This window comes from Amycolatopsis sp. NPDC104775 (assembly GCF_055583325.1).
This window is the reverse complement of record NZ_JBVJOE010000005.1, coordinates 37,651-151,324: the sequence shown is the minus strand read 5'-3', so window position 1 is coordinate 151,324 and position 113,674 is coordinate 37,651. Positions and strand designations below refer to the sequence as shown.

The window sequence follows — 113,674 nt, the reverse complement described above, 5'->3', positions numbered from 1 at the left end:
CTGCGCGCGTGCACTGTGGACGAACTGCCCCCGGGCGAGTCCGTCCGGATCGCGGGGCCCGAGCCCATCGCCGTCTTCAACGCCGACGGCGAGCTGTACGCGATCGGGGACACCTGCACCCACCAGGACGCGTCGCTGGCCGACGGCTGGCTCGAGGGCTGCTTCGTGGAGTGCCCGCTGCACGCGGCACTCTTCGACCTGCGCACCGGCATGCCGTCCTGCCTGCCCGCCAAGCAGCCGGTGCGCACCTACCAGGTGCAGGTCGACGAGGGCGTGATCTACGTGCTCGCCGACGCCGCCGAGGACGCTGCGTGAAAACGGTCGCGATCGTCGGCGCTTCGCTCGCCGGTGCCCGCGCCGCGCAAGAGCTGCGCGCTCAGGGGTTCGACGGCCGGGTGGTGCTGATCGGCGAAGAGCCGCATCTCCCCTACGACCGGCCGCCCTTGTCGAAGACCTTCCTGGCTGGCACGGCGTCGCGCGAGTCGCTGGAGCTGCTCGACGCGGACGATCTCGCCTCGCTGGACGTCCGGCTCGGCACTCGCGCGGAACGTCTCGACCCGTCGGCCGGCCGTCTTGTCCTGTCGGACGGCGAACTGGACGCCGACGGGGTCATCCTCGCGACCGGCGGGCGTGCTCGCGCCCTGCCGGGGACGGAATCCGTTGCCGGAGTTCATGTTCTGCGCACCTTGGACGACGCGCTCGCCCTCCGCGCGGAACTGATCCCCGGCGCGCACGTGGTGATCGTGGGCGGCGGGTTCATCGGGGCCGAGGTGGCGTCGACCTGCCACGGTTTGGGCCTGGAAGTCACGGTCCTGGAAGCCCTGCCGACGCCCCTGGCGCGGGTGCTGGGGCCGGAACTCGGGTCAGCCTGTGCGCGCCTGCACGACCGCAATGGTGTCACCCTCCGCTGCGGCGCGTCGGTGGCCGGGCTTTCCACGCTCTCCGGCCGGGTCACCGGGGTACAGCTGGAAAGCGGCGAGAATCTGCCTGCCGACGTGGTCGTCGCGGGGATCGGCATGGTTCCGGCGGTCGGATGGCTCGACGGCTCCGGCCTGGCTGTCGGCAACGGCGTGTGCACCAATGCCGGTCTGGTCACTTCGCTGCCGAACGTGGTCGCGGCGGGCGATATCGCGGCGTACGGCCCCGAAGGCGTCCGGCACGAGCACTGGACGAACGCCACCGAACAGGCGTCCGTCGCGGTCGCCAACCTGCTGGCCGGGAAGGTGCTCCGGGAGTACGAGCCGAGCGGCTACGTCTGGTCCGATCAGTACGCGGGGACTCTCCAGCTCGCCGGGCATCCCGCGCCCGGCGACGAGGTGCGTTTCGCCGAGGGCGGCCCGGACGACGAGACCTTTCTCGCCACCTATCACCGCGGCGAGCAGACCGTGGCGGTGTTCGGGCTCAACAACCCGAGGGGTTTCGGCCGCCTGCGCCGGCAAGCGCTGCGGCGGCCGGTCCCCGTCGGATGATTACTTCACGACCTGAACCACGTCGCCCGGCTGCAGCGTGTTGAAGAACGCCACCGCGTCCGCGTGCGAAAGGTGCACGCAGCCGTGCGACTGGACCTTCAGACTGCCCTGATGGAACGCCACCCCGGTGTTCGTGAAGAACACCGAGTACGGCATCGGGCCGTGGAACTGCTTGCTGTAGTGGTCGATATCCTTGTACTGCACGCGGAACGTGCCCACCGGGGTCGGGTACGCGGGCTTGCCGACGGTGACGCGCACGCCGCCGCGGGTGACGTTGCCGTTGTCCATCAGCCACGCCGTGTTCGCCGAGAGCTGCAAGCACGCTTTCGCCTCGGGACCGCACGGCGGTCCCGACGCCTCCGCGGTCGCCGCGAATCCGATCGTTGCCGCCATCGCCGCGATACTGGCCAGTGCTGCCGTGAATTTCCGGTTCATCTGTGCCTCCCCGAGATGGTCGTACTTTGGATCATTCCCAGAGAGGACATTCTTAAACCACAAGTGCGCCCATGTGGGTGAGCACTAACGAGACCGCCAGGCCAGCGGCGAGGTCTCCAGCGCTGCCGCGGCGACCTGCCGCGCGGTCTCGGTGAAGAGCCCAGCCTGCGCCGACGCGAGCCATTCGTCCACTGTGGAGACTCCGGTCGCGCGGTATTCCAAGGCCTGGAACAGCATTTCGAGTTTGTCGGCGTCCTTCGCGCACCGCGCCTCGGGCGACTCGCGAGTTTCGTACTCGTCTACCGCCGCCCGCACGGTTCGCGCCGAAGCGCTCGGCAACCCCGCGGTCTGGTCCGCCGTGATGGCTCGCGGTTCCGGCTTCGTCAGGTACGGCGAGGCAGTATGCGGGAGGTCGCCGGTGCGAGTCTCCTGAGTGTCGTGCCACAGCGCGAGAAACGCCGCGCGCTCGGGGTTCGCCCCTTCCTCGGCGGCGAGCAGCGCGGCCAGCTGCGCCGCGCGGAGGCTGTGCTCGGCTACCGACTCCGGGTCACGGACGCCCGCCTGCCACCAGCCAGCGCGGCGGACCCTCTTGAGCACTCCCAGCTCGAACCCGAACGCGGCCAGGTTTCCGGCGTCCATTCCGCGATCCCCTTCCCGTGCAGAGCACAGTGCCGATTCCCGTGCCGGAGCCTACGGGGCGTGGCATGCTGCCCGGACCACCGCCACTTCCGCAGGAGGCCCGCGTGAGCACTGTGCTGGTCGAGCACGACGGTCCGGTCACCACGATCGGCATCAACCGGCCTGAGCGCCGCAACGCCGTCGACCGGGCCACCGCCGAAGCGCTGGCCGACGCGTTCCGGGACTTCGACGCCTCGGACGCCGCGGTCGCGGTGCTCTACGGCGTCGGCGGGACCTTCTGCGCGGGCGCGGACCTCAAAGCGGTCAGCGAGGGCCGCGGCAACCGCACCGAGCCGGACGGCGACGGCCCGATGGGACCGACGCGGCTGCGGCTGCGCAAGCCGGTGCTGGCCGCGGTGTCCGGGCACGCCGTCGCGGGCGGACTGGAGCTGGCGATCTGGGCCGACCTCCGGATCGCGGACGAAACGGCGGTCTTCGGCGTGTTCTGCCGGCGCTGGGGCGTCCCGCTGATCGACGGCGGAACCGTGCGGCTGCCGCGGCTGATCGGCCGGAGCCACGCGCTCGACCTGGTACTCACCGGACGCCCGGTCGACGCGGCGGAAGCCCACCGCATCGGATTGGCGAATCGCGTCGTGCCGGCCGGGCAGGCAGTGCCCGCCGCGGTCGCGCTCGCGCGGGACCTCGCCGCGTTTCCGCAGACCTGCTTACGCGAGGACCGCGCGGCATTGCTGGAAAGCGAGTCCTTGAGCGAGGAATCCGCATTGGAAAACGAATTCCGGCACGGGATCCGGTCATTGACTGCGGACACTATCGCGGGAGCCGCCCGATTCGCCGAGGGCGCGGGCAGGCACGGGTCTTTCGAGAACTAATCGCCTCCGCAGCCGAGCTAATCACCTCCGAATACCTTTGCCCGGCAAGACATTCGCCGACTTTCGCAGGATTCCCGGCATATCGCGCATCCGGATCAGGCAGGCTTTCCGGGAACAGTTACACGCTTTTCGCCCGCTAGTCCATTCAGGTGAAACTGCACGCGAATTACTTTCGCTTTTTCTCGCGCCCGTCGTTATCACCTGCGACGACCGGTCGTTGTCGCGTCCCCATTCCGCGCTGCTCCGATCGAGCGAGGGAAAAATGCGCTAATCGCACGTAGCGCCCACCCCCGCGGCATCGATACAGATACGAGGCCGGGCGCCGAAGCGCGCTCGCACGGCCGCCCAGGCCGTTCGCACCGCCCCCACAACACAACCCCGCCCCCCGACCCGTCGCCGGCAGGCCCCCGCCGGCGGACGCCGCCGACCCGGCCTGACGAGGCCGGGCGATCGGCGCAGCCCGCCACCGGATCCGGCCGTGCGCCCGTGCTCCCTCCCCGCCGCGCCTCAGACCAGAACCGAGGTTCTTCCATGACGTCGAACATCGAGCGCGTCAGCTCCCCGCCGTCGTACGGCACCGCCTCCCGCCCGGCCGCTCCGCCCTGCTGCGGCCTGCGGACCGCCAGCCGCGGCGCCTGCGCCGAAAGACCCCGCCCGCGCAAGCTGTCCATCGTCATCCCCGCGCTCAACGAGCGGGTCAACCTGCCGCGCGTGCTGGGCACGATCCCGCACTCCGGCCTCGCCTCGCTCGGTTACGAGACCGAGGTGATCGTGGTCGACAACGCCTCGACCGACGGGACCGGCGAGGCCGCCGCCGCGCTCGGCGCGCGGGTGGTCCTGCAGCCGGTGCGCGGGTACGGGCACGCCTACCACGCGGGGTTCGCCGCCGCGACCGGCGACCTGATCGCCACCGGCGACGCGGACGGCACCTACCCGTTCGACCATCTGCCGGGACTGCTGGGCACCCTCGCCGAGCGGCAGCTCGATTTCCTCTCCACCAACCGGCTCGGCCGGGGGAACCGCGAGGCGATGAAGCCCTCGCACCGGATCGGCAACCGGGTGCTGACCCTGATCAGCCGGCTCTTCTTCCGTTCGCCGTTCCGGGATTCGCAGTCCGGGATGTGGGTGTTCCGCCGCCACGTCTGGCACCACCTCGACATCCGGTCCGGCGGGATGCCGTTCTCGCAGGAGATCAAGAACGACGCCTACATCCGCGGGTTCCGGTGCGGCGAAACCCCGATCGAGTACCGGATCCGCGGCGGCGACGTGAAGCTGCGCGCCGTGCGCGACGGCCTGCGCAACCTTTCGCAGCTCGCCGTCCATCGGGTGCGCACCGCGCGGGGGCGGTCGACCGTGCTCTGCACGGACGAAGCCGAGTGCGTGCTGGCGATGGCGGACTGAGCGTGGCCGACTCCGCAGGGGAAGAGAACCGGCGCGGCTGGCTGATGTTCGCCGGAGCGGCTTCGGCAGTGATGGCGCTCGCGGTCGTGACGGTTCTGGCGTGGCCTGCCGCGCGGACCTTCTTCCAGCAATCCTTCACCGAGCAGCCCGAGACCTACACCGAGCTGTATTTCGTCGGCACGCCCGTGTTCCGGGACGGAGCTGTCGCCGCGGAGGTCGCGCTCGTGCGCCATGGCCCCGCCCGCGCGGACTACACCGTGGCGGCCGCGCTGGAGACCTCGTCGGCCGACCGGCTCGAAGGAGTGACGCGGCGGGTGACCCTCGAACCCGGCCAGTTCACCACGGTGGACTTCCGGCTGCCCGTTCCGCCCGGGCACGTCGTGAACGCGATCGCGGTGAATGTCGTCGGCGGCATGGAGAGCCTCCGGTTTCGCTTGCCCGGCAACGCTTCCTCCCCGGGAGGCAGGCCGTGACGCCGCGTCGCCGGATCGTCCAGATCAGTCCGTACTACCCGCCGCATCTGGGCGGAATGGAAGCGGTGGTGCAGCACCTCGCCCGCCAGCAGGCGCGGCACCACGACGTCACCGTGCTCACCACGACCGTCGGTGCCCGCGATTCGCCTCGGCGCGAGCTGGTGCACAACGTCGCCACCGTCCGCGCTCCCGCGCTCGATGTCGCGCATACGCCGGTGTCCGCCGGTCTCGTTCCGGCGTTGCTGCGCACGCCCAAGACGTCGGTGTGGCACCTGCATGCCGCGCACGCGGTGCTGCCCGAGCAGGTCGCGCTCGCCGCCGCGGTGCGCCGTCAGCCGTTCCTGCTGCACTTCCACTTGGACGTCGACCAGTCCGGGAAGCTGGGCTGGCTGCTGCCGCACTACAAAAAGCACGTTTTCGCCCGGGTTCTGCGGGCAGCCGCCGGAGTGCTGGTGCTGACCGAGACGCAACGGGACTTCGTCCGCACCGCTTACCGCGTGGACCCGGCGCGGATCTTCGCGGTGCCGAACGGGGTGTCCGACGAGTTCTTTCTCCCGCCGCGCCCGCGAAGGGAACCGGTGCTGCGCTTGCTGTTCGTCGGTCGGCTCAGCCCGCAGAAGAACCTCGCCCGGCTCCTGCGCGCGCTGACCCTGGTGCGCCAGCCGGTCGTCCTCGACGTGGTCGGGGACGGGGAACAGCGGCAACGGCTCGAAGAAACCGTGCAGCAGAACGGGGTTCCGGGTGTGCGGTTCCACGGCCGTCTGCACGGTTCCGCTCTGCTGCACCGGTACGAGCAGGCTGATCTGTTCGTATTGCCGTCGGATCGCGAAGGGATGTCGCTCGCCGCGCTCGAAGCGATGGCCGCGGGACTGCCGGTGCTCGCGACCGACGTTCCCGGGAACACCGAGCTCCTGCACGGCATCGGCACCCTCGCCCCGGCCGATTCCACCGCCCTCGCCGCAGCGATCGACGAATTCGCCGCGAACGAGGAATTCCGGCGGCAGACCGCCGCGGCCAGCGCGAGAGCGGCTCGGGAGTTCACCTGGGCCGCGGTGGCAGCACAGGTCGAGGCCGTGTACGCCGAGGTGCTGCCGTGACGAGACCGAGTCAGCGCACCGTCGTGCTCGGATCGGTGCTCGTCGCCTGTGCCGTGGAGCTGATGCCATGGCGACCGGCCGTGCTGGTGACCGTCGCCGGTCTGTGGCTGGTGTTCGGCGCCCCGGCCTGGCTGTGCTGCCGGATTTCCGCCAGGATCGTGTCCACCCGCGTGGCGCGGTGGCTGCTCGGGCTGGGTTTCGCGGTGCTGGCCGCGATGGTGGCCGCGCTGGCCGTCAACACCCTGCTCCCCTGGTTCGGCGTCTCGCGTCCGTTGACGGCCGGGTCGCTCGCCGTGGCCCAGGCCTTGACCGCGGCGGCGCTCGCCTTCGCGGACCGGCGGCTCACCGGCAGCTCGCCGCCGGTGCGGGCGCCGAGGTGGATGCCGGTACGCGACGTCGTGCCGGTCGCGGTCCCCGGGATCCTGGCGCTGGTGGTCGCGATCGCCGGGGCCATCCGGCTGAACAACGGGTTCAGCGGCGCGACGAGCCTGGTCGCGCTGTTCCTCGTGGCGGCGCTGCTCGGGTTCCTGGCCGTCCGGGCGGACCGGTACGGCGACGGGGTCCTCGCGTTCGGAATCCTCTGCGCGGCAACGGCTTTGCTGCTGCTGACGTCCCTGCGCGGCTGGTTCGTCACCGGACACGACATCCAGCGCGAATTCCTGCTCTTCCAGCTCACCTCCGCCAAGGGGCGCTGGGACATCTCCGGCTATCCCGACGCGTACAACGCCTGCCTGAGCATCACCCTCCTGCCCGCTTCGCTGGCGCAGCTGACCGCGTTGCCCGGCTTGACGATCTTCAAAGCGGTGCTGCCGATGCTGTTCGCCGCAGCACCGGTCGCGGTATACCGCACCACCCGCAACCTCACCACTCCCCGGATCTCGCTCGTCGCCGCGATCTGTTTCCTGGCGTTCCCCACGTTTTTCACCGACATGCCGTTCCTCGGCCGTCAAGAGATCGCGTTCCTTCTGCTGGGCTGTGCAGTCCTGGCGTTGAGCGACCGCCCCGCGCCGCGCCGCGCGCGAAGGATCGCGTTCACCGTCTTTCTCGCGGGAATCGTGCTGTCGCACTACTCCACCACCTACGTGCTGATCGGGGCGTTGGTGCTGGGCAAGCTCGCCAGCGGGGTCATCCGGCTGGTGCCGCCGCTGCGCCGCCGTCTCGCCGAGCGGGCGCCGAAGGAAACCACCGACTTCGTCGTCTGGCCGATGATCGGCGTCGCTGTCCTGTGCTCCGCGCTGTGGACCGGGCCGGTCACCGGCACCTGGCAGCAGCTCCGGCTCACCGCGGTGGCCGCCGCCCAGGACCTGCTCCACCCGGACCAGGTGCAACGCGGCTCGTCCGACACCGCGTACAGCATTTTCGGCTCCGCGAGGGTCAGCCCGCAGCAACGGCTGCGCGACTACGCCGACTCGACGCGAGCCCGCGCCAGCGAACCGCCCAGCGCGACGGTCGTCCAGGTCGCTCCCGTGGACAATCTGCCGCTCACCGCGGCCGGTTCCGCCCTCGACCGGCTCGGCCTCGACGTCCCGAAGACCAACGGCCTTCTCCGGAGCTTGTGCGCGGACGCGCTGCAACTGCTGCTGCTTCTCGGCTTGGCCGGAACCCTTGTCGCCACCGCGACCGTCTTCCGGCCGACGCACGACCTGTTCGTCCTCGCCGCCGGCGGCTTGGGCGTGCTCGCCGCCGAGATCGCGGTGCCGCAGCTGTCGGTGGACTACGGACTCCTGCGCACGTTCCAGCAGGGGCTGTTCGGCTTCGCCCCGTTCATCGCGATGGGCTCGGTCTGGGCGCTGTCGTGGCTCCGGAAACGGTGGCGGACGCCCGCCGCCACCGCCGTCGCGCTGCTGCTGTTCCTCGACCTCACCGGCGCGCTGCCCCGGCTGTTCGGCGGCTACCCCGCGCAGCTGCACCTGGACAACGCCGGGCAGTACTACGACATCTACTACGCGCACCCGCAAGAACGCGCTGCGCTCGCCTGGCTCGAACAGCACACCGCCGCCCAGCGGATCCAGTCCGACCGCTACACGCTCAGCCGGCTCCAGACCTTGCTCGACGGCAGACCGGGGGACGACATCTACCCCGCGCTCGTCCAGCCGGGCTCGTATGTCCTGCTCGGCTATCCGGCCGTCCGCAAAGACGAGGTCACCGTGTTCTACCAAGGAGATCTCGTGACCTACCGCTATCCGCTGCAGTTTCTCGACGCCGCCAAAAACAAGGTCTACAGCAGCAATGGAACGAGTGTGTACCGATGACGTCGTCCCGTCCGCTCCGGATCCTGCTCGTCGCGCACTACTACCCGCCGCACGTCGGGGGGATCGAGAACGTCGCCGCGCAGCAGGCCCGGGCCCTAGCCGCGCGCGGTGCCGACGTCACCGTGCTGACGAGCGCACTGCCCGCCGCTCCCCCGGCCGCCGTCGACGGTGTCCGGGTCGTGCGCGTTCCCGCCTGGAACGGGGTGGAAGACCGGACGGGGGTGCCGTTTCCGGTGTTCGGACCCGAGTTGCGTCGCGCGGTCCGCGAAGGGGTGCGGTCGGCGGATGTCGTCCACTTGCACGACACGCTGTATCAGTCCTCGTGGCTGGCGGGGCTGCGGGCTGCGCGCACCGGCACGCCGCTCTTCCTGACGCAGCACGTGGCGATCGTCGAGCACCCGTCGGCGCTGGTGCGTTCCGTTCAGCACGCGGTGTACCGGACTGTCGGGCGACGATTGTTCCAGGCCAGCCGCGAGGTCTTCGTGGTCAACGATTCCGTCGGCGCCTTCGTCCGCCGATTCCGCGACAGCGTGGAGCTTCTGCCCAACGGCGTCGACACAGCGCGGTACCGGCCCGCGTCCGCCGGAGAACGCCGGGTGCTGCGGGAGCGCTGGCGGCTCCCCGCAGACCGGGTTCTGGTGCTGTTCGTCGGACGTCCGGTGCCGAAGAAGGGCTATGACCTGCTTCTCGCCGCCCGGCACCCGGACTACGACCTGGTCTTCGCCGGAGACCGGCCGAACCACGCCCCTGCCGACCCGGCGATCCACCACCTCGGCGCACTGAGCCCCGACGAGATCAGCGGTCTCTACCGCGCCTGCGATGTCTTCGCCCTGCCCTCGACCGCGGAAGGATTCCCGCTGACCGTCCAAGAAGCCATGGCCTCCGGCCTCCCGGTCGTCACCACCGACGACCCCGGTTACGCCTCCTACGGACTCGACCGGACCCAGGTCGCGCTGATCCCCCGCGACGCGGAAGCCCTCCGCGCGACCCTGCGGTCCCTGGCCGCCGATCCCGCCCGCCGCGCGGCCATGGGCCGCTGCTCCGCCGAGTTCGCCGCCGCCCGGTTCTCCTGGCCGGACCACGCCGCGCGGCTCGAAGAGAGCTACCGCGCGGCACTCCGCCCGGCCTGGATTCCGGCATGATCGCGCTCGCTGGCCCCGCGCCGTCCCGCGCCGCCCGGCTGAGATCCGATCCGCTGGTGCGCAACTCGTTCTTCCTCATGGCCACGACCGCGCTCGGCGCCGGATCGGGCTTCGTGTTCTGGATCGTCGCCGCCCGGCTGTACCCGCCCGCCGAGGTGGGCTGGGCGAGTTCGCTGCTGTCTGCGGTGACCCTGCTGAGCTATTTCAGCGGGCTCGGGCTCAGCTCCAGCCTCGTCCGGTTCCTGCCCACGGCCTCGTCCCGCGGCGCGCACGTCAGCTCCGCGCTCACTTCGGTCGCCGTCACCGGGACCGTTCTCGGAGCGGGATTCGCGCTCGTCGCGCCGTTCGTCTCGCCCGGGTTGTCCTTCCTCAGCGGGTCGGTCCCGCAGATCGCGCTGTTCGCGCTGCTGGCGATGGCCGTCGCGCAAAACCTGCTGACCGACTCCGTGTTCGTCGCCTTGCGCGCGGCGAAGTACAACCTGCTCCTCAACGGCGTCCTGATGAGCGCGGTCAAAATCGCCCTGCCGGTCGTGTTCGTCGGCGCGGGCGCGATCGGCATTTTCCTTTCCAGCACCGTGGCTTCCGCGGTCGCCGCCGTCGCGAGCATTCTCGTCATCCGCCGTCGCCTGCACATCCGGATGCGGCCTCGCGTGTACCCGGCGACGCTGCGCTCGACGCTGGCGTACTCGCTCGGCAACTACGCCTCCAGCTGCTTGAATCTCCTGCCGCTGCTAGTGATTCCGCTGCTCGTGCTGCGTTCGCTCGGGCCGGAAGCGTCCGCGGCCTACTTCGTGGCGTTCCAGATCGCCAACTTCGTCAACGCCGTGCCGTTCGCCGTCGGCGAGGCGCTGTTCGCCGAAGGCTCGCACGAACAGGAAGACCTCAAGCATCTGGCGAAACGCTCGGCGCTGCTCATCCTCGCGATCGTGGTGCCCGCCGTCAGCGTCACCGCCGCCCTCGCGAAACCGGTGCTGACCCTGTTCGGCGCCAGCTACGCCGCCGACGCCCGGAACTGTCTCGTCGTCCTCGCCGTCTCCGCGCTCGCGGTGGCTTTCAACACCTGGTCCGGGTTCCTGCTCAAGGTGACCCGGCAGCTCTCGGCGATGAATCTGTCCAATCTGGTCTACGCGGCGGTCACCGTCGGGCTCGCCGCGCTCGGGGCTCAGCACAGCCTCGTCTGGATCGCGGCGGCCTGGGGCGTCGGCAATCTCGCGTCCGGGCTGGTCGCGGTCGCCGCACTGGCGCTGCGCGGGCTTTCCCCGTGCGGCAAGGGAGGTTCGGATGAAAATCGCGCACATCGTCAACGTCGGCTTCGAAGCCGGCGGCGCGGAGCGTAGCGTCCGGCTCGTCTCCGGCGGGCTGCGCCGCCGCGGGCACCGGGTCCTCGTCGTCGCGACCGACCACCTTCTCGACGACCCCGCCGTCAGCGACCGGGAAGTCTTCGCCGACGTTCTGGTGCCCGCGATCCGCGGAGGCCCGGCCCGGCGCGTCGCGGGCTACTTCTGGCACCGGCCCGCCTACCGGCAGGTGACCGCCGCGCTGCGCTCCTTCGGGCCGGATGTGGTGCACCTGCACACCATCGGCGAGTTCAGCCCCGCCGTGCTCAGCGCGTCGGCCGCCTATCCGCGGCTGCTCACCGTCCACGGCCCGGAGGATTGGACCGGACGACTGCTGTCGTGGAACCTGCGCAGCCGCGCCGAAGGCCGCGCCCGGCTGTCCACAATGGATACCGCACGGCTGGCGTATTTGCGTTTCCTGCAACGGCCCGCCTATCTGCGTCGCCTGCGCACGGTCGACCGCGTGCTCGCCCCGAGCCAGTTCCTCGCCGACGCCGTCCGGCACGATCTGCCGCGGACGCCGATCCACGTCGTCCCCAATGGCGTGCCGCTGCCCGACGCCAAGCCAGTCCCCGACGCCGCCCACGCGCTGTTCGTCGGCCGCCTCGAACCGGTGAAAGGCGCACACGTGCTCGTGAACGCCTTCGCGACCGTCGCCCGCCGTCTGCCGGGCGCGAGGCTGACGCTCGCCGGGGACGGCACCCAGCGGGCCGTCCTGGAAAAGGCGGTCAGCGAACACGGGCTGGCCGACCGCGTCCGGTTCGCCGGCTGGCTCGGCGGACCCGAACTCGCCGCGGCCTACCGCGCCGCTTCGGTGGTGGTGATTCCGTCGGTGTGGCCGGAGAATTTCCCGACTGTCGCGCTGGAAGCCCTCGGCGTCGGACGGGCGGTCGTCGCCACCGACGTCGGCGGCCTGCCCGAACTGGTCCGCCCGGGCCGCAACGGGGTGCTCGTCCCGCCCGGCGAACCCCGCGCCCTCGCCGACGCGCTCTCCCGCCTTCTCGGCGACCCGGCGCTGCGGCGGGTCATGGGAGCGCGCTCGGCCGGACTCGCTTGCGGCCACGGCCTCGAGCGGTTTCTCGACCAGCTCGAACAGCATTACCAGGAGGTCCGGCGATGACCCGCTCGCCCCGGCGCCTCGCCTGCCCGACACCCGCGGACGGCTCTTCCCCGCCTCCGGCCCGAGCACGGCCGCCCTCCCGAACCGGGCGCCCCAGCCAGCAGGCCAGCCGATCCCCGGCGCCTTCCCGTGCCCTCGCACTGTCCGACCACCCCCAATCGCAAACCCGCCGACACCCCGCCCCACCCGCCCTCGCACTGTCCGGCCGCCCCCAACCACAAACCCGCCGACACCCCGCCCCGCCACCCGCCTTCGCCCCGCCCGACCGTCCCCGCCCGGAGGTGCGCCGATGACCCGCGTCGTCGTAGTCAACGCGTTCGAACGCGGCAACCGCGGCGACGCCGCCCTGCTCAGCGTCCTGCTCGACCAGATCCGCCGAGCCCTGCCCGGCTCCCGGATCGCGATCGCCGGGTTCGAGCCCCCGGAGCGCTGGCCGGAGTTCGAGGGCGTGCCCAACCTCGGGTCGTTCCGCCGCTACTCGGGCGAGGAGAACATCCCGCGGCTCCGGCGGATCCTGCGCAAACTGAGCCTGCTGCCCGTCCTCGCGCTCGCCGCCGCCCGGCTGCCCCGCCGCGTGCTGCTGGCCGCGGCCCGGCTGCTGCCCGCCGAACCGCGCCGCGAACTGCGCGCCCTCGCGACCGCCGACCTCGTCGTCTCCCTCGGCGGCGGCTACCTGAACGGCCGCGCGGACTTCGCCTCCGACCTGAACATCCTGTTCCTGCTGCTGCCGCTGTGGCTCGCCGAACGGTTCGGCGCCCGGGTCGTGACCGGCCCGCAGTCCTACGGCCCGTTCCCCCGCCGGTTCCAGCGCGTGCTGGTCCGCCACGTCCTCGGCCGCGCCGACGCGGTCCTGGTCCGCGAGGACATCAGCCGCGACCGGCTCGCCGAACTCGGCCTGCCGCCGCGCCTGCTCACCCGCGGCGTCGACAGCGCCTTCGCCTTCGAAACCGGCTCCGGCCGCGCCTGGCGCCCCGCCCTCGGCATCCCCGCCGACGCCCGGATCGCGATGGTCACCGCCCGCCAGTGGCTCGACGAGGCCGGGCAGCACCGGTACGAGCACGCCTTGACCGCGGGCATCCGCCACCTGCTCGGCCTCGGCTACCACGTCGTCCTCGTCCCGCAGGTGACCTGCGCTTTCCAGGGCGACGACGACCGCAGGGTCAACACCCGCCTCGCCGCCGGGCTCGAGGACCCCCGGCTGCGCGTGCTCGGCGACGACACCTTCGACCACCGCGACGCCCGCGCTCTCTACGCCGAGGCCGACCTCGTGCTCGGCACCCGCTTCCACTCGGTCATCTTCGCCCTCACCGCGCACGTCCCGTGCCTCGCGATCGGGTACGAGCACAAGACCGCGGGCATCATGCGCGACCTCGGGCTCGAAGAATGGGTCGTCGGCATCGGCGAAGTCCGCGACACCACGCTGCCCGCGCTCCTCGACAGCCTCATCGGCCACCGCGAGACCTACCGGCGGCACCTGCGCGAGGTGCTTCCCCCGTACGCGCGCCGGGCCCGCGACCTGAGCCCCCTGCTCGATGCCGCCTGAACCGCGGTCAGCCCCGCCTCAGCCACCGGAACCGGCGGCAGCCGCAGCGTCCGCAGTCGGTGCCCCCGCGCAAATGCCGGTGCTCGCCGCGTTCGTGACCGCACGCGCGGCACCGCACCGCCGCCCACGCCATCCGGATCCCGGACATCCCGCGCCTCCTCGCGTTTCCCCCATTCCCGCCGACCACACCATCACATCCGCGCGCGCCTGGCCAACCGGACCAATGAGGACAGGAGGCTCCGTGAGCCGCGAACGAACCGTCGTCTTCGTGACGCCGTACTACCCGCCGGACGTCGGCGGCGTGCAAACCTACGTGCACAGCCTGGCCACCGCGCTGCGGGACGTCCCCGGATGGCGGCCGGTCGTCGTCACCGCCAGCCCCCGCGCCCGCTCCGACGGCTCCTTCCCGGTCTACCGGCTCCCCGCGCTCTTCACGTTCTCCAACACTCCGCTCGACCCGCGCTGGCCGTCCCGGATCCGCAAGATCCTCCGCGCCGAGCAGGCCGACTACGTCAACGTGCACACTCCCGTGCCGGGCTTGGCCGATGCCGCTTCCCTGGCCGCCGGAAACATCCCGGTCGTCGTGACTTACCACGCCGCCGCGCTGGCCAAGCACGGTCACCCGCTCTTCAACATCGTCGCGCGCGCCTATGCCAGCGCGGAAAACGCCATGCTGCGCCGAGCCGACCTGATCCTCGGCGTTTCCGACTACGTCGCCGCTCGCTTCCGCCCCCGGTTCCTCGGCAAAGTCGGTCTTCTGGAGAACGCCGTCTCCTCCGAGGCGTTCGCCGCGCCGATCGCCGGGATCCGGCCCTACGCCGCCGCTTTCCTGGCCCGGCTCGAACCGACGCACGCGTGGAAAGGCCTCGATCAGCTCCTGCATGCGATGCAGCGGCTCGTCCGCTCCGCCCCGTCGGCCCGGCTGCTGGTGATCGGCGACGGGGCCGCACGACCCGGATACGAAACCCTCGCCGGGAAACTCGGGATCGCCGACAACGTCACGTTCGCCGGAAACCTCGGCGGCGACGCGAAATTCCGCGCTCTGCGCAGCGCCAGAGCACTCGTCCTCTGCCCAACCAGCCCGAACGACGCCTTCCCGACCGTCCTGCTCGAAGCGTGGGCCAGCCGGGTGCCGGTCGTCGCCGCCGCAGTCGGCCCGCTCGCCTCGCTGGTCGACGACGGCGTCAACGGGCTTCTCGCCGCCCCGCGTTCTCCCGAAGCGCTGGCACAACAACTGCACCGCCTCGAGAACAGCCCGGCGCTGGCGGACACGATCCGGGAGAACGCCTTCGAACTCGTGCGCAGCCGCTATACCTGGAGCCATCGGGTCGGGGAGTTCATTCGGCACCTCAACGCGGTGGAGCGGCGCGGGGCTTCGGTTTCCCGCTGACGTCCGCCGTGAGCCACCCGCCCGCTTCACCACTTCCGTGCTGTGAGTTCCGCTGGATCCCGCGGCACCCTCCCGCCTTCGCGCCGGATCCCGCAGCAAGGTCCCGGGTGCGGCCCGTTTTCCTTCCCCGAGGGCGAAACCTCCGGTTGCCGTCCCGGTCACCGGCACGACCCCCCGATCGTGGCCGCGCGCGGTCCGCCGCCCGGCGGGCGGATCTGGGTAGCCTGACGGCGTGGCCGACCCGATCCCCCCAGTCCCCGCCCCCGGCGAGTCCGGATCCGAGCGCCCCGGCGCGGACGAGCCGCCCCGCAAGGGCAGGCGGAAGCGTCCGTTCTGGCAGGAACTGCCGATCCTGATCGGGATCGCGCTGGTGCTGACGATCCTGATCCAGCAGTTCGTCGCGAAGGTGTTCCTGATCCCGTCGGCGTCGATGGAGACGACCCTGCACGGCTGCGACGGCTGCTTCGGCGACCGGGTCGTCGTCGACCGCGTCATCTACGATTTCACCGATCCCGCGCCCGGCGACGTCATCGTCTTCCGCGGCCCGCAGCCGTGGACGGCGAACGAGATCGCCCCGCAGGAACCGGGCAACATCTTCACGAAGGCGTTGCGCGGCCTCGGTTCGCTGGTCGGCTTCGCGCCGCCGGACGAACGCGACTTCGTCAAGCGCGTGATCGCCGTCGGCGGCCAGACCGTCCAGTGCTGCGATCCGCAAGGTCGCGTCCTGGTCGACGGCAAACCGCTCGACGAGCCGTACGTGCACTGGCTGGACCAGCCGCCGTCAGTGCGGCAGACCTTCCCCCCGGTCACCGTCCCCAAGGGAAGCCTCTGGGTGATGGGCGACAACCGCGAGAACTCGTGCGACTCCCGCTGCCAGGGCGGCGGCGGGCTCAACGGCACCGTCCCGGTGGACGACGTCATCGGCAAGGCACGGGTGATCGTCCTGCCGCCGTCGCGCTGGGGCGGCGTCAGCGACCACGACCCGCAGGCCGCGCCCGCCGCGCTCGGGGCTCCGGCGTGGCAACAGGGAATCCCGCTCGGGGCGGGCGCGCTGCTGGCGTTCCCGACCCTCGCCGCCGGGCGGGGCCTGCGGCGAAAGCTGGCCAACCGTCCGTGAGGACAGCGGAATCACCCGCCGGAACCGGCCGCCCGCAGGACGTCCAGCCGGAGATGCCGCGACAGGTCTCCGGTCAGCTGCAGCACCGGCGTCCGTTCCGCGAACCGCCACTCGCCGCCGCGCCGGGCGAAGCGGTCGTCGTAGTGCCCGGCCGCGATCGGCTGCAGCGGAAAGCCCGCCGCGGCTTGGAAAACGGTGAAGTAGCTGTGCGCGGAAGCCGTGTTCTCCTCGACCGCGATCCGGACGTTCGTCGTCACGTGGCGGGTCCTCGGCGTGCCGTCGGGATGGAGGATCAGGAACTCGCGGAACCAGCTCTCCACCGCCTCCCGCCCGGTGCGGGCGCCGCCGCTGTGCAGGGTGCCCTCGCGGAACAGCTCGCCGACTCCGGCCAGATCGCCCGCGTCGACGCACGCCGCGTAAGTCATGATCAGGTCCTGGATCGCCCACCGGGCTTCTGCCGACACGCGGCCAGCTTAGGGCTCCCCCGGGAACGCCGCGAAACCGCTTCCCCGCCGCGAAATCCCGCCCGGACCTGTGACCTGCGGTTCTCCCGGACACCGCCCTCCCGCCGCGACCGGGCCCGGCGGCGGTGGCATGATGCCCGCACGGTCCCGGCCGATCGGACCGCTCGCCGAGGAGGAAGGTGACGCTTGAGCACGCGCACTACCCAGGTGGACGACCTCCGGCTGGTGGCGCAGCCGAGCGCGGTCCCGTGCACCGAGCTGTTCGTCCGCCTGATCCTGACCGACTGGTCGCTGATGCCGATGCTGGAGCAGGTCACGAACGCCGCGGTCCGGCTCGTCGGCGACGTCGTCGACCAGAGCAGCCCGTCCGCGCCCGCCTTCGTGACCGTCCGGCTTCAACTGCGCGGCGACCGGCTCGTGGTCGAGGTCGACGACGACCTCGTCGCCCCGTCCCCGCCGCGGGACGAACGCATCGGCGTGCGCGCCGGCGACCGCGGCGGGCGCACCACGTGGTGCGAACTCCCGCTGCCCGGCGGGATTTCGGCCGGGCAGGTCCGGCTGCCGCGCCGGGGCGACCGGCGCACGCTCGTGGACGAACCCGTCTCCGGCGAACCGGTCACCGCGGATCCGCAGGTGCTCGAACGGCTGCTCAACCGCCTCAGCACCTGGTCCGAGTAACCGCCGCCCGGCTGCTTCGCGGCAGCCGGGCCGTCACCCGGCGGACGCCGCCCAGGCCTTCTCCAATGCCTGCGCGAAAACCTCCGCCGACTGACCGCCGGAGACGCCGAACCGCCGTCCCAGCACGAAAAACGGCACGCCGCCCGCACCCAGCTCCGCGGCTTCCCGTTCCTCGGCCCGGACCGCGTCGGCATACCGCGACGGATCCGCGAGCACCGCTTCGGCTTCCGCGCGCGGCAATCCCGCCTCCTCGGCGACGTCGGCGAGCACCTCCGCGGCGAACACCGCGCGAGCCTCGGCGAAATTCGCGCGGAACAACGCCGACACCATCTCGTTCTCCAGCCCCTTTTCCCGGGCCAGATGCAGCAGGCGGTGCGCGTCGAAGGTGTTGCCGATTTCCCGGTCCGTGCGGTAGCCGAGCCCTTCCGCCTCCGCGAGCCCGGCGACCCGCTGCTCCATCTCCCCGGCCTGCGGCCCGTACTTCGCGGTGAGCATGTCCAGCAGCGGTTCGGTCCCGGTCCGCCCGGGGTCCAGTTCGAACGACCGGTAGGTCACGGTCACCTCGTCCCGGTGCTCGAACCCGGCCAGCGCCTTCTCGAACCGCGCTTTCCCGAGGTAGCACCACGGGCACACGACATCGCTCCAGATCTCCACCTGCATGCCCCCAGCGTAGATCGCGGCGGCTAGACGGCGGTCTTCACCGGCTCGCGCGCCCCGGTCCGCTGGGCGCCGACGCCCGCCGCCACCACGAACGCGACCCCCGCCACGGCGGCGGGATCGGGCATCTGGTGCAGCACGATCAGCCCGAGCGCCAGCGCGATCGCCGGCTCCAGGCTCATCAGCGTCCCGAACGCCGACGCGGTCAGCCTGCGCAACGCCATCATCTCCAGGCTGAACGGCACCACCGGGACGAGCACCGCGAGCCCGAGACCGGCGAGCACCAGCGGCCAGGTCAGCTGGCCGGCGACCGCCGGGCCGTGCACGACCGTCGCGACCAGGCCGGCCACCGGAATCGACACCGCCAGCCCGCGCAAGCCGGACACCTCGTCCCCGACCCGTTGCGTCAGCACGATGTAGGCGCCCCAGCAGGCCGCCGCCGCGAGCGCGCACGCCAGGCCGATCAGGTCGGCCCCGCCCTGCCACGGTCGCGTCAGCAGCACCACTCCGGCCGCCGCCAGCACCGGCCACACCCGGTTTCCGCCGCGGCCGCGCACGATCGCGACGGTCAGCGGGCCGAGGAATTCCAGTGCGCTCGCCGTGCCCAGCGGCAGCCGGGTCGCGGCGACCATGAACAGGATCGTCATCCCGGCGGTGGCGAAGCCGAGCACCACGCACGCCAGCAGCGCCGGGCGGCGGAACGCCGACGGCCGCGGCCGCACGAGCACCAGCAGCAGCACGCCAGCCCACGCGAGCCGCAGCCACGCGACGCCGCCCGGCCCGATCTGGTTCGCGAGACTGACCGAAACCGCCAATCCGAACTGGACGGACAGCATGGCGCCGACGGCGAGCGCGGCACCGGTGCGGGGAGTGGAGGGAAGCACGCCGTCCAGGGAAACCCAGCCAGACCGTTCGTGTCCACGTGCCAATCCTGGACGTACTGTCCGGATATCCTGGACAATCGGCGGATGGAGACCCGCAGGCTGCAGTTCCTTCTCGAATTGTCGCGGCTCGGCTCGATGCGCGCGGTCGCGGACGTGCTCGAAACCACAACTTCGACCGTCTCGCAGCAGATCTCGGTGCTGGCGAAGGAAACCGGCGTCGCGCTGCTCGAACCGGACGGCCGCCGCGTGCGGCTCACTCCCGCCGGGCGACGGCTCGCCGAGCATGCCGTGACGATCCTGGCCGCGGTCGAGGCCGCGCGCGTGGACCTCGATCCCGAAGCCGAACCCGCCGGAACCGTGCGCGTCGCCGGGTTCGGGACCGGCGTGCGGCACGCGGTGCTGCCGGTCGCGGACCTCCTCGCGCAGCGGCATCCGCGGGTCCGGGTCGTGATCAGCGAGCACGAACCCGCCGAAGCGCTGGCGCAGCTGCGGACCGACGACATCGACCTGGCCCTGACCTACGACTTCAACCTCGCGCCCGCGGCCGCCGATCCGTCGCTCGCGGTCCGTCCGCTGTGGACGGCGCCGTGGGGGCTGGGGGTGCCGCGCGCGGACGCGAACCGCCTGCGGGGCAAGGGAACCGTGGAGGTGTTCGCCGCGTTCCGCGATCGAGACTGGATCGGCAACTCCCGCGACGGCGCGGACGAAACCGTCGTCACGACGCTCGCCTCGACGGCCGGGTTCGCGCCGCGGTTCACGCATCGCGCGGACAACCTGGACCTGGTGCAGGACCTGATCGCCGCGGGCGGCGGGGTCGGCCTGCTGCCCGAGTCCTGGCCGACCCGGCCCGGCGTCGCGGTGCTGCCGCTGACCGGGCCCGACGTCCGGCTGCGGGCCTTCGCCTGCACGCGGCGCGGACGGGACGCGTGGCCGCCGCTCGCCCTCGTCCTCGGGCTGCTGCCCGGCGACTAGCATGAAGGCGCAGGGAGTTCGAGCACGGAGGAGGCGAAATGGCCGAGGAGAAGGCGATTCTGGCCGGCGGGTGTTTCTGGGGCATGGAGGAGCTGTTCCGCCACCAGCCCGGCGTCACCGCCACCCGCGTCGGCTACAGCGGCGGAGACACCCCCAACGCCACCTACCGCAACCACGGCACCCACGCCGAAACCATCGAAGTCACCTACGACCCGCAGCAGACCGACTTCCGCGCCCTGCTGGAGTTCTTCTTCCAGGTCCACGACCCCACCACCAAAAACCGCCAAGGCAACGACATCGGCACCAGCTACCGCTCCGCCATCTTCTACACCACCGACGAGCAGAAACGCATCGCCGAAGACACCATCGCCGACGTCGACGCCTCCGGCCTCTGGCCCGGCAAAGTCGTCACCGAAGTCACCCCCGCCGGAGACTTCTGGGAAGCCGAACCCGAACACCAGGACTACCTCCAGCGCTACCCCCACGGCTACACCTGCCACTTCCCCCGCCCCGGCTGGAAACTCCCCAAGCGCGGCTGAATCAGCGCGCCATCGCGGCCGCTGCCTCGCGGAACGCCGACGGGGACAACTGCCGCCACACGAGCGCCGTCCCGAGCAGCTGGACCGCCGCCGCCATCACCCACACCCCGCGCAGGCTCCAGTGCAGCGCGACGAGCCCGCCCGCGAGCGCGCCCAGCGGCGTCAGGCCCCATGCCAGCGCCCGGTGGCTGGTCAGCACCCGCCCTAACAGCTCCGAGGGCGTGAACCGCTGCCGGCTGGACTGGGAGCAGACGTTCCAGACCAGCGTCGTGCCGGTCAGGAAGATCAGCACCGCGCCGACCAGCGCCGGCCACGGCGGCACGATCGCGATCAGCAGCTGGCTCAGCACCGCGCATACCTGCGCGATCCGCATCGCCGTCGAGTAGCCGAACCGCCGCACGAACCGGTCCACGAAGAACGAAGAAGCCACCCAGCCGATGGCGAGGCAGGCGAGCAGCACGCCGTAGCCGAACGACGCGAGGTGCAGTTCTTGCGTCGCGTAGAGGACGAGCATTGAGTTGCCCGCAGACGCCGCGAAAGACCCCAGCGCGACCGTGATGGTGATCGACCGCAGCAGCGGCGTACCGACTAGATAGCGCAGCCCGGCCGCCACGTCCTTCAACGGATGCGCGGGCGTGCGCACCGGCTTCGCCGACGGAATCCCGCGGGCGAGCAGCAACGCGACGAGCGCGGCGACCGCCGCCAGCCACGCGGGCAGTCCCGCACCGATCCCGATCAGCAGCCCGGTCGCCGGGGGCACGACGAACTGGACCATGCCGCGGTCGATCACCTGCAGCCGGGAATTCGCCATGTCGAGCTGATCCGGCGCGACGACCTCCGGGACCACCGAACCCGCCGCGCCGTCGCCGAACACCTGCGCCGTCGTGAGCACGAAGGCCACCACGAGCAACGCGGGCAGGCTCAGCGAACCGGTGGACCCCAGCACCGCCAGGGTCAGCGCGGCGACGATCTGCACCGCGTACGCCGAGGCGAGCACGGTCGTGCGCCGGACCCGGTCGATCACCACCCCGGCGAACAGCGAAAGCAGCAGCCACGGCGCTTGCCCGGCGACGTTCACCAAAGACACCGCACGCGGGTCGGTCGTGATCGAGACGGCCAGCAACGGCAGCGCCGCGAGCAAAAGCCCTTCACAGGTCGAACCCGACACCGCCACCGCTTGCAGGCGGACCCAAGCCGTCCCGCCCCCGCCTCGCCCCGCCATGTCCGTCAGTGTCCTCCGCGGCGCAACCGGTTTTCCGCAGCGCACGGCCGCGGCCTCTCGCTCTCCGGACCTCCTCGCCGAACAAAACCGCGCCGGATATCACGCGGGCGCGGGCCACGCTTTCCCTTGTGCGTCAACCGGATGCCGCGTTCGCGGCCGGATCGCGGGAACGCGGTTCACCTGCTGGGACGGGCTTCAACGAACCGCCGCGAACGGTTGAGCTGAGCACATCCGCTCCGTCCCCGCTGGAGGAATTCCGTGCCCCGCCACACCCCGCCCCGACCCGGCCGTCCCGCCCGCGCACGGTCCCGTTCCGCCTTAGCGCTGGCCCTTCCGCTGCTGCTCGCCGCCTGCGGCACGGCGGGCGGGGCCGGCGCGGGCGACGCCGGTCCCCCGCGCCCGGGCGGCACGCTCCGGCTGGGCATCTCGTCCAATCCGGACTGCGTCGATCCCCAGCAGGTCAGCACCAACGCCGCGGTGAACGTCGGCCGTCAGCTGGTCGATTCGCTGACCGACCAGGACCCGAAAACCGGCGCGATCACGCCCTGGCTCGCCGACCGCTGGACGGTCAGCCCCGATTCGACGAGTTTCACCTTCCACCTCCGTCCCGGCGCGACGTTCTCCGACGGGTCCCCCGTGGACGCCGCCGCGGTGAAGACCAGCTTCGACGGCATCAAGGCGCTCGGCGCGAAGGCGCTGCTCGGATCCAGCTACCTCGCCGCCTACCGCGGCGCGACGGTGGTCGACCCGGCGACGGTGCGGCTCGATTTCACGCAGCCCAGCGCCCAGTTCCTGCAGGCCAGCTCCACGATGTCGCTCGGCGTGCTCGCGCCCGCGGCGTTCCGGCACACCGCCGAGCAGCGCTGCCAGGGCGTCGGCCTGATCGGCTCCGGCCCGTTCGTGTTCCTCAGCTTCAAGCCGAACCAGGACATCGTGCTCGGCAAACGCACCGGCTACCGCTGGGGTTCGCCGTTGTGGCGGCACCAGGGCGAGGCGTACGCCGACAAGATCGATTTCCGCGTGGTGCCGGAACCGGGCGTGCGGTCGGGCAGCCTGACCTCGGGCCAGCTCGACGCGATCACCGACGTCCAGCCGGTGGACGAACCCCAGTTCTCCGGCAAAGGTTTCGCCGAACCGGTCCGGCCGAACCCGGGCATCGTGTTCAACCTGCACGCGAACGTGACCCGCGGCGTGCTCGCCGACCAGAAGGTGCGCCAGGCGGTGTCGAAGGGCGTGAACCGGCCCGAGGTCACCAGCACCGTGCTCACCCCGAACTACAAGCCCGCCACGAGCATCCTCGGCTCCGCGACCCCGCTGTACACCGATCTGTCCAAGGAACTCGCCTACGACCCGACCGGTGCCCAAGCGCTGCTGCAGTCCGACGGCTGGGTCCCCGGCCCGGACGGCATCCGCACGAAGAACGGGCAGCGGCTGACGGCGTCCGTGCTGTTCTCCCCGGTGTTCAACCAGAACCAGAGCGTGCTGGAGCTGATCCAGCAGCAGCTGCGCAAGATCGGCTTCGACCTCAAGATCGAGCTGCACACCAACGCCGAGGTCACCCGCCTGCAGCAGGCCGGCGACTACGAGTTCCTCTGGTACAACGTCACCCGCGCCGACCCGGACATCCTGCGCCAGCAGTTCTCCACGAAGGCGAACAACCGCAGCAAGCTGCCCGCGGACAACCCGCTCGACGCGTCGCTGATCGAACAGTCCGCCACCGTCGATCCCGCGAAACGCAAGCCCGCGGCGGAACAAGCGCAGCGGACCATTGTGGAGCAGGCCTACTCGATCCCGGTTTTCGAGCTGACGCAGGTGCTCGGCGTCGGTCCCACCGCGCATGACGTCGGCTTCGAGGCTTCCTCGCGGCTGCAGCTGTTCGACGCCTGGGTTTCGGGCTCGTGAAAGGCTTCCCGCTGCTTCGCCGCGTTCTACAGGCCATAGTGGTGCTGTGGGCGGCGTTCACGCTCTCGTTCGTCATCCTGTACCTGCTGCCCGGCGACGCGGTGCTGACCAAACTCGGTTCCGCCGAGGGCGGCCCCAGCGCGTCGCCGGAGCAGATCGCCGCCCTGCGCGCCGAATACGGGCTCGACGATCCGGTCCTCGTGCAGTACGGCAAGCACCTCCTCGCCGCGCTGCACGGCGACTTCGGCACCTCCGTGGCCACCGGCGACGACGCGACGCACCAGGTCCTCACGGCCTTGCCGCCGACGCTCGCCGTCTCCGGGCTGGCGCTGGTCCTCGCGATCGTCCTCGGCGGCGGGATCGCGGTGCTGGGCACCTTCACCCGCACCCGCTGGGTGAGCCAGCTGCTGCTTTCGCTGCCGCCGCTGGGCACTTCGCTGCCGACGTTCTGGGTCGGGCTGCTGCTCATCCAGCTGTTCTCGTTCCAGCTGCGGCTGTTCCCGGCGCTCGGCTCGACCGGTTTCGCGTCGCTGGTCCTTCCGGCGGTCACGCTCGCCCTGCCGACCGGGGCGATCATCGCGCAGGTGTTGGCGAAGAGCCTGCGGACGCAGCTCGCCGAACCGTACATCGAAGTCGTGCGGGCGAAGGGCGCGAGCCGGTCCCGGGTCCACTTCGGACACGCGCTGCGCAACGCCGGGCTGCCCGCGTTGACGCTGGCGGGGGTGGTCGCGGGCAACCTGCTGGCCGGTTCGGTGGTCACCGAAACCGTATTCTCGCGCGACGGCCTCGGCCGGGTCACCGCGGCGGCGGTGACCGCGCAGGACGTGCCGGTGGTGCAGGCGGTGATAGTGCTCTCCGCGTTCTTCTTCGTGGTGCTCAACCTGGTCGTCGACCTCGTGTACCCGCTGCTCGATCCGCGGGTGTCCGCGCGCAAAGAGGTGCCCGCGCATGTCTGAAATCGCGCTGCCTCACCGGTTCCTCGTGCGGCGGCCAGGCTTGCTCCTGTCCGGGCTCGTCCTCGCCGCCGTGCTGATCGCGGCTTTCGCCCCCACGTTCTTCACCAGCCAGGACCCGATCACCGGCGTCCCGTCCGAACGGCTCCAGGGGCCGTCCCTCGGCCACCTGTTCGGCACCGACGAGACCGGGCGCGACGTCTTCGCCCGCGTCGTCCACGGAGCCGGGCTGTCCCTGCGAGCGACGGTGCTCGCCGTCCTCGTCGCGTTCGCCGCCGGGTCCGCGCTGGGGTTGCTCGCCGGGTTCCGCGGCGGCTGGCTCGACGCGGTGGTGATGCGGATCGTCGACGTCCTGCAGGCGGTTCCGGCGATCCTGCTGTCGCTGGCGCTGGTGACCGCGCTCGGGTTCGGCACCACCAACGTCGCGATCGCCGTCGGGGTCGCGAATCTCGCCGCGTTCGCCCGGCTGATGCGCGCCGAGGTGCTGCGGGTGCGCTCCGGCGTGTTCGTCGAGGCGGCGCGGGCGTCCGGCGTGCGCTGGGGCGGGGTGCTCGGGCGGCACGTGCTGCCCAACGCGCTCGGACCGGTGCTGGTGCTGGCCACAGTGACGGTCGGGACCGCGGTGCTCGAGGTGTCCGCGCTCAGTTTCCTCGGGTTCGGCGCGAGCCCGCCGACGCCGGAATGGGGCGCGCTGGTGGCGGGCGGACGCAATTTCCTGGCCACCGCTTGGTGGATGACCACGTTCCCGGGCTTGACCGTCGCGGCCGTCGTGCTGGCCGCGAACCGCGTGTCCCGGGCGCTCGACGGCGAACGGAGCTGACAAGTGCTGGAGATCAGCGAGCTGGCGGTCTCGTACCGCACCTCCGGCGGCGTGGTGCCCGCCGTGCGGGACGTGAGCCTGCGGGTCGGCGCGGGCGAGATCGTCGCCGTGGTCGGCGAGTCCGGCTCCGGGAAGAGCACCACCGCGCACGCCGCGATCGGACTGCTCCCCCGTGGCGGCCGGATTCACCGCGGACACATCGCGTTCGACGGCCGCGACCTGACCGCACTGTCCGAAAAGGACTGGAGGCGAATCCGCGGCACAGGGATCGCCCTCGTACCGCAGGATCCGACGGTGTCGCTCAATCCGGTCCGGCGGATCGGCGAGCAGGTGGCCGAAGTGCTGCTGATCCACCGCTTGGCCGCCCGCGACGAGGCCGCCGCCCGCGCCGTGGAACTGTTGCGGAGGGCTGGCGTCGACCGGCCCGAACTGCGGGCACGGCAGTATCCGCACGAGTTGTCCGGCGGGCTTCGGCAGCGGGTGCTGATCGCCATCGCGCTCGCGGGCGAACCGCGGCTGATCATCGCCGACGAGCCGACCAGTGCGCTCGACGTGACCGTGCAGAAGGAAATCCTCGACCATCTGGCGGAACTGGCCGCCGTCGATGGCACCGCGATTCTGCTGATCACGCACGACCTGGGCGTCGCCGCTGACCGGGCCGGGCGGATCGCCGTGCTTTCGGAGGGACGGCTGGTCGAGGAAGGCCCGGCGCGGGAACTGCTCGCCGCGCCGACGCAGGAGTACACGCGACGGCTTCTCGCCGCCGCGCCGAGCCTCAGCCGCGAACCGCTTCGGCCCCGCCGCGCGGAGGGTCCGGACGTCCTGCTGTCCGTGGAGTCGGTCTCGAAGACCTTCGCCTCGTCCCGCGCCGGTTCGGTGCGAGCCGTGGACGACGTGTCCTTCCGGCTCACTCGCGGCCGGACCCTGGCGCTGGTCGGCGAATCCGGCTCCGGCAAGACGACCACCGCACGCATGGCGGTCGGGCTGGAAACCCCGAGCGCGGGCACGGTCCGCTTCGACGGCCAGGACGTCACCCGTCTCCCGGCCGCCGAACTGCGCCGGCTGCGCCGCCGGTTCCAGCTCGTGTACCAGAACCCGTACGCCTCGCTGAACCCGCGGTTCTCCATCGCCGAGGTGATCGGCGAACCGCTGCGCGCGTTCCGGGTCGGCGGCCGGTCCGAACGCGTGGCCGAACTGGCGGACCAGGTCGCGCTGCCGTCGTCGGTGCTGCGCCGCAAGCCTGCCGAACTGTCCGGCGGGCAACGCCAGCGCGCGGCGATCGCTCGTGCGCTGGCGTTGCGGCCGGATCTCGTCGTGCTCGACGAGCCAGTGTCCGCTTTGGACGTTTCAGTGCAGGCGCAGATCCTCAAGCTGCTCGTGGAGCTGCAGGACGAGCTCGGCCTGACCTACCTGTTCATCACCCACGACCTGGCCGTGGTGCGGGAAATCGCCGACCAGGTCGGGGTGATGCGCCAAGGCGAGCTAGTCGAATTCGGCCCGGCCGACGACGTCCTGCTGCGGCCGCGCGAGCAGTACACCCGCGACCTGCTGGCCGCGATCCCCGGCGGCGAGCAGGTGCGCGCGTGAGGTCAGTTGGCGAGCACCAGCCGTCCGACGGCCTCGCCCGCGTCCATCCGGCGGTGCGCCTCGCGCGCGTCCGCCATCGGCAGGACCGTGACCGGCAGCCGGATCCGGCCGTCGGTGTACAGCGGCAGCACGGCGTCCGCCGCGGGACGAGCGGGCGCGGTGTCCGAGGACAGGAAGCCGCCCACGTTGAAGCCGACCACGCCGATGTTCTTGCCCCACACGGCGTTCGAGTCCACCAGCGGCGCGGTTTCGCTGCCCGCGCTGCCGACGACGAGCATCCGGCCCATCGGCGCGAGCAGGTCCAGCGACTCGATCCGCAGGTCGCCGCCCACCGGGTCGACGATGATCTCGAACCGCTCCTCGCTCAGCCCGCCGAGTTCCCCGGACAGCACGACGCGGTCGAAACCGAGTTGCTTCGCCGCCTCGACCTGCTCAGGACGCCGGACCGTGCCGACGACCTCGCGCGCGCCGAGCAGCCGCGCCACCTCCGGGTACACCGAGGCGAGGCCGCCGAGCGCGCCGTGCACGAGCACGCGCGCGTCCTTCGGCAGCCGCACCGCCTCAGTGAGCGAGAGGTAAGCCGTCACGGTGTTCGCCAGACCGGCCACCGCCTGCGCCCGCTCCACGCCGGTACCAGCGAGAGGCACGACGAGAGCGGCGGGCGCGAGCTTGACGTCGGCGTAACCGCCCATTCCGGGCAGCGTCAGCGTGACGACCTCGTCTCCGACCGAGAAGCCGCTGTCCGGTCCGGCCGCCCGGATCGTGCCCGCGACCTCCAGCCCCGGCACGAGCGGCGGCTTCGGCGCGTAGTCGTACTCGGCGAGCGTGCCGCGGCGGATCAGCGCGTCGATCAGCCCGACGGACGCGTGCGAGACCGTGATGGTCACTTCGCCCGGCCCCGGAACGGGTTCGGGCGCCTCGATCTCTTCGAGGGCTTCGGGACCGCCGTAGCGGGTGATGGACCAAGCGCGCATCGTGCGTACTCCCCAGTGTTCTGTGTCAGCGAGCCGGAACAACCTGCGCTCAGCCGTGGTTATTCCAGCCTAGTCGCCCTAAGGAAGGACCCGCCGTGCCGAGCGAAACGAACCCCCTGCGCAAACTGGGTTTCCTGACGATCGGCCTGTTCGACGGCGACGACCCGCGGCCGGGCCACGAATCGACGCTGCAGGTGCTCGAACTCGGCGAGCAGCTCGGGTTCGACAGCGCCTGGGTCCGCCACCGGCACCTGCAGTACGGCATCTCGTCGCCGGTCGCGGTGCTCGCCGCGGCAACCCAGCGCACCAGCCGGATCGAACTCGGCACCGCGGTGATCCCGCTCGGCTGGGAGAACCCGCTGCGGCTCGCCGAGGACCTGGCGACCGTCGACGTGCTGTCCGGCGGGCGGCTCAACCCGGGCGTCAGCGTCAGCCCGCCCGCGCACTACGAGGACGTGCGAGCCGCGCTGTACCCGGACACCGGCGACCGCGAAGACTTCGGCTACGACCGGGTGTCGCGGCTGTTGTCGCTGATCCGCGGCGAACGAGCGTCCACGTTCAGCGGGGTCGAAGGCATCGAGACGTTCTCCGACCGCGTGCAGCCGCATTCGCCCGGGCTGGCCGGCCGCCTCTGGTACGGCGGCGGGAGCACCCGGTCGGCGATCTGGACCGGGCAAGCCGGGATGAATTACCTGACCAGCAGCGTCGTGCGCGCCGAGGAAGGCTCGACGGATTTCGAGAAGATCCAGCTCTCGCACGTGCGGGCGTTCCGTGCGCACCACCCCGACGGTGCGCAGGCCCGGGTTTCGCAAGGCCTGGTCGTGATTCCGACCGACAGCGCCACCGCGGAGCAACGCGCGAAGTATGCGGATTACGCCGCGAAACGCCTGCCCCGCACGAAAACTCCGCAAGGCCCGGCCGGGTTGCTTTTCTCCCGCGATTACGTCGGCACCTCCGCGGAGATCGCCGAGCAGCTGTACCGGCACGCCGCGTTCCGCGAGATCGACGAGGTCGCCTTCGCGCTCCCGTTCACCTTCGAGCATGAGGATTACGTGCAGATCCTCACCGACCTCGCCACCCGGCTCGGCCCGGCGCTGGGGTGGAAATCGGCGTACTGACCGGCGCGGATGCTACCGTGGCGGAATGCCGGACTTCACGTCCACAGTGGACATCGCGCGTCCCGCCGGAGACCAGCGCGACGCACTGGCGTGGGCCCGGGCGGTCTGGGAGGAAGCTCCGGCTCCGCTGCGCGCTTTCCTGCGCACCGGGTGGCTCGCCCTCGGACTGACCGCTCGCCCGGCCCCGGATCGCGTGCTGGGCTGGAACATCGCTTCGGCGGAACCGGACCGGGTCGTGCTCGAAGCGCCGTCGCCGCTGATGACCACGCGCAACATCGTGCACCTCGACGAGCACCGGGTGCACTGGACCACCGAAGTCGGCTACGACCGGTTTCCCGCCCGCCAGCTCTGGGCACTGGCCGCGCCGATCCACGAACTGGTCATCCCGGCCCGCTTGCGGCAGGTCGCCGGTCAGGCGCGGCCCGGCGACCTCCAGCACCAGCTCGTCACGACGTTCCAGCGCAAGCTCGGCAACCCGGTGCTGTCGCGGCTCGCCGGCCAGACCCTGCTCGAAACCACCGGCCGCAGCTCGGGTCTCCCCCGGCGGACCCCGATCGGCGGACGGCGGACCGGGCAGGAATTCTGGCTGGTGTCCGAATTCGGCGAGCGGTCGCAGTACGTCCGCAACATCAAGGCCGACCCGCGCGTCCGGCTGCGCCTGCACGGCCGGTGGCTGCGCGGGACCGCGCACCTGCTGCCGGACGACGACGCCCGGGCGCGGCTGAAGTCGTTGCCGCGCTTGAACAGCGCCGCGGTCCAGGCGTTCGGCACCGATCTGCTGACGATCCGGATCGACCTGGACTAACTGTCCGACAACACGGCCTCGATCGTGCGCCGTGCGTTCGCCGCGAGCACCGGATTCGTCTCCCGGTAATACGGCAGCTGGATCACCGCGATCGAGAACGCCCAGCCCCGGCCGCGCTCCCAGGTCGCGTCGTCCACGTCGACCGCTTCGCGGAACACCTCCCGCTCAGCCGCCGCGAACGTGTTCCACGCCGGGATCACGTCCACCGCCGGATCGCCGATCCCCACCCCGGCGAAGTCCAGCACCGCGCTCAGCCCGCCGTCGTCGACCAGCACGTTCCCCGGCGATAGATCCGCGTGCAGCCACACCGGCTCCCCGCGCCACTCCGGTGCCGCGAGTGCCTTCTCCCAGGCCGCGACGTACACCGGATCACCGCCCAGCTGTGCGATCGCCTCCCGCGTCGGCGCGTCGCGAGTGCGCAGCGGACGGCCCCGGCTGATCTCCGGCGCACCGGAAATGTCCAGACCGCGCAACGCTTTTACGAACGCGCCCAAGTCCCGTGCCACCTGAGCGTCGCCGTAGTCCGGATTGACGCCGGGCAGCCAGCGCAGCACCGACCAGTCCCAGGCGAAACCCTCGCCCGGCTCTCCTTGGGCGAGCACTTCCGGCACTGCGACCGACAGCCGCGGCGCGAGCCAGCGCAACCAGCGCCGTTCACGGCCGATGTCGGCGGCTCCTCGTTCCAGCCGCGGCAGCCGGGCCACCAGCTCGTCGCCGAGCCGGAACATCGCGTTTTCCGTCCCCGACGAGGCGACCCGCGAAACCGCCAGCCCGGCCCACTGCGGAAACTGGGCCGCGACAAGCCGACGGACCAGGTCGGCACCGATTTCCGCTTCGTCCGCGTGCATCCGTTTCATCGGCATCGAGCAAACCGCGTCCACGCGACACCGGGCAACCGGTTTATTCCCGCTCCCGCCGACTGTCTCAGCCGATGGTTACTCCTCGCCTCCGCCCCGGTTTCCGCGCCACACTGCTGGCATCCACGGGGAAAGGACGCAGCATGACAGGGCTCACCGGACCACGGCTCGCCGTCGCGCTGGAAGGCGCCGGCTGGCATCCGGCGGCGTGGCGCGAACCGGACGCCCGCCCGGCCGACCTGCTGACCGCCGGATACTGGACCGGTCTGGTCCAGGAGGCCGAAGCCGCACACCTGGACTTCGTCACCTTCGAGGACTTCCTCTCCCTGCGCGATCCCGCCGAGCCGGCCGCCCGCGCCGACCGCGCGCAGACCCGGCTGGACGCCGTGCTGCTCGCCTCGCGGATCGCGCCGCTGACGTCGCACATCGGCCTGATCCCGACAGCCGTGGTCACCCACACGGAGCCGTTCCACTTGTCGAAGGCGATCGCGACGCTCGACTACGTCAGCACCGGCCGGGCGGGCGTCCGCGTGCAGGTTTCCGGAGGCGCGCAGGAGTTCCAGCACTTCGGCCGCCGCACGCCGCCGGAGGTGGCCGACCTTTTCGAGGAAGCCGCCGATTACGTCGAGGTGCTGCGCCGGCTGTGGGACAGCTGGGAGGACGACGCCGAGATCCGCGACGTCGCCACCGGCCGGTTCATCGACCGGGAAAAGCTGCACTACATCGACTTCGAGGGCCGCTGGTTCTCCGTCAAGGGCCCCTCCATCACGCCGCGTCCGCCGCAGGGCCAGCCGATCGTCGCCGCTCTGGCGCACGGCCCGGACGCCTACCGGCTCGTCGCCCGGCAGGCCGACGTCGTGTACGTGACGCCGGACGACCGCTCGCACGCGGCGTCGATCATCGCCGAAATCGGCGCTCCCGTTCAGGTTTTCGCCGACTTGGCGGTCTTCCTCGGCGAAACCGAGCAGGCCGCGGCCGAGCGCAAAGCCCGCCTGGACGACCGCGCCGAGTTCGTTTCCGACGCCCACGTCTTCACCGGCACCCCGGCGCAGCTGGCCGACCTCCTGCTCGACTGGCACGCCGCCGGCCTCACCGGGTTCCGGCTGCGCCCCGGCGCCCTGCCGCACGATCTGACCGCCATCACCCGCGCCCTGGTTCCCGAACTGCGCGACCGGGGCGCGTTCCGCACCGGATACGAGGCCTCGACCCTGCGCGGGCTGCTCGGCCTGCCGCGCCCGGCCAACCGCTACGCCGCCTGAATCCCGGGAGATTTCCATGACTGCCAAGCAAATCCACCTCGCCGCGCACTTCCCCGGGGTCAACAACACCACCGTGTGGAGCGATCCCGAAGCGGGCAGCCACATCGAATTCAGCTCGTTCGTCAAGCTGGCCCAGACCGCCGAACGCGCGAAATTCGACTTCTTCTTCCTCGCCGAAGGCCTGCGGCTGCGGGAGCAGAACGGCGAGATCTACGACCTCGACGTCGTCGGCCGCCCCGACACCTTCGCCGTGCTGTCCGCGCTCGCCGCCGTCACCGACCGCCTCGGCCTGGCCGGGACCATCAACTCCACCTTCAACGAACCCTTCGAGGTAGCGCGGCAATTCGCCTCCCTGGACCACCTTTCCGCCGGCCGGGCAGCGTGGAACGTCGTCACCTCCTGGGACGCCTTCACCGGCGAAAACTTCCGCCGCGGCGGCTTCCTGCCGCAAGACCAGCGCTACTCGCGCGCCGAAACCTTCCTGCGCACGGCGTGGGAACTCTTCGACTCCTGGCGCGGCGACGAACTCCTGGCGGACAAGGAATCCGGCCGTTTCCTCGCCGACCGCGGCGGCGATTTCGCCCACCACGACGACCATTTCGGCATCTCCGGCCGCTTCCCCGTCCCGCGCAGCCCGCAGGGCCGCCCGGTCACCATCCAAGCCGGAGACTCCGAAGAGGGCCGCGAATTCGCCGCCGCGACCGCCGACGCCATCTTCACCCGCCACGGCACCCTCGAAGCGGGCCAGGCCTTCTACTCCGACGTCAAGGGCCGCCTGGCGAAATACGGCCGCTCCCCGCACGAGCTGGTCATCCTCCCCGCCGCGACCTTCGTGCTGGGCGACACCGACGCCGAAGCGCACGAACTCGCCCACGAGGTCCGGTTGCAGCAGGTCAGCGAGCAGACCGCGATCAAGTTCCTCGAACAGCTCTGGAACACCGACCTCAGCGACCACGACCCGAACGGCCCGCTCCCGTCCTTCGACCCGGTGGTCGGCGACCTGATCTCGAAGGGCCGCGCGAGCGTCCGCATGCACCGCGACCCGATCGCGACCGCCAACGAATGGCGTCAGCTCGCCGAGGCGAAGCACCTGTCGAGCCGGGAGCTGATCATCGAGGTCACCGGACGGCAGAACTTCATCGGCTCCCCCGAGACGGTCGCGTCGACGATGAACGAACTCGTGCAGGCGGACGCGTCGGACGGCTTCATCCTGGTCCCGCACGTGACCCCGGGCGGACTGGACCGGTTCGCCGACGAGGTGGTGCCGAGGCTGCAGGAACGCGGGGTGTTCCGGGAGGACTACAGCGGGCCTACGCTGCGGGACCACCTCGGGTTGAACTAACCCAAGAACCGCAACGCATTCCCCCGCAACAGCAAATCCCGCGCAGCCTCGTCGAGAAACTCCGCCCGCCGCACCACCCCGCCAGCCGGACGCTCCCCCAGCGGATACGGATAATCACTCCCCACCATCACCTGCTCAGCGCCGAGAGTGTCGACCAGATTCCGCAACGCCGCCTCGGTGAACACCACCGAATCGACACTGAACCGCCCCACATACTCCGACGGCGGCAGCTCCGACGTGGCGATGATGTCGGCCCGCTGATGCCAAGCGTTCTCCAGCCGCCCCAGCCAGAACGCGAACGACCCGCCCCCGTGGGCGAAACAGATGCGCAAACTCGGCGGCACCCGGTCGAACACCCCGCCCAGGATCATCGCGATGATCGACAGATGCGTCTCCGCGGGCATCCCGGTCAGCCATCGCGCCATCCACCGGTCCAGCCGGGGCGCGAGCGGCATGTCCCACGGATGCACGAACACCGGCACCCCGAGCGACGCCGCGTGCTGCAGGAACGTCACCACCCCCGCGTCGTCGAGGTCGCGGTCGCCGACGTGGTTGCCGATCTCCACGCCCCGGTGCCCGGCCGCGACGGCGCGGTCCAGTTCGCGGCAGGCGGCGTCGGTGTCCTGCAGCGGAACCTGGCAGAACGGGATCAGCCGGCCGGGCGCGGGCGCGCAGATCTCCAGCGCGAGATCGTTGAAGACCCGCGCGATCTTCTCGCCCTGGCCCGGGCTCGTGTCGTAGCCGAAGAACACCGGCGTCGGCGAGACGACCTGCGCCTCGACGCCGTCGGCGTCCATGTCGCGCAGCCGGACGGACGCGTCCCAGCAGTCGGACCGGATCCGGCGGAACTCGTCCGAGCCGACCATGATCATGGCCTCGCGTTCGGTTTCCGCGCGCAGCCACGGCATTCCCTCGCCGAGGTCGGGCCAGCCGTGCGGGACGAAATGGCTGTGGACGTCGATCGCGCGCACGCTCAGCCCTTCCCCGGGTGCAGCGTCCCGCAGGCGCCGCAGGTCCGGGCTTCCTCGGACGAGTAGAACTGCTCGAACACCGGCGGCAGGTCGTCCACGATGTCCCGCACCTGCAGCTCGACCTCGTGCACCTTCGCGTCGCACTCCAGGCAGAACCACACGAACTTCTCGAGTGTCCCTTCCTCCCGGATGCGCTCGATCACGATCCCGATCGAACCCTCCTGCGGACGCTGCGGCGAATGGTGCACGTTGCGCGGCAGCATCCACATCTCGCCCTCGCGGATGTCGACCCGCTGCGGGCCGTCCTCGGTCATGAGGTTGACGTGCATGTCGCCCTTGTACTGGTAGAACCACTCCTCGTACGGGTCGAGGTGGTAGTCGGTGCGCTGGTTCGGCCCGCCGACGACCTGCACGATGAAATCTCCCATCGGGGCCCACATCTGCTTGTTGTTGACCGGTGGCTTCAGCTCGTCCTCGTGGTCGGCGATCCACTGGGCGAAGTCGAACACGGGCGGGATGGCGGTCATCGTTCCTCCTTGCCGGGGATCCGGGCGATCGCCTGGATCTCGATGAGCAGATGCGGATGCGGCAGCTGGTGCACCGCGACGGTCGTGCGCGCCGGGCCGGTCTCGTCGAAGAATTCGCCGTAGACCTCGTTGTAGCCGCCGAAATCGTTCATGTTGACCAGGAACACGGTCAGCTGCGCGAGGTCCTCGAGCCCGGCTCCGGCCGCGGCCAGGATGTCGCGGATGTTCTCGAGCACCGCGCGGGTCTGCGCGCGGATGTCCAAAGTGGTCACCCCGAACTCGTCGGCCTCCGCGCCGGCGAAGGTGTTGTCCGGCCGCCTGCTGCTGGTGCCGGAGACGAACACCAGGTCCCCGACCACCTTGACGTGCGGGAACCGCCCGCGCGGCGTCGCCTTTCCGGCGACGACATGGGCTTGCGCCACGCTCATCCCTCCTTCGTCCGAACGGAAACCGACCCCAGCCCGGCGACCCGGGCCTCGACGTGCGTTCCCCCTTTCACCGCGACCGCAGCGGTCGCCGCCCCGGCCAGGAGCACCGACCCGTCGAGCAGGCGGTGTCCGTAAGCGGCGGCCATCCGCTGTGCCGCGGGAAGGGCGCGCAGGGGATCGCCGAGGATGTCGGCGGTCGAGCCGGTCGCCACGATCTCGCCGTCGAAAAGCAGCTCCACGGCCAGTGCGGCCACCTCATCGATCGGCCTCCACGGTCCGACGACGAAGGCCGACGCCGAGGTGTTGTCGGCGACGACATCGGCCAGGCTGAACCGGAAATCGCGGTACCGGCTGTCGATGATCTCCAGCGCGGGCGCGACGGCGACTGGCTCCGCGTCCGGCCCGAGCCGGAACGCGACCTCGGGTTCGACCCGCGGATGCACGCCGCGGCCGACGTCGAACGTCCCGCCGTCCTCGATCCGCATGCGATCGGTCAGCGAGCCGACGATGACGTCGGAGACGCCCATCTGCTCGGCCTTCGCCTTGCTCGTGAAGCCCAGCTTGACCCCGGCCAGCCGTTCCCCGCGCCGTTCGCGCAGCGCGATTCCGGCGTGCTGCACGGCGTACGCAGTCTCCAGGCTCATCGGCTCGTCGCTGGTGAGCTGCGGAATCGACTGTCCGGCGGCGGTCGCCTGGTCCAGCAGCTCGGCGCGTTCCTCGACGGTCGTCACAGCTGCACGCACACATTCGTCGGCTGGGTGTAGAAGTGCATCGAGTGCAGGCCGCCCTCGCGGCCGATGCCGGAAAGCCCGACGCCGCCGAACGGCGACCGGAGATCGCGCAGGTACCAGGTGTTGACCCAGGCCATCCCGACCCGCATCTGGTGCGCGACGCGGTGGCCTCGCTCCAGGTCCGTGGTCCACACCGCCGCGGCGAGGCCGTAGTCGGTGTCGTTCGCCAGCCGGACGGCCTCGTCCTCGGTGTCGAACGGGATCAGGGCCGCGACTGGTCCGAAGACCTCCTCCCGCACGACTCGCGCGGAATTGTCCAGGCCGGTCCACAGGGTCGGTTCGATCCACGATCCGCCCGCGAGTTCCGGCCCGAGGTCCGGGACCGAGCCGCCGGCGAGCACGGTCGCCCCTTCGGCCACCGCTAGGTCCAAATAGGACTGGACTTTCTTCCGGTGCTGCTGGGAGATCAACGGCCCCGTCGTGGTGCCAGGCGCATCCGGCCGGCCCAGCCGCAAGGCCGCCGCCCGTTCGGCGAGCCCGTTCGCGACCGCGTCGAAGACGGACCGCTCGACATAGACCCGCTCCGTGCACAGGCATACCTGACCGGTGTTCAGGAAAACCGACCGGGCGAGCCCGTCGAGGGTCTTCTCGAGGTCGCAGTCCGCGAACACCACCGCCGCGTTTTTTCCGCCCAGCTCGAAGGAAACCGGCCGGACCGACGGCGCGACCGCGCGCATGATCGCCGAACCGGTGCCGGATTCGCCGGTGAAGGTCACGCCGTCGATGCCGCGGTGCGTCGTGAGGTACTCCCCGGCGGAGTCCGGCCCGAAGCCGTGAACGACGTTATACACCCCGACCGGCGCGCCCGCCTCCGCGATCACCTCGGCGAGCAGAGTCGCTGTCGACGGCGTCTCTTCCGACGGTTTGACCACCACCGCGTTGCCGCAGGCGAGCGCGGGCGCCACCTTCCAGGTGAGCAGCAGCAACGGCAGGTTCCACGGCACGATCACCGCGACCACGCCCAGCGGCTTGGGCACTGCGTAGTTCAGCGCCTTCCGGCCGTTCGGCAGATCGGTCAGGAAGGAGTCGAGACCGGCCGACGCGACCGTGTCGGCGAAGGACCGGAAGTTCGCCGCGGCCCGCGCGACGTCCAGGTCGCGAGCCAGGTGCTCCGGCTTCCCGGTGTCGCGGACCTCGGCGGCGACGAAATCCTCGAAGCGTTCCTCGATCCGGTCGGCGATCCGGCGCAGCAAGGCGGTCCGCTCCGCCACCGAAGCACGTCCCCACGGCCCGTCCAGTACCGCGCGCGCAGCGGCGACCGCGGCGTCGACCACGTCCGGCCCGGCCTCGTGAACGTGCGCGACGAGCGACCCGTCGACCGGGTCGAACTTCTCGAAGGTGCGCCGCCCGGCGACCCGGGTCCCGCCGACGACGTTGTGGAGTTCCGCAGCCATGAACCTGACCGTAGGGACCCCAGGAATGCCTGGCCAATGCTCTTTGCCGCCGCCTCCATGCCCGCCCGGGCATGCCTCGTCGCCATGCCTGCACCGGCATGGCTTTCGCCGAAATGAGCATTGGCCAGGCATGACCGCCGCTGCCCAAGATGAAGCACTCCAGCCGTCCGCGCAGGAAGGAAGGCCGCCGTGAGCCGTCCGGACATCGATCGGGACTACAGCGCGCAAGCCACTGTCACCAAGGCCGAATTCGACGCCGTGATGGCTCGCTACCGCTCCGCCTCCGAAGCCGCCACCGCCGGTCTGGACGGCGTTCGCGGCCTCGCCTTCGACCCGCTCAGCGACGAGCGGCTCGACATCTGGGGCACCTCCCCCGGACAGTCGCGACCCGTCGTCCTCGCCATCCACGGCGGTTACTGGCGGATGCTCTCGCGCCACGACACCGCTTTCATGGCAAGGGTTCTGGCCGACGCCGGAATCGCCACCGTGGTGCCCGACTACACGCTCGCTCCCGCGGCGCCGCTGGAAGAGATCGTGTGCCAGGTCCGCGCCGCGGTCGCCTGGGTGCACCGCCACGGCGCCGAGCACGGCCTCGACCCGGACCGCATCCACGTCGTCGGCAGCTCGGCCGGCGGCCACCTGGCGGCCATGACCGCTGTGGCCGGATGGCAATGCGAAGCCGGGCTGCCCGAGGACGTCGTCAAAGGCGCGATGACGATCAGCGGGCTCTTCGACCTCCGCCCGCTGGTCGACTCGTTCGCCAACACCTGGCTGGCTCTCGACTCCGCTCGCGCCGAAGCCCTCAGCCCGATCTTGGCACCGACGGGCACCGCGCCGTTCCACGTCGCGGTCGCCGAGCACGAAGCGGCCGGATTCCACCGGCAGAGCAAGGCATTCCACGCCCACTGGCCCGCCGCGCGCACGTGGACCGTCGTGCCCGGCCGGAACCACTTCGACGTCTTCCTCGACCTGGCCGACCCGGGTTCCGCGCTCAGCCGCGCCCTGGTCCGGCTCGCCCTCTCGTGACGCCGGAACCCGATCCGGACAGTAATGTCGCCGGAATGGAGATGCCCCGCCTGCTCGACGGCCGCCTCAAGCTCAGGCACCTCGTGCTGGTGGACACCCTCACCGAACAGGGCAGCGTCGTCGGCGCGGCGGCGGCTCTGCACGTCACGCAGCCGGTCGTCACGCGCGGCCTGCACGACCTCGAAGCCATCCTCGGCGTCCCGCTCTACGAACGCGGCCCGCGCGGAATCACGCCGACCGAGTTCGGGACCGCGTTCACCGAGCACGCCCGCGCCGTGCTCGCCCAGCTGACCCACGCCGCGCGGCACGTCGTGGAGATCGCCGACGCGACGCGCGGCCGGGTCGTCGCGGGCATCCACCTCGCGGGCTCGAACCTCCTGCTGCCGAGGGCCATCGCGCACCTCAAAGAGGACCACCCGCTGGTGACGGTCGTCGTCCGGGAAGGCACGCCGGAGTCGCTGCTCGTGGAGCTGACCGCGGGCCGGGTGGACGTGATCGTCGGCAGGCTGAGCGGCCCCGGCACGGAAGGCACCCGGCGGCAAGCGCTGTACCAGGAGTCGATCCGCGTCGTCGCAGGCGCGCACCATCCGCTGGCCGCACGCGAGAGCGTCTCCCTGGAGGATCTGGCGGATTTCCCGTGGATCGTCCCCGGCACCGAAACGACGCTGCGCCAAGAACTCGAAAGCCTCTTCGCCCAGCACGGCCTCGACCTGCCCGCCAACCGCGTCGAGGCGACGTCGTTCCTCACCGTCCGGCAGCTGCTCACCGAAACCGCCATGGTCGCCGCGCTGCCCGGGCTGCTCGGCATGGACGACCCGCGGCTGGTCACGCTGCCGACGCCGCTGGAGAACATCGGGCACAGCGTCGGCCTGACCCTCGCCGCCGGACGCAGGCTGAACCCGGCCACCCAGGCGCTGATCGAGTCCCTGCACACCGTCGCCGCGCAGATCGAAGACGCCTGAGAATCTCTGTCGTTTTCTTGACGACCGGCGTCAAACCGTGATACCTCAGGAGCCTCCGCGGAGGGAGCTTCCATGGGTTACCGCTTGTCCACCGTCGATCCGGCCCGCACCGCACTGGTCGCCATCGATCTGCAGCACGACTTCCTGGCCCCGGGCGCGCCGCTGGAATCCCCGGCCGGACGCGCCATGATCCCCGTCCTCAACGACACCATCCGGTTCTGCCGCACCGCGGGCATTCCGGTTTTCTTCACCGCGCACGTCCACCGCCCGGACGGCTCCGACATGGGCCGGTTCGCCGACCTGTACCCGCCGATCGCGCAAGGCCAGGCGCTCATCGAAGGAACCCCCGGCGCCGCTCTGTATTCCGAAGTGGACCGCCGCCCGGACGAGCCGCTGATCCTCAAGCACCGCTACAGCGCCTTCTACGGCACGGACTTCGAGATGCAACTCCGCGGCCGCGGCATCGACACCCTGATCGCCACCGGCGTGACGACCGAGGACTGCGTCCACGCCACCATCCGCGACGCGATGTTCCGCGACTTCCGCGCCGCCGTGCTCTCCGACGCGTGCGCCACCTACGACCACCCCGACCTCGGCCACGGCGCGATGTCCGCGGCCGAGGTCCACGCGGCGACGCTGGTAGTACTCGCCCAGTCCACCGCGGACGTGATGACGAGCGCCGAGTTCAAGGCCCTCGCGGAGAAGGGCCCCGCTTAACCGCGCCGGGTTGGCGCATGCGGCGGGTCGAGTGCGCCAACCCGGTGCGACTCAAGCCCTCACCGACAAGCCCTCGCCAACGCGTCATGCGAGTGGATCCACTCCAGCGTCTCCCCGATCCGCCCCAACGCGGCGTCCCGAGCCTCGGCCGCCGGGCCGTCCGGCACGTGCAGCAGCGCGTTCGCCACCCACGAACTCCGCTGAACCGCGCGAGTCCGCGGCCGCCGCAGCCGCTCGTACCGGGCCAGCGCCTCCTCGCGCGAATCCCGCGCCAAGCACTCGGCGAGCGTCACCGCGTCCTCGATCGTCTGATTGGCCCCCTGCCCGTGATGCGGCAGCATCGCGTGCGCCGCGTCGCCGAGCAGCACCACCCCGCCGCGATGCCAGCGGTTCAGCGGATACTGCCCGAACAGTCCCCACCGCTGATACAACGTCGTCGCGCCGACCATCTCGCGCACCGCCGGATGCCAGCCCTCGAAAGCCGCGCCGATCCGCTCCCGGGGGATGTCCTCCGTCCACGACTCCCCCGCCCAAGCGTCCGGTTCGTCCAGCACCGCAAGGAAATTCACCACCGACCCGTCGCCGATCGGGTAATGCAGCAGATGCCCGCCCGGCCCCATCCAGAACTGGATCGCGCCCGGGTCCGGCAACGACGGCAACCGCTCCACCGGCACCAGCCCGCGAAACCCGCTCGCCCCCGAATACCGGGCGAGCGGCGCGTCGTCCACCCACTTCCGCACAGTCGAATGCACCCCGTCCGCACCCACCACCACATCCGCGGTTTCGCTTGCCCCGTCAGCGAATTCCAGCCGATACCCCGACCCCTCCGCGACCACCCCGGTCACCCTCCGGCCAAGATGGACCTTGCCGCACGCGCCAGCCAGGATCCGCTGCAACTCCGCCCGATGCACCCCGAAAAACGGCCCAGCGAACCGTTTCTCGTAGGCGTCCCCGATCGGATAAGCCACCACCCGGCGCCCGTCGCGCCAATGCCGGTAGACCAGCTCCGCCGGCACCGCCGAACACGCGGCGAGCTCGTCCCGCAACCCGAGCCGCGCCAGCACCCGGGACCCGTTGGCGGACAACGCCACCGCCGCCCCGACCTCCCGCAATTCGGCCGACCGCTCGTACACCTCCGCCCCGATCCCGCGCTCCCGCAACGCGAGCGCGAGCGTCAGCCCGCCGATCCCGCCGCCGACGATCCCCACCGAGAGTGCCTTGCCCGCCATCAGCCCTCCTCGCCCGTGTACCGATCGGTACAGGAATGGACGGTACGGCGTACCGATCGGTACAGTCAAGGGGTGGATTCCGGGACCGGCCGCCGCGCCGAGCTGCTGCAGCAAGCCGTGGGCTACCTCGCGACGCACGGCCTCGCGGACCTGTCGCTCGCCCCGATGGGCGAAGCGCTGGGGACGAGCAAGCGCATGCTGCTGTACTACTTCGGCAGCCGCGAAAACCTGATCACCGAAGCGATCGCCGCGAGCCGCCCGGACGTCACCGAACTCTTCCACTCCGTGCACGACGAGAAATCCCTCGCCGCAGCCGCGCACGCCCTGTGGGAAGCCATCACCCGAGGCCGCCAGCAACGGCCGATCCACATCCTGTTCCAGGTGCTGGCTTTGGCCCCGACCCAGCCCGAGCGATACCTGGAGGTCGCGCGCGAAGCGATCACCGCGATGGTGGACCCGCTGGTGCCGGTGTACCGGAAACTGGGCTACGCCGAACCCGAAGCAGCCGCCCGGGCCAGCCTGCTGATCTCAGGTCTGCGAGGACTGTGCCTGGACCGGATCGTGACCGGGGACGAGGAGAGGGTGGAGATCGCGGCTCGGGCGTTGATCGCTGCCGCGGTGGCGCCGCCTGCGCCGCAAACGTGAAAGGCTTTGTCTGCATCGGATAGCCTTGCCCGGTGAGCATCTCGGACTTGACCCCGGCAGTGGTCCGTGCGGCGATGGTGGAGCACGAAGATTACGGAGCAGAGGCTTTCTGCGCCCACTACGGCTTCGATTTGTGGTGCGAGTACGCAGTCGTCGATCGCGAGAAACAGTACGGAATCCAAGCCTTGGCCGCGGCCGCGCACGCCTTCTTGCCCGGGCTCCAACCGCTCACGCCGGCCGAGGTCGCCGATCTCGGCGCAGTGAAGGAGCAGCTCACGAAGCTCGGCTTCACCGTGCGAGCCCGCCAGCTGCCGGATTGGTCACGGGACGAGCTGCTCCTGGCTTGCGCCCTCCTGTTCGAGAACAACCGGAAGGCAGCGAGGGCCACCGACCGACGGGTGCGCGAACTGTCCCACCTGCTGCGATCCGCGGTCGCTCCAGGCGAGTACGGCGACAAGTTCCGTTCGGTCAACAGCGTCCAGCGCAAGCTGTACGACCTGCAAACCCGGCTGCGGGAGTACACCAAAGTGCGGACCCGAGGCAGCAAACTGGACGACCAAGTGCTGCAGGAGTTCGAAGACGCGCCAGACGCGATGCTGGCCGAAGCGGAAAAGGTCCGCGACCGGATGGACCGCGGGGCATGGGCCTTGTTCTCCGCGAAGGGCAAGCGCAAGTACGACGGCAACGGCGGTTATCCCGACGTGCTCGGCAAGCAGTACGTCTACGACAACCTCGTCTCCAACTCGCGGCAACTCCGCGTCGGAGACCTCGTCGTGCTCTGGGACACCGAGCGGGTCCACGGGATCAGCCGGATCGAGCACATCGACAGCAAGTCTGACGTGCCCAAGCCGAAACGAGTCTGCCCGAACTGCGGCCGAAGCTATTTCGAGCCGCGCGAATCCCTGCGCCCTCGATACCGGTGTCGGCACAAAAACTGCAACCACCAGTTCGATGAGCCGCGCGAGGAGACGAGGTCGGTTACTCAGTTCGTCGCCTTCTACGGCAGCGGTTACCGCCCGGTCGACGGAAAGATTTCTCGCGAGCAGGTGCTCGAGCGACTGCGCGACGACGCCAAGCAGAACGCGATTCGCCGCCTCGACCACGCCGCGATGCTGGCGCTGCTCGACGAGTCGCCTGTCTCTGCGCCACGCCGCGATGCCCGCCAGCGGAAAACCCCCGCCGGCGGACATCGCAAAGTGGAGGCGAAGGTTCGCATCGGCCAACGCGAGTTCCGGAAAAACCTGCTCGACCAGCACGGCGCGCGATGCGCGATCACCGGTCCGTGCCCCGAGGCGACACTCGAAGCGGCCCACCTGATTTCGTTCGCCGAGAACGAGTCGCACGAGGACGGCCTGCTCCTGCGCGCCGACGTGCACAAACTGTTCGACCGAGGCCTGCTCGCCATCCATCCGGACACGTTCTGCGTCGAGATCGCCCCCGCGCTGGCCGGCGACGGCTACTACCCGACCTTCGAAGGCGTGGCGATCCCTGAAGGTCTGGATCGCGCTGTGGTCCGGGACCTGTATCTCACAGTCACCGCGAAGTGGAAAGAAGAGTAGCTAGCGCTCAAGCACCGCAGGCAACTCCCCCACCGACCCCAGCACATGCGTAGCCCCATGCGCCCGCAACGTCGCCTCGTCATGCGCCCCGGTCAACACCCCCGCCGCCACCGACGCTCCAGCACGCCGCCCAGTCAGCATGTCGAACCCGGTATCCCCCGCCACCGCGACCGCCCGCACGTCAGTGATTCCCAACCGCAGCACCGCGGTCAGCACCATGTCCGGGAACGGACGCCCTCGCCCGCCGGCGTCCGCCGGGCACACCACCAAATCCGCCAGATCCGTCCAGCCGAGTCGCCGCAGCAGCGCGTCCCGCGTCCTGGCCGAGAACCCCGTGCTCAGGCACACCCGCCGCCCCTGCGCGCGCAGCTTTTCGATCGCTTCCTCCGCACCGGGAAGCGGCGCGGCGACCTCAATCGCCTGCGAAGCAAACGCAGTCTCGAAAACCCGGTTAGCCTTCTCCGCCACCCCGTCCTCGGGAAACAACGCCCGGAAGACCTCGATCTTCGACTGCCCCATGGTGTCGCGGACGTAGGCGTCCACGTCCTCCCGCTCCGGAGAGTCCTCAGGTACCCCCGCCGCCGCCAGCGCCGCTGAGAAAGCAGCCTCCACCGCACCGTCGTCGCGGACCGTCGTGCCCGCCATGTCCAGCACGACCAGTTCCACGCCTCGCGTCATCGGGCTTTCTCCATTTCCAGCGCGGTCACCGCGCCGATCAGGGCCATCGTCTCGATGTCCGCCGCGCTGCAGCCGCGCGACAGGTCGTGCAGCGGTGCCGCGACGCCTTGCAGGATCGGCCCGAGCGCGGTCGCTCCCCCGAGGCGTTCGGCGATCTTGTAAGCGATGTTCCCCGCGTCGAGATTGGGGAACACCAGCACATTCGCCCGCCCCGCGACAGTCGACCGCGGTGCCTTGGCCACTCCGACGGCATCCACCACAGCGGCGTCGAATTGCAGTTCGCCGTCCACAGCCACGCCAGGAAGCCGTTCCCGCACCAGGGAAGTCGCCTGACGCACTTTGTCCACTGCGGAATGCTTGGCGCTTCCTTGCGTGCTGAAAGACAGCATCGCCACCACCGGCTCGGTCCCGGTCAGCGCACGGTGCGTAGCCGCCGCACCGACGGCGATGTCGGCCAAAGCCTCCGCGTCCGGCTCAGGAACCACCGCGCAGTCGGCGAAAGTCAGCGATCGCCCGTCCTGCAACAACATCAGAAAACAACTGCTCAAGGTCCGTACGCCAGGCGCGAGACCGACGATCCGCAAACCGGCCCGAAGGACATCGGACGTCGGCCGGGTCGCACCAGCCAGGCACGCGTCCACCCGCCCCAGCGCGAGGAGAGCAGCGGAGAGCGCGACGGGATCGTCGCGGACCGTCTCCATCCGGTCGGGGAACGCCGTGGCCAGCCGCGCGAGGACAGCGTCGTCGGCCGAGAGGGCACCGGTGTCCAGGAACGGCGGCACCGCCAAGCCCAGCTCCGCCGCGGCAGCAGCGATCTCTCCCGAACGACCGACCAGCAGCGGCTCGACCTCGCCGCGCTCGGCCAGGCGCGCAGCAGCGGTGACGGCGCGCGGATCGGCGCCGTCGGCCAGTGCGATCCGCGGCCGGGCGTCGCCGACGCGGTCCCGCCAGGTTTCGGCCAGAGGGGCCATGGTCATCTCGCAAACTCCCTCGCGGACGGCAGTGCTCCCCGTGAGGATGGCGAGCACTGGTCCCAGAGGACAGAGCCAGAACCGTCCCCGATGACGGGTCCAGAACACCTCGCGGCTGGACCCGTCGACCGAGCGGTTTCTGGCACTTTCGCGGTGGCCAGTCCTCCCGCACTCTCGGTCGCACCACACACGGCAGATGGGAGCAGGCGATGAAGATCGGTGTGCCTCGCGAGGTCAAGAACCACGAATACCGGGTGGCGGCGACGCCGGCCGGGGTCCACGAGTTCACCTCGGCCGGCCACGAGGTCTTCGTGGAACGCGGCGCGGGCGAAGGCTCGTCCATCCGCGACGAGGACTACGCCGCGGCCGGGGCGAAGCTGCTCGACCACGCGGACGACGTCTGGGGCACCGCGGACCTGGTGCTGAAGGTCAAGGAGCCGGTCGCCGAGGAATACCACCGGCTGCGTGCGGACCAGCTGCTGTTCACCTACCTGCACCTCGCCGCGAGCGAACCGTGCACCAAGGCCCTGCTCGACGCGGGCACGACGGCGGTCGCCTACGAAACGGTCCAGCTGCCGAACGGCTCCCTTCCGCTGCTGTTCCCGATGAGCGAGGTGGCCGGACGGCTGGCCCCGCAGGTCGGCGCGCAAACGCTGATGCGCGTCAACGGCGGGCGCGGCGTGCTGATCGGCGGCGTCTCCGGGGTTCCGCCGGCCCGCGTGGTCGTGCTCGGCGCGGGCGTCGCCGGGATGAACGCGGTCGCCGTCGCGGCCGGGACCTGGGGCGACGTGGTGCTGTTCGACAAGAACGTGGACAAGCTGCGCGCCGCCGACCGGATGTACCAGGGCCGGATCCGCACCGCCGCGGCGAACTCGTACGCGATCGAGCAGGCGGTGCTGGAGGCCGACCTGGTGATCGGCGCGGTGCTCGTCCCCGGAGCCAAGGCGCCGAGCCTGGTGTCCAACGAAACGGTCTCGCGGATGAAACCGGGCAGCGTGCTCGTGGACATCTCGATCGACCAGGGCGGCTGCTTCGAGGACTCGCGCCCGACGACGCACGCCGACCCGACCTTCCGGGTGCACGAGTCGGTGTTCTACTGCGTGGCCAACATGCCGGGCGCGGTGCCGCACACCTCCACGCACGCGCTCACCAACGTCACGCTCCCCTACGCGCTGGAGATCGCGAACAAGGGCCTGCGGACCGCGGTGCGGGACACGCCCGAACTGCGCGGCGGCGTGAACACGGTGGCCGGGGCGCTGACCTACGAGCCCGTCGCCCGCGCGCACGGCCTGTCCTTCACCGACGTCGCCGACGCACTCGCCTGAGGCCGGCCGGCGCAGCGCGGCGGGGTGGGAAATCCGGCCGCCGCGAGTTACGTTTCAGCCCACCCCGCTGCACGCCGGCCGCTTGGGAGAGCGCACTTGCCCCGCACCTTGATCGAGATCGACCGCTCGTCGGACGAACCGCTGTACCGGCAGGTCCGGCGGGCGATCGAGCACGGGATCGCCATCGGCACGTTCGACCCGGCCCGCCGGCTGCCCAGCTCGCGCGAACTGGCCGTCGAACTGGGCGTTTCCCGCAACACGATCAACCTCGCCTACCAGGAGCTGGTCGCCGAGGGCTACGTGGAAAGCCGCGAGCGCAGCGGATTGTTCGTCAACGGCGAGATGCGCCCGCACTGCGCGGTCGAGGCTCGGGACACCGAATCGCGGATCGACTGGTCCGCGCGGGTTCGCCGGTTCCCGGACGCCGGCGTAGCGCACATCGAGAAGCGCACCGACTGGGCGAGCTATCCCTACCCGTTCCTCGCCGGGCAGGTCGACATCACCGCGTTCCCGGCCCGTTCGTGGACGCGTTGCCTCCGCGACGCGCTCTACCGGCCGCACGTGTTCCACAGCCTGCAGGACAGCGTCGGCTCCGACGATCCGATGCTGGTCGAGATGGTCTGCCGCCAGCTGCTGACCACCCGCGGCATCGAAGCCGATCCGGACGAAGTGCTGATCACCGTCGGCTCGCAGCAGGGCCTCGACCTGCTCGGCCGCGTGCTGCTCGGCCCGGACCAGGTCGTGGCCATCGAGAACCCCGGCTACCTCGACGCGCGGCACATCTTCCTCCGCACCGGCGCCCGCGTGACCGGGATCGACGTCGACTCCCGCGGCCTGCGACCGCCCGAATCGCTCGACGGCGTCGACCTGCTTTACCTCACCCCGAGCCATCAGCACCCGACCAACGCGACCCTCAGCATCGGACGGCGCCGCCAGCTGCTCGCGCAAGCCGCGGCGTCCGGCACGGTGGTGGTCGAAGACGACTACGACAGCGAATTCCGCTACCAGGGCAGCCCCACCCCGGCGTTGAAGGCCCTCGACAACACCGGCGACGCCGTCTACCTCGGCACCTTCTCCAAATTCCTCTCCCCCGGCCTCCGCCTCGGCTATCTGGTCGGCCCGCGCGAGCTGGTCCGCGCGCTGCGCGAAGCCCGCCGGTACGTCCTGCGCCACCCGCCGGGCCAGTTGCAGCGGGCGCTGGCGTTGCTCATCGAAAGCGGCGAGTACCACCGTTCGCTGCGCCGCTACCGCACGAAACTGATGCGCAAGTGGACCGCCACCTCCGCCGCGGTCGCCGAACACCTGCCGTGGGAGCAGGGCCCGTACCCGCCCGGGGGCGTCAGCCTGTGGATGACCGGACCGTCCGAACTGGACTGCCGGGTCCTGGTGGAGCGCGCGGAGGAACTCGGCATCCTCATCGAACCCGGCGACATCTTCTTCCTCGGCGACGACCCGCCGCGCAACCACTTCCGCATCGGCTTCTCCGCCACCCCGCCGTCGGCGATCGAACCGGGAATCCGGCTGCTCGGCGACGTCTGCCGCGAGCTGCTCGGCAGCTGACCGGCGCCGGGGAGCGCCCGCCGCGAATCCGTTGCTTGACAACTGCCTAAAATATATAACATATTTTGCGCAACGAGGGACGCCGTCGGCAGCCGATCCGAAGGGGGCCTCGAAGACGACGAGGAGAACCCGAGATGCTGCGTTTCGACGGCAAAGTGGCGCTGGTGACCGGCGGCGGACGCGGCTTGGGCCGTTCGCACGCCTTGCTCCTCGCCGCGCGGGGCGCCTCGGTGCTCGTCAACGACCTGGGCGGCGACCCGACCGGCTCCGGCTCCAGCCCGCGCCCGGCCGACGAGGTCGTCGCCGAGATCAAGGCCGCGGGCGGAACCGCCGCGGCGAACCACGACGACGTCGCCGCCAATGCCGAAGCCGTGGTGCAGGCCGCGCTCGACGCGTTCGGGAAGCTCGACATCGTCGTGAACAACGCTGGCATCAACGTGCCCGCCCCCATCGGCTCGCCCGGAGCCGTCGACCAGATCCGGCGCCAGATGGAGGTCAACTTCTTCGGCACCGCCGCGATCGCCGCCGCCGCGTGGCCGCACCTGGTCGCCAGCGGGTCCGGCCGCATCGTCAACACCTCGTCGCCGACCATCGTCGGCTGGGAAGGCCAGACTCCTTACGTCACCTCCAAGGCCGCGGTCTTCGGGTTCACCCGGTGCCTCGCCCTGGAAGGCAAGGAGGCGGGGATCCGGGTGAACGCGATCGCGCCGACGGCCTACACCCGGCTGGCCGAGGAAGCCGACCTCCCCGACTCGCTCAAGGAGACGCTGAAAGAAAAGATGCCGCCGTCGATGGCTTCGCAGCTGGTCGCCTATTTCGCCCACGAAGACTGCGCGGTGACCGGCGAGACCTTCTTGACCCAAGGCGGGCACATGCAGCGCATCGCGCTCACGATGAACGAGGGCTACACCAACCCGGACACGACCCCGGAGGACATCGCCGAGCATCTCGCCGCGATCGTCGACGACGCGACCAGCAAGCCGCTCGGCATCGTGGGCAGCGAAGGCGAGGTCTCGCTGCTCGACATCGTCTAGCGCGCCCGCGTCGCGAACTTCGCCGGAGTCCCGCACCACGATTACCGGCGCACCGGCCCTCTGCCCGCCCGGCACCGCACTGGACCCACGCGCGCGTCGCTTTCTGGACCTGTTCGCGAACCAGCTCCCCCGGCACTGTCGTGGGGTCAGGACACGTGGACAAGGAGGTCCCATCGTGGGCGAACCCGCCGCATCCGCTCGTCCGGCCCCCGACCTGGTGGTGCTCGGGGGCACGGTGCTGACCCTGGACCGAGGCGGGACGCGGGCGTCCGCGCTCGCCGCGAGCGACGGCCGGATCACCGCGGTCGGCGGCGACCGCGCGATAGCCGCACTCGCCGGTCCCGAAACGACAGTGCTCGACCTGGCCGGGCGCACCGTCCTGCCGGGTTTCGTGGAGTCGCACAACCATCCGTCGTTCTTCGGCATGGCGCTGGCCGCCCCGGTCGACGCGGGCAGCCCGCCCAACGACCGGATCAGCGACATCGCCGACCGCGTCCGGCAGGCGGCGCGCGATTTCGGGCCCGGCGAATGGATCAAGGGTTTCCGTTACGACGACACGCTTCTCGCCGACAACCGGCACCCCACCCGGCACGATCTCGACCCGGCTTCGCCGCACAACCCGGTCCTGCTCACCCATGTCACCGGCCACTTCTCGGTAGCGAATTCCGCCGCGCTGCGAGCCGTCGGCATCACCGCGGCCACGCCTGACCCGCCCGGCGGGGCCATCGCCCGCGACGAACGCGGCGAACCGACCGGCCTCCTGATCGAAACCGCGGCGTTCCTGGTCAACTCCGCGATGCCGTCACAAGGCCCTGAGGAACTCGCCGAAGCACTCCAGCTGGCTGACGCGGAGTACCTGCGAAACGGCGTCACTTCGGTGCACGACACCGGAATCGGACTGATCGGCGGCGAGCAGGAACTCGCCGCGTACCGGATGCTGACCCGCGCCGGGAAACTGCGCATCCGCATCCACGGCTACCTCTTCCACACCCTCCTGCCCGGCCTCGCCGAAGGCGCCCCGGAACCACCGGACAAGTCGGATCCGCACGGCTTCACCATGAACGGCGTCAAAATCGTCGCCGACGGCTCGATCCAGGGCCGCACCGGCTGCCTGGCCGAGGGCTACACCTGCGACCCCGGCGAACACGGCATGATGCTGCTCCAACCGGACGACCTGTCCCGCCGCATCGCCGCGCTCGACGCCGCGGGCTGGCAGGTGGCCGTGCACGGCAACGGCGACGCCGCGATCGACGCCATCATCGACGGCTACGCCCGCCTGGGCGCGCCCGAAGGCACCGGCCGCCGCCACCGCATCGAACACTGCCAGACCGCCCGCGAGGACCAGCTCGACCGGATGGCCGAAAACGGCATCGCGGCGTCGTTCTTCATCAAGCACGTCTACTACTGGGGCGACCGGCACCGGGACGTTTTCCTCGGCCCGGAACGAGCCCGCCGGATCAGCCCGCTCGCGTCCGCGCGTTCCCGCGGAATCCACTTCGGACTCCATTCCGACACCCCGGTCACGCCAGTGCCGCCGCTGGAAGGCATCTGGTGCGCCGTCGCCCGGCAAACCAGCAGCGGCCAGCTGCTCGGCCCGGAACAGGCCATCGACGTCGAAGCCGCCCTGCGCGGGTACACGATCGACGCGGCTTATCTGGCGGGCGAGGAAACCGTCAAGGGCAGTCTCGAAGTCGGCAAGCTCGCGGACCTCATCGTGCTGTCCGAGGATCCGACCACAGTGGACCCGAGCCGGATCCGGGACCTGACCGTCGACGCCACGGTGATCGGCGGACAGCTGGTCTGGCAACGCGATCCCGTGGCGGCCGGAGGCGTCCGATGATCCGCAGCTGGCCGAGCCTGTGCATCGGGCTGGGCATCCCCGCGATCGCGATCCTCGGCGGAATCCCGCTGGTGGCGGGCTCGGCGGCGACCGTCGCCGGGTTCCCGCTGGTGTTCTTCTGGATGTTCCTCTGCTTTCCGCTGACCACCCTGTGCCTGTGGATCAGCTGGCGGTTCTTCGACCGCCAGCACTATCCGGCCGACCAGCCCGCCGAGAAGGAGGACCAGCCGTGCTGATTCTCATCGTCGCGGTCGTGATGGGACTGTCGATCCTGCTGGCGCTGTGGGCGGGCCGTTCGTCGCGCGGCGGCGGGATCTCCGAATTCCTGGTCGGCGGCCGCTCGTTCCCGCCGTGGCTGCTGTACTTCCTGGCGGTCGGCGAGGTGTACAGCATCGGCACGATGATCGGCTTCCCGAGCGGGATCTACGCCCACGGCGCGAGCTACGGAATCTGGTTCCTCGGCTATATCCTGCTCGCCTATTCGCTGGGCTATTTCCTCGCCCCGCTGGTCTGGCGCGCGGCGCGCAAACACGACGCGATGACCGTCCCGGACGTCTTCGGCCGCCACTACGGCAGCCGGACGCTCGAACTGATCACGTGCGTCACGATGCTGATCGCGCTGGTTCCGTGGGGCCAGTACCAGTTCATCGGCCTGCAAGTCGTGCTGAGCAACCTCGGGCTGACCCTGACGCCCGTGCAGTGCGTCGTGCTGGCCGGGATCATCGCGTTCGCCTACATCGCCGTGTCCGGCATTCGCTCCCCCGCGTTCGTGTCGATCCTCAAGGACGCGTTCATGCTGCTCGGCGTGGTGCTCGTCGGCCTGGCCGCGGTGCTGGCGGCCGGCGGGACGTCCGGGGTGACCGGTCCGGAGGCGCTGGCCAGGGCGCAAACCACCATGGGCGGCCAGGACCTGTGGTTCGCGATGACCACGATCCTGTTCCAGAGCGTGGTGTTCTACCTCGGCTTCGGCGGCGCGTACGTCTTCCCGGCGCGTTCCGAGCGCGCGGTGAAGAGCTCGACGGTGTGGATGCCGTTGTACATGCTGATCTACCCGTTCCTCGTCTTCGCTTCCTACTACGGGCTGAAACACCACCCGGGCCTCAAGAATCCGAACACCGTCTTCATGGTGACCGCGAAAGGCCTTCTGCCAGAACCGGTTCTGGGTCTCGTGGCCGCCGGTGCCGCGTTGTCCGGCGTGCTGGTGCTGTCCGCGACCGCGCTGGCGATCGGCGGCATGGTCAGCCGCAACCTCGCGCCGAACGTCCGTCCGGCGGCACAACGGCGCTGGACAGTCGTGGCAGTGGCGGTCTTCCTGGTGCTTGCCGCGGTGCTGACGTTGACCGCCTCGACGCTCATGCTCACCGTGCTGAACCTGACCTACAACCTGCTCGCCCAGGTCGTGCCGGGCTGGCTCGCGATCCTGTTCGCCCGCCGGGTCCGCACGGCCGCGATCGCGACCGGCATGGTGGTCGGGGTGGTGACCGCGGTCGTCCTCTACGCCACCGGCGTGACGCTCGGCGGCCTCAACACCGGATTGGTGTCGATGGGCGTGAACCTGGTCATCGTGTTCGGCTGGAGCCTGCTCGCCCCGGGCAAGCGGCGCTCTCCGATCGCCTTGGAGCGCACCGAAACCCCCGCTCCGCTCGCCGCGCAGCCGACTGGCTAGCGGCGGGCGATCAGGTCGAGGATCTCGCGGAAGGCACGGAATCCCGTGCCTTCCGCGGCGTCCAGGGCCAAGCTGCGGCGGTAATACGCGCTGAGGTCGAGCCCGACCCCGATCCCGTACACCTCCGTGCCGCTCCGGTCCAGCCCGTCAGCCACCCGCACCAGATGGCGATCGAGGTAGCGCTCCTCATTGGCCAGCACCGTCGCGCCGTCCATCGGGCTTCCGTCCGACAGCACGAAAACCAGCCGCCGCCGGACGTCGCACGCCTGCGCCCGTTCCGCGGCCCAGGCCAGCGCTTCACCGTCGATGCCTTCGCGGAACAGATCAGCCTTGAGCAGCGCCGCGACATCCCGCCGGGCGCGCCGCCACGGTGTCGCAGCGTCCTTGAACACCAGATGCCGACGCTCATTGAGCCGTCCCGGGTGTTTCGGCCGCCCGGCGCGCATCCAGTCCCGCCGAGCCCGGCCGCCGTGCCAGGCACCCGTGGTGAAGCCGAGAATCTCGCAGCTCGCACCGGCGAGATCGAGCGCGCGAGCGAAGAGATCGACCAGCACCGCAACGGTTTCCCGGTGTGCCTTCATCGATCCCGAGCAGTCGAGCAGGAAGGTGACCAGCACGTCCGCGACCGGTTCGGTCCGCTCGACCCGGAACACCCGATGGTCCGAGAGCTTCGCGATCAACCGCGCGAGCGCCCGGCCGTCGATCTGGCCTTCCTCCTGAGCGCCGTCCCATCCGGACCGCTCCGGCTCGGCCAGCACCGCCGTGAGTTCGCGCGCGAGCCGAGCCACGTTGACGCCCTGCTTCGCCACCCGCGCGTCGAGCCGTTCCCGCAACTCGCGCAGCAATTCCGGCCGCACCAACGGTCCCGCTCGATCTTCGCGGTCGTAAGCGGTGGTGAACACCCGGTACTCCCCGGCAGGCACCGGTCCTTTGTGGTCGCCGAGACCCGCGGTACCGCCTTCCTCGCTGCCGGTTTCGTCGTCGAAATCCAGCAGCAAGGCATACGCCGCAGTCTCTTTCTCGTCCTCGGAGTCTTCGGCCTTCTCCGGCTCCAGCAGCGCGGCGACCGCCTCGGCCAACGCTCGCGCGTGTTCGGCGAACGCGGCTTGGTCAGTCCGGTTCCGCCGGAGCCCGGCCAGCTGCGCCCCGATCATCGGCGCGATCGCCGCCCGGGTCGCCTCGATCAGGTCCTCGGTCTCTTCCACGACCGGCTCGCCAGTGATCCGCGCCCGTGCGACCTGCGCGACGGTGTAGATCAGCACGCCCCGCGCCGTCTCGGTCAGTCCACTGTAGTGCGCCGAGAGCGACCAGCGCTCGAACCGCCGCCGCAGATTCGCTGTGACGCCGGGAAAACCGGCCGGTACCAACGTTTCCACCCGGAACTGCTCCAGCAGCTCGAACAGCAGCCGCTCGACGCCGCCGTCCGGCCGCGACCGCCGGTGCAGCTCCCGATCGGACCGGCTCAGGTGCAACGCCATCCCGTCCGCCGCGCCGCGGAACGACCGCACGTCCTCGTCCTCGGCGCGCAAATGCGGCGCGGGCATCGGCACCGCACGGGGGCCGAGATGCAGGCGTCCGCCGCGGAAATGCGCGTCCGGCGACCCGCTGACCGCCCGGATCGCCGCGGCGGACAGCTCCTCGACCTGCTGGCGGTACCGGGTCTCGGGCGTGCTCACGCCGCAGCCAGCTCCAGGTCGAAGCAGCGCTGGAAATACTCGGCGACGACCGGCCGTTCGGCCTCGTCGCATTTGTTCAGGAAGGTCAACCGGAACGCGAGCGCCGGGTCGCCGAAGATCTCGCAGTTCTCCGCCCAGGTGATGACCGTGCGCGGCGACATCAGCGCGGACAGGTCGCCGGCCCGGAACCCCTCGCGGGTCAGCCCGGCCACCGCCACCATCGCCTCGGCGGACTGCCCGGACAGCCGCGGCACGCGCGCCCGCACGATCGCGGCTTCTTCTTCCGGCGGAAGGTAATCCAGCGCCGCGACGATGTTCCACCGGTCGATCTGCGCGTGGTTGAGCCGCTGCACGCCGTGGTAGAGCCCGTTGAGATTGCCCAGCCCGACGGTGTTGGCGGTGGCAAACAACCGGAATCCCGGATGCGGCCGCAGCACGGTGTTGCTGTCGACCAGCGTGAATTTCCCGTCCCGTTCGAGCAGCCGCTGGATGACGAACATTACGTCCGGCCGTCCCGCGTCGTACTCGTCGAGGATCAGCGCCGTCGGCCGCCGCAGCGACCACGGCAGGATGCCCTCGCGGAATTCGGTGACCTGTTTGCCTTCGCGCAGCACCACCGCGTCCTTGCCGACGAGGTCGAGCCTGCTGAGATGCCCGTCGAGGTTCACCCGCAGGCACGGCCAGTTCAGCCGCGCCGCGACCTGTTCGACGTGGGTGGACTTGCCGGTGCCGTGCAAGCCCTGCACGAGCACACGCCGGTTGTGCGCGAACCCGGCCAGCAACGCCAGCGTCACGTCCGGGTTGAACCGGTACGCCGGATCGAGGTCGGGCACGTGCTCGTCCGGTTCGGAGAAGCACGGCACGACCAGATTCGAATCGATGCCGAACGCTTCGCGCACCGCGATCCGGGCGTCGGGACCGTTGCCGCACAACGGGTTCATCAGGGGACCTCCGTCAGGACGAGATGCTGTCGGCGTCGTCGGCCGCCCCCTCGGCCTCGACCTCCTTGATCGCTTCGGCGGCCCGCTGCAACGCGGGGAGCGCCTGCAATGCCTTGTCAGCGGTGAGCCGCATGACCGGCGCCTGCACCGCCACCGCCAGGTTGGACCGCCCGGTGCGACTGGGCACCAGCACCGCCACGCACACGAGCCCGGGCAGGAATTCCTCGTCGTCGAGGGCGAATCCGTCGCGCCGGATGCGGGCGAACTCCTCCTCCAGCGCGTCGAGGTCGGTGACCGTTTTGGCGGTGTACTGCTTGAGCGGCGCGTGCGCCAGCAGCTTGCGCCGCTGCGCCGGGCTCATCTGGGAGAGAATGATCTTGCCGCTCGCCGAGCAGTGGATCGGCACCCGCGAGCCGGGCCGCAGGTAGAACCGCAGCGGCTCAGGAGTTTCGACGCGGTCGAGGTAGACGATCTCGCTGCCCGACAGCGCGGTGATGTTGCAGCTCTCCCCCAGCTCGTCGACGAGATGCTTGAGCACCGCGCGGCGCGCGCCGTGGTGGGTGGCGTTGAGCAGCAGATTCTCCGCGAGGCGGCGCAACCGGTCGCCGGTGCCGTAATGCCGCCCGTCGGCCTGGCGCACGAGCAGGCCCGCGCCTTCCAGCTGCTGCAGCATCCGGTGCAGCGTCGGCTTCGGCAGGCCGGTCTCCTCGACCAGGCTCTGCAGCGTCACCAGCTGGTCCTTCGCCGCGATCAGCTCGAGCAGCGAGAACAGCCGCATGGTCGGGGTGTCTCCGTCGAGGCCCGCGCCGTCCGGCTCGCGCACGAGTTCCACGGCGCTGGTCTTCCGCAACTCACTCACGTTCCGAAAACTAGCACACCTTGTCTCGTTTTCCATCAACTGCCGGTTGACCTCCCGGGCACGGCGTCCTATCGTCCATCGCGTTCAGCTTTCACGAACACCACGTACCGAAAACCAAGACTTTCAGCGTCGAAGGAGTGCATCATGGCGGAGAGGAAGACGGGCGACGGCCGCACCGTCGTCAGCGGGACGGCGAAGATGACCCCGTCGGAGGCCTTCGTCGAGACGCTGGTGGCCAACGGCGTCACCGACATCTTCGGCATCATGGGCTCGGCGTTCATGGACGCGATGGACATCTTCGCGCCGGCCGGCATCCGGCTCGTCCCGGTCGTGCACGAACAGGGCGCCGCGCACATGGCCGACGGCTACGCGCGGGTCAGCGGCCGGCACGGCGTCGTCATCGGGCAGAACGGGCCCGGCATCAGCAACTGCGTTACCGCGATCGCCGCCGCGTTCTGGGCGCACAGCCCGGTCGTGATGATCACGCCGGAGGCGGGCACGATGGGCACCGGGCTGGGCGGCTTCCAGGAGGCCAACCAGCTGCCGATGTTCCAGGAGTTCACCAAGTACCAGGCGCACGTCAACAACCCGAAGCGGATGGCCGAGTACACCGCGCGGGCCTTCGACCGGGCGCTGTCGGAGATCGGCCCGACCCAGCTGAACATCCCGCGCGACTTCTTCTACGGCGAGATCGAGACCGAGATCCCGGAGCCGCAGCGGCTCGACCGCGGCCCCGGCGGCGACAAGAGCCTCGCCCAGGCCGCCGAACTCCTGGCCACCGCCGAATTCCCGGTGATCATCTCCGGCGGCGGGGTGGTCATGTCCGACGGCGTCGAGGAGTGCCAGGCGCTCGCCGAACGCCTCGGCGCGCCGGTCGTCAACAGCTACCAGCACAACGACAGCTTCCCGGCCAGCCACCCGCAGTGGTGCGGCCCGCTCGGCTACCAGGGCTCCAAAGCCGCGATGAAGCTCATCTCGCAGGCGGACGTGGTGATCGCGCTCGGCACCCGGCTCGGCCCGTTCGGCACCCTGCCCCAGCACGGCATGGACTACTGGCCCAAGAACGCGAAGATCATCCAGATCGACGCCGACCACAAGATGCTCGGCCTGGTCAAGAAAATCACCGTCGGCATCTGCGGCGACGCGAAGGCCGCCGCCGCGGCGCTGACCGAGCGCCTCGCCGACCGCACCCTCGCCTGCGACGCCACCCGCGGCGAGCGCGCCGCGCGCACCAAGGCGGAGAAGGACGCGTGGGAGGAAGAACTCTCCGAGTGGACCCACGAAAAGGACCCCTACTCCCTCGACATGATCGCCGAGCAGGAGCAGGAGGAAGGCAACTGGCTGCACCCGCGCCAGGTCCTGCGCGAACTGGAGAAGGCCATGCCGCCGCGGGTGATGGTCTCCACCGACATCGGCAACATCAACTCCGTCGCGCACAGCTACCTCCGTTTCGAGGAGCCCCGGTCCTTCTTCGCCCCGATGTCCTTCGGCAACTGCGGTTACGCGCTGCCGACCATCATCGGAGCCAAAGCCGCGGCGATGGACCGGCCAGCGATCGCGTACGCCGGTGACGGCGCGTGGGGCATGAGCATGGGCGAGGTCATGACCGCGGTGCGGCACGACATCCCGGTCACCGCAGTCGTGTTCCACAACCGCCAGTGGGGCGCGGAAAAGAAGAACCAGGTCGACTTCTACGACCGCCGGTTCGTCGCGGGCGAACTGGAAAGCGAGAGCTTCGCCGGGATCGCGCAGGCGATGGGCGCGGACGGCATCGTCGTCGACAAGCTCGAGGACGTCGGCCCGGCGCTGCGCAAGGCCGTGGACGCGCAGATGAACGAGGGCCGCACCACGGTCATCGAGATCATGTGCACCCGCGAGCTGGGCGACCCGTTCCGCCGCGACGCGCTGTCGAAGCCGGTGCGGTTCCTGGAGAAGTACCAGGACTACGTGTAATCGCGCACTGGGTAATCCCGCACCGGGTAATCCCTTTTCGCGAGCCGAGAACCGGCCGGGCCCCGCGCCCGGCCGGTTTTTCGCGTCCCCGCATGGAATCTGGCACCGGCGATCGGCCGCTTTCTGGCTCTGGGCGGGGGCCAGAAAGATTGCGATCGTCGACACATTCCCGTTCTCGCACACACAGGAGGTCGCCAGGTGAACGTCACGGAGCTGCGGGCCACTGCCCGCCGACACCTCGGGCCGCACTTCACGCGCAAGGACACCTGGCAGAGCGACTTCCCGGTGTTCGTCCGCGGCGAGGGCAGCTACCTCATCGACACCGAGGGCCGCCGCCACCTCGACGGTCTCGCCGGGCTGTTCTGCGTCAACATCGGCCACGGCCGCGCGGACATCGCCCAGGCCGCGGCCGAGCAGGCCGGCTCCCTCGCCTACGCCAGCAACTGGGGCTCCGCGCACCCGCCGTCCATCGAAGCCGCCCGGATCATCGCCGACCTCGCTCCCGGCGACCTCGGCACGACGTTCTTCGTCAACTCCGGTTCGGAGGCGGTCGAAACGGCGCTGAAGTTCGTCCGGCAGTACCACCGCAGCCAGGGCGCGCCCGAGCGGACGAAGATCATCAGCCGCGAAATGGCTTACCACGGAACGACGATGGGCGCGCTGTCGGTCACCGGGCTGCCCAAGATCAAGGAGCCGTTCGGCCCGCTGCTGCCCGGGATCCGGCACGTCCCGAACACCCTCGGCTTCACCGGCGACTGCGGCCCGGCCGACCAGCTGGACTGCGTCCGCGCCATCGAGGCGGTCATCCTTGAAGAAGGCCCCGAGACGGTCGCCGCGGTGTTCGCCGAGCCGGTCCAGAACGGCCGGGGCGCGCTGGTCCCGCCGGAGGGCTACTGGCCGGCGCTGCGGGCGCTGTGCGACAAGTACGGCATCCTGCTGGTCTCGGACGAGGTCATCTGCTCGTTCGGCCGCCTCGGCCACTTCTTCGGCCACGGCCTCACCGGCGTAGTCCCGGACCTGATCACCTTCGCCAAGGGCTCCACCTCGGGCTACGCCCCGCTCGGCGGCGTGATCGTGCGGGAGCAGCTGGTCACCGAGCTGTACGACTCCCCGAAGGGCGGCGTGTTCACCCACGGCGCGACGTGGGGCGGCCACCCGGTGTCGACGGCCGTCGCGGTCGCCAACATCAGCGCGATGCGCGACGAGAAGGTCCCCGAGCACGTCCTCGCGGAGGGTCCGAAGCTCCACGCGGCTTTGGAGTCGCTGAAGGACGCGCACCGGTGCGTCAAGGACGTCCGCGGCACCGGGTTCTTCTACGCGATCGAGCTGATGGCTGATCGCGACGGCGGCCGCGAGCTGACCGACCAGGAGTCGCTGACGGTCCTGCGCGAGGTCCTGCCGGAGTCGTTCCGCCGCACCGGGGTCATCCTCCGCGGCGACGACCGGGGCGCGACCATGCTGATGATTTCGCCGCCGCTAGTGGCCGACACGGACGTGCTGGACGAGCTGCTGCACGGCGTCGACGGCATGCTCACCGACGTGGAGAAGGCGATCCAGCCCTGACGGATAGCGCTGCCGGGCGCTGGGTACCCCTTTGTTCCAAGGGTGCCCGGCGCCCGTCCTGCTGTCCGGAACCGGGTCGTTCTGGTACCGGAGCATCGCTAGCATCTGGCTCTCGCGGAGGGGCCTGTTCCTTCCTACGGTGACGGGAACCACACAGCAGCTCTCAGCGACATCGCGGCGGCGGCCGGCGCGGGGACATCGAGGTCCCCCGGCGCCGCCGGAAGGAGGAGACGTGGGTTCTGCACCGGAAACAGCCGCCGAGAGCGGCCTCAAACCGGGTCTCAAGCAACGCCACATGAACCTGATCGCACTGGGCGGCGTGATCGGAGCCGGCCTGTTCGTCGGAAGCGGCGTGGTCATCCAGTCGGCCGGGCCCGCGGCGGTGGTCTCGTTCCTGATCGCCGGGCTGATCACCGTGCTCATCATGCGGATGCTGGCCGAGATGACCGTCGCGCGGCCCGCGCTCGGCTCGTTCTACGTCTACGCCAGGGAGGCGATGGGCAACCGGGCCGGCTTCACCGTCGGCTGGATGTACTGGTACTTCTTCGTGATCGTGGTGGCCGTGGAAGCGGTCGCCGGCGGCCGGATCCTGCAGCTGTGGCTGCCGGACGTGCCGCTGTGGGTGCTCAGCCTCGGCCTGCTCGTGCTGCTCACCGCCACGAATCTGGTCTCCGCGCGGTCCTACGGCGAGTTCGAGTACTGGTTCTCGTCCATCAAGGTCATCGCGATCCTGGTGTTCCTGGTCGTCGGCGCCCTGTACCTGTTCGGCGTCTGGCCCGGCTCGCACGGAGGCGTCGGCAACCTGGTGTCGCACGGCGGATTCGCCCCCATGGGCATCGGCGCGGTGCTGGCCGCGGTCGTCCCCTGCGTCGGCTTCTACACCGGAGCCGAGATCGTCACCATCGCCGCAGCCGAATCCGCCGAACCGCGCCGCGCGATCGCCAAAGCCATGCGCTCCATCGTGTTCCGGGTCGTGCTGTTCTACGTCGGTTCAGTCTTCGTCGTGGTCGCGATCAAGGCCTGGAACTCGCCCGACACGGCGGTCAGCCCGTACGCCGCGGTTCTGGACGTACTCGGCGTCCCGGCTGTCGCGACGATCATGAACGCGATCGTCCTGACGGCGGTGCTGTCCTGCCTGAACTCGGCGCTGTACACGTCCTCCCGGATGCTGTTCGCGCTGACCCGCAACGGCGACGCCCCGAAGATGTTCACGAAGCTGTCCCGCAGCGGCGTGCCTCGCCGGGCCATCATCGCCGGGACCGTCGTCGGCTACGTGTCGGTCATCGCCGCTTACACCTCGCCGAACCTGATCTTCCAGTTCCTGGTGAATTCTTATGGAGCGGTCGCGCTGTTCGTGTACCTCGCCATCGCGCTCGCCCAGGTCCGCCTGCGGAAACGCCTGCAGAACACCGATCCGGGCGCACTCTCGCTGAAAATGTGGCTCTTCCCGTGGCTGAGCTACGCCACGATCGCGCTGATGGCGGCGGTCATCCTGGCCATGGCGTTCCTCCCGACGACCCGCTCGCAGTTCTGGCTCAGCGCGGTGACTTTGGCGCTGATCCTCATCGCCTACCAGTTCCGGAAGCGCCGTCCCGCGCCCGCGGTTGCCGCGGAGACAGACTCTTCGCGGGGCGAGGCCGGGGTCGCTTCGCCCTGACGCTTCTTTCGGCCCGGAGGGGCTGGCCCGCCGGTCTTCGGCGGCCAGCCCCTTCGTCCCGTCTGGCTCCCCGCGATCTACCCGGCTGACGCCCCTCGATCTTCCCGGCTGGCACCCCGCGATGCCGCGATTCTGGACCTACCGCCCCGGCCAGCCGTGCCCCAAGGTGAAGCGGTCCGCCCGCGCCGTGGAGGTCTGATGCCGCATCCGTTCCGGGTCCCCGCTCCCCCGGCCCGCCGATGACCTTCTGGCAACTGCCCCCGGCGGCGATGGCCTTCGCCGTCGCCGCTTTGCTCGCCGGGGGCCTGATCCGCGGCTACTCGGGCTTCGGCGCGTCCTTGGTGTGGGTGAGCTGCCTGTGCCTGGTGCTCCCGCCGCCCGCCGTCATCCCGAGCACGCTCCTGCTGGAAGTAGCCTCCAGCGTGACCTTGCTGCCGAAGTCCTGGCCGGACGCCCACCGCCCGTCCGTCCGCTGGCTGCTCGCCGGCGCACTCCTCGGCCTGCCGACCGGCATCTGGTTCCTGGCCGCCCTGCCGGAACGCGCGACCAGACTGACCGTCGGCCTGGCAGTCGGAATCTCCGCGCTGGCCCTGGCCTTCAGCCGCCGAACCCGCCGCCTGCCCGGCCGCGCCGCGTGCGCAGGCATGGGAACCGCGTTCGGAGTCCTCAACGGCGCCTGCGGAATGGGCGGCCCGCCAGTCGTCCTGATGTACCTGGCGTCCCCGCTGCCGATGGCGGTCAACCGCGCGAGCCTGGTGGTCTTCTTCCTGGCCGCCGACCTGATGACCGTCGGCACCGCCAGTCTCGGCGACCTGCTCACCGCCGACGTCCTCTGGCAGACCGCAGTCTTCCTCCCCGTCGCGCTGACCGGAATCGCCGCCGGAACCTGGCTGTACCACCGCGGCCGCGGGGATGTCCGCCGGATCGTCCTGGGAATCCTCGCCGTGCTGTCACTCGCCCTCGTGGGCCAGGCGGTCGTCGCATGACCCACCCCGCCCCTCCCGGCCGCGCCGAGCCCCACCAGGCGGCCATATGATCCTCGGCGCCCTAGCCGTCGCCTTCGCAGGCTTCATCGGCGGCCTGACCGGATTCGGCGCTTCACTGGTCGGCACCCCCTTGCTGCTGCTCATCGGATTGCCGCTGCCGCAAGTGGTCGTGATCAACCTGATCACCACCATGATCACCAGACTCGCCGTACTCCACCGCGAACGAAACCACATCGCCTGGCGCCGCGTAGCCGTTCTAGGCGCCGCCAGCCTCCCGGGTGCCGCCGCCGGGGCACTCACCCTGCACCTGCTCCCACCCCACGCACTCCGCATCTTGGCCGGAACCGTGGTCGTACTCTCCGGCCTGCGCCTGCTACTCCGCCCGACCCGTGAAGCCCACCCCGCGACCCCGCTCAAGCAAACCGTCGCCGGCCTGCTCGGCGGCTACCTCTCCACTACGACTTCCCTGAACGGCGCACCGCCAGCCGTCCTGCTCGCCTCCGCAAACGTCCCACCACGAACCTTCGTCGGCGATCTAGCGGGCTACTTCGTGGTGACGAACTGCCTGTCCCTGCTCCTGCTGGTAACCGCGGGCCAGTTCGACACCACGGACCTGGCGACCCGCCTGCCGATCCTCATCCTGGCCGCCCTGGCAGGCAACATCCTCGGCGGCCGCCTCATCGGCCGGGTCCCGCGCTTGGTGTTCGACCGGGCGATCGTGGGTTTGATCGTGGTGTCCGGCATGATGACGATGATCAGCGCCTGACCCGGCAGGATCAGCTCAGACCGGCCCCTCAGTCCATACAGCAGGACTATTGCGGCACAAAACAAAAAGAGGCGGTCTCGATGACCGCCTCTCCGTCTACTACTTCTGTGTCCGAGGGGCATGGCGCACCTGTCGGTGAATGGCAGGTTGTTCCTCGGATTCAACAGTCTCGGCGACACCCCCGACTAGTCGCTCTGGCAGCTGAACAAGGGCTCATTGTCATAGAACGCGAGCAGTTGGCGCACGACCCCGGCGGAGGCACCCGAGTCATCTTTCAGTTGCTGGAACTCGTCCGCCCCTCGGCCGACAGAGGCTGAGATGACAGGCCCACGAGGGCGCTATGGGGAGCAGTTGTTCCACTCGGGGCGTGATGAGGAACGCGAGCGACTCCTCGCACTGGCAGCCGCGTTCGACCCGGCCACGCGCGCGAGGCTGGCGGCGCTGGACATCCAAACGCGCTGGCGATGCCTGGACGTCGGCGCGGGCTCCGGCACTGTTTCCCAGTGGTTGGCGCCCCGCTGCGGCGAAGTGGTGGCGGTCGATCGCGACACCCGGTTCCTCGACGGCCTGGAGAGCACGGGTGTACATGTGGTGTCGGCGGATGTCCTCGATGACAGCGTGGACTGGGGCGTGTTCGATCTCGTGCACGCCCGGTTCGTGTTGATGCACCTGCCTGAGCGCGACCGCCTGCTCGCCCGGCTCGTCCAGTGGACACGACCGGGGGGATGGCTGGTCCTCAGCGACTCCGTCGACCTGGGCACTACCACCTCGCCTACCGACAAGTGATGGCAGCGCTCTGGCAGGCTTTCGCCGACACGATCGGCACTGACATCAACTACGGCCGCAACTACCCCGAGGCGCTGGCCGCAGCCGGTGTCCTCACCAATCTCAACGCGGCTGTGGACATGCCTGCCACCGCCGCCGACACCCCCATGGCGAAGTTCTGGGAGCACACCTTGCGTCAATGCCGGTCCCAGATCCTCGCCACCGGAATGGTCGACAACACCACCATCGACGCGACGCTGGAATATCTCGCCGCGCACGGCACCTGGGACATTTCTCTAGCCATGATCACCGCCTGGGGCAAACGACCGGAATCATCATGATTCGCACCGGCCGCGAGACTTCGAATTCCAGCGCCAGCCTCCGCTCCGGCGGCAGCTTGCTTCCGCCCGGATACCTGCCGCCGGACGCCCCCGGAAAAGCTCGTCACAAGTCGTACTTCCGCCGCGACGAGGATCTGGAGTTCGCGCTGGCGATGACTTCCCAGCGGGGGCGCGCTGCTTTCGGTTACGAGAAGGCTGATCTTGCCGCAGGCCACGTCGCCGATTTGCTCGTGCTGCCAGCTGAGGCGCTCGGCAAGCTGGGGTGCTTCCGCCTCCGCGCAGCCTGGCGATAAAGCGAGGAAGGACCGTAGCGCGCGACGGGACGCCCTTCCCTGATCGGGTAATTCGAAATGAGAGCCCATCCCGCATGACCGGCGCCGATCGCCGTCGCGGCTTCGCGCAGCACCGGAAGTTCGCAACGGCGACCGGACTGTCGCAGTGGAGGCCGGTCTGCTGATCGCGGACCTGCCGAATGAGGTCGACCGCGGCCGACCTCATTCGGCGCGAGGTGCACTCGCCGCCGTATCCGCCCAGGTGGTGGACACGATTGCGGCCGGATGCGAGAAGCGGTCCACTCGGCCCCTCCACTCTTCTCGCGGAAGGAACCTCATGTCCGTCACCGACGAGCTTCTGGCCAACAACGCCGTGTACGCCGCGAATTTCACCGGGCCGCTCCCCCTGCCGCCCGCCAAGCACGTCGCGGTGCTCGCTTGCATGGACGCCCGCCTCAACGTCTACGGGGTTCTCGGTCTCAACGAAGGCGACGTGCACGTCATCCGCAACGCGGGCGGCGTCGTCACCGAGGACGAGATCCGTTCCCTCGCCATCAGCCAGCGGCTGCTCGGCACCACGGAAATCATTCTGATCCACCACACCGACTGCGGCATGCTCACTTTCAGCGACGACGAATTCCGGAACTCGATCCAGCGGGAAACCGGCATCAAACCAGCTTGGGCAGCCGAGGCTTTCACCGACGTCGAGGAAGACGTCCGCCAGTCCGCCGCGCGGATCCGGACCAGTCCCTTCATTCCGCACCAGGATTCGGTCCGGGGCTTCGTTTTCGACGTCGCCACCGGGAAACTCGCCGAAGTCCGCTAGGCGAGGAACGCGTGCGGGTCGGTGTGGAGCGCGTCCAGTTGCACCGTCCCGGCGGCGACGCCGAGAAGGTTTCGGCCGGGGAAACTCGTCGAGAGCGCTCGGCTCGCCGCGTCGACGCGTCCGCGGGACCGTGCCGATACCTCCGCGTGCCCGGCGCGCCGAGCGGAAGGTGCGCGACGGTGCCCGCCGCCGAGCCCGGGCCGCGGTACAGCCGTCCGCCGGACACGATCGCGGCGTCGATCACGTTGCCGACGAACAGATGCACCAGCGATCCGCAGTCAAGAATGTTGCCGAACATCGCCTCCGCCGAGGCCAGCGCGCAGGCGTGCCCGTCGACCCGGGTGGGCAGGCCGGACAGCTCCGCCAGGACTGGCCCGGCGAGCACGTCGTGCCAGTCGAGCGAGGAATGCTCGACGAGGACGCTGTCGCCGCCCTCGCCCGCGCGACCAACTGGCACAAAGCTTCCTACAGCAAGGAAAACGCCTGCGTGCAAGTTGGATCCGTCACCGGTCTGGTGGGGATCCGCGACACCAAGCTCGGTGCCGCGAGCCCGATCTTGGTCTTCGGCTCCGCCGAATGGGACGCGTTCGTGCGCGAGAAGGAGGCCCATCAGGGTAAGGGAGACCGGCTGGAAGCGGCTGGTGCTTTCTTTCTCTCGGAGGTAGACGAGACATTCGTCGGGGTCGAGGTCTCGGGGGCGTAGCGCGAGTGCGCCGCCGCGGCGGCCCGCGGTCTCGGTGTGGAGACGCAGGAGGACGGTGTCGAGATTTGGGGGGGGCGTCGCCGGTCTCGGCGGCGACGGTATTGATCTCGGTCAGCTCGTCGGAGATCAGGGCGCGGCGCAGCGAGGGCAGTCGTCGGGGTTTCGCGACTTTGAGTGCGGGGGTTCTGGAGTACGGTGATGAGTTCGTCGTCGACGGCATGGCGGTAGAGGCAGCGCAAAGCGGCGATGAAATTCTCCACGGCGTAGCGGCCGCCGTGGGATTCGCTCCGCACTATCGCATTCGCACGGGATTGCTCGGCGAGCGCCTTGCTCTCCGACGGCGTGGGTTCGTCGATCCTCCGATCGCCCCATACTGCCTCGGCCTGCGTCCAGTAGATGGAGTAGGAGCGTGCGGCGTCCTGCTCCGGGGATGAGCGGTGGCACAACGGCGGTCATGCGGACCACCGTCCGGAGACCGTGACAAGGCTGGTCAACTAGAAAAGCCGACCACCCTTGTGCTGGGTGATCGACTGTTGCGAGATTTGGGGAAATCTCACCAGTTTTGGTGTCCGAGGGGCGATTGCACACTAACCACACGACTGTCGCTTCATTCACGAACGGGATGTCTCTGACAAGCTGTCGCTGACCCCAGAGAGCCTGGAGCCAGCGACCACCTGCGAACTGGCGCGGCGCAACGCGAAGGTTTCCCCTTCGCGATCGTGAGCGGCCCGGTGCAGGGAGAGGCTGCGTTCGGCGTGCCGCAGGCCGTGGCGGAAGGCTTTCAGCCTGGTGCTTAACTCGCTGAGGTTGCCCTCGACCACCGCTTCCAGCCGTCCCCGTTGAGAACCCGCCGACAGCGGGAGCGCCGCCAGGAAACGGTCACGTGCCTGCACGTGCTGTCCCTGCTCCATCAGTGCTAGGCCAAGGTTGTTGAGCGCCCATGCCTGCAGTTCCCGAGGTCACGGGCAAGACCGAGTCCTTCCAGCGAGGCGTCGTCGGCCTGTCGCCAGCGCCCGGCCGCCAAATGCGTCTCGCCCAGGTCCAGCAGCGCGTGAACTTCGACGGTGCGATCTCCGCCGCGACGCGCAGCGGTCAACGCTCGGCGGGAAAGGTCGAGCTGGTTTTCCTGCCGCCCCAACCGGTACAGGATCCCCTCGGCAGCGGTCGCGAGCAGGAGGGTGAGCGGTATGCGGCCATGCCGGTCGACGTCGCGGGCCGCGGCCACCAAATTGTCCCCTTCGCTCTCAGCCCATGCCCAAGCCCGCGCGGCGTCAGGCCTGCGGGGACCTGCTCGGTCGCCGACGGCATCCTGACCGACCGGTCCGTCGGGCTACCGCTGCCGGACCGTCCTGTACGCCTGTCCTTCACCCGTCATCGCGACCCGCGGGCGTCGGCATCGCCGCAGCCAGCAGTTGTTCGCGCTCACCGGTTTCCAGGCCGAGCGCATCCGCGGCCCGCTGCACGGACATGATCTGCGGATTCCGGTGCTGGCCCGTTTCCCATCGGCGGATTGTGCGTTCGGACAGTCCGGCCTTGTCCGCCAGCTTTTTCTGCGTCAGATCGCGTTGCTCCCGATGATGCCGCGGCGCGACGCCGAATGGCGCATCCACAATTGCCCCCTGTTTGCGAGCGATGTTTACCCTCCGCGCGAAACAGTAGTGCAGGCGACACGGCAGACACCGCCGGAAGGCGACCGCCCGCACGCGACTCCCGCCGGTTTCCCAAGGGACGCGAATCCGGTCCCGGACATAGATGGCCGGTCCCGTTTCCTAGCCTCGGGAAAGGATTTCCGCCAGGATGGACCTCGGTCGGGCTGCGGGCACGGACGGCTCGGCGAGCAAGCCGAGAAGCCGTTTCGGGCGGGACGATCCACTCGGCCTCGGCTTGGCTTTCCTCCAGGAAATTCGACACGGACGACCGCGTAACACAATTCGTGCGTCGACATTTCGACGACACCCGGACGCGGATCCGGTACTGCGCGGGCATCCACTGTCACGGCAATCGGGTAAAAAGAGGAGAAATGATGGCAACACGACGTTTCGCTGCGTTTTCGGCGGCGGTTCTCGGCGCGGCCGGGCTCGGTGCCCTGGGGCTCGCGGCTCCGGCGGGAGCAACCTCTGCGGGCCCGCATCGAGCCGAGGGCATGATGAACGTCGCCCGGTTCGACGCCGCGGTCGCCGCCGCGCACGGCTACGAGATCCGCACCAACCCCGACGGCGCCCAGTACTCGGTGCGCAAGGGCGCCCCCGCCGGTTCTCCGCCAGCCAACGTGGTCACCGGCAACTGCGGCAGATCGTGGGTGTGGGAGGACGGCATCGGCAACCTGCGGGTCCGCCTGTCCACCGGATTCTTCGTCCGGCTCGCGACCGTCAGCCGGTCGTGGGACGTCACGCTCGACGACAACGGAGGCGAAAGCACCCAGCCCTTCTCCGGCGACGCCACCGGACCATTCTGGAACGAGGACCGCACGGTCCCCGGGCTGACCGCCGACCCGGGCTACGCGGTGGTCAAGGGCGGCGGCGCGAACTTCGCGGTCCTCGTCGACGGCGCGGTCTGCTATTCCGGCGGGCCCTCGGCGAGCACTACCATTTTCTGAGCACACCCGAAACGCCTGCATCCGACCAAGATCCGCGATTGCGAGCGCTGCATGCACGCTGACGACAGCGGGGCCCCGACACCACGGGGCCCCGCCCTCGCCGACTACCTCGCCCGCTTCCCCTGCCCGCTCATGACGCCGCACGAAAGCCTCGGACTCGGCCCGGCCGCCGGCTGGAACGTCCAGGGCGTCGACGCCGTGGTCTCCGCACTGGAACTGCTCTACGACAGCCATGGCCGCTACCAGCTGATGGTGAAGACCGTCCGTTCCCGCGACGGCCTCGATCCCCGCGGCCTGCCGATCGACACTGTCGCCGACCTGCTGAGCAACTACCTCTGCCGCGCCGACGTCGTCGCCCACCCCGACCGGTACCGCTTCACCCCGGACAACCTCGACCGGATGGCACTGCCCGACCCCGCCGCCCACCGCGAGCGCTACCAGCGCATCCAGCACGCCGCCGACCAATCGCCCGTCACACGAGTGACGGTGCGCTGCGACGACATCCCGACCGCCGGGCAACGCACCGACGCCCTCGGCGCCTCCGTGCTCGAACTGCCCTGGAAGGACGGCACGACCGTCTGGTGCGCCGGCGCGCCCGACATCCTCGACCGTCTCGTTCTGCGCACCGCCACGCCCGACGACCTCGAGCACTTCTGACCAGGACTGGGCGCGGGCCGGGCCGCAGGCCCTTCCCTGCCGCGCTTCTAGTCCGATGGTTGATCGAGGCGGCGTTGTTCCGCCGCGGCCAACGGGGGCTCGGTGCATGCCGGGGCCGCTGGCCTCGGAGAAGGACGTGGAGGTCCTCGTCGGCGACGGCGGTGCCCGGCGCGTCGTGCGCCACAGCCCCGTCCTTACGGATCAACGCCTCAGGCCGGGGTTCGATGCAGGGGGATCACCGCGTGCACCTGCAGCCTCGCCTCGGCACGGCCGTCGCGCACCGGCCAGGGCCGGCACTCGGCTTCCCGCTGACGTGCCGTCATCGCCGTCTCCGCGTCCGCCTGGTATCCGGGAACCACCACCACAGCCTCACCTTCCGGGTGCCGGATCGAGCGGTGCAAGAACAACTCTGACAAGCCATGGACCGCTGCCTCCGCCTCCGCCGCGCTGTCCCAGATACAGACGAGGATCGGGCTCTTCAGCGTCTTCAGCGCGGGCTGCGCGTGCTGGCCGACTCGTTCCAGGACCCAGCCCGTCGCCGGGACGCCCAGTCCGTCGACGGGCTCCGCGTTTCGCCTGTCCGCGCGCCGGTCCTCGATCTCGGCTTCCGAGGCGACGACGGGTTGCAGCCGGCACGGAGCACTGGGCGTGAGCAATGCCACCGGCCGACAGCGCCAGCCTGATCTGCGCGCCGACCGCGGGCATCGGTTCGAACTGCACCCTGTCCCGCCGAGGCGGTGGGTACCTTCTCGCGCAGGCACCCGCAGCGACACGAGCCGAGGCTTGCCGCGGGACAAGATCGCAATGTCTGGGCAGGCCAGCCCGCCCTTTCTCGTAGGGCAGGTCGCGCCGGGCGGCGGTCAGGTGACACCCCGCACCCCCATGGAATGGCGGGTCGATGCTGGCCACCGCCGGGCGATCAACCCGAACCGGGCAACGCCCGACCGCGGGCAAGCGCTTCGCACTCGCGCCACATCAGCCGGAACTGCCCGGCGAGCCGTCGAGGGTCTCGCAAACACCTCGATCGACGGGATCGCCGCGAAGGCACGCGCGAATCCGCCTGCCGATCAGCGGACAAGCGCCGACCCGGCATGCCGACGCGACCGAAAAGTCGATGCGAGGCCCAGCGGTCGTTTGCGATCATCGAGGCGTGCCACAGTTGACCTACCTCGAAATGACTGACGCGCGCGAGCTGCGCCCCTCCGCGCCCGCCGTCGACGGACGCTTGAAGCTGATCCCCGTCGAGGGCGACGAAGTCCGCACGCTGACCCTCGCCGTCGGACGCGGCTTCTCCTGGCCGAGCCAGCAATGGGACCACCAGCAATGGCGTTCCTACCTCGACGACCAGACCCTGCGGCATTGGGCCGGCATGCTCGACGACAAGGCCATCGGCTTGCTGTCCCTCAATCTCCAGAACGCACCGGATATCGAAATCGACTCATTCGGCCTCCTGCCCGAACACATCGGCCAAGGCCTCGGCGGGATGTTCCTGACCGAGGCACTCCGGATGACCTGGGCATTGCCCGCGCGGAGAGTCTGGCTGCACACCTCCAGCGACGACCATCCCCACGCACTCGCCAACTACCTCGCACGAGGATTCCGCCCCTTCGACCAACCGTAAGGGAAAGCCGCCCCACGTGAGACGCAGCGGCGAAGCAACGGACATGCACGCGTCACCGAGCGCGGCCCTCGCCCCGCGAGCATCGCCCGCTCTTCGCGAATCGGTCTCGGGAACGACGAACAGATCGGCCCGGGATCGACAATCCAGACATCGTCTTCGTCCTCATCAACCCACCCAGTCCCGAAACCTTGCCGATACGCGGTTCCGAACCGAACCAATCGCACCACCCGATCGCGGGCCCGGCAGGTTCTCCCGTCCTCGCTCCTGCCCCGCCTTCCCGCCGACACCGGCGAACCGGACCGATCTTGGCCGCAAACCTGCCCCGCTCGCTCATGCGGACCTCGACCTCGCCGATCCTCACCGAAACCGCGGCCCTTGGCTGAACCGGGTCGCGCGGCCGAACTGGTGAAAACCCTCAGACCAGCGCGCCGCCACCACTCCAGCCCAGCCCCGTCAGACCGCGGCTCGGCACGGGACCCAATCCGCGCGAAGGTCGATTCGACGGTGCCTGGAGGACGAAACCGACGCGCCGCCCAGTTGGACAACTGCGCATTCACCTCCTGGCCAAGGCTCCCGTACCCGTGCGAGCAGGCTCGTCCCGATTCGCAAGTCGCCACCACTGCCTGGCACCGTTGGCCGCCGCGAGCAGCAACCAGGCCGCCGCTGGCGGTTGTGGTGCTGCTGGGGGTGCGGTGCAGGCGCTAGCGGCGAAGGTCACCGATCCGTATGACTAGGCCAACAACGTGTAGCTCCCGGGCCAAGCCGGGACACGCGTCTCGACCGCGACCGTGGTGGACGCGTGGAAATTGACATTCGACGCGCTGACCGACGACACCCCGCACTCCGACGCTGGCCCTCAGCTCGAGCGCTCGACCTTGCAACAGCAGCAGAGCTAAGGCTCGCTGATCGTGGCCTACCAGCCGTGCCGTGAGTAGGTGCGCTTCGAGGCCTTGCCTTATTGCTCTAGCAGCAGCGTCTATGTGCCCTAGCTGCATCGGCTGCTGGGCTCGTACTTTTGCCACGAAGAGGAGGTGCGAGCGATGAGCGATGCGTTGTCAGCCCCGGACCCTGCGCGCCGTGAGCAGGCGCTGTTGCGCGCTTTTGTCGAAATGGCCGACATGCTGGTCCAAGATTACGACGCGGCGGGACTGCTGCACAGCCTCGCCGAGTGCTGCGTGGACCGGCTGAACGCATCGACCGCCGGGGTGCTGTTGACGAACGAGGGCGGCGGTGTGGAGGTCGTCGCTTCGTTCGACGAGACCGCCCGTCGTCTGGAACGTCTTCAGCTCGACGCCGACCAAGGTCCCGGTCTGGATGCCTGCCGTACCGGCGAAACGGTGATGATCGGCGATCTCGGTACCGTGGTCGACCAGTGGCCCGCGTTCGCCACCGAAGCGATCGACCAGGGTTTCCGCTCGGTGCTCGCCATCCCGCTGCGAACGCGCGAACAGAACATCGGAGCGCTCGACCTGTTCGGATACGACAGCCCGCCCGTCCAGCCAGAGAATCTCGACCTCGTCCGAGCTTTGGCCGACGTCGCCACCATCGGCATCCTCCACGAACGCGCCGTCCGCCAGCGCGAGGCCGTCACCGAACAACTCACACACGCACTTGCCAGCTGCGTCGTCATCGAACAGGCCAAGGGCATGCTCTCCCTGGCCGGGGCCATCCCCGTGGACGAAGCGTTTGCCCGCATGCGCAGCTTTTCCCGCGCCCACCGCCAGCGACTCAGAACCACCGCCGAAGACATCGTCAACGGGACACTCGACCTGCGACTCATCCTCAACCACCGGGCCGCATGAACGAGGGCAACGCCCAGTTTTCCTGTCCGTCGTCCTCACGCTTGCCACCGTGAGCGCCGCGCAGACAGGCGCAAGGTGAGCGTCAGTGTCGCACGAACACGACGACGTCTTCGACCTCGACGAGCGGACGAACACCGGCTGGTTCATCTGTGGTGAGCCCGCTTGCCGGCCTTCGTGCCCGGATGTGGTGCGAGCACGCTGTTGCCTCGAGACGGGCGGAGCCGAGTGGCTCCGCCCGTGCCGCAACTCTGGCTCGGCGACGCTTCCGAACATCGCTGAGCCCCGTCCTCGGGCGGCGCAATTCGCTGGCGAATTCCGGTCCCGCCCACTGACGGTCGAACGAAGCCGGTTCGCGCTTCAGGATTTGTTCGCCCGGGACCGCCGCTTCTTTCCGTCAACAGTTGACTCTGATGACCGCGCTCCGTGTAGTGCCGCTGGCCGACTGGGGTGTATGCCCTTTGGGAAAGACCACGAAATGGTGTCCCAACGTATAGTAGTAGGCGCTTCCGCCCGGGCATATGTCGTTGGCTGCCAACGTGACGTATGTGCCGGGTCCGTACTTGTATTGCCCGACCCCTGCGAGAGCCCAGCCGAAACCGGGAAGCCACCCTCGCCGCGAGCGACTGAGCACCACCGCCGAAGGCATCATCAGCGAGACCCTCGGCCTGCAAGCCATCCTGCAGCACCGGGCCGCGTGACCGTCCGGGCGCGTCGGCGCCTCTGCGCCCGTCAGCAAGCCACGCGTGCACCTGCCCGGCCAGTGTCTGGCGCTGGTCGCCCGCGGCCTGGCGCGCTGATCACTGCGCCGTTCCGCGCCGGGTGATGTGCACGCCCAACCCGGGCAGGCACCACCACCGCCGCAGTCCCTGTCATCTTCTGGACGAACTGTTGTGCCGCAACGGGCCGACCAGCCCCATTTAACGAAGGTTGGTGATGCTGGAACGAAAAGGACCTGCCGTGTCGAACCCTGTCGTCGCGGAAGAGACCGCGGTTTACCGGGACGTGCCGTTCGCTTTCTTTATCCAACAGGCGATCCTGCGCCAGGCTCTCAGGCAACTGAACACCGAGATTGCGCCGTTCATCCCAGCGCCTGCGGACCGGGTGCCGACCGGCAGCGTCGCGGTCGCGTCGTCCTTCTGCCCCGCCGATCGCCGCCGGTGCGCCGGAAGCTATCGGTTTCGCCACGCCAACGGCGAAACTCGCAGCGCGGCTTCGGCGACGCGGCGGCCTGTTTCGGTCGAGATGCCTTTGCGGGCGGTGTCGATCCAGCCGGACACCCTGCCGACGCCGGTGTCCTGGTACTCGATGGCCTGCAACAACATCTCCAGCCGGTCGGCGTCCCGGGCGCACCGCGCTTCCCCGGTTTCGGCCTTCTCGTATTCGTCGACGGCTTCCCGGACCGCGGCGCGCGCACGTTCGGGCAGGTCGGCCGTCTGGTCGGCGGTGATGTGCCGCGGGTCGGGTTTGACCAGATATCCGGCAACGCTGTGCGGAAGATCGCCGGTCCTCGTCTCCTGGGAGTCGTGCCACAGCGCCAGAAACGCGGACCGCCCCGGGTCCGCGCCTTCCTCCGCGGCCAGCAGCGCGGCGACCTGTGCGGCACGGAGGCTGTGCTCCGCGACCGATTCGGGGTCCCGGACGCCGGCGTGCCACCATCCGGATCGTCGGACGCGTTTGAGCACACCGAGTTCGTAACCGAATGCGGCCAGCGCAACGGAAGTGTTCGGCACTTGTTTCTCCCGACGTCGGGGACGGAGTCCACTGCGAAGTGCTTGTGACAGAACCGATCCAACCCGCCCGCGGCGTTCACGTCCACCGGCGTGCTGGCTGCGCGGCCTGTGCCGGCGGCGGAATCGCGGTGTAAGAACCACACCGCATCAGCCGCACACCCGAATGGGAGGCAGATCATCATGCCCGAGCAGATCGTGACGCAGGACTACGGCAAGTCGGACATCCGGTTTCTGGTCGTCCAACGCGGCGACGACCGGCACGACGTGCGCGAAATCACCGCGCAGGTGTGGTTCGAGGGCGACTTCGGCGCGGTGTTCACCGGGCAGGACAACTCCCGCCTGCTGCCCACCGGAACGATGGTGAACACGGCGCACGCGCTGGCCGGCGACGATCCGGCGGCTGAACCGGAGGACCTCGCCACGAGGATGGCGGAACGATTTCTTCTCGCCTGCCCGGCAGCGTCCATGGCCGGAGTGCGGCTGCAGGCGGTGCCGTGGGCGCACTCCCCCCACGAGAGCGGCCCGGTCGCCTCGAGTTTCCGCGTCGGCGGCCTGCCCGCCCGCACCGCACAGGTCCGGCATCGCCGCGGCGAGCACCCCGAGGTGACCGGCGGCGTCGCGGGCCTGCGGCTGTCCAGGACGACGAATTCCGCGTTCACGAAGTTTCTTCGCGACGAGTACACCACCACGCCCGATCAGCCCGATCGGCTGCTGGGCGCGATTCTGGACATCGAATGGGATCACGACGCTGACAAGTCCACAAAGGACTACAGCGTCTGCTACGAAACTGTTCGCGGGGCACTGTCCTTCGCGTTCGACAACCACGAGAGCGAATCCGGGCAGCACACCGTGCACGTCCTGGGCGCCGCGGTGCTGCGCGCGCGGGACGACCTGAGCCAGGTGCGGCTGACGTGCGCGGCTCACGACCACCTCCCGGTCGATCTATCACCCTTCGGCCGCACCAGCGAGGGAGCCGTCTATGTCGCCCCGGAAAGACCGTACAGTCTGGTCCATCTGACCTTGGAACGGTCCTGACCTGACACGTCGCCGGGGCGGACGTCAGCCGCGCGGACGCGGCCTGGGGCGAGTAGCCAAGGCCCACGCGATGGTTGCCACGACGGCGAGTCCGCCGGTGATCAGGTACGCCAGGTGCAGGCCGTGGACGAACGCGGCCTGCCCCAGCGCGCCGATGCCGGCGGGCACGCCGCCGCCCCGCGCACCGCCTTCGGCGATGCGCAGCAGGTCCGGGGAAACCTGATTGTCGGCGATACGGCCCGCCAGCCACGTCGTGGCGAGGGTCGCGGTGATCTCGCCGGCCGCGACGACCCCCAGCGCTCCGCCCAGCATCGTGGCGGTCGGCACGGCCGCGGCCAGAGAACCCGTGCGTCCCGCCTGCACGGCCGCCAACGCTCGCGTCGTCGCCGCAGTGTTCGCCAGGCCAAGCCCCGCACCACAGCACAAGTACGCTCCCGAGATCAGCCACATCGGCGGAGCCGGACCGGCCGCGGCCCCGATCAGTCCCGCGCCGAGAACGAGCAGGCCGGTCATGACAACCGGCCGGCCGCGGCCGCGGGCGCTGAGCCGGCTGGCGACGGCGGCCGCCGCGAGCATGCCGGCCGGGGCGGGCAGCGACACCGCGGCCGTCTGCGCGGCGGTCAGCCCGCGACAGTGCTGCAGGTACAGCGCGTTCTCGACGAAGAACCCGTTGAACAGGAAGAACGCCAGGAACGCGGGCGGCAGGTTCGCAGAGAACGGCCGCCTGCCGGGCGGCACCGGCCCGGTTCGCGTCCGGCGCCGCCAAGCCCGTACCGCGAGCACCGCCGCGCATGGCACCGCCGCCGCCGCGCACACGGCCAAACGGACCCGGTCCGGGAGCCGCCCCTGCCCGACGACGGCCGTGAACACGGCGAACAGAAGCCCCGCGAACACGAACTGCCCCAGCACGTCGATCCTTTGTGGAGCGACGACCGGATCCGGCGGCACCGCTGCCGCGACGAGCAGGACGCCGAGGACGCCCAATACCGCCAGCGCGAGGAACACCATGCGCCAACCGGCGGCATCCACCACGAGCCCGGCGCCCAGCGGTCCGGCCGCGCTCGCCGCACCGGCCGCGGCCGCCCACACCCCGACCGCACGGGCATTCTCGGCCCGGCAGGGAAACGTCCGCGTCAGAATCGCCAGCCCGCACGGCACCAGCGGAGCCGCCGACGCGCCTTGCACCAGCCGTGAGACAACGAGAACTGCACTGTTCCCGCTCAGGCAGCAGCAAAGGGAAACCACCGAGAAGGACGCCAGCGCGAGCAAATACACCTTGCGGCAGCCGAATTTGTCGGCAACCGCGCCGGAACCGAGCAACAAGACCGCGGCGACCAACTGGTAGCCGCCGGTGGTCCACTGACCGGCGGCGCCACCAGAGCCGAGCCCCGCCATGATCGACGGCAATGCCACGGCGACGCCGTTGAGCGCGACGCTCTGCGCGACCAGTCCGCCGCAACAGGCGACCAGGATCCACGCTCGGCGACCGGGTGCCAGCTCGCTGCCGCGGCCGTCGTGCCGGGCCGGTTTCTCCATCGGGGCAACACTGGCCGCGCCCGCGCCGCGGAGCAAGCGGGTCACGCCGCGATCGCGGTTGACGGTTCCTCAGCGGTCCGAGAAAGATGCCGCACGGCACGGTCTGGCCCATTCGATGATTGGGAACCGACATGGAAATCTCCGTCCAGGTCATGGACAGCCACCGGGGCAGACCGGCATCGGGTTTGCCGATCCGGCTCGAGCGGCTGATCGACGACCAGTTCCATCCAGTCGCGCGCGGCCTCGCCGACGACCAGGGCTGGTGGCACTTGCCGGAATTGCCGGAGGCGCCAGGCTCGCGCCTGCGCGCGGTTTTGCTGTCGTCCTGCTATTTCCAGCCGGACCGGCCCAGTTGCTATCCCGAAATCGACATTGCCTTCACCACCGACCGCGAGGTCCGGCTGGCACTGGTCGTCCTGATCGCGCCGTATTCCTTTTCCGTTGCCTTCCAAGCCGGTCCGGCGGAGACGATGTCTCCGGGCGTCCGCTCCGCGCCGGAGCAGGCGCGGTGAAACCGGCTGACTTCCGCCTGCATCGGCCCCGGTCGGTCAGCGCGGCGCTGACGATCCTGTCCCGGTACGCCGGAACAGCCGCGGTTCTCGCCGGCGGGCAAAGCCTGCTGCCCCTGCTGAATACGCGGAAAGCGACGCCAGAACACGTCGTGGACATCAATGCGGTCGCCGAACTCGCTGTGCTCCGGCGGACGCCTTCGGCGATCCGGATCGGCGCACTCATCCGGCACGCCACGGTGGAGCACGACGACGGCGTGCGCGAGGCCCTGCCCGTGCTCAGCGACGCCACCGCGCACATCGCGAATCCGGCCATCCGCAATCGCGGCACCACCGTCGGCAGCCTGGTGCACGCTGACCCGGCAGCGGAACTGCCCGCGGTCCTGATGGCCCTCGGCGGCAGTGTCGAAATCGCAAACCTGACCGGTTGCCGCACAGTGCGGGCTGAGGACTTCTTCACCGGACGGCACCGGTGCGCCCTCGAGACCGACGAACTGGCGATCAGCGCGTCCTTCTCCGTGCCGCCGCCCGGCACCGGGACCGCGTGGCAGGAACTGTCGCGGCAGCCGGGCGGTTTCGTGCTGTGCGGAGCGGCGGTGGTGGTCGCCCTGGACTCAGCGCTGCGGATCCGGCACGCGGTGGCGGCCTACACGGGCGTGGCCCCCGCCCCGGTCCGGGCGGAACTCACCGATGCCGTGGTCGGCCAGCGTTTCGACACCGCTCGCTGGACCGACGCGGGCGAACAGGGAGCGGCCGCGCTCGCGCCGGCCGACGATCTCCAAGCCAGCGCGGACTATCGCCGCCACATCGCCGGCGTGCTGACCGCCCGCGCGGGGCGGATCGCGGCCCGGCGCGCCGCGGCGATCGGGCGGACATGACCGACCACGAGGTGCGGCTGATCGTCAACGGACAGCCCAGAACGGCACAGGTGCCCGCGCGAAGGCTGCTCTCCGATGCGCTCCGGCACGAGCTGGGCTGCACCGGCACGCATGTCGGCTGCGAGCAAGGCACCTGCGGGGCCTGCACGGTATTGGTCGACGGCCTGCCGATGCGGTCCTGCCTCCTCCTGGCGGCAAGCGTCCACGACGCCGAGATCACTACCACCGAAGGCTGCCGCGGCGCCGACGGCGAACCGGGGCCGGTGCAGCGCGCACTGGTCGAATGCCGGGGAATGCAATGCGGCTTCTGCACCCCCGGGCTGGTCACCACGATCACGGCGCTGCTGCGCCAGTCCCCCGCGCCCACTCCTGCACAGGCACGCCAGGCAGTCGCCAGCGTGCTCTGCCGGTGCACCGGCTATCACGGCGCGGTCGCCGCAGTGCTCAGAGCCGCCGAACTGACCCGGGAGGACCGGACGTGACCGGCGAACTCGTCGGCGAACCCGTGCCCAGCCAGACCGCGGCCCGGCTGGCCGCCGGCAACGGCCGCTATCTGGACGACCTCGGCCCGGGCGCGGCGGCGGCGGCCTTCGTCCGCAGCCCGCACGCCCACGCCCGGATCACGCACACCGACCTGTCCGAAGCCGCCCGGGTGCCTGGCGTGCTCGCCCTGATCACCTGCGCGGATCTGGACGCCCGCGCCGGGACATCGCTGCCGGTGCTGGTTCCGCACCCGGCGCTGCACGCACCGCGCACCGGACGCCCGCTCGCCGACGGAGTGGTTCGGCATGTCGGCGAGCCCGTCGTGATGGTGGTCGCGAAGGACCGGTACGCCGCCGAGGACGCGCGCGACCGGGTCCGGGTGGGGTACCAGCCGTTGCCGGCGGTGATCGGGCTGACCGCCGCGCGCCGCGCGGAGCACGCCGTCCACGACGACGTACCGGGGAACGCCGCGGCGCATCTAGTGCAGGAACGCGGCGTCGCCGCCGCCGCGATCGCCGCGGCACCGCACCGGCTGCACCTGAGCCTCGAAATCGAGCGGTCCGCGGCGATGCCCATGGAATGCCGGGGCGTGTACGCGCGCCCGGACCCCGCGGACCGCTCATTGCGGGTCTGCTCCTCCACCCAGGCCAGCACCTCGCTGCGGTTCGCCCTGGCAGCCCGGCTCACCCTGCCCGCCGACCGGATCGAGGTCGTCACCCCCGACGTCGGAGGCGGCTTCGGCGTCAAACTCGTCCACCCCTGGCCGGAAGAGGTCCTCGTCCCGTGGGCGGCGCTCCGCTTGGGCCGCGAGATCAAGTGGACCGAAGACAGGGCCGAGCACATCGCCGCCGCCGCGCACGAACGCGGCCAGCAGCACGAAATCAACGTCGGCTTCGACGACACCGGACGCATCCGAGGGCTGGATGTGTCCTTCTGGCACGACAACGGCGCGTACACCCCCTACGGCATCATCGTGCCGCTGGTCACCAGCACCCAGATACTGGGTCCCTACCACCTGGACGCCTACCGGGTGGAGTTCCGGTCGATGTACACCAACACCGCGATCGTCACCCCGTACCGGGGCGCGGGGCGACCGCAAGGGACGTTCGCCATCGAGCGCACGATGGATGCCGTGGCCCGCTTCCTGCGGCTGGACCGCGCCGCGGTGCGCGAGCGCAACCTCATCCGAGCCGAGCAAATGCCCTACGACCACGGCCTCGCCTACCAAGACGGCCGTCCCCTCGTCTACGACTCCGGCGACTATCCCGCGCTGCTGGCCACCGCGCTGCGCCGATCCGGCTGGGCCGAGCGCACCCGCCGGCCGGCCACCGCGGGGCGACGCGTCGGAATCGGCCTCGCCTGCTACGTCGAGGGCACCGGACTCGGCCCCTACGAAGGGGCCAGGGTCGAAGCCGACACCACTGGCCGGGTCACCGTCACAGTGGGGCTGAGCACCCAGGGCCAGCAGCACGAAACGGTTTTCGCCCAGATCGCCGCCGATCGCCTCGGCGTTCCGCTGCGCGACATCGACGTGGTCGCCGGGGACACCAGGCGGTTCGGTTTCTCCGTCGGGACGTTCGCGTCCCGGTCGGCGGTGCTGGGCGGCAACGCGGTTGCCTTGGCCGCGTCCCGGGTACGGGCCAAAGCCTTGCGAGTGGCGGCCCGCACCCTCCGCTGTACGCCGGCCGACCTGGATCTGGCGGACGGCGTGGTCGCCGTCGCGGGCGACCCGAACCGGTGCTTGCCGCTGGCGACCGTCGCCGTGCTGGCCAACCCGCTGCGTTACGCGTTCGACCAGCAATCGCGGTCGGCGACCCAGTTCGCGCCCGGCGCCGACCCGCGGCATCCGCCGCTGAACGACGAGGCGGAGCCAGGGTTGACCGCGACCGCCTACTTCTCGCCTACCAGATCCACCTTCTCCGCAGGAGTCCACGTCGTAGTGGTCGAAACGGATCCGGACACCGCCGAGATCGCCCTGCTGCGGTACTTCGTAGTGCACGACTGCGGCCGGCCGATCAACCCGGCCGTCATCGCGGAACAGATCCGAGGCGGAGTCGCGCAGGGCATCGGCGGCGCGCTGCTGGAACGGATCGTCTACGGCGAGGACGGGCAGCTGCGCACCCCGTCGCTGGGCGACCTGCTGCTCCCGACCGTCCACGACATCCCCGACATCGCCATCGACCACATGGTGACGCCCTCGCCGCTCAACCCGCTGGGTGTCAAAGGCGTCGGCGAAGGCGGTACGGTGCCGGTCGCCGCCGCGGTCGCGGCCGCGATCGAGGACGCGGAGGGATTCCCCATCTCCCGGATGCCGATCTCCCCAGCCGAACTGTGGGAACTGCGCCGGCGGCACGGCACCGCCGGCGCCAGCCCGCGCGATCCGGTCAGCGGGGTCTGACCGGCTGGCGACCGGTCGCGTCCGCACGCCGGTCGAGCTCCTGCGCGAACTCAAGCCACGCCCGGCTGTAATCCTGGGCGATCTCGCTGAGCTGAGCCACGCGGTGCGCGGGCACCGCGGCTACCAGGTCCGGCCAGATGGCCATGCTCGAGGTCTGCACCTCCAGCAGGCGCAGCAGATTCCTGCCGCCCTCGGACAACCGTACCGACGGGTCGCAGCGCAGGCTCCTGATCGTGTCGGCAAGCGCGGGGAACTGGCAGGCCGCAGGCGACGCCGCGGCAGGGGCCGGACCGGACTCGTCCGCGACAGCGACGTCCGCGACCGGCCGGCTTTCCTCCGCCGACATCCGGCGACGGACCCGCCGGACCGTGGACGGCGAGACGCCGACCCGCTCGGCGATCTCCCGCGTCGACGCGAGATTCCGGCGCAGCAGGTCCTCGACCAGTTCCCGCTTGCGTCCGGGGTCGGTCGGGCGGATCCGGCCGTCCCTGCCGATTCTGGCGGGCGACTGCGGAATTTCCGCAGTCGCCTTTTTCCTTATCCCGGCAATGGTTTTGCCGGACAGGCCGGTCACCGCGCCGATGGCCCGATCGGACCAGTCCGGATACGACGCGAGAATTCGCCCGGCGGCCGCGGTCCGGTCCGCCAGCGAAAGCGTCAGGCCATGCCCGGTGTTGGTCCGCACCGCCTCGACGAACGCCTCCTCGTCGGTCCCGCCGAACAGGCGAATCCGGATCGTGGTGTCGCCCCGGGCGATCGCCGCGCTGAGCCGGTGCATCCCGTCGATGACCCGCATCGTCCGCCGGTGCACCAGCAACGGGGGCAACTCGTCCGGGACCTCCGCGAGCAGCCGGACGTGCGAGGCGTTCACGCCGCCCAGCCGCGGCGAATCAGCCGGTTGCAGCAACGCGATCGGCACCGTGCGAACTCCGTCCTCGCCAACGCCCGCCGTCGACGTCATCGGGAACACCCACTTCGCCACCGGTCTTCCTTTTCGCTGCACCAATTGTTCCGAATTCCCCGTGCGCCTGCAGGAGCACTCGGTCATCACCGTCCATGACGAAGGCAACGCGTTCGACGGCGTCTTCGCGCGTACGGCCGCCCTCGCGCTCACCGATCTCCGAGCAGCACTTCGTCCGGCGGGTCCGCCGAAAAGATCTCGAGGAATCTCATCCGATCGTCCGGCACGTCGAACGTCCGCCCGATGCGGCGTGCCCGGCATTCGGCTTCGTGGTCGTCGCGCCGCAACCAGATCAGGCAGCAGGGAAACGCCACGTACATGAGGTCGTCGTTGTAAAGGCAAGCATAGTGCCCTTTGGGCAGCAGGCTTTCCGCCAGGTCGATGCCAGCCATCACCGCGTGCCGCTCGGCGACCGACATCTCCGACACCGTCACCGCGGTTCCGTGCACCGTCCACTTGCGCACCCCCCTGCCGACGCCGCGAAACCCGCAGGGGAGCTGGCGCTCCGCCAAACTCTGCAAGACCACGAGAGCCCGCATCATCGGCGGCCGCCGAAAGTCCACAATGGAGCTCTGATCAGCCGCCACGATACTTCGCTGGAGGCCGGCAACGGTTCTTTCTGTCGAAGCACGACCGGTAACTCAACCGCAGTCCCGCGATTCCCTCAACCTCCAGGAGAACCGCGCCCGAACGGAGGAAGCCAGGAATATTCTGTTTGACATCAGCACGTTCATCGCATATCCGGCCTCGGTCTTAATCCCGCCCAGCACGAGCGAGGACAGGGACGATCGGCCCGACGTGGGGACTCGCCGACACCGCACGATCGCGAAACATCCTTTAGCACCAGGTGTTTCGCCAAGCTGAATGCCGTCCCGGCAAGCAACCCGCTTCCCATGCTAGATTTGCCGAAGTTCAGCAGTGCCAAGCCGGTTCGACCACGAGCGTGCGTATCCCCTATCCCGGGGCCACCAGGACGCGCGACGATTTACCGACCATACAGCGGAACCCAAACTGGTCCGCACGCAAGACGTGCCGCCCGGCCCGGCACCCGCGAAGGGCTGATCCGGCGCTCGGCGTGCTCAAGCCCGACGTCCCGTTTCGAGCACCGGAAATCAGCCATCGCAACACCCGCCGGGCCCGGTTCCCGCAGCTGCGTTCGATGCGTGGCACGCACCATCGACTGGCACACCGGGATCTCCACCGCGGAAACCGTTGCCAGCGAAGCGGATTCGACCCCGGCCGGGACACACGCGATCAGGAGACTGGCTGCCGCCCGCGTCGCTGTCTCGGTGACCGGTGTCCGTGCACGCATGCGAGCGCAGCGGCCAGGCACGCCTCATTCCGGCAATTTCCGGCCGCGACGTGTCCATCCGGCACACCGTCACGCAGCCGGGAAACCGCACCCTAGCCAACGGCATCGTCGCCCGGGACTATCTGCGCCACGCACCACAATGGACGACGAAGAGCACCCGGCCCTTCGTGAACTGGCACCGCGCGGTGACCTCAGCACCGCGAATCACCCGCGCAGCAAGCACCCGGTCGACGTCGGCCCGGGAACCGCCAGCGCGCTAACGGACAAGTGCCAGGCAACCGTTCGAACCGGATCCGGGCCGGTCGACCGGCCCGACGACGACCACCGGAGCCTCGCAAGGCAATCTCGAGCCAATCTCCACGAACAGGCCTTTCGCGACCGGCGCATGGCATGACGACGGGGCCAAGCGTTCAGTCGGCCGGCCGGCCCTCATCGGGCCGACCGACGACCACGTCCTCGACGAAGGAGGAGACCGACGGCGCGAGATAGACGGCTTTGTTGTCCGGCCGGTCGAAGCGCGACAGGTCGATCGGCGTCCACGGCGCGTGCAGATCTGCCACCCGGACGCTGCGGGCTTCCGGGCAAGCTTCGAGGACGGCCCGGCCCAGCTGGTAAAGGGTGTGCTGAGTGGAGCGGCTGGCGTGTTCGGCGAACGTCCGCAGCAACGCGGTGCGGGCCGCGTCGCGACAGGACGGGTAGTCCGCCCGCCCCGGTCCGTACTCCCACTCGACCGTGCCTTCCAGCCAGATCGCCCTGGCGGGCTGTGCCAGGGTGTCGGTGTACTGGTCAGCCAGGAAGCCGAGGAACTCGGCCCCCGTCGTGCGCAGCAGCCGCAGTCCGCGGATGCCGGCGGTCACCGCGGGAGCCGAGGTCGCCCGATCGGCCCGCACGACCACGCTGGCGCGTTCGGACCCGGCAGCGACGTGGCCGTGCGGATCCGGTTCGTCGTCGCGGAAGATCGGGTTGTAGTCGTCGACCACGACGGTGACCGTCGCCCGCTGCGCGGCCGCGCAGGCGGTCAGCAGGTGTTCGGCCAGCCCGGCCGCGTAGTCTTCTGGTTCCGCACCGGGATCGTCGTAGGCCCGCACGACCGCCGTGTTCACCAAGGTGCCGCTGGGCAGCAGCCGACGGTTGTCGCCATCCGCGTAGACCGGTTCGAAGTCGCCCGTGAGCACCACATCGACAGTGAACCGCCGCACGCGATGGACTGCGGACCGCCGGTCGATCAGCGTCAGCTCGACGGCCGTGCGGCCGTAGGAGTTGTCCAGCATCGCGGGTTTGATCGTCATCGTCAGCATCCCTTTCCTCAGACATCGGCCGGACGGCCGCGAGAAGATCTCCAACCTGGCCGCCGGCCGGCGCCGGTCAGCCATGCACAGGCGAACGCCGCGAGGACCGCGACCGCCCCGGCCAGCAGATAGGCCTCCGCGGTCCCGTGCCCGAAAGCGGACCGGCCCAGCCAGGTCGATGCGGCCGGTTCGGTGCCCGGCCACCCCGCCAGCCATGCCTGGGCGCGGGCCGCGGCGAAGCTGCCCAGCGCCGCGACCCCCGACGCGCCGCCCAGGACCTGCGCGGTGGTGAGCACCGCCGCGGCTGCTCCCGCCTGCCCGACCGGCACCGCCGCCATCGCGGCCGGCACCACCGCGCCGTTCACCGCGCCTACCCCGGTGCCGATCGCCGTGTAGCAGCCCAGCATCAGCCCGGTCGAGGCGTCGGGAAACGCTCCGAGCGCCAGCAACCCGATCGCCACGGCGGCGAACCCGGCGGCCGGGGCCGCGCCAGCACGGCCCCGTGCGGCCAACGCCGACACCAGCGGCGCGGTCACCACCGCCGGAACCGCGGCGGGCAAGACCAGCACACCCGACGACAACGGCGACAAACCGCGCACGAGCTGCAAGTACTGCATCGTCTGCACGTTGAAGGCGTTGTACAGGGAGAACAACAGGAATCCCAGCCCGACGACGACGGCGAAACGGCGATGGCCGAACAGAGCCAGGTCCAGGACCGCGACCCGGCTGCGCCGCTCCACCGCCACGAACGCCACCGCGGCGACCGCGGCCGCACCCACGCCGAGCACCACCTCCGCCGGACGAGGACCGCTGCCCCCGCCGGTGATGCCGAGCAGCGCAGCGCTGACCATGACGACCGACAGGACCAGCCCGGCAGCGTCGAATCCCCGGCCCCGTCCGCGAGACCCGTCCCGGCCCGGAAGCCGGAGCAGAACGGCCGCCGCCGCGGCCGCGAACACGACGGTGAACAGGGGCACCGAGCGCCAGCCGAACGCGGTGATCAACCAACCGCCCAGCAGAGGTCCCGATGCCGCCCCCACGGCAGTAGTCACCAGCCACCACTTCGCCCCTGGGGAGCGGGGCCGGCCGTCGCGCGCACCGGACCCGCTCAACAGGGCCAGGCTCACCGGCGCCACCACCGCGATGCCACAGGCCTGCACGACCCGCGCCCCGATGAGCACCCCTACCGACTGCGCAGCCACAACCCCGGCACCGCCGACGACGAACACCAGCAAACCGGTCACGAACACCCGGCGGGCGCCGAGCCGGTCGCTGACGCTGCCCGCGTAGAGCTGCACCGCGCCCGCAGCCACCGGCGAACTGATCGCGATCCATTGCGTGCCAACCCGTCCGGCACCCAACGCCGCCGCGACGGCGGGAACAAGCACCGGGGTCGAGGAATAGGTGAATACGGCGGGGAAGAAACCGAGACAGCACACGATCGCGCGGCAGCGGTTCTGGTCCATCTCGCCTCCGTGAAACAGCGGGTAGCACACCGGAACGGCATGACGAGCCCGCAACGGGATATCAGGCAGATACGGCGATCGACGTCAGCACAACCACTTCTCGACCTGACGTCCGGTGCTCCACCTTGCGGCAAGGCCGCGCGCTGGGCAAGACTTCGCGTGGCGCAGCACCACATGCATCGGCAAGCCAATGTCCAAAGCGGACGCATATCGCCAGGGGCGAGTACGGACGCGCCGCCGGTCCGGTCAGGAGGTGACGAGGCGTTCAGCTGCACGAATCGAAAAAGTCTTATCCAGCGCGGATTCACCTGAGTTGAATCGGCACACTGACGAGTACTTCGACTTGGACCTGTCTTCTGGCGCAACAGGCCAATACCCCATGTTCAGGCAACTCCAACGAGTCAGGCGAGTGTCTCGAACCCGCGACGGGTTTCTGTGCGTCAGCTCGCACCGTCTGGCCAGCACCGCGTTGAGCGACGCGCGGTTCGGTAGTTGCCCCATCGGCGAACAGTACCGGCGGGAACTGTCCGGAACTGGCGGCCCGGGATGAGCTGGCCAATCGAATTACCTTCCTCGACCCGTCGCGGCACCCGAGAATTCGCAGGTTGGCGGCCAAGGCTTTCAATCATGCTCAATTGGCGGACCTGCGCCCGCGCGCTGGGAAGATTGCTCGTGAGCTGTTGCGCCCGGCTCAGTGATACTGGGAACGTCGACTTGGTTTCATCGTACGATCAGGTCCTGCCAGTCGTGCTGATCTCGGAACTTCTTGGTATTCCCCATGAAGACCGGGAACAGGTGGCGCAGTGGCATGAGAACACCCGGCCACTTCCGGAACCGGTGATCGCCCGCAGACCTTGGTTCCTGCCCCGACTCCGCGACCCACTTCCACGCATATCTAGCCGGTCTCATCGAGGAACGACGGCGCAATCCTCGCGGCGATTTATCGAGCGCCTTCATTCAGGCTTCTGCAATGGTTCGCAAAACCGTCCTTGGTTCTCGATCAGATGATCCAGTACCGCAGGCAGGCCCGGTATCGACAGTCTTCCCGGATTACCCTGTTCGGTGGCTGTCGACGGTTCAGCGAGTGTGGCATAAATCTTGACACAAGATTACGTCGATCTGCCCTGTCGCGTACGAGCTGGCCAAGGTGACGCACGTTGGCGCGGATCGAACGGCGCGCGACGAGGCGATGCCGTGCGGCCTCGCTTGCATGAACTAAACAGCGCACGCGAAGACTGTGGTCCTGGGCAGGGGTCGGCGTCTGTCATTCTTCGGAAAGTCGATGGGAGATCGACGCAGTGACGTCGGTCTCGGGAAGACAGGAAACTCCCATGATCAAGGTTGCGGTCGCGGATCGCGAAAGCCTTGTTCGCACAGGAATCCGCAGTACTCTCGAAGAGACGGGAAGGATTGGCGTAGTAGGTGAAACCGACAGTGGTCGCGGCGCGTTGCAGCTGGTGACGCGATTGGGCCCTGACGTCATGATCATGGATATTTCAATCCATGAGCTGAATGGAATAGGTGCCACCCGCCAAATGCGGCAGCGAAACCCGGGAACGCGCGTGATCATACTCACCGATCTGGCGACCGAGGAGTTCATCTATCGCTCCCTGAGTGCCGGAGCTTCAGGCTACGTGAAAAAGGGGGTCAGTTCGCGAGAACTGGTCGATGCCGTCCTCGCTGTCGCGGCTGGCGGCTCGTATCTCGGGGCATCGATCGCTCCGAGGGTGATCGAACTGCTCCTTCGTTACGACCACGATCGGGCCCGGAAGGCGCAGCGCCGGATCGACCAACTGACCCGGAGGGAGCAGGAGGTCTTGGCGCATGTCGTACGAGGCGCCGGCAACGCCGAGATTGCGCGCAGGATGCATGTCAGCGAAGGGGCGGTCAAAGCACATATCAGTCACCTTTTGCCAAAGCTGGGTTGTACCAATCGGGTGCAGGCGGCGATCGTGGGGCACGACTCGGGCAGATTCCCCGTCTGATCCGAGGTGACCGTGTGACGTAGTCGTTTAGGCCCGAATGCGTCTTGACCTGACAGTCGCAGGTGCCGACCACCGAGGTGCTCTCACGAAAGTCTTGCTGGTTTGGGTTGGGTGGTGCCGGATGCGTGTGGCGGGGAAGAACGCTCGTCACAGTCATCTTCGTCTAAGCGCGGAGGCCGTGTTCATCAAGATCGACAGCGGACGCCTGGCCGCTGTTCGTCCATCAGACCTTCTCAGCATTTCTCAGCAGAGCGGCACCGCCATTTGTTCTCCTTGTTGCGGTTTGTGGTTTTGGTGCACAACTCGGCCGGGCATGTCATGCCAACTGTGTAAGCCTGAGGTGTACCAAGATCGGCTGTCCTGTCGGCGTGGCACGCCCACGGCTTCGGCGACTGGCACCCAGGTGGAGCGGCCACGAGCGCCTTGAGCGTCTTCACCACCGTGACGTTGCGCATCTGTGACTGGCCCGCGGTGCCGCTACTCGCGGCCACCGGTCCAGCTGATCGGCCTCGTGCTGGGCATCATCAACAACCTGCGCACCGAACCGAAAGTGCGGCCCGGCCTGGCATCGGCCTGCGCGGGACAGTGCGGATCGTCATGCGCGGTCACCACGGCCGCGAGTCTGCGTTAGGACCGGGCTTGTCCGACTGCAGCGGAAACACGTCGAGGCGCTTCTTGATGACCTCGTGCTGGAGGCGCAGGTTCAGGGCGTCGATGTGGTCCCATGCGTACGGGGCGCGGCTAGGAAATGTCGCACTTCTGCGAAGAATGTCTGTTCGACGGGAACGATTCGTACGCCATCCTCCTCAACGTCCCGCAGGTTGCGCGCGAGGAGATGAGCCTGGCCGTTGCCCGGATCGCTGGCCAGGCCGTGCCCGCAGGAAGGCGGCGCGAGCCTGACCTGCCCGGCAGAAGCACTCTGTATCCCTGGCTCCTCGCGCGTCAACGTCGGGCCAGAGCCTCAGTGTGGTCAGAAGATGCCGTCCTACGGTGTGCGAGACCGCGACTGATCACTTTGGCGAACACAGCCGGGTGGAACAGGAGAGTTGGCGGAGACACCATGTTCACCACCCTCACCCAGCGCGACCAGACCTTCGGATCATGGACAGCCACCTCGAGAACGCGTGTGGTGTACCAGTGCGACGCCCTGATCGCGAAGGGCTGATGGTCAGGGCTCCACATGAGGTCGGAGTTCTTCGCCAGAGTCCACGGGGTCGTGACGACGCGGGCCACGCCTCGCTGATAAGCACGGCTGAAACCGTCGAGCCCTTGCCCACGCGTCCGTCGTCTGGTGAGCGTGCGGTGCAGAAGGTCAGCCTCCAGCGCGGCCACCGTGAGGCCCTGTCCGAACACCGGATTGAAAACGCATACCGAGTCGCCAATCGCGATCAGACGCTCAGGCCAGTCCCTGCATGCGTGGTACGGATTCCACCGGCTGTTGGCGTGCGTGTACCGGTGGATGCGATCCTGAATGGGATGGCGGGCGATCTGCTCCGCGATACGAGGATTGCCAAGGGTTTTAGCGAAGTCCAGGCAACTCTCGTCATCGGCCGCTGGCGCTTGTCCTTCATATCCGAACAAGGAACAGACCCAGCGTTTGTGCTCGACGGCCAGGACAATTCCTCCGCGGGACACATGAGGTGCGAAGGTTATCTGGTATGCGATGCGGAAGTCCGAGTCGTCCTCTGGCCGATCAAGGTACGTCGAAACATAGGTGATGTTCGTCTTGACGATTTTCTTGGCGGGGGCGGTGACGCCGAGCCGATCCAGCCAAACCCCGAGGGCGCTGGGCTTGCCGGAGGCGTCGACGACCAGGTCGGCTTCAAGCCGCCTCGGCTCTTTTTCGTTTTTGACCTGATACCTGACCCCGGTCACGGCTCCTGGCCGGGACATGATCAGGCCATCGCAGCGTGCGCCGGACATCAGGGAAACCCCTGGCAAAGCCAGTACCCGGCGACGCAGGCGTCGGTCCAGTTCGTCCCGGCTGAACGTCTGAAGCTGCACCCCGATGCGGTCGCGCGGGGCGAACCCGGCGGGGAGCAGCATGCTGATGCCTTCGCCGTAGTCGAACACCGGTGCTCCGAGATCCTGGAGTTCCGCTCGCAGTCCTGGAAAATACCGTTCCAGGACCTCGGCGCCCTTGGCCAGCAGACCATGGGCGTGAAGGCTCTGCGGGGTGTGCGGATGGGCTCCAGTGTCTACGTCGACATCGTCCTGCTCAAGGACGATCACTTCGCGGAAGTGATCAGCAAGTACACGCGCCGTCATCAAGCCGGCGTATCCGCCACCCACGACAACTGCCTTGCCCCGCCGGCCGTTCATCAGTCTTTCCATACGAGTACTGCCTTTCTGCGATCAGGACACTTGGGGCGAAAGCTGCAGATCGTCAGCAGGAAGCCGGTCTCAGGCCTGCCTCGGCAGCCCGCACTCCGCGGGCACGCGAAAGCCGCAGCCCAGCCAAGGGGATGCTGAGCCGTGAGCGTCTGCCCACAGAACAAGCGACAGCAAAATCGGAGGAATCACTGACTGTTCCGATATAAATAATAGTCGGACATTTCCTTTATTTGCTCACCGTCACCGAATTCGAAAGTGGAGATCCCTCTGAACTCAACACGGGTTCCCAGTGGAACGTCGTGAGGAACGCCTGGGTACGGCTTGCTGTAGGTGGCAGTCATCGCCCACGGGACTGCTGCCCGCTCGCGAGTCACTATCGGCACCCCTTCCTGGACGAGCTGAGCATCAGGAAATGATGCGGACCAATCCCGATAGTGTTCGAGGTAGCCGCCAGGGCCTTCCTTGGATATGCCGCATGCAATATCCCTGTACCGCATGCTGTCTGCGAAAAACGTCGCATGCTCCGTGTCAGGACCGACGGCAGTCGAAGCGAATATCCGCTCCAAGAGCCGAATCCGACCGGCGACTGCTGGATCAATTTTTTCGCGTGCGCCGATCTTCGTCCCGATGCATCCCTCGTCCCGTGAGCGCGCTACCACGTCAATCTCCTCCACAGAGAATGTTCGCGAAGTCTTCTCGCGTGGGAATATTCCTCAAGTCGCTTTCGCGGAGAACTGCCGCTATCATGGCATGGTGCCGGCGCCTTGGAAAGTAGACCATCGGCCAATGTTTGCGGATCCCGTTCCTGGCCGTTTGGCGATTGCGCGTTCGCCATCCGGTGGGACAGTCTGGGCTTCGTTGACCTGATCACGGGTCATCCGCCACCCCCGACCGGATCATGTAGTTCGCGGTCATACGGAGAATTGATGGCCATTGGCGCGGAGATCCACCGTCCGCTCAGCCGGATCACGCAAGTCCTTCCGCCTGCCCGGAGATTCCATCCTGCTCCGGATATTCCGATATGCGTGGATGCGCACGGACTGGCCCGCAGGCTTCTTTGCCGATCCCGCCGACAGGTCACAAGCCTGACGGAATCCTGAAGGCGATCAGGTCCTCCCAGCAGGACAGGAGTCGCCTTTCTTGCAGCTGTTCACCTCTGACGGAAGCAGGCACGACAATGACGTACACATGGGTACAAGTGCCAGGAACTGGCACCACCGAGCCCTACCCTCGCGATTCCAGCGTTACTCGGGAATTTGTCGAGCGAGCCCTCGAAGCACCCGAGGCGATAGCACTCGCCCAAGACGGCAGGTTTGTGACGTATGGGGAGTTGTTACGTCGTGCGCGCGTCATGGCAAGCAGGCTGACCTGCTCGGGAGTACGTCCAGGGCATCGTGTCGCGGTACTGGGTCCGCGATCCCCGGAGGCGATTGTCGCCATACTCGGCATTCTGTACGCCGGAGCGGTGTTTGTTCCCCTGGACGACAGGTATCCGTTCAGGCGCATGCGGGAAATGGTTGAAGACGCAGGAATTTGTGCGGCGGTAACACTACCTGGAGTAGCATGCCGACTTGGGACGAAGACGGTTGTGCCGTTGCCGTCCATGGAAGACCAGCTCGACACGACAGTGAATCCGGTGTATGCGGCGGCCGACGATCCCGTCTACATCATGTTCACTTCCGGCTCCACGGGACAGCCTAAAGCCGTCGTAATTCCTCATCGCGCAGTGCTCCGACTGGTTTCCAACACAAATTATATGAGTATCGAGAGAGCTGACCGTGTCCTGCAGGCTTCCCCGCTCGCTTTCGACGCATCGACCTTTGAGATCTGGGGGACGCTCCTCAACGGCGCCCGCCTCGTGTTCGCTGAAACCGAGACTCTCCTGGACGGTGCAGCGTTCCGGACTTTCATCGAGGCTCAGGAGATCTCGGTCGCGTGGTTGACGGCGGGCGTGTTCCACCACATCGCACGAACTCAGCCGCAGGCCTTCACCGGAATCCGATACCTGATCACCGGCGGGGAAACGCTGAATGCCGATCTGTGCCGCCGGGTGCTGCGCGGGGGCCCGCCCCAGCACCTCGTCAACGGGTACGGCCCCACAGAGAACACGACCTTCTCCGCTACACACCTCATCGAGAACCTCTCTGATGACGATGCGAGCGTTCCCATCGGCAGACCCATCGCCCGCTCAACCTGTTTCATCCGCTGTGAGGGCAGCACCTCCCCTGCTGCCGAACCAGAGGGCGAGCTGTATGTCGGTGGCGACGGGCTCGCTCTGGGCTATGCCGGCGACCCCGCGTTGACGGCTGAGCGGTTTATCCGGCATCCCCTCAGCCGTGACCCCTCCGCCCGTCTCTACTGCACGGGTGACCGCGTCAAATTGAGATCCGATGGGACCATGGACTTCCTCGGCCGCCAGGACCGGCAGGTGAAAGTCAGAGGTTTCCGCGTGGAGCTCGACGCCGTCGAATCCGCTCTGCGGTCCCATCAGGCCATCGGTGATGCGGCGGTAAGCGTGCAAGCCCATGAATTCAGCCGTCGGCTGATCGCCCACGTCGTCCCCAGCCGGCCCGGGCAGCCGCAGCCGACGAATGCCCATCTCCACGCGGACCTCGCCGCCGCCCTCCCCGCCTACATGATCCCCTCGATGATCCTGTGGCGGGACGAGCTGCCGCTGACCCCCAACGGCAAGATCGACTACAAGGCACTGCGACTCCCCGCAACGGGCAACTCGCCGAGCAAGCCAAGGTATTCGGAACTGCCCCCGCTTCAACGGCTGCTCGCAGAACTGTGGACAGATGTTCTCAAAGTGGATGACGTGGGCGCCCAGGACGACTTTTTCGCGCTGGGCGGCGAGTCCCTGCTGGCTGCGCAACTGGCCTACCGGGTGCAGACCGCACTGGACATTCCTGCCACACAGACCAGCCGACTTCTGCGAGCGCTGCTCGACAACCCCACACTGGCCGACTTTGCCGACGCCCTCACTGAGGTGAAGGCCAATACCGCGGTCGTTTCTCCCGCTGCCTTCGTTGACTTCGCCGCAGAATCCCGTCTCGGCTTCGCACTGCCGGAAGCCGTGTCACCGGCGCCCGCCCCGTGCACGCCCGCGCACATCCTGCTGACCGGGGCCACTGGCTTTCTCGGCACCTACCTGCTCGACCGCGCACTCTCGACGACGGAAGCGCGGATCCACTGTCCGGTGCGAGCCGTCGACGCCGATCACGCCATGCACCGGCTCCGCGGCGCTCTCCGCAACTACCGGCTGGACACCACGGCGCTGGAACGGCGTGTATCAGCTGTCCCCGCAGACCTGTCAAACAGCCATCTGGGCCTTCCGCCCGCGCTCTACCAGCAGCTCACCGAAAAGCTGGATCTCATCCTGCACTCCGCTGCACACGTCAACTTCATCTACCCCTACGACCGCCTGAAACCGGCCAACGTCACCGCTGTCCGCAATCTCATCCGCCTCGCCGCACCACGCCGGACACCCCTGCACTACATCTCCACCATCGCTGTTATCGCCGGCTTCGGCTCCGCAGGAATCCGCGAAGTCACCGAACACACGCCGCTGGCCTTTCCCGATCACCTCAAAATGGGCTATCCCGAAACGAAATGGGTGGCCGAGCAGCTGCTCAACCAGGCCGCGGAACAAGGACTCCCGATCGCCATCTACCGGCCCTATGAGATCACCGGAGACTTGCGCACCGGGACGTGGAACACGGCCACCGCGCTACCTGCCATGTTCAAGATGATCGCCGAAACCGGGTGCGCACCGGACGTCGATATCCCCCTCGACTTAGTCCCCGTCGACTGCCTTGCGGCAACCATCATGCACATCGCAACACACCAGCCGACGACTCGAACCGTCTACCATCTCACAAACCCCCATCCCGCCCAGTTGCCGGCCATGACCAACCGACTCCGCCATGCCGGATTCGACATCACCGAAATCGCATATCCGGATTGGGTGAAGAAGTTCAGAACCTTCGCGCGAAGCCACCCCGAGCACCCATTCTCACCCTTCCTGCCCATCTTCCTCGACCTGAACATGAGCGGGAAGGCAGCGGTCAAAGAGATGTACTTCTCTCACACCTTCCCGAAATTTTCGCGAGAAAATGCCAGAACTGCGCTCAAGCAGAGCAATGCAACCTGCCCGCCCGTGGATGATCAACTCCTTGACCTGTATCTGCGGTACTTCATTGAATCAGGTTTCTTGCCACACCCCGTCAACGGTAAAGCGGTGCATCAATCGGAAGTCCTCACCTCTCGGCCTCTCCTCGAAGGCGGCTCTTGGAAGGTGGCGGCTTCACAGGAATGGCAGACAGCAAAGAGCTGATATGATCGAATCCTGGAGCGATCGGCCAATTATCATCAGCTAGCCGACCGCTCTAAGGAACACACAAATCCGGCCGCTGACGGGGTGGTTCAGTTCTTTGCGTCTACACTGCCCGGCGGTGTTGTGTCCAGTCACTCCCCCAACGGTCACGGACCACCCGCGTTGGCGGCCTGAATTCGACGACGACAACTGGTCGTTTCAGCGGCTTACGACCACCGGCTCGTACGTTTTCACACTCTTTCTCGCACCAACCACGACGGCATCGACGACGGTCAACCGACGAATCTTCATCCAGGCGTCGGCGCGGCCCGCCTTCTCGCTCGTTTGACGCGCGCTACGACCAGGTCTTCGTGCCCGACCCGTTGGACACCTTCGAGGACCCTGATGACATCGTCTGGACCAAGGACCGCGAAATCCGCCGGGTTCACGAACTGATCGTGCAGGGCTGCTTCGACGCCAGCTATGAACCGGTGTTCGTCGCCCCCGACGCCGCGATCGCGCGGCTGGACTTCATCTGCTCCGACCTGCGCCTGCCCAAACCCAGCCGAGCAGCGTGACCACCGTTGCACCCCAAAGCAATTCGCGACCCGGCAGTGTGATCTCGTTGTCCCGCAACGGAACAGCAGACAGCTCACAGCTGCTGCTCTCGGCGAATAGCATGCTGGCCAACGCGCTGCTGCGCTCGATCGACATCCCGCGCCCCCACGTTCTCGCCGCACTGCCGACGCGGATCTAGTTCGCGGTGGGTACGCAGATCAACGGCGCCCCGCACTTGGGGACCAACCTGGTCCAGACCGCGGCTTTCCTGCTAGCGAAGATCACCCGACGGGAATTCTCCATCGCCACCGTCGTCCGCTTCGGCGCTCTCGACAACGCGCCCCACGACGTCGTGCTCGACCCCGAAACGCACCACACCTACTACCACGCCCTAGGCAAGGACAAGATCAGCGAGCTGATCGAGGGCTACTACCGTGAATTCTTCGACTCGCTGTCCGAGACGACCGACACCGACTACGCCGTCGAGACCTACACCGACCAGCAGGCCAGCTCCGGGTTCCGCGCGGAGTTCCTCCGCACGCTCGAGCGACTGGAGGAGATCCGCTGGTGGATGGCCCCGCCCCCGGCGCCGTCCACGTCCAGATCCCCTGCCCCGAGTACGGGTGGGCGGAGAAACGCGACGACCGCACCGCACTCGCCCACCTCGACGAGGACGGCGCGACATTCACCGCCGCGCGCTTCGACCACGGCCCCTACGAGGCTCACATCGATCCCGAAGACGACGCACCCTACCTGGACCTGGCCACGCTCTACCGGAACCTGGCCAAGGAACGGCCCCCTCGGCCGCGACGAGCAGCCACTGCACGTGATGATGAAAGGCGGCGACTGGACCTCTAAGTGAACGACGCTCTGCACTGAGCTAACGGGACGGAGACCTCGCCGTCGACGCTCGGCTCAATCCTAGGGCCTGGCGAGGCTGGCTCGAGAAAGCGCCGCTGCGCCTTGCCGGAGGCTTGAATGCGATTCGAACGTGACTGACCTGGGCATATGCGCTCAAGCGTGCAAATGGTTAGAACATATGAGGATAGCATGCGTGGACTAGCTGCTGTTTCGCACCCCCCTGAAAGAGCGTGCTCGATCGTCGTATACTCTCTTCATCAGCAAGTCCGAGTGGCGGAATGGCAGACGCGCTAGCTTGAGGTGCTAGTGTCCTTAACGGACGTGGGGGTTCAAGTCCCCCCTCGGACACACACGTTAGACACACGGGGAGAGGCGGTCACTACGACCGCCTCTTTTTCATTGTCATCGCGAAGTTGCACCCCGAGATCCCGGTACACCTGCGTGATCCGCTCCGGGGTCCGGGAATTCAGCGCTCGGGCTACGTCGTCCATCGAGTCCAGCCGCGCGTACACCTCCGCAGCCTCTATGACCGTCGACTTCGGCAAGTGCTGCAGCTCGGCGCGCGCCGCCTCCCGCTCCGCCTGCGCCGTGTTGATCGCTCCACCACTGCCGCCGGATCGACGCCTGCCTCGATCGCCGCTTGATGTCGGCGCAACCGCGACTCCGCATCAGCCAGCCGCTTCTCCGCTGACTCCCTGCCGGTCGAGTGCGTCCCGCCCTGCGAAGGCACCAGCGCGGCGACCGTATCGTCCCGGTTCGCCGGGTCGAACACCTGACACAGCCAGCCGTTCAGTGCGGGCATCACGACGTCTTCCCGCAGGTTGACCGTCTTCGGGTGGCTCTCCAGCGCGGGCGATCCAGGTGCCAACGTCCTGGCCATGCACCGGTAGTAGACCGCCTTCCGGATCGGTGCACCCTGCATCTTCCGTCCGCAGATCTCGCAGCTGATCAGGCTTTTCAGCAGGTAGACGTTCTTCGAAGTCGGACGGTCTCGCTCGAGCTTCGCGATACCGCGCATCCCGCCAGCACCGCGCGACCGCCGCAGCAACTGCGCCTGCGCGAAGGTCTCCACCGACACGATCTCCGGATGAGACTGCCGCCGCGACCGGACCACCGTGCCCGGATCCGACCGTCGGAACCGGACGACGTAACCAGCGCTCACATCGTCCGGATTCAGCAGACGCTCATGCTTCGTCCACCGCCCGAAGACCGCATAACCTGTGTACCTGGGATTCTCCAGGATCGCCCGGACAGTCGAGCCCCGCCAGCCATCCCCCGGACGGTGCCGGTCGCCGGGTCACAACGACCACGCTGGCGACGCAGGGACAACCACCAACATCCGCCACTATCCAGGAAGTCGCCGCCGCGCTGGCATCTCTCACCGGCGAGCCGCACCCTCTCGCTTCGTGGGCCCACTCGCCCGCGACGACAGTCGGACCAAGCCGTCCCGAGCCTGCTGCGGGGCCCGGGACGAACTCCACAGCTAGGACGAGGCACCACGGACGTCGTCCAACGGGACCGGCACGGCTGCCCGCACCAGAACGTCACGATCCCCAGAGCAAATCACCGTCCAGCACGTCGTGGTGCCACATCGAGTTCCAGGACCGGAGCATGACTTGTTCGCATTTCGCCTCCGGTCGTGCGAACCTCGACACGGATTCAGTCCTCGTCGGGCTTGACATGCTGGGTGAGCTCGTGGTGTGCCACCTCCGCAGCCCGTTGCTCCGCTTCCGTCTTCGTCATGCCATCCGCCGTCCCGTAAGCGCGCCCAGCCACGATCACCCTCGCGCTGTACATCCCGGCCTGCTCCGTGCCCTTCGATACAACCTCGTACTCGGGCACGCCGAGCCCTTCGGCGGTTGCCAGTTCCTGCAATCGTGCCTTCCAACTCGCCCCGGCACCGCGCTGCGGGGCGTCGTCCAGCAGATCGCCGAACAGCCGGTGAACCAGCCGACGGGTCACGTCAATGCCGTGCTGCGCGTAGACTGCACCGATCACGGCCTCAAGCCCGTCGGCGAGAATTCTGGCCTCGTCCCGCCTGCCCGCCGAATCCTCGTCGCGGCCCAGCAGCAAGTACGCACCCAGACCGCCCTCCCCCAGACCACGTGCCACTCCGGCGAGCGTGTGCATGTTCACCACCCTCGCGCGCAACTTCGCCAGCTGGCCCTCGGACAATTCCGGATGGACCGAGTAGAGATGGTCGGTCACGACCAGTCCGAGCACCGCGTCGCCGAGCAGCTCAAGCCGCTCGTTCGAAGCGGACTCCCCGATTTCGCGCGCGTACGACTCGTAGGTCAACGCCAGCATGAGCGACTCGCCGCCTACATCGACGCCGAGCGCATCGCGCAGCGAGCTCAACCCGGGCCATCCCGGCGTTGACACAACGGGGTCACCGGCGGACACCGAAACCGGGTCGGCCGCAACGCCGAGGCGAGGACCGCGTCGATAAGTGGCGTACTCGTCCGACGAGCCCGACCGAAACGCCGGGGTGGCGTCGGCCAGCGCGGCCAGGAAGCGGTGTCCGCGGCTGCGTCGCTCGGTTCCTCCGGCAGACCGAAAGGCAAAGGCCGGGGCGATGTCGGCCAGCGCGGCCAGGAACCGCAGGCCAATGCGCTTATGCCCCATCGTCATCGCCTCGCCCCGTGCCGTCGGCCTCGTCCGAAAGACGCCGAAGGCGCTGGCCATCGTCTTCCTTCGACTGTATCGCCGAGACGGCGATGACACCCGCCTTCTTTACCAACGCGACGGCACCGACTCCGACGCCGAAAGCGACAAAGCTGTTGCTGACAATCGACGCCTCGGCCAGCGCGGCAGCGGTGACCGTGCCCAGGAACAGGTGCACACCAATCGATGCCGCATATACGCCACCGCCAGGGCCATACGGCTCCGCCCACGGCCATCCCTTCGGCACTCGGCGACTGGCCTGCAGGAAGGCCACGCCGCAGTTGGCACCAGCACCCATCAGTCCCCACAAGGCGTATTGCCACACGCGCAGACCGAACCCGGTTTCAGGACTCGGAACATCCACCCGCAGTGGTCACAGTCCGTGGCTGTCACGGTCTCAAGCGTTCGTCATCGGCTAAAGGTTCAGCCTGCTCCAGCAGCATGGTCCGCACTGCCGCGGACTCATATGCCAGGAATTACGGCGGCAGCAAACGGTTCGACGACATTCGGCAGGCCCGACCGAGAGAACACCGTGCTCAGCGCAGCGTGGACGTCCGGAGTTGCTTTCGATTCGCCACGCTGGTCGTATCCGTCCACAGTGGCCAAGCTGAGCACGACGGCACCGCACTCGGAGCCTTCGGCGCTGCGCGTCCGTCCCGCGCGTCGAATCAAGCCAGCGGCGCGTACGCCGACGCGTCGCCCGTCCGGGCCGTGCTGCGCACGCCGTCGATGCTGACCGGCACGTCTCCTGCGACTGTGACGCGGTGGAGCCGGCGGGGAAGGTCGTCGTAGTCGGCGACTCCGTAGTGCTGGGTGGCGCGGTTGTCCCAGATCGCCAGGTCGCCGGGCGCCCATTGCCAGCGCACGGTGTTCTCGAGCCGGGTGATGCGCGCCTGCAGCAATGCGAAGATCGCGTCGGATTCCGCGGCGGACAGCCCGATCAGACGTTTGACGAAGTGGCCGAGCAGCAGGACTCGCTCGCCGGTTTCCGGGTGCACGCGGACGACCGGGTGTTCGGTTTCGTAGGTGTCGGACCGAAATTCCTCCCGGTAGGACCGTTCCTTGACGTCGACTCCGCCGATCCGGTGCTCGTCGGCGGCGCCCGCGTAGTCGTAGAGGTTGGTGTGGACCGCCCACAGCCGGTCGGCCAGTGCTTTCAGCGACGCGGGGAGGCTCTCGTAGGCGGCGGCGGTGTTCGCCCACGTGGTGCTGCCGCCGTAGGCGGGGATGGTGATCGCGCGCAGCAGGCTGATCGCGGGGATCCGGTCGACGAAGGTGACGTCGGAGTGCCAGCTGTTGGCTTTCCCGTGCTGGGCGTCGATCGGCAGGATGTTGCCCAGTCCGGTGCTGCGCACCGTCGGATGCGGCTGGGTGAGCGTGCCGAGGCGGGCGGCGAATTCCTGCTGCTGCGCGTCGTCGAGATGATGCTGGTCGCGGAAGAAGATCACCTTGTTCTCCAGCAGCGCCGCCCGGATCCCGGCGACGGTCTCGTCGGGCAGGTCTCCGCCGAGCCGCACGCCGTCGATGCGCGCGCCGATGCCGGAGCCTAGTTTGCGCACTGCCAAGCGCGTGTCCACCGAGTCGGTCACGTCGAGAGTCATCGTGTTCCCCTTTCCATTCGTCCGGACGTTCTCCGGACTTGCCCGGGCCGTCACCAGACTGGGGCCGATCGCCGCCGAGAATCAAGATTGCGTTCAGCGTGAAATTAATTCGTCTCAGATTCCGGGCCGGATTGACGGCGCGTTCGGCGGTGGCGATGGTCGCCGCCATGAAAATCACGAGTATGGCCTACGACCGGGCCGTGCGGGTGCTGCCCGCCGGGCCAGATGGTGGGATGCCGTTGCCTGTCCGGGCCGCTCCTGCCAGCCTCAGTCCATGCTTCCGGCGCACTCTCTGATCTCGCGCCTGCACGTCGGCCTCCGGCGGCAGGCCGGGGCGATCTGTTCCGCACCGCACTGACCCGCCGCATCCGGCCGCCGACCGAAACGGTCATTCCGATTTCCTGCTCAGCCGAACCCGGCTGTACTGGCCGCGCATTTATCTGATCATTGAGCGAGCTTTTGCCGTAAATGTAAGGGAACAAATACCGTGACCACGAACCGACGCCAATTTCTCGGTCTTTCCCTGCTGGGCCTCGCGGCGACCGCCGTCGGGTGCGGCACGGCCACCGGCGCGACCAAGACACTGCGGTACCAGGGCTGGGCCGGCCAGGTCACGCCGCCCGAGCTCGCCGCCGACCTCGGCTTCCTGCAGGACGTGAAGCTGCAGTGGGTGGGCAACACGATCAGCGGGCCGCAGGACATCCAGTCGGCCGCCACCGGCCAGGTGGACTTCGGCGGGGCGTTCAACGGGGCCGTGGTCAAGCTGGCCGCGGCCAGCGCCCCGATCACCTCGGTGATCAGCTACTACGGGGTCGACAAGACCGCGTGGAACGGCTTCTACGTCGCCGAAGGCAGCCCGATCCGTTCGCCGCGGGACCTGGTGGGCAAGAAGGTCGGGATGAACACGCTCGGCGCGCACTCCGAGGCGATGCTCGACATCTACCTGCAGCGCAACGGGCTCGCCAAGGACGACATCGGCAAGGTCGAGCCGGTCGTGGTGCCGCCGGTGAACACCGAGCAGTCCCTGCGGCAGGGCCAGATCGAGGTCGGGGTGCTCGGCGACATCTTGCGGGACAAGGCGCTCGCGCGCGGCGGCATCCGCAAGCTGTTCGACGACTACCAGCTGCTCGGCGCCTTCAGCGCCGGCACCTACGTGTTCCGGAAGGATTTCGTCGAGCGGAACCCGGACACGCTGCGCACGTTCGTCGCCGGGGTGGGCAAGGCCATCGAGTGGAGCAAGTCCACGCCGCGAGCGGAGGTGATCGACCGGTTCACGAAGATCGTCTCCGACCGCAAGCGCAACGAGGACCCCGATGCGCTCAAGTACTGGACCTCCTTCGGCGTCGCGGGCCCGGGCGGGCTGGTCCAGGACCGGGAACTGCAGTTGTGGATCGACTGGCTCGGCAGCCGCGGCGACGTCAAACCGGGCTCGGTGAAGGCGGCCGACCTCTACACCAACCGCTTCAACCCGCACGCGAACGGAAAGGGATGAACGGGATGACCGCCAAGATCAGCTTCGCCGGTGTCGGCAAGACCTTCCCGGTCCGCGGCGCCCGGACCGCGCTCACCGCGCTCGAAGGAATCGACCTGGACGTCTCGGCCGGGGAGTTCGTGGTGATCGTCGGGCCGAGCGGCTGCGGCAAATCCACTCTGCTCGACCTGCTCGGCGGACTGTCCGAACCGGACGCCGGGCGGATCCTGCTCGACGGCGCGCCGGTGCGCGGACCGGGACGGGACCGCGGGATCGTCTTCCAGCAGTACGCGCTGCTGCCGTGGCGCACCGCCTTGGGCAATGTCGAGTTCGGGCTGGAGGCGACCGGCGTGCCGCGCGCCGAGCGGGCCGCGCGCGCCAAGGAGTACCTGGAGCTGGTCGGGCTGGCCGAATTCGCCGACCGGCACCCGCACCAGCTGTCCGGCGGGATGAAGCAGCGGGTGGCCATCGCGCGCAGCCTCGCCTACGACCCCGACGTGCTGCTGATGGACGAACCGTTCGCCGCCCTGGACGCGCAAACCCGCGAATCGCTGCAGGACGAGCTGCTGCGCATCTGGCGGCGCACCGGGAAAACGATCCTGTTCATCACGCACAGCATCGACGAGGCCGTCTACCTGGGACAGCGCGTCGCGGTGCTGACCTCGCGACCGGGCCGGGTCAAGAGCGTCGTCGGGATCGACCTGCCGCACCGCGACGAGGTCGACGATGCCCGGTCCAGCCCGGAATTCGCCCGCTACCGCCACGAAATCTGGTCCCTGCTGCACGACGAGGTGGCCCGCGCCCACGAGTTGGAGAAGGAGGCCATCGGAGCATGAGCACCACGACTGTGTCCGAGCCGGCCGCGACGGAAGTCGCGCCGCGGGCCGGGTCGGCACCGCCCTCCGCGGCCCGCACCGGCGGCCGTGTCCGCTCCCGGCTGCGGTCCGCGTTCACGAAAAGCATCGCACTGATCCTGGTGCTCGCCGCGTGGGAGATCCTGCCGCGGGCCGGTGTGGTGGACCCGGTTTTCCTGCCGCCCTTCCACGAGGTGCTCGCTGCCCTGGCCGGTCTCGCCGGAGACGGGCAGCTGGCCACGCACATCGAAGCGAGCCTGACCCGGTCGCTCGCCGGGTTCGCCCTCGCCGTCGCGCTCGCGGTGCCGCTGGGCGTGCTGATCGGCTGGTACAAACCGGTTTCCGACGTGCTGACCCCGGTGGTGCAGGTGTTCCTCAACACCGCGGCGCTCGCGTTGCTGCCGGTGTTCGTGCTGATCCTGGGAATCGGCGAGACGTCCAAGATCGCGATCGTGTTCTACGCCTGCACCTGGCCGATCCTGCTGAACACGATCAGCGCGGTGCGCACCGTCGATCCGACCTTGCTGAAGCTGGCCCGGTCGCTGGACCTGGCGCCGCTGGCGCTGTTCGGGAAAGTGGTGCTGCCCGCCTCGGTGCCGGCGATCTTCACCGGCATCCGGCTCGCCGGCGCGTCGGCGATCGTGGTGGTGATCGCTGCCGAGATGGTCGGCGCGAAGGCCGGGCTCGGCTATCTGATCAACGCCTCGCAGTACAACTTCGCCATCCCGCAGATGTACGCCGGAATCGTCACGATCTCGGTCATCGGCGTCCTGTTCAACCAGCTGCTGGTGACGGCGGAGCGCCGCTTCACCTCCTGGCGCGCCTGAGAAGGGAATCACGATGGACGCACTCGAACTGACCGCGGACGTGTTCGTGGCCGGCGGCGGCCCGGCCGCGACCTGGGCGGCCCTGCAGGCGGCGCGCGACGGCGCTCAGGTAGTGCTGGCGGACAAGGGTTTCTGCGGGACCAGCGGCGCGACCGCGGCAGCGGGTACCGGGGTCTGGTACGTCCCGCCGGAACCGGCGGCCCGCGAGGCCGCGATGGCCAGCAGGGAAGAGCTGGGCGGCTACCTGGCCGACCGCCGCTGGGCGGCCCGGGTCCTGCAGGAAACCTACGAGCGGATGAACGAGCTGGCGGTCGTGGCCCGGTATCCGTTCCCGGTCGGCGAGGACGGGGCCCCGCTGCGCACCGGGCTGCAGGGCCCGGAATACCTGCGCAGGATGCGGATCCTCGTCCGCCGGGCCGGGGTGCGGGTGCTGGACCACAGCCCGGTGACCGAGTTGCTGGCCGACCCGGCGGGCGCAGTGGCCGGCGCGGCCGGATACCGGTGCCAAGCGCGCCAGCACTACCGGGTGCGGGCCGGTGCGGTCGTCCTCGCGACCGGCGGATGCGCGTTCCTGTCCAAGGCGCTCGGCTGCGACGTCAACACCGGGGACGGGGCGCTGTTCGCGGTCGAAGCGGGCGCGGAACTGTCCGGGATGGAGTTCTCCAACGCCTACGGCATCGCACCGGAAGGCACCTCGGTCACCAAGACCGCGTTCTACCACTTCGCGACGTTCTACCGCGCCGACGGGAGCGTGCTGGAAGGCGCCAGCGGCATCCGGCGTACGCCGATCGCCCGGGAACTGTTGACCGGCAAGGTGTTCTGCCAGCTCGATCTCGCCGACGAGCGGGCTCGCGCGGCGATGCGCTTGGCACAGCCCAACTTCTTCCTGACCTTCGACCGGATGGGCATCGATCCGTTCCGCGAAAAGTTCCCGATCACCCTGCTGGCCGAGGGAACCGTGCGCGGCACCGGCGGCATCCGGATCGTCTCGGACGACTGCGCGACCACGGTGCCCGGCCTCTACGCGGCCGGCGACGCGGCTACCCGGGAGCTGATCTGCGGCGGTTTCACCGGCGGCGGCAGCCACAACGCGGCATGGGCGATCTCCTCGGGCGTGTGGGCCGGGCGAGGCGCCGCCCGGTACGCCCGCTCGCTCGGCACCAGGGCGACCGGGCGCCGGGTGCGCGCGCTTGGCGAGGCGGGACTGCGTCCGTCCTGGTCGCCTCGGGACGATCACCGGGAAGTGGTCGCGGGCGTGCAGCGCGAAGTGTTGCCCTACGACAAGAACTACCTGCGCCACGGCACCGCGCTGACCGGTTCCCTCGCCGAACTCGACGGCCTCTGGGCACAGGTGCGGGCCTCGCTGGGCGGAACCGGCGAAGCGGGGATCCGGACCCGGCAGGCGGCGGCGATGACCGCGCACGCGCGGTGGATGTACCGAGCCGCGCTCGCCCGCCCAGAAAGCCGAGGCATGGCCAAGCGGCTCGACTTTCCCGACCAGGATTCCGCCCAGCGGCACCGGCTCCGCACCGGCGGACTCGATCAGGTGTGGGTCCGTCCGGAATGGACCGCCGAAGCGGCGGCGGGAGCGGCGTCGTGATCGAGGTGGTGTCCGCGCAGCGCTGCCTCAGCTGCGACAAGTGCATCGAGGTCTGCCCGACGAACGTGTTCGACCGCGGTCCCGGCGGCATTCCGGTGATCAGCAGGCAATCCGATTGCCAAACCTGCTTCCACTGCGAAGCGAACTGCCCAGCCGACGCCCTGTTCGTCTCGCCCCGAACCGCGCCGCTCGCCGCGGCGCCGGATGCCGAGCAGCTCGCCGAAGACGGACTGCTCGGCAGCTATCGCGAACGTCTCGGCTGGGGCCGCGGCCGCACACCCGGCGCGCGACTCGCCGTCGGACCGCCGCTCCGGCCGGACTCCGGGGCCATCACGAGTTGACGCTGCCCATGACCGCCCCTCCCCTCCCGTTCGCCGACCGCGGAGCCAGCACCGCCGCGGTCCTGCTGCGCGCCGTGCTGGCGCACGGACCGGTCGCGCGCAGCACCGTGGCCGGGCTGACCGGGCTCAGCCCGGCCGGCATCAGCAGGCAATGCGCCGGCCTGGCACAGCTCGGCCTGCTCACGACCCGCCCGTCCCGGCCGGCGCGCGAGCACCCGGCCGCCGGACGTCCCCGTGCCGAACTCGACATCGCGACCCACCGGCACAGCGTGTTCGGCGTGCATATCGCCCATCACTTCGCGACCTTGGCCGAACTGGACCTGCGCGGCCGCGTGCGGGCACAGGAACGGGTGCCGCACGAGGACGCCGCACCCGAGCAGGTGCTCGCGGGCCTTGCGGCGCGACTGCACCGCTTCCGCAGGCAACGCCTGCGCGGCCGGATCCCGCTCGGCCTCGGAGTCGCCTGCGGCGGCTGGGTCGATCCGGACACCGGCATGATCGTCGACCATTCCTCGCTGGGCTGGCACGACGTCGCCGCCGGGCCGATCCTGTCGGAGCTGACCGGCCTGCCCACCCGGATCGACGGCCACGCCCGCGCGCTGGCCGCCGCGGAGGCCCTGTTCGGCAACGCCCGGGGCAGCGAATCGGTCGCGCACCTGTTCGTCGGGAACGTCGTCGACGCGGCCTTCGTCTCCGGCGGTCTGCTGCACCGAGGCCCCGGTTCGGCCGCCGGCACGGTAGCCCACCTGCCACTGGGCGATCCGCTGGCACCCTGCGCGTGCGGCCGCTCCGGCTGTCTGGAAACAACCGTCGCGGACTGGGCCGTAACCGCCGGTTTCGGCCCCGGTATGTCCATTGTGGACCTCGTTGCGGCGGCGGTGTCCGGGGACGCCGCCGCCCGCGGGGCATTGCTGTCGCGCGCACGGGTCGTCGGACGAGCAGCCGCGCTGCTGTTCGATCTGGTCAACCCGGAACTGCTTATCGTCGCCGAGGCCGGGATCGCGCACCTGCCGGACTGCCTCGCCGCGTTGCGCGCGGAGATCACCACCCATTCGCGGGGGCGGGTAGACGCCGGACGCCGAGTGTTCCCCAGCAGTTTCGCCGCTGCCGACGTGCTCGCTGTCGCCGCCGGTGCAGTGCAGCTGAACGCCCTCTACACCGATCCGCACGCGCTATCCGACCGGCTCGCGCCAGTTCGCGTCCACCACGCCACGGGAGTCGCCGATGCCTGAACGCCCATTGCACCTCAACGCGTTCCTGCTCGGCGGCGGTCACAACGAAGCACCACCGACCTGCTGACGAATGCGGTCCTCAGAACCCCGCGAAAGCACCATTGCTTCGCACAGTCGGCACCGGAGCCAGCGCCCGCGCATCCCCCGGGCAGGTGTTCCTTCGCGACCAGGCCGCTCCGCATCGCGCCAGGTCGCCCAGGGTGGGACGCCACGCGCCCGGCGATCGAGAAAGAAGGATGACGTGAGCACCTACGCCGTTGTCGACCCCACCAGCGGGGAGACCCTCAAGGAGTACGCCGCGCTGTCGGACGGCGAGCTGGCTGAGAAGCTTGACCGCGCGGAAGCGGTCTACCGCCAGTGGCGGCAGTCGTCGTCGGTCGCGGATCGGGCGGCGTTGCTGGGCAAAGCCGCCGCGTTGTTCGCCGAGCGCCGGGACGAGCTGGCGCTGATCATCAGCCGCGAGATGGGCAAACCGACCAGTCAGGGAGTCCTGGAGGTCGACTTCGCGGCCGCGATCTTCGAGTACTACGCCGAGAAGGCGGCGGAGTTCCTGGCCGACGAGCCGGTTCCGCTGCAATGGGGCCAAGGGACCGCGGTGATCCGGCGGCAGCCTGTCGGCGTGCTGCTTGGTGTCATGCCGTGGAATTACCCTTACTACCAGGTCGCGCGGTTCGCGGCGCCGAATCTGATGGCGGGCAACACGATTCTGCTCAAGCACGCCTCCCAGTGCCCGGAATCGGCGGCGGCGATCGAGCAACTGCTGCTCGACGCGGGTTTTCCGCAAGGCGCGTACGAGAACATTTACGCCACCTACGCCCAGATCGACACTGTCATCGCCGACCCGCGCGTCGCCGGGGTGTCCGTGACCGGTTCGGAGAAGGCGGGCGCACACGTCGCCGCCGTTGCCGGACGGCATCTCAAGAAGGCGGTCCTCGAACTCGGCGGCGCGGATCCGTTTATTTTGCTGAGCACTGATGACCTCGATGTCGCGGTGGAATCCGCGTTGGGAGCGCGGTTTTACGACAACGCCGGGCAAGCGTGCAACGGTGCCAAGCGCTGGATCATCATCGACGATCTGTACGACGCGTTCCTCGCGAAGGTTACTGCGACGCTGGCTCAGCTCAGGCCCTCGTCTCCGACCGCCGAGGACACTGTGCTCGGGCCGGTGTCTTCGATCGCAGCCGCCGAGGGGCTTGAGGAACAGCTGCGCCGCGCGGTCGACGGCGGAGCGCGAGTCGCGGTCGGCGGCACGCGGAGCGGGGCTTTCTTCGACCCCACCGTCCTAGTTGACATCGACTCGGCAAATGAGGCGGCCAAGGAAGAATTCTTTGGGCCGTTCGCGAATGTGTACCGCGTGCACTCCGAAGAGGAAGCGGTCGCGGTCGCGAACGACACTCCGTTCGGGCTCGGCTCCTACGTGTTCAGCACAGATCCCGAGCAGGCGCAGCGGGTCGCGGACCAGCTCGAGGCGGGCATGGTTTACGTCAACCTGGTCGGTGCCGAAGAACCTGGCTTGCCGTTCGGCGGGGTGAAGCTGTCCGGGTTCGGGCGCGAGCTCGGACGGCTCGGCGCCGAGGAGTTCGTCAACCGCAAGCTGATCCGGGTCGCGGGCTGACGCGAGACGTGAAGCAGCACCGCCGTCGCCCGGTGGAAGGGGTGACGGCGGTGCTGTGCGTGTTCAGCCGACGCGCGGGCCGAGCCAGACCGGCAACGCCTTGACCTGGTTGATGAAAAACGATTCGGCGTGCGGTGCGTCGCCGATGATCTCCATCTCCGGGTAGCGCTTGAGCGTTTCTTCGAGCATCAGCCGCAATTCGAGCCTCGCCAGTGCGTTGCCGAGGCAGAAATGCCTGCCGCCCGCCCCGAACGCCTGGTGCTCCGGGTTCCGGTTCGCGTCGAAACGATCCGGGTCCTCGTAACGATCCTCGTCGCGATTCCCCGACGGGTACCACAGGACGACCTTGTCGTTCTCTTTGATCAACTGGCCGCGGATCTCCACATCCTTCGTCGCGGTACGGCGCATCATCGAGAACGCCGGGAACATCCGCAGCGCTTCCTCCACCACGCTCGGCACCAGCGAGAGGTCATCGAGCACTTTCCGGCGTTCGCCCGGGTTCTCGATCAGCGCCTTCATCGCGCTCACGTACGTCGCCATCGTGCTGTCGTTGCCCGCACCGATGAGCAGCAGGGTGCCGTACATGATGTCCTCGGCCGAGAGTGTCTGCCCGTCGATCTCGGCGTGCACGAGGATGCTGATCAGGTCGTCGGCCGGCTTCGCCCGGCGCGCCTCGATCATCCCGGAGACTTCCGCCATCAGCGTCGGCAGGAGCTCGTTGACGTAGGCGTCGATCCCGCCGGGGTTCAGGTCCGGGTCGTCTCGGCCCATGTACCGCTTCATGTAGTTCGCCCACTTGACGTCCTCCGCCTCGGGGATGCCGAGGAGCCGATGGATCACCCGCGCCACGATCGGCTGGGACACGGCGCTCACGAGGTCGCAGGTTTCCCGGCCGTCGAGGCGGTCGAGCACGGAGACCACGATCGCGCGGATCCAGTCCTCGTGCTCGGCTATTCTCGCGGCGGTGAAACCCTGAAGGAAAAGCTGTTTGATCCGGTCGTGCTTCGGCGGGTCCATCCCGATGAATTCGGCGCGCGCGAACTCCAGCGGGATCTGGTGGTTGGTGATGTCGATGCCCTGGCGCTCCGAGGAGAACGTCTTCCAGTCCCGGCTCACCGCGGCGATGTCCTCCGCCTTGGTCAGCGACCAGAAGCCCTCTTCCCCGGGCAGCACGGGGATTCCCGACGACCAGTGCACCGGGCACTTCGCCCGGAGATCGCGGAAAATCCCGTGCGGCGGGCCGTCTTTCCACAAGCCGAACTCGGCCAGGGTTTCCGGTATTTCGTTCGCGGCCATCGGTTCCTCCCATTCCGTCGGACCGCGAACCTAATTCCGGCGAGCGCCTCGACAGGCCGCGCGCCGGAAGCGGCGCCCCGTTGGGGGAAGCCAGCCGGGCATAACCCAACCGGGCACTTCTCGCCGCCCGCACGAGGTCGATGCCCTCCGGTGCCGTCATCGTCGGCGCATGACTTCACCGACCACTGAGCTTTTCGACATCACCGGCAAGCGCGCGCTCGTCACCGGAGCCAGCCGCGGGATCGGCCGCGCCATCGCCCTTGCCTTCGCCCGCGCGGGCGCGCACGTGGTCGCCGCGGCGCGCACCGAGGAAGCGCTCAAGGAGACGGCGTCGCTCGCCGCGGACGCTCCCGGCAGGATCGACATCCTGGCCACCGACCTCCGTACGCCGGAGTCCGCCGAAGCCGCCGTCCGCTCCGCCGCGGAAACCCTTGGCGGGCTTGACATCCTGGTCAACAACGCCGCGGACGACCACGACTCCCCGATCGAGAAGACCGACCTCGCGGTGTTCCAGCGCGTCGTCGAGCTCAACCTGCAGTCCTGCTGGGTGATGACCAAGGCGGCGGCGCCGTACCTCAAGGACGGCGGCGGCAAGATCGTCAACATCGCCTCCGTGCTCGGTCTCGTCGGCATGCTCGACGACAGCGCGTACATCGCCGCCAAACACGGGCTCGTCGGGCTCACCAAGGCGATCGCGCTGGAGTGGGCGCGCGCGGGAGTCCAGGTCAACGCGATCGCGCCGGGGTTCGTGGACACCGCGATGATCGGCAATCTCAAAGAAGACGCCGCGCTCGCTTCCTACGTCCGGAAGAAGACCCCGATGGGCCGTGCTGCGCAGCCCGAGGAGTACGCCGGTCCGGCGATCTTCCTTGCCTCCGCCGCCTCGGACTTCACGACCGGTCACGTGCTGGTGGTCGACGGCGGTTACTCCGTGCAATAACCCGACGGATTCGGCCGGTGTACGCGATCAGCGCGCACACCGGCCGAATGGTTCGGTCAAGAGATGGCGTCCGTCCACGAAACGCCGTTGAGAATGGCCCGCTTGCTGAGCGCCAGCTGACGCGGGGCGTTGACGCACAGCGCACCCCGGAGCCGGTCGCCGCGGCCGAACAGTGCGACGAGCGACTTCTCGTCGGCCTGGGTGATCTTTACCTGGTCCTCGCCGTCGACGTGGCCGACGAATTTGACCTTGGCGTCGAACTGATCCGACCAGAAGTACGGGACCGGCGCGAACGGCTCGGCCTCGCCGAGCAGCGTCCGTGCCGCGTGGACGCCCTGTTCGACGGCATTGAGCCATTGTTCGACGCGCATGGTCTCGCCGAACAAGCGGTTCGGCCACTGCACGAGGTCTCCCGCGGCCACCACGTCCGGCGCGGTGGTGCGCAGAGCCTCGTCGCAGACCACGCCGTTCCCGAGTTCGACACCGCTGCCGGCGAGCCAGCCAGTCTCCGGTTGCACGCCGACCCCGGCGACGATGAGATCCGCGGCCAGCACCGTGCCGTCGGCTAGATGGATCTTGCTGCCGCCGGGCGACGCTTCGACCCGGTCGATTCCGGTGCCGCAGTACAGGTGCACGCCGTGGCCTACGTGGTGCTCCAGGAACCAGCGGCCGAGTTCCGCGCCGAGCACCCGGGTCAGCGGGACGGGTGCGATCTCCACGACCGAGACGTCCAGCCCCATCTTGCGCGCGGTCGCGGCCACCTCCAGCCCGATGAAGCCGGCGCCGATCACCACCAGATGACGGCCCGGCCGCAGCTGCTCGTGCAGGCTCAGCGAATCGGACAGTGACCGGACCTCGTGCACGTCGGGCACCCCGGCGAGGACCGGCAGCGGCCGGGTCCGGGATCCAGTGGCGATGACCAGGCCGTCGTAGGACAGCTCCCGGCCGCCTTCGAGGAACAGAGTTTTGCCCGCGGCGTCGAGCCCGACGGCCGCCGCACCGAGCGAAACCTCGACGGCGTTCTCCTGGTACCAGCCGGGTTCTTTGATCAGCAGGGCGTGGTGTTCCTGCCCCTCGCGCAAGGCGTCCTTGGACAGCGGAGGACGGTCGTACGGCAGCAGATTCTCCGCGCTGACCATCGTGATCTCGCCTTGGTGCCCCGCGCGCCGGAGCCCGTCGACCGCGTTGACCGCTGCCACCGAGCCGCCGACCACGACGATGCGGTCCATCGCCGTCAGCCCTTCCCGAGTGTGATGGCGCCTTCGGGGCAGGAGCGCACCGCGCGCTCCGCCTCGTCGAGGCGGTCGTCGGACGGGTGCGGCTCGAGCAGGACGGCCTGGCCGGATTCGTCGTCGATGTCGAAGAGATCCGGGCATTCCATCATGCAGCACGCGCAGCCCGTGCATCCGTCGAGGTCGAGCGTGAGCGTCAGCGCCATGATTCGTTCTCCTTGCGTTCCGGCGGACCTGACCGGAAAGTGTCGGGCGCTTCTTCCCTGATTCCGGCGCGGCGGCGGGGAAGAACGCCCAACCGGGGGGTCTCGCGCGCCCGCTCATCCCCCACCCGGGCAAGAGCGGCCCCGGCGGGCGGACGGCCTCGCAGCGGGCGCCTAGATTCGCGAGTCCGACAGCGCCGGATTCCCCCCCCTGACAAGTTGAGGTTCCATGCACCGCACCGTGTTCGACGAGGACCACGAATCCTTCCGCAAGACCCTGAGGTCGTTCCTCCAGGCGGAAGTCCTCCCGCATTACGACGAGTGGTTCGCGGCCGGAGGGGTCCCCCGCCAGCTGTACCGGGACCTGGGCGAACTCGGCCTCTTCGGCATCTCGGTCCCGGAGGAATACGGCGGCGCGGGGCTGACGACGCACAAGTTCACCGCGATCGAGTACGAAGAGATCGCGCGGGTCGGCGTTCTGCTCGGCGGCTCCAGCTGCCACGTCCTGCTGGCGCTTCCGTACCTGAAAATGCTCGGAACCGACGAGCAGCTGCGGCGGTACCTGCCCGGATTCGTCACCGGCGAGCAGATGTGGGCGCTCGCGATGACCGAGCCCGGCACCGGCTCCGACCTCACCGGCATCCGCACCACCGCCAAGCTCTCCGCAGACGGCACGCATTACGTGCTCAACGGGGCCAAGACGTTCATCACCGGCGGCGTCAACGCCGACCGGGTGATCGTCGCGGCGCGCACCAGCCCGCCGCGGGAGGACGACCGCCGGTTCGGCCTCTCCCTGCTCGCCGTCGACACTTCGCTTCCCGGCTACCAGGTCGGGCGCAAACTCGACAAGCTGGGACTGCGGACGTCCGACACCGCCGAACTCGCCTTCTCCGACGTCCGCGTGCCGGTCGAAGACCTTCTCGGCGAGGAGGACAAGGGATTCTCGTATCTCGGGCACAATCTCGCCTCCGAGCGCTGGGGAATCGCGCACGGTGCTTACGCGCAGGCGAAATCGGCCGTCGCACTCGCCCAGGCCTATACCGCGGACCGGAAGGTCTTCGGCAAGTCTGTCGCGTCGTTCCAGAACACGAAGTTCGAGCTGGCCGCGTGCAAAGCGGAGGTCGACGCCGCGGAAGCGGTCACCGACCGCGCGCTGGAGGCGCTCGACGCCGGGGACCTCACTCCGGCCGAGGCTGCGTCGGCCAAGCTGTTCTGCACCGAGGTCGCCGACCGCGTGATCGACCGCTGCCTGCAGCTGCACGGCGGTTACGGCTACATCAACGAATACCCGATCGCCCGCCTCTACGCCGACAGCCGGGTCAACCGGCTCTACGGCGGCACGTCCGAGGTGATGAAGCTGATCATCGCCCACGACATGGGACTCTGACCGGACCGGGGGGGGGGGGGGGGGGCGGCGGGGGGGGGGGGGGGGGGGGGGCTGGAGGGGCGAAAACCTCCCCTCCTCCCCCCTTCCCCCAGCAATGGCTTGGTGGGGGGAAGAGGCGATACGGGAGAGATACGTCC

General features: G+C 69.2%; 106 protein-coding genes, 1 tRNA gene and 1 pseudogene (1 of these 108 cut by a window edge). 69 read left to right on the top strand and 39 right to left on the bottom strand.

The genetic code is table 11. The features are described from left to right. On the top strand, window positions 1–315 hold the 3' portion of the coding sequence (locus ACZ63D_RS23285; protein ID WP_182894775.1) for a bifunctional 3-phenylpropionate/cinnamic acid dioxygenase ferredoxin subunit. It extends 3 nt beyond the left edge of the window; the window shows 315 of its 318 coding nt (coding positions 4–318); the start codon falls outside the window, past its left edge; it ends in the stop codon at window positions 313–315. After that, entirely contained in the window at window positions 312–1,469 is a 1,158-nt protein-coding gene (locus tag ACZ63D_RS23280; RefSeq protein ID WP_465356445.1) for an NAD(P)/FAD-dependent oxidoreductase, read from the top strand. Before ACZ63D_RS23285 ends, ACZ63D_RS23280 begins: the two co-directional genes overlap by 4 nt. On the opposite strand, the gene ACZ63D_RS23275 is transcribed toward ACZ63D_RS23280, so the two are convergent. Both ACZ63D_RS23275 and ACZ63D_RS23270 read right to left on the bottom strand, forming a co-directional pair. Next, window positions 1,470–1,904 carry a L,D-transpeptidase gene (locus ACZ63D_RS23275; protein WP_465356444.1) on the bottom strand — a complete coding sequence of 145 codons (435 nt, stop codon included), beginning with the start codon at window positions 1,902–1,904 and terminating at the stop codon, window positions 1,470–1,472. It lies immediately after the preceding gene. An 84-nt stretch (window positions 1,905–1,988) separates the two neighbouring features. Next, on the bottom strand, window positions 1,989–2,543 hold the full coding sequence (locus ACZ63D_RS23270) for an HD domain-containing protein (RefSeq protein ID WP_465356443.1): 555 nt from the start codon (window positions 2,541–2,543) through the stop codon (window positions 1,989–1,991). Between the two features lie 104 nt (window positions 2,544–2,647). Between ACZ63D_RS23270 and ACZ63D_RS23265 the strand changes: the two genes are divergently transcribed. The 11 genes from ACZ63D_RS23265 (at window position 2,648) to lepB (ending at window position 16,284) form a co-directional block, all read left to right on the top strand. Beyond that, a complete protein-coding gene (locus ACZ63D_RS23265; RefSeq protein WP_465356442.1) occupies window positions 2,648–3,412 on the top strand; it encodes a crotonase/enoyl-CoA hydratase family protein in 765 nt (254 codons plus the stop codon). 531 nt (window positions 3,413–3,943) lie between these two features. Next, a complete protein-coding gene (locus ACZ63D_RS23260) occupies window positions 3,944–4,813 on the top strand; it encodes a glycosyltransferase family 2 protein (RefSeq protein WP_465356441.1) in 870 nt (289 codons plus the stop codon). Between the two features lie 2 nt (window positions 4,814–4,815). Next, the gene (locus ACZ63D_RS23255) at window positions 4,816–5,286 is read left to right on the top strand and encodes a hypothetical protein (RefSeq protein WP_465356440.1); all 471 of its coding nucleotides are present in this window, start codon (window positions 4,816–4,818) and stop codon (window positions 5,284–5,286) included. Then, window positions 5,283–6,383 carry a glycosyltransferase family 4 protein gene (locus ACZ63D_RS23250; RefSeq protein ID WP_465356439.1) on the top strand — a complete coding sequence of 367 codons (1,101 nt, stop codon included), beginning with the start codon at window positions 5,283–5,285 and terminating at the stop codon, window positions 6,381–6,383. Before ACZ63D_RS23255 ends, ACZ63D_RS23250 begins: the two co-directional genes overlap by 4 nt. Continuing rightward, a complete protein-coding gene (locus ACZ63D_RS23245; RefSeq protein WP_465356438.1) occupies window positions 6,380–8,635 on the top strand; it encodes a hypothetical protein in 2,256 nt (751 codons plus the stop codon). The genes ACZ63D_RS23250 and ACZ63D_RS23245 overlap by 4 nt, the downstream gene beginning before the upstream one ends. After that, complete coding sequence (locus tag ACZ63D_RS23240) at window positions 8,632–9,777, top strand: glycosyltransferase family 4 protein (protein WP_465356437.1); 1,146 nt, start codon at window positions 8,632–8,634, stop codon at window positions 9,775–9,777. The genes ACZ63D_RS23245 and ACZ63D_RS23240 overlap by 4 nt, the downstream gene beginning before the upstream one ends. Further along, complete coding sequence (locus ACZ63D_RS23235; RefSeq protein WP_465356436.1) at window positions 9,774–11,114, top strand: oligosaccharide flippase family protein; 1,341 nt, start codon at window positions 9,774–9,776, stop codon at window positions 11,112–11,114. Before ACZ63D_RS23240 ends, ACZ63D_RS23235 begins: the two co-directional genes overlap by 4 nt. After that, entirely contained in the window at window positions 11,059–12,234 is a 1,176-nt protein-coding gene (locus tag ACZ63D_RS23230) for a glycosyltransferase family 4 protein (RefSeq protein WP_465356435.1), read from the top strand. The genes ACZ63D_RS23235 and ACZ63D_RS23230 overlap by 56 nt, the downstream gene beginning before the upstream one ends. Window positions 12,235–12,523: 289 nt before the next feature. Further along, the gene (locus ACZ63D_RS23225) at window positions 12,524–13,777 is read left to right on the top strand and encodes a polysaccharide pyruvyl transferase family protein (protein WP_465356434.1); all 1,254 of its coding nucleotides are present in this window, start codon (window positions 12,524–12,526) and stop codon (window positions 13,775–13,777) included. 241 nt (window positions 13,778–14,018) lie between these two features. Continuing rightward, window positions 14,019–15,167 carry a glycosyltransferase family 4 protein gene (locus tag ACZ63D_RS23220; RefSeq protein WP_465356433.1) on the top strand — a complete coding sequence of 383 codons (1,149 nt, stop codon included), beginning with the start codon at window positions 14,019–14,021 and terminating at the stop codon, window positions 15,165–15,167. Between the two features lie 232 nt (window positions 15,168–15,399). Then, complete coding sequence (gene lepB / locus ACZ63D_RS23215; protein WP_465356432.1) at window positions 15,400–16,284, top strand: signal peptidase I; 885 nt, start codon at window positions 15,400–15,402, stop codon at window positions 16,282–16,284. 11 nt (window positions 16,285–16,295) lie between these two features. On the opposite strand, the gene ACZ63D_RS23210 is transcribed toward lepB, so the two are convergent. Continuing rightward, window positions 16,296–16,748, bottom strand: coding sequence for a nuclear transport factor 2 family protein (locus ACZ63D_RS23210; RefSeq protein ID WP_465356431.1), 453 nt, complete (start codon window positions 16,746–16,748; stop codon window positions 16,296–16,298). Window positions 16,749–16,934: 186 nt separating this feature from the next. On the opposite strand from ACZ63D_RS23210, the gene ACZ63D_RS23205 reads away from it, so the two are divergent. Beyond that, a complete protein-coding gene (locus ACZ63D_RS23205; protein WP_465356430.1) occupies window positions 16,935–17,426 on the top strand; it encodes an ATP-binding protein in 492 nt (163 codons plus the stop codon). A gap of 33 nt (window positions 17,427–17,459) precedes the next feature. Here the strand turns inward: ACZ63D_RS23205 and ACZ63D_RS23200 are convergent, their stop codons facing one another. Further along, window positions 17,460–18,086, bottom strand: a complete 627-nt coding sequence (locus ACZ63D_RS23200; RefSeq protein WP_465356429.1) for a DsbA family oxidoreductase — start codon at window positions 18,084–18,086, stop codon at window positions 17,460–17,462. Between the two features lie 23 nt (window positions 18,087–18,109). After that, a complete protein-coding gene (locus tag ACZ63D_RS23195; RefSeq protein WP_465356428.1) occupies window positions 18,110–18,967 on the bottom strand; it encodes an EamA family transporter in 858 nt (285 codons plus the stop codon). A gap of 84 nt (window positions 18,968–19,051) precedes the next feature. Here ACZ63D_RS23195 and ACZ63D_RS23190 point away from each other — a divergent pair, with 84 nt between their 5' ends. Both ACZ63D_RS23190 and msrA read left to right on the top strand, forming a co-directional pair. Then, entirely contained in the window at window positions 19,052–19,939 is an 888-nt protein-coding gene (locus tag ACZ63D_RS23190) for a LysR family transcriptional regulator (protein WP_465356427.1), read from the top strand. A gap of 38 nt (window positions 19,940–19,977) precedes the next feature. Further along, window positions 19,978–20,478: a peptide-methionine (S)-S-oxide reductase MsrA gene (msrA, locus tag ACZ63D_RS23185; RefSeq protein ID WP_465356426.1), complete on the top strand. Its 501-nt coding sequence runs from the start codon at window positions 19,978–19,980 to the stop codon at window positions 20,476–20,478. A 1-nt stretch (window position 20,479) separates the two neighbouring features. Here the strand turns inward: msrA and ACZ63D_RS23180 are convergent, their stop codons facing one another. Next, the gene (locus ACZ63D_RS23180; protein WP_465356425.1) at window positions 20,480–21,700 is read right to left on the bottom strand and encodes an MFS transporter; all 1,221 of its coding nucleotides are present in this window, start codon (window positions 21,698–21,700) and stop codon (window positions 20,480–20,482) included. 324 nt (window positions 21,701–22,024) lie between these two features. On the opposite strand from ACZ63D_RS23180, the gene ACZ63D_RS23175 reads away from it, so the two are divergent. The 4 genes from ACZ63D_RS23175 to ACZ63D_RS23160 are packed head-to-tail and all read left to right on the top strand — an operon-like array spanning window position 22,025 to window position 26,962. After that, complete coding sequence (locus ACZ63D_RS23175; protein ID WP_465356987.1) at window positions 22,025–23,602, top strand: ABC transporter substrate-binding protein; 1,578 nt, start codon at window positions 22,025–22,027, stop codon at window positions 23,600–23,602. Continuing rightward, complete coding sequence (locus tag ACZ63D_RS23170; RefSeq protein WP_465356424.1) at window positions 23,599–24,558, top strand: ABC transporter permease; 960 nt, start codon at window positions 23,599–23,601, stop codon at window positions 24,556–24,558. The genes ACZ63D_RS23175 and ACZ63D_RS23170 overlap by 4 nt, the downstream gene beginning before the upstream one ends. Then, window positions 24,551–25,375 (top strand): ABC transporter permease, encoded by an 825-nt coding sequence (locus tag ACZ63D_RS23165; RefSeq protein WP_465356423.1) that lies wholly within the window; start codon window positions 24,551–24,553, stop codon window positions 25,373–25,375. The genes ACZ63D_RS23170 and ACZ63D_RS23165 overlap by 8 nt, the downstream gene beginning before the upstream one ends. A gap of 3 nt (window positions 25,376–25,378) precedes the next feature. Further along, a complete protein-coding gene (locus tag ACZ63D_RS23160; protein WP_465356422.1) occupies window positions 25,379–26,962 on the top strand; it encodes a dipeptide ABC transporter ATP-binding protein in 1,584 nt (527 codons plus the stop codon). 2 nt (window positions 26,963–26,964) lie between these two features. Here ACZ63D_RS23160 and ACZ63D_RS23155 read toward each other — a convergent pair whose 3' ends face one another. Next, window positions 26,965–27,936, bottom strand: a complete 972-nt coding sequence (locus ACZ63D_RS23155; protein ID WP_465356421.1) for a quinone oxidoreductase family protein — start codon at window positions 27,934–27,936, stop codon at window positions 26,965–26,967. Window positions 27,937–28,031: 95 nt separating this feature from the next. On the opposite strand from ACZ63D_RS23155, the gene ACZ63D_RS23150 reads away from it, so the two are divergent. Both ACZ63D_RS23150 and ACZ63D_RS23145 read left to right on the top strand, forming a co-directional pair. Beyond that, a complete protein-coding gene (locus ACZ63D_RS23150; RefSeq protein WP_465356420.1) occupies window positions 28,032–29,054 on the top strand; it encodes an LLM class flavin-dependent oxidoreductase in 1,023 nt (340 codons plus the stop codon). Window positions 29,055–29,079: 25 nt separating this feature from the next. Then, entirely contained in the window at window positions 29,080–29,859 is a 780-nt protein-coding gene (locus ACZ63D_RS23145) for a nitroreductase/quinone reductase family protein (RefSeq protein WP_465356419.1), read from the top strand. Here the strand turns inward: ACZ63D_RS23145 and ACZ63D_RS23140 are convergent. After that, window positions 29,856–30,722, bottom strand: a complete 867-nt coding sequence (locus tag ACZ63D_RS23140) for an aminoglycoside phosphotransferase family protein (RefSeq protein ID WP_465356418.1) — start codon at window positions 30,720–30,722, stop codon at window positions 29,856–29,858. The genes ACZ63D_RS23145 and ACZ63D_RS23140 overlap by 4 nt on opposite strands. Window positions 30,723–30,859: 137 nt before the next feature. On the opposite strand from ACZ63D_RS23140, the gene ACZ63D_RS23135 reads away from it, so the two are divergent. Next, window positions 30,860–31,975: an LLM class flavin-dependent oxidoreductase gene (locus ACZ63D_RS23135; protein WP_465356417.1), complete on the top strand. Its 1,116-nt coding sequence runs from the start codon at window positions 30,860–30,862 to the stop codon at window positions 31,973–31,975. 16 nt (window positions 31,976–31,991) lie between these two features. Beyond that, a complete protein-coding gene (locus ACZ63D_RS23130; protein WP_465356416.1) occupies window positions 31,992–33,317 on the top strand; it encodes an NtaA/DmoA family FMN-dependent monooxygenase in 1,326 nt (441 codons plus the stop codon). Here the strand turns inward: ACZ63D_RS23130 and ACZ63D_RS23125 are convergent. The 5 genes from ACZ63D_RS23125 to ACZ63D_RS23105 are packed head-to-tail and all read right to left on the bottom strand — an operon-like array spanning window position 33,314 to window position 37,428. Further along, a complete protein-coding gene (locus tag ACZ63D_RS23125; RefSeq protein WP_465356415.1) occupies window positions 33,314–34,288 on the bottom strand; it encodes an amidohydrolase family protein in 975 nt (324 codons plus the stop codon). The genes ACZ63D_RS23130 and ACZ63D_RS23125 overlap by 4 nt on opposite strands. Window positions 34,289–34,290: 2 nt before the next feature. Next, the gene (locus ACZ63D_RS23120) at window positions 34,291–34,815 is read right to left on the bottom strand and encodes a 3-hydroxyanthranilate 3,4-dioxygenase (protein WP_037714010.1); all 525 of its coding nucleotides are present in this window, start codon (window positions 34,813–34,815) and stop codon (window positions 34,291–34,293) included. Beyond that, window positions 34,812–35,237 (bottom strand): RidA family protein, encoded by a 426-nt coding sequence (locus tag ACZ63D_RS23115; RefSeq protein ID WP_244223372.1) that lies wholly within the window; start codon window positions 35,235–35,237, stop codon window positions 34,812–34,814. The genes ACZ63D_RS23120 and ACZ63D_RS23115 overlap by 4 nt, the downstream gene beginning before the upstream one ends. A gap of 2 nt (window positions 35,238–35,239) precedes the next feature. Then, on the bottom strand, window positions 35,240–35,974 hold the full coding sequence (locus ACZ63D_RS23110; RefSeq protein WP_465356414.1) for a 2-keto-4-pentenoate hydratase: 735 nt from the start codon (window positions 35,972–35,974) through the stop codon (window positions 35,240–35,242). Further along, window positions 35,971–37,428: a 2-hydroxymuconic semialdehyde dehydrogenase gene (locus tag ACZ63D_RS23105; protein WP_465356413.1), complete on the bottom strand. Its 1,458-nt coding sequence runs from the start codon at window positions 37,426–37,428 to the stop codon at window positions 35,971–35,973. Before ACZ63D_RS23105 ends, ACZ63D_RS23110 begins: the two co-directional genes overlap by 4 nt. Before the next feature lie 189 nt (window positions 37,429–37,617). Here ACZ63D_RS23105 and ACZ63D_RS23100 point away from each other — a divergent pair, with 189 nt between their 5' ends. From ACZ63D_RS23100 to ACZ63D_RS23090, 3 genes are all read left to right on the top strand, one after another. Next, entirely contained in the window at window positions 37,618–38,454 is an 837-nt protein-coding gene (locus ACZ63D_RS23100; protein ID WP_465356412.1) for an alpha/beta hydrolase, read from the top strand. Window positions 38,455–38,489: 35 nt separating this feature from the next. Continuing rightward, on the top strand, window positions 38,490–39,416 hold the full coding sequence (locus tag ACZ63D_RS23095; RefSeq protein WP_465356411.1) for a LysR substrate-binding domain-containing protein: 927 nt from the start codon (window positions 38,490–38,492) through the stop codon (window positions 39,414–39,416). Between the two features lie 72 nt (window positions 39,417–39,488). Next, a complete protein-coding gene (locus ACZ63D_RS23090) occupies window positions 39,489–40,133 on the top strand; it encodes a cysteine hydrolase family protein (protein ID WP_465356410.1) in 645 nt (214 codons plus the stop codon). Between the two features lie 59 nt (window positions 40,134–40,192). Here the strand turns inward: ACZ63D_RS23090 and ACZ63D_RS23085 are convergent, their stop codons facing one another. After that, window positions 40,193–41,362 carry an FAD-dependent monooxygenase gene (locus ACZ63D_RS23085; RefSeq protein WP_465356409.1) on the bottom strand — a complete coding sequence of 390 codons (1,170 nt, stop codon included), beginning with the start codon at window positions 41,360–41,362 and terminating at the stop codon, window positions 40,193–40,195. Window positions 41,363–41,434: 72 nt separating this feature from the next. On the opposite strand from ACZ63D_RS23085, the gene ACZ63D_RS23080 reads away from it, so the two are divergent. Then, window positions 41,435–42,007, top strand: coding sequence for a TetR/AcrR family transcriptional regulator (locus ACZ63D_RS23080; RefSeq protein WP_465356408.1), 573 nt, complete (start codon window positions 41,435–41,437; stop codon window positions 42,005–42,007). Between the two features lie 32 nt (window positions 42,008–42,039). Then, window positions 42,040–43,566, top strand: a complete 1,527-nt coding sequence (locus ACZ63D_RS23075; protein WP_465356407.1) for a ScoMcrA-related endonuclease — start codon at window positions 42,040–42,042, stop codon at window positions 43,564–43,566. Here the strand turns inward: ACZ63D_RS23075 and ACZ63D_RS23070 are convergent, their stop codons facing one another. Continuing rightward, window positions 43,567–44,244 carry a phosphonatase-like hydrolase gene (locus ACZ63D_RS23070; protein WP_465356406.1) on the bottom strand — a complete coding sequence of 226 codons (678 nt, stop codon included), beginning with the start codon at window positions 44,242–44,244 and terminating at the stop codon, window positions 43,567–43,569. Then, entirely contained in the window at window positions 44,241–45,221 is a 981-nt protein-coding gene (locus ACZ63D_RS23065; RefSeq protein ID WP_465356405.1) for a phosphotransacetylase, read from the bottom strand. Before ACZ63D_RS23065 ends, ACZ63D_RS23070 begins: the two co-directional genes overlap by 4 nt. Before the next feature lie 203 nt (window positions 45,222–45,424). On the opposite strand from ACZ63D_RS23065, the gene ald reads away from it, so the two are divergent. The 6 genes from ald to ACZ63D_RS23035 all read left to right on the top strand — a co-directional run bounded on the left by ald (window position 45,425) and on the right by ACZ63D_RS23035 (window position 52,640). Continuing rightward, window positions 45,425–46,540 carry an alanine dehydrogenase gene (gene ald / locus ACZ63D_RS23060; RefSeq protein WP_465356404.1) on the top strand — a complete coding sequence of 372 codons (1,116 nt, stop codon included), beginning with the start codon at window positions 45,425–45,427 and terminating at the stop codon, window positions 46,538–46,540. Window positions 46,541–46,636: 96 nt separating this feature from the next. Then, window positions 46,637–48,100: a MocR-like pyridoxine biosynthesis transcription factor PdxR gene (gene pdxR, locus ACZ63D_RS23055; protein ID WP_465356403.1), complete on the top strand. Its 1,464-nt coding sequence runs from the start codon at window positions 46,637–46,639 to the stop codon at window positions 48,098–48,100. Between the two features lie 134 nt (window positions 48,101–48,234). Further along, on the top strand, window positions 48,235–49,134 hold the full coding sequence (locus tag ACZ63D_RS23050) for an SDR family NAD(P)-dependent oxidoreductase (RefSeq protein WP_465356402.1): 900 nt from the start codon (window positions 48,235–48,237) through the stop codon (window positions 49,132–49,134). Window positions 49,135–49,309: 175 nt separating this feature from the next. Beyond that, window positions 49,310–50,974 (top strand): amidohydrolase, encoded by a 1,665-nt coding sequence (locus ACZ63D_RS23045; protein ID WP_465356401.1) that lies wholly within the window; start codon window positions 49,310–49,312, stop codon window positions 50,972–50,974. After that, window positions 50,971–51,210 carry a DUF3311 domain-containing protein gene (locus ACZ63D_RS23040; RefSeq protein WP_465356400.1) on the top strand — a complete coding sequence of 80 codons (240 nt, stop codon included), beginning with the start codon at window positions 50,971–50,973 and terminating at the stop codon, window positions 51,208–51,210. The genes ACZ63D_RS23045 and ACZ63D_RS23040 overlap by 4 nt, the downstream gene beginning before the upstream one ends. Then, window positions 51,204–52,640, top strand: a complete 1,437-nt coding sequence (locus ACZ63D_RS23035; protein WP_465356399.1) for a sodium:solute symporter family protein — start codon at window positions 51,204–51,206, stop codon at window positions 52,638–52,640. Before ACZ63D_RS23040 ends, ACZ63D_RS23035 begins: the two co-directional genes overlap by 7 nt. Here the strand turns inward: ACZ63D_RS23035 and ACZ63D_RS23030 are convergent. From ACZ63D_RS23030 to ACZ63D_RS23020, 3 genes are read right to left on the bottom strand one after another with little or no spacing between them, the layout of a single operon-like run. Next, window positions 52,637–54,316 carry a cobaltochelatase CobT-related protein gene (locus tag ACZ63D_RS23030; RefSeq protein ID WP_465356398.1) on the bottom strand — a complete coding sequence of 560 codons (1,680 nt, stop codon included), beginning with the start codon at window positions 54,314–54,316 and terminating at the stop codon, window positions 52,637–52,639. The two genes, ACZ63D_RS23035 and ACZ63D_RS23030, sit on opposite strands and share 4 nt — an antisense overlap. Beyond that, entirely contained in the window at window positions 54,313–55,257 is a 945-nt protein-coding gene (locus ACZ63D_RS23025) for an AAA family ATPase (protein ID WP_465356397.1), read from the bottom strand. Before ACZ63D_RS23025 ends, ACZ63D_RS23030 begins: the two co-directional genes overlap by 4 nt. 13 nt (window positions 55,258–55,270) lie before the next feature. Next, window positions 55,271–56,116 (bottom strand): IclR family transcriptional regulator, encoded by an 846-nt coding sequence (locus ACZ63D_RS23020; RefSeq protein WP_465356396.1) that lies wholly within the window; start codon window positions 56,114–56,116, stop codon window positions 55,271–55,273. A gap of 144 nt (window positions 56,117–56,260) precedes the next feature. Between ACZ63D_RS23020 and xsc the strand changes: the two genes are divergently transcribed. The 9 genes from xsc (at window position 56,261) to ACZ63D_RS22975 (ending at window position 65,245) form a co-directional block, all read left to right on the top strand. Next, a complete protein-coding gene (gene xsc / locus ACZ63D_RS23015) occupies window positions 56,261–58,069 on the top strand; it encodes a sulfoacetaldehyde acetyltransferase (protein WP_465356395.1) in 1,809 nt (602 codons plus the stop codon). Between the two features lie 198 nt (window positions 58,070–58,267). Continuing rightward, window positions 58,268–59,632: an aspartate aminotransferase family protein gene (locus ACZ63D_RS23010; protein WP_465356394.1), complete on the top strand. Its 1,365-nt coding sequence runs from the start codon at window positions 58,268–58,270 to the stop codon at window positions 59,630–59,632. Window positions 59,633–59,927: 295 nt separating this feature from the next. Beyond that, the gene (locus ACZ63D_RS23005) at window positions 59,928–61,289 is read left to right on the top strand and encodes an amino acid permease (protein ID WP_465356986.1); all 1,362 of its coding nucleotides are present in this window, start codon (window positions 59,928–59,930) and stop codon (window positions 61,287–61,289) included. 239 nt (window positions 61,290–61,528) lie between these two features. Beyond that, the gene (locus ACZ63D_RS23000) at window positions 61,529–62,275 is read left to right on the top strand and encodes a sulfite exporter TauE/SafE family protein (RefSeq protein WP_465356393.1); all 747 of its coding nucleotides are present in this window, start codon (window positions 61,529–61,531) and stop codon (window positions 62,273–62,275) included. A gap of 46 nt (window positions 62,276–62,321) precedes the next feature. Then, entirely contained in the window at window positions 62,322–63,041 is a 720-nt protein-coding gene (locus tag ACZ63D_RS22995) for a sulfite exporter TauE/SafE family protein (RefSeq protein WP_465356392.1), read from the top strand. Between the two features lie 318 nt (window positions 63,042–63,359). Next, window positions 63,360–63,827, top strand: coding sequence for a class I SAM-dependent methyltransferase (locus ACZ63D_RS22990; RefSeq protein ID WP_465356391.1), 468 nt, complete (start codon window positions 63,360–63,362; stop codon window positions 63,825–63,827). Continuing rightward, window positions 63,827–64,147, top strand: a complete 321-nt coding sequence (locus ACZ63D_RS22985) for a hypothetical protein (RefSeq protein ID WP_465356390.1) — start codon at window positions 63,827–63,829, stop codon at window positions 64,145–64,147. Before ACZ63D_RS22990 ends, ACZ63D_RS22985 begins: the two co-directional genes overlap by 1 nt. After that, entirely contained in the window at window positions 64,144–64,440 is a 297-nt protein-coding gene (locus ACZ63D_RS22980; RefSeq protein ID WP_465356389.1) for a hypothetical protein, read from the top strand. The genes ACZ63D_RS22985 and ACZ63D_RS22980 overlap by 4 nt, the downstream gene beginning before the upstream one ends. Window positions 64,441–64,756: 316 nt before the next feature. Continuing rightward, window positions 64,757–65,245, top strand: a complete 489-nt coding sequence (locus tag ACZ63D_RS22975) for a beta-class carbonic anhydrase (RefSeq protein ID WP_465356388.1) — start codon at window positions 64,757–64,759, stop codon at window positions 65,243–65,245. Here the strand turns inward: ACZ63D_RS22975 and ACZ63D_RS22970 are convergent. Further along, window positions 65,172–65,702 (bottom strand): ROK family protein, encoded by a 531-nt coding sequence (locus ACZ63D_RS22970; protein WP_465356387.1) that lies wholly within the window; start codon window positions 65,700–65,702, stop codon window positions 65,172–65,174. The genes ACZ63D_RS22975 and ACZ63D_RS22970 overlap by 74 nt on opposite strands. Window positions 65,703–65,732: 30 nt before the next feature. On the opposite strand from ACZ63D_RS22970, the gene ACZ63D_RS22965 reads away from it, so the two are divergent. After that, the gene (locus ACZ63D_RS22965) at window positions 65,733–65,948 is read left to right on the top strand and encodes a DUF397 domain-containing protein (RefSeq protein ID WP_465356386.1); all 216 of its coding nucleotides are present in this window, start codon (window positions 65,733–65,735) and stop codon (window positions 65,946–65,948) included. Between the two features lie 611 nt (window positions 65,949–66,559). On the opposite strand, the gene ACZ63D_RS22960 is transcribed toward ACZ63D_RS22965, so the two are convergent. The 3 genes from ACZ63D_RS22960 to ACZ63D_RS22950 all read right to left on the bottom strand — a co-directional run bounded on the left by ACZ63D_RS22960 (window position 66,560) and on the right by ACZ63D_RS22950 (window position 67,651). Further along, the gene (locus ACZ63D_RS22960) at window positions 66,560–66,859 is read right to left on the bottom strand and encodes a hypothetical protein (protein WP_465356385.1); all 300 of its coding nucleotides are present in this window, start codon (window positions 66,857–66,859) and stop codon (window positions 66,560–66,562) included. A 5-nt stretch (window positions 66,860–66,864) separates the two neighbouring features. Continuing rightward, complete coding sequence (locus ACZ63D_RS22955; RefSeq protein WP_465356384.1) at window positions 66,865–67,173, bottom strand: hypothetical protein; 309 nt, start codon at window positions 67,171–67,173, stop codon at window positions 66,865–66,867. A 139-nt stretch (window positions 67,174–67,312) separates the two neighbouring features. Beyond that, the gene (locus tag ACZ63D_RS22950) at window positions 67,313–67,651 is read right to left on the bottom strand and encodes a helix-turn-helix domain-containing protein (protein WP_465356383.1); all 339 of its coding nucleotides are present in this window, start codon (window positions 67,649–67,651) and stop codon (window positions 67,313–67,315) included. Window positions 67,652–67,971: 320 nt separating this feature from the next. Here ACZ63D_RS22950 and ACZ63D_RS22945 point away from each other — a divergent pair, with 320 nt between their 5' ends. Then, a complete protein-coding gene (locus ACZ63D_RS22945; protein WP_465356382.1) occupies window positions 67,972–68,544 on the top strand; it encodes a hypothetical protein in 573 nt (190 codons plus the stop codon). A 132-nt stretch (window positions 68,545–68,676) separates the two neighbouring features. Beyond that, complete coding sequence (locus ACZ63D_RS22940) at window positions 68,677–69,201, top strand: hypothetical protein (RefSeq protein WP_465356381.1); 525 nt, start codon at window positions 68,677–68,679, stop codon at window positions 69,199–69,201. A gap of 209 nt (window positions 69,202–69,410) precedes the next feature. On the opposite strand, the gene ACZ63D_RS22935 is transcribed toward ACZ63D_RS22940, so the two are convergent. Then, complete coding sequence (locus ACZ63D_RS22935; RefSeq protein ID WP_465356380.1) at window positions 69,411–69,863, bottom strand: hypothetical protein; 453 nt, start codon at window positions 69,861–69,863, stop codon at window positions 69,411–69,413. Window positions 69,864–70,351: 488 nt separating this feature from the next. Between ACZ63D_RS22935 and ACZ63D_RS22930 the strand changes: the two genes are divergently transcribed. Continuing rightward, a complete protein-coding gene (locus ACZ63D_RS22930; RefSeq protein ID WP_465356379.1) occupies window positions 70,352–70,822 on the top strand; it encodes a GNAT family N-acetyltransferase in 471 nt (156 codons plus the stop codon). Between the two features lie 1,040 nt (window positions 70,823–71,862). Then, the gene (locus ACZ63D_RS22925) at window positions 71,863–72,624 is read left to right on the top strand and encodes a GAF and ANTAR domain-containing protein (protein ID WP_465356378.1); all 762 of its coding nucleotides are present in this window, start codon (window positions 71,863–71,865) and stop codon (window positions 72,622–72,624) included. A gap of 1,169 nt (window positions 72,625–73,793) precedes the next feature. Here ACZ63D_RS22925 and ACZ63D_RS22920 read toward each other — a convergent pair. After that, window positions 73,794–74,354: an HD domain-containing protein gene (locus ACZ63D_RS22920; RefSeq protein ID WP_465356377.1), complete on the bottom strand. Its 561-nt coding sequence runs from the start codon at window positions 74,352–74,354 to the stop codon at window positions 73,794–73,796. Between the two features lie 180 nt (window positions 74,355–74,534). On the opposite strand from ACZ63D_RS22920, the gene pucL reads away from it, so the two are divergent. Beyond that, window positions 74,535–75,389 carry a factor-independent urate hydroxylase gene (pucL, locus tag ACZ63D_RS22915; RefSeq protein WP_465356376.1) on the top strand — a complete coding sequence of 285 codons (855 nt, stop codon included), beginning with the start codon at window positions 74,535–74,537 and terminating at the stop codon, window positions 75,387–75,389. A gap of 24 nt (window positions 75,390–75,413) precedes the next feature. Here the strand turns inward: pucL and ACZ63D_RS22910 are convergent, their stop codons facing one another. Then, on the bottom strand, window positions 75,414–76,970 hold the full coding sequence (locus ACZ63D_RS22910) for an MFS transporter (RefSeq protein ID WP_465356375.1): 1,557 nt from the start codon (window positions 76,968–76,970) through the stop codon (window positions 75,414–75,416). 86 nt (window positions 76,971–77,056) lie between these two features. Here ACZ63D_RS22910 and ACZ63D_RS22905 point away from each other — a divergent pair, with 86 nt between their 5' ends. The 4 genes from ACZ63D_RS22905 to cutA are packed head-to-tail and all read left to right on the top strand — an operon-like array spanning window position 77,057 to window position 81,193. Further along, the gene (locus tag ACZ63D_RS22905) at window positions 77,057–77,437 is read left to right on the top strand and encodes a hydroxyisourate hydrolase (protein WP_465356374.1); all 381 of its coding nucleotides are present in this window, start codon (window positions 77,057–77,059) and stop codon (window positions 77,435–77,437) included. After that, a complete protein-coding gene (locus tag ACZ63D_RS22900) occupies window positions 77,434–78,312 on the top strand; it encodes an FAD binding domain-containing protein (protein WP_465356373.1) in 879 nt (292 codons plus the stop codon). Before ACZ63D_RS22905 ends, ACZ63D_RS22900 begins: the two co-directional genes overlap by 4 nt. Then, complete coding sequence (locus tag ACZ63D_RS22895; protein ID WP_465356372.1) at window positions 78,309–78,794, top strand: (2Fe-2S)-binding protein; 486 nt, start codon at window positions 78,309–78,311, stop codon at window positions 78,792–78,794. The genes ACZ63D_RS22900 and ACZ63D_RS22895 overlap by 4 nt, the downstream gene beginning before the upstream one ends. Continuing rightward, window positions 78,791–81,193, top strand: coding sequence for an aerobic carbon-monoxide dehydrogenase large subunit (cutA, locus tag ACZ63D_RS22890; protein WP_465356371.1), 2,403 nt, complete (start codon window positions 78,791–78,793; stop codon window positions 81,191–81,193). Before ACZ63D_RS22895 ends, cutA begins: the two co-directional genes overlap by 4 nt. Here the strand turns inward: cutA and ACZ63D_RS22885 are convergent. The 4 genes from ACZ63D_RS22885 to ACZ63D_RS22870 all read right to left on the bottom strand — a co-directional run bounded on the left by ACZ63D_RS22885 (window position 81,180) and on the right by ACZ63D_RS22870 (window position 86,221). After that, window positions 81,180–82,175, bottom strand: a complete 996-nt coding sequence (locus tag ACZ63D_RS22885; protein ID WP_465356370.1) for a helix-turn-helix domain-containing protein — start codon at window positions 82,173–82,175, stop codon at window positions 81,180–81,182. The genes cutA and ACZ63D_RS22885 overlap by 14 nt on opposite strands. Window positions 82,176–82,303: 128 nt before the next feature. After that, window positions 82,304–82,741, bottom strand: a complete 438-nt coding sequence (locus ACZ63D_RS22880) for a hypothetical protein (protein ID WP_465356369.1) — start codon at window positions 82,739–82,741, stop codon at window positions 82,304–82,306. 1,135 nt (window positions 82,742–83,876) lie between these two features. After that, a complete protein-coding gene (locus tag ACZ63D_RS22875; RefSeq protein ID WP_465356368.1) occupies window positions 83,877–84,755 on the bottom strand; it encodes a hypothetical protein in 879 nt (292 codons plus the stop codon). 17 nt (window positions 84,756–84,772) lie between these two features. Further along, window positions 84,773–86,221 (bottom strand): MFS transporter, encoded by a 1,449-nt coding sequence (locus tag ACZ63D_RS22870; protein ID WP_465356367.1) that lies wholly within the window; start codon window positions 86,219–86,221, stop codon window positions 84,773–84,775. Window positions 86,222–87,552: 1,331 nt separating this feature from the next. Between ACZ63D_RS22870 and ACZ63D_RS22865 the strand changes: the two genes are divergently transcribed. Continuing rightward, window positions 87,553–88,206, top strand: coding sequence for a response regulator (locus ACZ63D_RS22865; RefSeq protein ID WP_465356366.1), 654 nt, complete (start codon window positions 87,553–87,555; stop codon window positions 88,204–88,206). A gap of 942 nt (window positions 88,207–89,148) precedes the next feature. Here ACZ63D_RS22865 and ACZ63D_RS22860 read toward each other — a convergent pair. Continuing rightward, window positions 89,149–90,540 carry an NAD(P)/FAD-dependent oxidoreductase gene (locus tag ACZ63D_RS22860; protein WP_465356365.1) on the bottom strand — a complete coding sequence of 464 codons (1,392 nt, stop codon included), beginning with the start codon at window positions 90,538–90,540 and terminating at the stop codon, window positions 89,149–89,151. A gap of 185 nt (window positions 90,541–90,725) precedes the next feature. Beyond that, window positions 90,726–91,199, bottom strand: coding sequence for a nuclear transport factor 2 family protein (locus ACZ63D_RS22855; RefSeq protein ID WP_465356985.1), 474 nt, complete (start codon window positions 91,197–91,199; stop codon window positions 90,726–90,728). Between the two features lie 362 nt (window positions 91,200–91,561). Here ACZ63D_RS22855 and ACZ63D_RS22850 point away from each other — a divergent pair, with 362 nt between their 5' ends. From ACZ63D_RS22850 to ACZ63D_RS22830, 5 genes are all read left to right on the top strand, one after another. Beyond that, complete coding sequence (locus ACZ63D_RS22850; RefSeq protein WP_465356364.1) at window positions 91,562–94,876, top strand: amino acid adenylation domain-containing protein; 3,315 nt, start codon at window positions 91,562–91,564, stop codon at window positions 94,874–94,876. 350 nt (window positions 94,877–95,226) lie between these two features. Then, window positions 95,227–95,433, top strand: coding sequence for a hypothetical protein (locus ACZ63D_RS22845; protein WP_465356363.1), 207 nt, complete (start codon window positions 95,227–95,229; stop codon window positions 95,431–95,433). A gap of 47 nt (window positions 95,434–95,480) precedes the next feature. Next, a complete protein-coding gene (locus ACZ63D_RS22840) occupies window positions 95,481–95,612 on the top strand; it encodes a hypothetical protein (RefSeq protein WP_465356362.1) in 132 nt (43 codons plus the stop codon). Window positions 95,613–95,618: 6 nt separating this feature from the next. Next, window positions 95,619–96,275, top strand: coding sequence for a hypothetical protein (locus tag ACZ63D_RS22835; RefSeq protein WP_465356361.1), 657 nt, complete (start codon window positions 95,619–95,621; stop codon window positions 96,273–96,275). 263 nt (window positions 96,276–96,538) lie between these two features. Next, window positions 96,539–96,622: transfer RNA gene (locus ACZ63D_RS22830), tRNA-Leu, on the top strand. 175 nt (window positions 96,623–96,797) lie between these two features. On the opposite strand, the pseudogene ACZ63D_RS22825 reads toward ACZ63D_RS22830, so the two are convergent. From ACZ63D_RS22825 to ACZ63D_RS22810, 4 genes and pseudogenes are all read right to left on the bottom strand, one after another. Beyond that, window positions 96,798–97,535 (bottom strand): annotated as a pseudogene (locus ACZ63D_RS22825) (recombinase family protein); the annotation flags it as partial. A gap of 398 nt (window positions 97,536–97,933) precedes the next feature. Beyond that, on the bottom strand, window positions 97,934–98,581 hold the full coding sequence (rnc, locus tag ACZ63D_RS22820) for a ribonuclease III (protein WP_465356984.1): 648 nt from the start codon (window positions 98,579–98,581) through the stop codon (window positions 97,934–97,936). 307 nt (window positions 98,582–98,888) lie between these two features. Further along, complete coding sequence (locus ACZ63D_RS22815; RefSeq protein WP_465356360.1) at window positions 98,889–99,263, bottom strand: hypothetical protein; 375 nt, start codon at window positions 99,261–99,263, stop codon at window positions 98,889–98,891. A 343-nt stretch (window positions 99,264–99,606) separates the two neighbouring features. Continuing rightward, window positions 99,607–100,539: a TauD/TfdA dioxygenase family protein gene (locus ACZ63D_RS22810; protein WP_465356359.1), complete on the bottom strand. Its 933-nt coding sequence runs from the start codon at window positions 100,537–100,539 to the stop codon at window positions 99,607–99,609. 487 nt (window positions 100,540–101,026) lie between these two features. Here ACZ63D_RS22810 and ACZ63D_RS22805 point away from each other — a divergent pair, with 487 nt between their 5' ends. From ACZ63D_RS22805 to ACZ63D_RS22775, 7 genes are all read left to right on the top strand, one after another. Continuing rightward, the gene (locus ACZ63D_RS22805; RefSeq protein WP_465356358.1) at window positions 101,027–102,031 is read left to right on the top strand and encodes an ABC transporter substrate-binding protein; all 1,005 of its coding nucleotides are present in this window, start codon (window positions 101,027–101,029) and stop codon (window positions 102,029–102,031) included. 5 nt (window positions 102,032–102,036) lie between these two features. After that, window positions 102,037–102,846 (top strand): ABC transporter ATP-binding protein, encoded by an 810-nt coding sequence (locus ACZ63D_RS22800; RefSeq protein WP_465356357.1) that lies wholly within the window; start codon window positions 102,037–102,039, stop codon window positions 102,844–102,846. Then, complete coding sequence (locus ACZ63D_RS22795; RefSeq protein WP_465356356.1) at window positions 102,843–103,691, top strand: ABC transporter permease; 849 nt, start codon at window positions 102,843–102,845, stop codon at window positions 103,689–103,691. Before ACZ63D_RS22800 ends, ACZ63D_RS22795 begins: the two co-directional genes overlap by 4 nt. 13 nt (window positions 103,692–103,704) lie before the next feature. Further along, window positions 103,705–105,291: an FAD-binding protein gene (locus ACZ63D_RS22790; RefSeq protein WP_465356355.1), complete on the top strand. Its 1,587-nt coding sequence runs from the start codon at window positions 103,705–103,707 to the stop codon at window positions 105,289–105,291. Further along, on the top strand, window positions 105,288–105,632 hold the full coding sequence (locus ACZ63D_RS22785; RefSeq protein WP_465356354.1) for a 4Fe-4S dicluster domain-containing protein: 345 nt from the start codon (window positions 105,288–105,290) through the stop codon (window positions 105,630–105,632). The genes ACZ63D_RS22790 and ACZ63D_RS22785 overlap by 4 nt, the downstream gene beginning before the upstream one ends. Window positions 105,633–105,640: 8 nt before the next feature. Beyond that, a complete protein-coding gene (locus ACZ63D_RS22780; RefSeq protein ID WP_465356353.1) occupies window positions 105,641–106,864 on the top strand; it encodes an ROK family protein in 1,224 nt (407 codons plus the stop codon). A gap of 241 nt (window positions 106,865–107,105) precedes the next feature. After that, a complete protein-coding gene (locus ACZ63D_RS22775) occupies window positions 107,106–108,479 on the top strand; it encodes an NAD-dependent succinate-semialdehyde dehydrogenase (protein ID WP_465356352.1) in 1,374 nt (457 codons plus the stop codon). A gap of 63 nt (window positions 108,480–108,542) precedes the next feature. Here the strand turns inward: ACZ63D_RS22775 and ACZ63D_RS22770 are convergent, their stop codons facing one another. Then, entirely contained in the window at window positions 108,543–109,775 is a 1,233-nt protein-coding gene (locus tag ACZ63D_RS22770; RefSeq protein ID WP_465356351.1) for a cytochrome P450, read from the bottom strand. A 169-nt stretch (window positions 109,776–109,944) separates the two neighbouring features. Here ACZ63D_RS22770 and ACZ63D_RS22765 point away from each other — a divergent pair, with 169 nt between their 5' ends. Further along, the gene (locus ACZ63D_RS22765) at window positions 109,945–110,715 is read left to right on the top strand and encodes an SDR family NAD(P)-dependent oxidoreductase (protein WP_465356350.1); all 771 of its coding nucleotides are present in this window, start codon (window positions 109,945–109,947) and stop codon (window positions 110,713–110,715) included. A 56-nt stretch (window positions 110,716–110,771) separates the two neighbouring features. Here ACZ63D_RS22765 and ACZ63D_RS22760 read toward each other — a convergent pair whose 3' ends face one another. Both ACZ63D_RS22760 and ACZ63D_RS22755 read right to left on the bottom strand, forming a co-directional pair. Continuing rightward, the gene (locus tag ACZ63D_RS22760; protein ID WP_465356349.1) at window positions 110,772–111,944 is read right to left on the bottom strand and encodes an NAD(P)/FAD-dependent oxidoreductase; all 1,173 of its coding nucleotides are present in this window, start codon (window positions 111,942–111,944) and stop codon (window positions 110,772–110,774) included. Between the two features lie 5 nt (window positions 111,945–111,949). Then, entirely contained in the window at window positions 111,950–112,153 is a 204-nt protein-coding gene (locus ACZ63D_RS22755) for a ferredoxin (RefSeq protein ID WP_465356348.1), read from the bottom strand. 226 nt (window positions 112,154–112,379) lie between these two features. On the opposite strand from ACZ63D_RS22755, the gene ACZ63D_RS22750 reads away from it, so the two are divergent. Beyond that, a complete protein-coding gene (locus ACZ63D_RS22750) occupies window positions 112,380–113,537 on the top strand; it encodes an acyl-CoA dehydrogenase family protein (protein WP_465356347.1) in 1,158 nt (385 codons plus the stop codon). The last annotated feature ends 137 nt before the right edge of the window (window positions 113,538–113,674 follow it).

Coding starts and splice junctions, on each gene's coding strand:
- ACZ63D_RS23275 (WP_465356444.1), bottom strand. CDS start 1,904: ATGAACCGGAAATTCACGGCAGCACTGGCCAGTATCGCGGCGATGGCG.
- ACZ63D_RS23270 (WP_465356443.1), bottom strand. CDS start 2,543: ATGGACGCCGGAAACCTGGCCGCGTTCGGGTTCGAGCTGGGAGTGCTC.
- ACZ63D_RS23260 (WP_465356441.1), top strand. CDS start 3,944: ATGACGTCGAACATCGAGCGCGTCAGCTCCCCGCCGTCGTACGGCACC.
- ACZ63D_RS23240 (WP_465356437.1), top strand. CDS start 8,632: ATGACGTCGTCCCGTCCGCTCCGGATCCTGCTCGTCGCGCACTACTAC.
- ACZ63D_RS23235 (WP_465356436.1), top strand. CDS start 9,774: ATGATCGCGCTCGCTGGCCCCGCGCCGTCCCGCGCCGCCCGGCTGAGA.
- ACZ63D_RS23230 (WP_465356435.1), top strand. CDS start 11,059: ATGAAAATCGCGCACATCGTCAACGTCGGCTTCGAAGCCGGCGGCGCG.
- ACZ63D_RS23225 (WP_465356434.1), top strand. CDS start 12,524: ATGACCCGCGTCGTCGTAGTCAACGCGTTCGAACGCGGCAACCGCGGC.
- ACZ63D_RS23200 (WP_465356429.1), bottom strand. CDS start 18,086: ATGCAGGTGGAGATCTGGAGCGATGTCGTGTGCCCGTGGTGCTACCTC.
- ACZ63D_RS23190 (WP_465356427.1), top strand. CDS start 19,052: ATGGAGACCCGCAGGCTGCAGTTCCTTCTCGAATTGTCGCGGCTCGGC.
- msrA (WP_465356426.1), top strand. CDS start 19,978: ATGGCCGAGGAGAAGGCGATTCTGGCCGGCGGGTGTTTCTGGGGCATG.
- ACZ63D_RS23180 (WP_465356425.1), bottom strand. CDS start 21,700: ATGGCGGGGCGAGGCGGGGGCGGGACGGCTTGGGTCCGCCTGCAAGCG.
- ACZ63D_RS23165 (WP_465356423.1), top strand. CDS start 24,551: ATGTCTGAAATCGCGCTGCCTCACCGGTTCCTCGTGCGGCGGCCAGGC.
- ACZ63D_RS23155 (WP_465356421.1), bottom strand. CDS start 27,936: ATGCGCGCTTGGTCCATCACCCGCTACGGCGGTCCCGAAGCCCTCGAA.
- ACZ63D_RS23145 (WP_465356419.1), top strand. CDS start 29,080: ATGCCGGACTTCACGTCCACAGTGGACATCGCGCGTCCCGCCGGAGAC.
- ACZ63D_RS23140 (WP_465356418.1), bottom strand. CDS start 30,722: ATGCCGATGAAACGGATGCACGCGGACGAAGCGGAAATCGGTGCCGAC.
- ACZ63D_RS23135 (WP_465356417.1), top strand. CDS start 30,860: ATGACAGGGCTCACCGGACCACGGCTCGCCGTCGCGCTGGAAGGCGCC.
- ACZ63D_RS23130 (WP_465356416.1), top strand. CDS start 31,992: ATGACTGCCAAGCAAATCCACCTCGCCGCGCACTTCCCCGGGGTCAAC.
- ACZ63D_RS23120 (WP_037714010.1), bottom strand. CDS start 34,815: ATGACCGCCATCCCGCCCGTGTTCGACTTCGCCCAGTGGATCGCCGAC.
- ACZ63D_RS23105 (WP_465356413.1), bottom strand. CDS start 37,428: ATGGCTGCGGAACTCCACAACGTCGTCGGCGGGACCCGGGTCGCCGGG.
- ACZ63D_RS23095 (WP_465356411.1), top strand. CDS start 38,490: ATGGAGATGCCCCGCCTGCTCGACGGCCGCCTCAAGCTCAGGCACCTC.
- ACZ63D_RS23090 (WP_465356410.1), top strand. CDS start 39,489: ATGGGTTACCGCTTGTCCACCGTCGATCCGGCCCGCACCGCACTGGTC.
- ACZ63D_RS23085 (WP_465356409.1), bottom strand. CDS start 41,362: ATGGCGGGCAAGGCACTCTCGGTGGGGATCGTCGGCGGCGGGATCGGC.
- ACZ63D_RS23070 (WP_465356406.1), bottom strand. CDS start 44,244: ATGACGCGAGGCGTGGAACTGGTCGTGCTGGACATGGCGGGCACGACG.
- ACZ63D_RS23065 (WP_465356405.1), bottom strand. CDS start 45,221: ATGACCATGGCCCCTCTGGCCGAAACCTGGCGGGACCGCGTCGGCGAC.
- ald (WP_465356404.1), top strand. CDS start 45,425: ATGAAGATCGGTGTGCCTCGCGAGGTCAAGAACCACGAATACCGGGTG.
- ACZ63D_RS23050 (WP_465356402.1), top strand. CDS start 48,235: ATGCTGCGTTTCGACGGCAAAGTGGCGCTGGTGACCGGCGGCGGACGC.
- ACZ63D_RS23040 (WP_465356400.1), top strand. CDS start 50,971: ATGATCCGCAGCTGGCCGAGCCTGTGCATCGGGCTGGGCATCCCCGCG.
- ACZ63D_RS23025 (WP_465356397.1), bottom strand. CDS start 55,257: ATGAACCCGTTGTGCGGCAACGGTCCCGACGCCCGGATCGCGGTGCGC.
- xsc (WP_465356395.1), top strand. CDS start 56,261: ATGGCGGAGAGGAAGACGGGCGACGGCCGCACCGTCGTCAGCGGGACG.
- ACZ63D_RS23005 (WP_465356986.1), top strand. CDS start 59,928: ATGAACCTGATCGCACTGGGCGGCGTGATCGGAGCCGGCCTGTTCGTC.
- ACZ63D_RS23000 (WP_465356393.1), top strand. CDS start 61,529: ATGACCTTCTGGCAACTGCCCCCGGCGGCGATGGCCTTCGCCGTCGCC.
- ACZ63D_RS22995 (WP_465356392.1), top strand. CDS start 62,322: ATGATCCTCGGCGCCCTAGCCGTCGCCTTCGCAGGCTTCATCGGCGGC.
- ACZ63D_RS22990 (WP_465356391.1), top strand. CDS start 63,360: ATGACAGGCCCACGAGGGCGCTATGGGGAGCAGTTGTTCCACTCGGGG.
- ACZ63D_RS22985 (WP_465356390.1), top strand. CDS start 63,827: ATGGCAGCGCTCTGGCAGGCTTTCGCCGACACGATCGGCACTGACATC.
- ACZ63D_RS22980 (WP_465356389.1), top strand. CDS start 64,144: ATGATTCGCACCGGCCGCGAGACTTCGAATTCCAGCGCCAGCCTCCGC.
- ACZ63D_RS22975 (WP_465356388.1), top strand. CDS start 64,757: ATGTCCGTCACCGACGAGCTTCTGGCCAACAACGCCGTGTACGCCGCG.
- ACZ63D_RS22960 (WP_465356385.1), bottom strand. CDS start 66,859: ATGGAGCAGGGACAGCACGTGCAGGCACGTGACCGTTTCCTGGCGGCG.
- ACZ63D_RS22945 (WP_465356382.1), top strand. CDS start 67,972: ATGGCAACACGACGTTTCGCTGCGTTTTCGGCGGCGGTTCTCGGCGCG.
- ACZ63D_RS22940 (WP_465356381.1), top strand. CDS start 68,677: ATGACGCCGCACGAAAGCCTCGGACTCGGCCCGGCCGCCGGCTGGAAC.
- ACZ63D_RS22925 (WP_465356378.1), top strand. CDS start 71,863: ATGAGCGATGCGTTGTCAGCCCCGGACCCTGCGCGCCGTGAGCAGGCG.
- pucL (WP_465356376.1), top strand. CDS start 74,535: ATGCCCGAGCAGATCGTGACGCAGGACTACGGCAAGTCGGACATCCGG.
- ACZ63D_RS22905 (WP_465356374.1), top strand. CDS start 77,057: ATGGAAATCTCCGTCCAGGTCATGGACAGCCACCGGGGCAGACCGGCA.
- ACZ63D_RS22895 (WP_465356372.1), top strand. CDS start 78,309: ATGACCGACCACGAGGTGCGGCTGATCGTCAACGGACAGCCCAGAACG.
- ACZ63D_RS22875 (WP_465356368.1), bottom strand. CDS start 84,755: ATGACGATCAAACCCGCGATGCTGGACAACTCCTACGGCCGCACGGCC.
- ACZ63D_RS22870 (WP_465356367.1), bottom strand. CDS start 86,221: ATGGACCAGAACCGCTGCCGCGCGATCGTGTGCTGTCTCGGTTTCTTC.
- ACZ63D_RS22865 (WP_465356366.1), top strand. CDS start 87,553: ATGATCAAGGTTGCGGTCGCGGATCGCGAAAGCCTTGTTCGCACAGGA.
- ACZ63D_RS22860 (WP_465356365.1), bottom strand. CDS start 90,540: ATGGAAAGACTGATGAACGGCCGGCGGGGCAAGGCAGTTGTCGTGGGT.
- ACZ63D_RS22850 (WP_465356364.1), top strand. CDS start 91,562: ATGCGTGGATGCGCACGGACTGGCCCGCAGGCTTCTTTGCCGATCCCG.
- rnc (WP_465356984.1), bottom strand. CDS start 98,581: ATGCTGGCGTTGACCTACGAGTCGTACGCGCGCGAAATCGGGGAGTCC.
- ACZ63D_RS22810 (WP_465356359.1), bottom strand. CDS start 100,539: ATGACTCTCGACGTGACCGACTCGGTGGACACGCGCTTGGCAGTGCGC.
- ACZ63D_RS22800 (WP_465356357.1), top strand. CDS start 102,037: ATGACCGCCAAGATCAGCTTCGCCGGTGTCGGCAAGACCTTCCCGGTC.
- ACZ63D_RS22795 (WP_465356356.1), top strand. CDS start 102,843: ATGAGCACCACGACTGTGTCCGAGCCGGCCGCGACGGAAGTCGCGCCG.
- ACZ63D_RS22790 (WP_465356355.1), top strand. CDS start 103,705: ATGGACGCACTCGAACTGACCGCGGACGTGTTCGTGGCCGGCGGCGGC.
- ACZ63D_RS22780 (WP_465356353.1), top strand. CDS start 105,641: ATGACCGCCCCTCCCCTCCCGTTCGCCGACCGCGGAGCCAGCACCGCC.
- ACZ63D_RS22770 (WP_465356351.1), bottom strand. CDS start 109,775: ATGGCCGCGAACGAAATACCGGAAACCCTGGCCGAGTTCGGCTTGTGG.
- ACZ63D_RS22765 (WP_465356350.1), top strand. CDS start 109,945: ATGACTTCACCGACCACTGAGCTTTTCGACATCACCGGCAAGCGCGCG.
- ACZ63D_RS22760 (WP_465356349.1), bottom strand. CDS start 111,944: ATGGACCGCATCGTCGTGGTCGGCGGCTCGGTGGCAGCGGTCAACGCG.
- ACZ63D_RS22755 (WP_465356348.1), bottom strand. CDS start 112,153: ATGGCGCTGACGCTCACGCTCGACCTCGACGGATGCACGGGCTGCGCG.
- ACZ63D_RS22750 (WP_465356347.1), top strand. CDS start 112,380: ATGCACCGCACCGTGTTCGACGAGGACCACGAATCCTTCCGCAAGACC.